The 86,203-nt window shown below is 63.2% G+C and carries 76 protein-coding genes and 5 pseudogenes; 38 read left to right on the top strand and 43 right to left on the bottom strand.

Annotated features, from left to right (window positions below):
• Positions 1-135: 135 nt before the first annotated feature.
• From ACGLHR_RS12925 to ACGLHR_RS12940, 4 genes and pseudogenes are all read right to left on the bottom strand, one after another.
• On the bottom strand, positions 136-339 hold the full coding sequence (locus ACGLHR_RS12925) for a hypothetical protein (protein WP_400094260.1): 204 nt from the start codon (positions 337-339) through the stop codon (positions 136-138).
• Positions 340-341: 2 nt separating this feature from the next.
• Positions 342-1,436, bottom strand: coding sequence for a transporter (locus tag ACGLHR_RS12930; RefSeq protein WP_400094262.1), 1,095 nt, complete (start codon positions 1,434-1,436; stop codon positions 342-344).
• Positions 1,437-1,542: 106 nt separating this feature from the next.
• Positions 1,543-1,710 (bottom strand): hypothetical protein, encoded by a 168-nt coding sequence (locus ACGLHR_RS12935; RefSeq protein ID WP_400094263.1) that lies wholly within the window; start codon positions 1,708-1,710, stop codon positions 1,543-1,545.
• Between the two features lie 736 nt (positions 1,711-2,446).
• Positions 2,447-2,603: pseudogene (locus ACGLHR_RS12940) on the bottom strand (paraquat-inducible protein A); the annotation flags it as partial.
• 114 nt (positions 2,604-2,717) lie between these two features.
• On the opposite strand from ACGLHR_RS12940, the gene ACGLHR_RS12945 reads away from it, so the two are divergent.
• Genes ACGLHR_RS12945 through ACGLHR_RS12965 form a run of 5 tightly spaced genes read left to right on the top strand, consistent with a single transcriptional unit; the run spans position 2,718 to position 9,529 of the window.
• Entirely contained in the window at positions 2,718-3,860 is a 1,143-nt protein-coding gene (locus ACGLHR_RS12945; RefSeq protein WP_400094265.1) for a VOC family protein, read from the top strand.
• A gap of 49 nt (positions 3,861-3,909) precedes the next feature.
• Entirely contained in the window at positions 3,910-4,866 is a 957-nt protein-coding gene (locus ACGLHR_RS12950) for a fumarylacetoacetate hydrolase family protein (protein WP_400094266.1), read from the top strand.
• On the top strand, positions 4,863-5,885 hold the full coding sequence (locus ACGLHR_RS12955) for an alcohol dehydrogenase catalytic domain-containing protein (protein WP_400094268.1): 1,023 nt from the start codon (positions 4,863-4,865) through the stop codon (positions 5,883-5,885). The genes ACGLHR_RS12950 and ACGLHR_RS12955 overlap by 4 nt, the downstream gene beginning before the upstream one ends.
• Positions 5,886-5,910: 25 nt before the next feature.
• Positions 5,911-7,839 carry an acyl-CoA synthetase gene (locus ACGLHR_RS12960; protein WP_400094270.1) on the top strand — a complete coding sequence of 643 codons (1,929 nt, stop codon included), beginning with the start codon at positions 5,911-5,913 and terminating at the stop codon, positions 7,837-7,839.
• Between the two features lie 34 nt (positions 7,840-7,873).
• Complete coding sequence (locus tag ACGLHR_RS12965) at positions 7,874-9,529, top strand: bifunctional 3-(3-hydroxy-phenyl)propionate/3-hydroxycinnamic acid hydroxylase (protein ID WP_400094272.1); 1,656 nt, start codon at positions 7,874-7,876, stop codon at positions 9,527-9,529.
• Between the two features lie 308 nt (positions 9,530-9,837).
• Here ACGLHR_RS12965 and ACGLHR_RS12970 read toward each other — a convergent pair whose 3' ends face one another.
• From ACGLHR_RS12970 to ACGLHR_RS13080, 23 genes are all read right to left on the bottom strand, one after another.
• Positions 9,838-10,830, bottom strand: a complete 993-nt coding sequence (locus ACGLHR_RS12970; protein ID WP_400094274.1) for a Bug family tripartite tricarboxylate transporter substrate binding protein — start codon at positions 10,828-10,830, stop codon at positions 9,838-9,840.
• Positions 10,831-10,883: 53 nt separating this feature from the next.
• Positions 10,884-11,645 carry a cupin domain-containing protein gene (locus ACGLHR_RS12975; protein ID WP_400094276.1) on the bottom strand — a complete coding sequence of 254 codons (762 nt, stop codon included), beginning with the start codon at positions 11,643-11,645 and terminating at the stop codon, positions 10,884-10,886.
• A gap of 37 nt (positions 11,646-11,682) precedes the next feature.
• Positions 11,683-12,498 carry a GntR family transcriptional regulator gene (locus ACGLHR_RS12980; RefSeq protein WP_400094277.1) on the bottom strand — a complete coding sequence of 272 codons (816 nt, stop codon included), beginning with the start codon at positions 12,496-12,498 and terminating at the stop codon, positions 11,683-11,685.
• Entirely contained in the window at positions 12,495-14,285 is a 1,791-nt protein-coding gene (locus tag ACGLHR_RS12985) for an acyclic terpene utilization AtuA family protein (protein WP_400094279.1), read from the bottom strand. Before ACGLHR_RS12985 ends, ACGLHR_RS12980 begins: the two co-directional genes overlap by 4 nt.
• A gap of 10 nt (positions 14,286-14,295) precedes the next feature.
• Entirely contained in the window at positions 14,296-15,063 is a 768-nt protein-coding gene (locus tag ACGLHR_RS12990) for an enoyl-CoA hydratase/isomerase family protein (RefSeq protein WP_400094281.1), read from the bottom strand.
• Positions 15,056-16,309: a CoA transferase gene (locus tag ACGLHR_RS12995; RefSeq protein ID WP_318232505.1), complete on the bottom strand. Its 1,254-nt coding sequence runs from the start codon at positions 16,307-16,309 to the stop codon at positions 15,056-15,058. Before ACGLHR_RS12995 ends, ACGLHR_RS12990 begins: the two co-directional genes overlap by 8 nt.
• 177 nt (positions 16,310-16,486) lie before the next feature.
• Positions 16,487-17,581 carry an SMP-30/gluconolactonase/LRE family protein gene (locus ACGLHR_RS13000; RefSeq protein ID WP_400094282.1) on the bottom strand — a complete coding sequence of 365 codons (1,095 nt, stop codon included), beginning with the start codon at positions 17,579-17,581 and terminating at the stop codon, positions 16,487-16,489.
• A gap of 143 nt (positions 17,582-17,724) precedes the next feature.
• Positions 17,725-18,273, bottom strand: coding sequence for a 2,4'-dihydroxyacetophenone dioxygenase family protein (locus tag ACGLHR_RS13005; RefSeq protein ID WP_400094283.1), 549 nt, complete (start codon positions 18,271-18,273; stop codon positions 17,725-17,727).
• 441 nt (positions 18,274-18,714) lie between these two features.
• Positions 18,715-19,209 carry a YbhB/YbcL family Raf kinase inhibitor-like protein gene (locus ACGLHR_RS13010; RefSeq protein ID WP_400094285.1) on the bottom strand — a complete coding sequence of 165 codons (495 nt, stop codon included), beginning with the start codon at positions 19,207-19,209 and terminating at the stop codon, positions 18,715-18,717.
• Between the two features lie 208 nt (positions 19,210-19,417).
• The gene (locus ACGLHR_RS13015) at positions 19,418-20,227 is read right to left on the bottom strand and encodes an SDR family NAD(P)-dependent oxidoreductase (protein WP_400094286.1); all 810 of its coding nucleotides are present in this window, start codon (positions 20,225-20,227) and stop codon (positions 19,418-19,420) included.
• Positions 20,228-20,255: 28 nt separating this feature from the next.
• Entirely contained in the window at positions 20,256-20,393 is a 138-nt protein-coding gene (locus tag ACGLHR_RS13020; protein WP_400094288.1) for a hypothetical protein, read from the bottom strand.
• Complete coding sequence (locus tag ACGLHR_RS13025; protein WP_400094290.1) at positions 20,390-20,578, bottom strand: hypothetical protein; 189 nt, start codon at positions 20,576-20,578, stop codon at positions 20,390-20,392. Before ACGLHR_RS13025 ends, ACGLHR_RS13020 begins: the two co-directional genes overlap by 4 nt.
• Before the next feature lie 236 nt (positions 20,579-20,814).
• Positions 20,815-21,651 (bottom strand): NADH oxidase, encoded by an 837-nt coding sequence (locus ACGLHR_RS13030; protein WP_400094292.1) that lies wholly within the window; start codon positions 21,649-21,651, stop codon positions 20,815-20,817.
• Between the two features lie 312 nt (positions 21,652-21,963).
• Complete coding sequence (locus tag ACGLHR_RS13035) at positions 21,964-23,052, bottom strand: SMP-30/gluconolactonase/LRE family protein (RefSeq protein ID WP_400094294.1); 1,089 nt, start codon at positions 23,050-23,052, stop codon at positions 21,964-21,966.
• A gap of 151 nt (positions 23,053-23,203) precedes the next feature.
• On the bottom strand, positions 23,204-24,070 hold the full coding sequence (locus ACGLHR_RS13040; RefSeq protein WP_400094295.1) for an SDR family oxidoreductase: 867 nt from the start codon (positions 24,068-24,070) through the stop codon (positions 23,204-23,206).
• A 20-nt stretch (positions 24,071-24,090) separates the two neighbouring features.
• Positions 24,091-24,639 (bottom strand): 2,4'-dihydroxyacetophenone dioxygenase family protein, encoded by a 549-nt coding sequence (locus ACGLHR_RS13045; RefSeq protein ID WP_400094296.1) that lies wholly within the window; start codon positions 24,637-24,639, stop codon positions 24,091-24,093.
• Positions 24,636-25,406: a cupin domain-containing protein gene (locus ACGLHR_RS13050; RefSeq protein ID WP_400094298.1), complete on the bottom strand. Its 771-nt coding sequence runs from the start codon at positions 25,404-25,406 to the stop codon at positions 24,636-24,638. Before ACGLHR_RS13050 ends, ACGLHR_RS13045 begins: the two co-directional genes overlap by 4 nt.
• A 55-nt stretch (positions 25,407-25,461) precedes the next feature.
• Complete coding sequence (locus ACGLHR_RS13055; protein WP_400094299.1) at positions 25,462-25,773, bottom strand: tripartite tricarboxylate transporter substrate-binding protein; 312 nt, start codon at positions 25,771-25,773, stop codon at positions 25,462-25,464.
• A gap of 201 nt (positions 25,774-25,974) precedes the next feature.
• The gene (locus ACGLHR_RS13060) at positions 25,975-26,799 is read right to left on the bottom strand and encodes a GntR family transcriptional regulator (RefSeq protein ID WP_400094301.1); all 825 of its coding nucleotides are present in this window, start codon (positions 26,797-26,799) and stop codon (positions 25,975-25,977) included.
• Positions 26,800-27,092: 293 nt separating this feature from the next.
• The gene (locus ACGLHR_RS13065; RefSeq protein ID WP_400094303.1) at positions 27,093-27,701 is read right to left on the bottom strand and encodes a membrane integrity-associated transporter subunit PqiC; all 609 of its coding nucleotides are present in this window, start codon (positions 27,699-27,701) and stop codon (positions 27,093-27,095) included.
• Complete coding sequence (locus ACGLHR_RS13070) at positions 27,698-29,329, bottom strand: intermembrane transport protein PqiB (RefSeq protein ID WP_400094305.1); 1,632 nt, start codon at positions 29,327-29,329, stop codon at positions 27,698-27,700. Before ACGLHR_RS13070 ends, ACGLHR_RS13065 begins: the two co-directional genes overlap by 4 nt.
• Positions 29,313-29,987: a paraquat-inducible protein A gene (locus tag ACGLHR_RS13075; protein ID WP_400094307.1), complete on the bottom strand. Its 675-nt coding sequence runs from the start codon at positions 29,985-29,987 to the stop codon at positions 29,313-29,315. Before ACGLHR_RS13075 ends, ACGLHR_RS13070 begins: the two co-directional genes overlap by 17 nt.
• Positions 29,984-30,622: a paraquat-inducible protein A gene (locus ACGLHR_RS13080; protein WP_400094371.1), complete on the bottom strand. Its 639-nt coding sequence runs from the start codon at positions 30,620-30,622 to the stop codon at positions 29,984-29,986. Before ACGLHR_RS13080 ends, ACGLHR_RS13075 begins: the two co-directional genes overlap by 4 nt.
• 466 nt (positions 30,623-31,088) lie before the next feature.
• Here ACGLHR_RS13080 and ACGLHR_RS13085 point away from each other — a divergent pair, with 466 nt between their 5' ends.
• Positions 31,089-31,736 carry a TetR/AcrR family transcriptional regulator gene (locus tag ACGLHR_RS13085; RefSeq protein ID WP_400094308.1) on the top strand — a complete coding sequence of 216 codons (648 nt, stop codon included), beginning with the start codon at positions 31,089-31,091 and terminating at the stop codon, positions 31,734-31,736.
• A gap of 6 nt (positions 31,737-31,742) precedes the next feature.
• Here the strand turns inward: ACGLHR_RS13085 and ACGLHR_RS13090 are convergent, their stop codons facing one another.
• Positions 31,743-32,363 (bottom strand): TetR/AcrR family transcriptional regulator, encoded by a 621-nt coding sequence (locus ACGLHR_RS13090; protein WP_400094310.1) that lies wholly within the window; start codon positions 32,361-32,363, stop codon positions 31,743-31,745.
• A 467-nt stretch (positions 32,364-32,830) separates the two neighbouring features.
• On the opposite strand from ACGLHR_RS13090, the gene ACGLHR_RS13095 reads away from it, so the two are divergent.
• The 4 genes from ACGLHR_RS13095 to ACGLHR_RS13110 are packed head-to-tail and all read left to right on the top strand — an operon-like array spanning position 32,831 to position 39,137.
• A complete protein-coding gene (locus ACGLHR_RS13095) occupies positions 32,831-33,943 on the top strand; it encodes an efflux RND transporter periplasmic adaptor subunit (protein ID WP_400094312.1) in 1,113 nt (370 codons plus the stop codon).
• Positions 33,940-36,993: an efflux RND transporter permease subunit gene (locus ACGLHR_RS13100; RefSeq protein ID WP_400094314.1), complete on the top strand. Its 3,054-nt coding sequence runs from the start codon at positions 33,940-33,942 to the stop codon at positions 36,991-36,993. Before ACGLHR_RS13095 ends, ACGLHR_RS13100 begins: the two co-directional genes overlap by 4 nt.
• A gap of 44 nt (positions 36,994-37,037) precedes the next feature.
• Positions 37,038-38,390, top strand: a complete 1,353-nt coding sequence (locus ACGLHR_RS13105; RefSeq protein WP_400094315.1) for a TolC family outer membrane protein — start codon at positions 37,038-37,040, stop codon at positions 38,388-38,390.
• A gap of 12 nt (positions 38,391-38,402) precedes the next feature.
• Positions 38,403-39,137 (top strand): MgtC/SapB family protein, encoded by a 735-nt coding sequence (locus ACGLHR_RS13110; protein WP_400094316.1) that lies wholly within the window; start codon positions 38,403-38,405, stop codon positions 39,135-39,137.
• Between the two features lie 81 nt (positions 39,138-39,218).
• Here the strand turns inward: ACGLHR_RS13110 and ACGLHR_RS13115 are convergent, their stop codons facing one another.
• Entirely contained in the window at positions 39,219-39,449 is a 231-nt protein-coding gene (locus ACGLHR_RS13115; RefSeq protein ID WP_400094317.1) for a hypothetical protein, read from the bottom strand.
• 81 nt (positions 39,450-39,530) lie between these two features.
• Here ACGLHR_RS13115 and ACGLHR_RS13120 point away from each other — a divergent pair, with 81 nt between their 5' ends.
• Positions 39,531-42,965 (top strand): adenylate/guanylate cyclase domain-containing protein, encoded by a 3,435-nt coding sequence (locus ACGLHR_RS13120; RefSeq protein WP_400094318.1) that lies wholly within the window; start codon positions 39,531-39,533, stop codon positions 42,963-42,965.
• 1,404 nt (positions 42,966-44,369) lie between these two features.
• Here the strand turns inward: ACGLHR_RS13120 and ACGLHR_RS13125 are convergent.
• Genes ACGLHR_RS13125 through imuA form a run of 4 tightly spaced genes read right to left on the bottom strand, consistent with a single transcriptional unit; the run spans position 44,370 to position 50,611 of the window.
• On the bottom strand, positions 44,370-45,299 hold the full coding sequence (locus ACGLHR_RS13125; RefSeq protein ID WP_400094320.1) for an SOS response-associated peptidase family protein: 930 nt from the start codon (positions 45,297-45,299) through the stop codon (positions 44,370-44,372).
• A gap of 55 nt (positions 45,300-45,354) precedes the next feature.
• Entirely contained in the window at positions 45,355-48,507 is a 3,153-nt protein-coding gene (locus ACGLHR_RS13130; protein ID WP_400094322.1) for an error-prone DNA polymerase, read from the bottom strand.
• A 9-nt stretch (positions 48,508-48,516) separates the two neighbouring features.
• Complete coding sequence (locus ACGLHR_RS13135; protein WP_400094323.1) at positions 48,517-49,980, bottom strand: Y-family DNA polymerase; 1,464 nt, start codon at positions 49,978-49,980, stop codon at positions 48,517-48,519.
• Positions 49,907-50,611 carry a translesion DNA synthesis-associated protein ImuA gene (gene imuA / locus ACGLHR_RS13140; protein WP_400094325.1) on the bottom strand — a complete coding sequence of 235 codons (705 nt, stop codon included), beginning with the start codon at positions 50,609-50,611 and terminating at the stop codon, positions 49,907-49,909. Before imuA ends, ACGLHR_RS13135 begins: the two co-directional genes overlap by 74 nt.
• 697 nt (positions 50,612-51,308) lie before the next feature.
• Between imuA and ACGLHR_RS13145 the strand changes: the two genes are divergently transcribed.
• From ACGLHR_RS13145 to ACGLHR_RS13155, 3 genes are all read left to right on the top strand, one after another.
• Positions 51,309-52,682 carry a cytochrome-c peroxidase gene (locus ACGLHR_RS13145; RefSeq protein ID WP_400094327.1) on the top strand — a complete coding sequence of 458 codons (1,374 nt, stop codon included), beginning with the start codon at positions 51,309-51,311 and terminating at the stop codon, positions 52,680-52,682.
• 65 nt (positions 52,683-52,747) lie between these two features.
• The gene (locus tag ACGLHR_RS13150; RefSeq protein ID WP_400094329.1) at positions 52,748-53,419 is read left to right on the top strand and encodes a hypothetical protein; all 672 of its coding nucleotides are present in this window, start codon (positions 52,748-52,750) and stop codon (positions 53,417-53,419) included.
• A 121-nt stretch (positions 53,420-53,540) separates the two neighbouring features.
• Positions 53,541-54,437 carry a toxin-antitoxin system YwqK family antitoxin gene (locus tag ACGLHR_RS13155; protein ID WP_400094331.1) on the top strand — a complete coding sequence of 299 codons (897 nt, stop codon included), beginning with the start codon at positions 53,541-53,543 and terminating at the stop codon, positions 54,435-54,437.
• Positions 54,438-54,587: 150 nt separating this feature from the next.
• Here the strand turns inward: ACGLHR_RS13155 and ACGLHR_RS13160 are convergent.
• A pseudogene (locus ACGLHR_RS13160) lies at positions 54,588-54,680 on the bottom strand (LysR family transcriptional regulator); the annotation flags it as partial.
• Between the two features lie 324 nt (positions 54,681-55,004).
• Between ACGLHR_RS13160 and ACGLHR_RS13165 the strand changes: the two are divergent.
• Positions 55,005-55,511 (top strand): annotated as a pseudogene (locus ACGLHR_RS13165) (VOC family protein); the annotation flags it as partial.
• A gap of 62 nt (positions 55,512-55,573) precedes the next feature.
• On the top strand, positions 55,574-55,783 hold the full coding sequence (locus ACGLHR_RS13170; RefSeq protein WP_400094333.1) for a hypothetical protein: 210 nt from the start codon (positions 55,574-55,576) through the stop codon (positions 55,781-55,783).
• A gap of 91 nt (positions 55,784-55,874) precedes the next feature.
• Here ACGLHR_RS13170 and ACGLHR_RS13175 read toward each other — a convergent pair whose 3' ends face one another.
• From ACGLHR_RS13175 to ACGLHR_RS13185, 3 genes are all read right to left on the bottom strand, one after another.
• The gene (locus tag ACGLHR_RS13175) at positions 55,875-56,288 is read right to left on the bottom strand and encodes a hypothetical protein (RefSeq protein WP_400094335.1); all 414 of its coding nucleotides are present in this window, start codon (positions 56,286-56,288) and stop codon (positions 55,875-55,877) included.
• Positions 56,269-57,177, bottom strand: a complete 909-nt coding sequence (locus ACGLHR_RS13180) for a tryptophan 2,3-dioxygenase (protein WP_400094337.1) — start codon at positions 57,175-57,177, stop codon at positions 56,269-56,271. The genes ACGLHR_RS13175 and ACGLHR_RS13180 overlap by 20 nt, the downstream gene beginning before the upstream one ends.
• 157 nt (positions 57,178-57,334) lie before the next feature.
• Entirely contained in the window at positions 57,335-58,453 is a 1,119-nt protein-coding gene (locus ACGLHR_RS13185) for an iron-containing alcohol dehydrogenase (protein ID WP_400094339.1), read from the bottom strand.
• 259 nt (positions 58,454-58,712) lie between these two features.
• Here ACGLHR_RS13185 and ACGLHR_RS13190 point away from each other — a divergent pair, with 259 nt between their 5' ends.
• The 14 genes and pseudogenes from ACGLHR_RS13190 to ACGLHR_RS13255 all read left to right on the top strand — a co-directional run bounded on the left by ACGLHR_RS13190 (position 58,713) and on the right by ACGLHR_RS13255 (position 72,389).
• Entirely contained in the window at positions 58,713-59,396 is a 684-nt protein-coding gene (locus tag ACGLHR_RS13190; RefSeq protein WP_400094373.1) for a nitroreductase, read from the top strand.
• 178 nt (positions 59,397-59,574) lie between these two features.
• Complete coding sequence (locus tag ACGLHR_RS13195) at positions 59,575-60,483, top strand: transporter (RefSeq protein WP_400094340.1); 909 nt, start codon at positions 59,575-59,577, stop codon at positions 60,481-60,483.
• A 282-nt stretch (positions 60,484-60,765) separates the two neighbouring features.
• Positions 60,766-61,677, top strand: coding sequence for a LysR substrate-binding domain-containing protein (locus tag ACGLHR_RS13200; RefSeq protein ID WP_400094342.1), 912 nt, complete (start codon positions 60,766-60,768; stop codon positions 61,675-61,677).
• Positions 61,678-61,854: 177 nt separating this feature from the next.
• Positions 61,855-63,324, top strand: a complete 1,470-nt coding sequence (locus tag ACGLHR_RS13205) for an amidase (RefSeq protein ID WP_400094374.1) — start codon at positions 61,855-61,857, stop codon at positions 63,322-63,324.
• A gap of 68 nt (positions 63,325-63,392) precedes the next feature.
• A complete protein-coding gene (locus ACGLHR_RS13210) occupies positions 63,393-64,436 on the top strand; it encodes a glutathione S-transferase family protein (RefSeq protein WP_400094343.1) in 1,044 nt (347 codons plus the stop codon).
• A gap of 300 nt (positions 64,437-64,736) precedes the next feature.
• Positions 64,737-65,126: a LysR family transcriptional regulator gene (locus ACGLHR_RS13215; RefSeq protein WP_400094345.1), complete on the top strand. Its 390-nt coding sequence runs from the start codon at positions 64,737-64,739 to the stop codon at positions 65,124-65,126.
• Positions 65,127-65,169: 43 nt separating this feature from the next.
• The gene (locus ACGLHR_RS13220) at positions 65,170-66,603 is read left to right on the top strand and encodes a PLP-dependent aminotransferase family protein (RefSeq protein ID WP_400094347.1); all 1,434 of its coding nucleotides are present in this window, start codon (positions 65,170-65,172) and stop codon (positions 66,601-66,603) included.
• A 214-nt stretch (positions 66,604-66,817) separates the two neighbouring features.
• Positions 66,818-67,807 (top strand): alpha/beta fold hydrolase, encoded by a 990-nt coding sequence (locus ACGLHR_RS13225; protein WP_400094349.1) that lies wholly within the window; start codon positions 66,818-66,820, stop codon positions 67,805-67,807.
• 336 nt (positions 67,808-68,143) lie between these two features.
• Positions 68,144-68,581: a GNAT family N-acetyltransferase gene (locus ACGLHR_RS13230; RefSeq protein WP_400094351.1), complete on the top strand. Its 438-nt coding sequence runs from the start codon at positions 68,144-68,146 to the stop codon at positions 68,579-68,581.
• The gene (locus ACGLHR_RS13235) at positions 68,578-69,201 is read left to right on the top strand and encodes an FMN-dependent NADH-azoreductase (protein WP_400094352.1); all 624 of its coding nucleotides are present in this window, start codon (positions 68,578-68,580) and stop codon (positions 69,199-69,201) included. The genes ACGLHR_RS13230 and ACGLHR_RS13235 overlap by 4 nt, the downstream gene beginning before the upstream one ends.
• Positions 69,202-69,377: 176 nt before the next feature.
• A pseudogene (locus ACGLHR_RS13240) lies at positions 69,378-70,129 on the top strand (SDR family oxidoreductase).
• 74 nt (positions 70,130-70,203) lie between these two features.
• Positions 70,204-70,683, top strand: a complete 480-nt coding sequence (locus ACGLHR_RS13245) for a carboxymuconolactone decarboxylase family protein (RefSeq protein ID WP_400094353.1) — start codon at positions 70,204-70,206, stop codon at positions 70,681-70,683.
• 4 nt (positions 70,684-70,687) lie between these two features.
• Entirely contained in the window at positions 70,688-71,092 is a 405-nt protein-coding gene (locus ACGLHR_RS13250) for a cupin domain-containing protein (protein WP_115212863.1), read from the top strand.
• Positions 71,093-71,381: 289 nt separating this feature from the next.
• Positions 71,382-72,389 (top strand): bestrophin family protein, encoded by a 1,008-nt coding sequence (locus tag ACGLHR_RS13255; RefSeq protein WP_400094376.1) that lies wholly within the window; start codon positions 71,382-71,384, stop codon positions 72,387-72,389.
• A gap of 51 nt (positions 72,390-72,440) precedes the next feature.
• Here ACGLHR_RS13255 and ACGLHR_RS13260 read toward each other — a convergent pair whose 3' ends face one another.
• Both ACGLHR_RS13260 and ACGLHR_RS13265 read right to left on the bottom strand, forming a co-directional pair.
• Positions 72,441-72,989 carry a LysR substrate-binding domain-containing protein gene (locus ACGLHR_RS13260; protein ID WP_400094354.1) on the bottom strand — a complete coding sequence of 183 codons (549 nt, stop codon included), beginning with the start codon at positions 72,987-72,989 and terminating at the stop codon, positions 72,441-72,443.
• Positions 72,970-73,083 carry an SDR family oxidoreductase gene (locus ACGLHR_RS13265; RefSeq protein ID WP_400094377.1) on the bottom strand — a complete coding sequence of 38 codons (114 nt, stop codon included), beginning with the start codon at positions 73,081-73,083 and terminating at the stop codon, positions 72,970-72,972. Before ACGLHR_RS13265 ends, ACGLHR_RS13260 begins: the two co-directional genes overlap by 20 nt.
• Before the next feature lie 711 nt (positions 73,084-73,794).
• Between ACGLHR_RS13265 and ACGLHR_RS13270 the strand changes: the two genes are divergently transcribed.
• The 8 genes from ACGLHR_RS13270 to ACGLHR_RS13305 are packed head-to-tail and all read left to right on the top strand — an operon-like array spanning position 73,795 to position 80,271.
• A complete protein-coding gene (locus tag ACGLHR_RS13270) occupies positions 73,795-74,148 on the top strand; it encodes a Zn-ribbon domain-containing OB-fold protein (protein WP_400094356.1) in 354 nt (117 codons plus the stop codon).
• A 19-nt stretch (positions 74,149-74,167) separates the two neighbouring features.
• A complete protein-coding gene (locus ACGLHR_RS13275) occupies positions 74,168-75,313 on the top strand; it encodes a thiolase family protein (protein ID WP_318236521.1) in 1,146 nt (381 codons plus the stop codon).
• A 1-nt stretch (position 75,314) separates the two neighbouring features.
• Positions 75,315-76,079, top strand: a complete 765-nt coding sequence (locus ACGLHR_RS13280; RefSeq protein ID WP_400094358.1) for an SDR family NAD(P)-dependent oxidoreductase — start codon at positions 75,315-75,317, stop codon at positions 76,077-76,079.
• Between the two features lie 11 nt (positions 76,080-76,090).
• Positions 76,091-76,894 (top strand): enoyl-CoA hydratase/isomerase family protein, encoded by an 804-nt coding sequence (locus ACGLHR_RS13285; RefSeq protein WP_400094360.1) that lies wholly within the window; start codon positions 76,091-76,093, stop codon positions 76,892-76,894.
• A 26-nt stretch (positions 76,895-76,920) separates the two neighbouring features.
• Positions 76,921-77,928 carry a Bug family tripartite tricarboxylate transporter substrate binding protein gene (locus ACGLHR_RS13290; protein ID WP_400094361.1) on the top strand — a complete coding sequence of 336 codons (1,008 nt, stop codon included), beginning with the start codon at positions 76,921-76,923 and terminating at the stop codon, positions 77,926-77,928.
• Positions 77,925-78,347 (top strand): PaaI family thioesterase, encoded by a 423-nt coding sequence (locus ACGLHR_RS13295; RefSeq protein ID WP_318236517.1) that lies wholly within the window; start codon positions 77,925-77,927, stop codon positions 78,345-78,347. The genes ACGLHR_RS13290 and ACGLHR_RS13295 overlap by 4 nt, the downstream gene beginning before the upstream one ends.
• A 2-nt stretch (positions 78,348-78,349) precedes the next feature.
• Positions 78,350-79,594, top strand: coding sequence for a CaiB/BaiF CoA transferase family protein (locus tag ACGLHR_RS13300; RefSeq protein WP_400094363.1), 1,245 nt, complete (start codon positions 78,350-78,352; stop codon positions 79,592-79,594).
• Positions 79,591-80,271, top strand: a complete 681-nt coding sequence (locus tag ACGLHR_RS13305; protein WP_400094364.1) for a nitroreductase — start codon at positions 79,591-79,593, stop codon at positions 80,269-80,271. Before ACGLHR_RS13300 ends, ACGLHR_RS13305 begins: the two co-directional genes overlap by 4 nt.
• Before the next feature lie 23 nt (positions 80,272-80,294).
• Here ACGLHR_RS13305 and gcvA read toward each other — a convergent pair whose 3' ends face one another.
• From gcvA to ACGLHR_RS13325, 4 genes and pseudogenes are all read right to left on the bottom strand, one after another.
• Positions 80,295-81,197 carry a transcriptional regulator GcvA gene (gene gcvA / locus ACGLHR_RS13310; protein ID WP_400094365.1) on the bottom strand — a complete coding sequence of 301 codons (903 nt, stop codon included), beginning with the start codon at positions 81,195-81,197 and terminating at the stop codon, positions 80,295-80,297.
• Between the two features lie 402 nt (positions 81,198-81,599).
• Positions 81,600-84,788 (bottom strand): efflux RND transporter permease subunit, encoded by a 3,189-nt coding sequence (locus tag ACGLHR_RS13315; RefSeq protein WP_400094367.1) that lies wholly within the window; start codon positions 84,786-84,788, stop codon positions 81,600-81,602.
• Between the two features lie 433 nt (positions 84,789-85,221).
• Complete coding sequence (locus ACGLHR_RS13320; RefSeq protein ID WP_400094369.1) at positions 85,222-85,572, bottom strand: hypothetical protein; 351 nt, start codon at positions 85,570-85,572, stop codon at positions 85,222-85,224.
• 242 nt (positions 85,573-85,814) lie between these two features.
• Positions 85,815-86,129, bottom strand: a pseudogene (locus ACGLHR_RS13325) (sulfite exporter TauE/SafE family protein); the annotation flags it as partial.
• Positions 86,130-86,203 lie beyond the last annotated feature (74 nt).

The following is an 86,203-nucleotide window of genomic DNA, read 5'->3' on the forward strand; positions in this document are numbered from 1 at the left end:
TTGGTATGACGAGATTTCGGCTCGACCCGCAGTCGTCACCGCCATCGCAAAGACCTTGGCGCTCGCTCAGTAGTGCGCGCAACGTTCCATTTTTCAGCCATCTACACAATGCGACTAGGTTCAGTCCGCAGTCGATCACTCAGGAGAAGTGTTATGAATGACCGTATCCATGAACTGCTTCATCGCAACCTTCAGGAGGTTTTCGGTGAAGGCGATGCAGCACGTCGTCGCGAGGCCATCGAGGAACTCTACACCGAAGACTGCGTGCTCTACGTGCCACCGGGCACGTTCACCGGGCACGAGGCTCTCGACAAATTCGCCGGAGATCTCTTTAGGCATCGTCAAAACATCTTGATCACGCGGATTTGGGTAAAGCTGCCGACCTTTGCGTTTCGCGAAGTGGTTGTCGCCATGTATTGCAACGTCAGCGCAGCGTCAATGCCAGGCACCATCGCGGTATAGAACGCACCGGCATTGAGCGATCGGTATCGGCTCGGGCCCCAGGGATTGTTCGAGTCGTCCTGGTACTGTTGAGCGAAGACGGTGTGCAGTCCGAATACGCCAATCCCGGTCTTGTATGCCGCCGCGCCCTCCAATCCGATCCAGTTTCCGCTGCGGAGGTCATTGTCCCGATTCTTCGTATTCAGGCCCAAGGTCACCTTTGCCGTGAGAGCGATATCCGGCGTTGGCAGGTAGGCCACTTGCACCGCCGGCCGCAGCGTATAGAAATTACCAGTGCCTATGTCGGGTGCTGGCGATGCGTTGTAGCGTCCTGTCGGAATGACGAGGGACGCGCCCAGCAATACGCGCAGTTGTTCAGTCGTATAGAGCCAGCCGCCTTGCAACTCCAGGTCCCCGATGCCCGATATGTCGCCAGTGGATCTGGCTGCCTCGCCGGCAAGGCCTGACTGATATGCCGCCCCGAACTGGCTCGCGATGGCCTGCTGTGCGGCCGCAGGGACCGCGGGATTCGCCTGCACGGCTGGCGTTGCGGCCGTTGCCCTGACCGTTTGTGTCTTGGCGCCATAGGGCAGAACGCCGCCGAACGCGAGGCGGCCGCCGCCATAGTCCGCGTCGGTAATGTAGCCAATGCCAAGGTTGAATAGCTTGAAAGTGCCTGAGGCATGGATCTGGGCGGTACTGGCGCCATACGTGGGATACGCTGTCACGGGTGTCGGGGAGGGAAGTGGAATGGCTCCGCCGGGGACCGGCTTTGTCAGTACGTTGCCGTCGTTACCGGTCACCTTCCTGATGTCGATATAAGTCGCAGCGACACCCACTGCGAGCCCGGCGGCATCCGGGGGTGTAAACATTTCCCCTCCGATGCTGCCTGCTATGTTGTACCGTACCTGGAAGTCTTCTGCGGCATGCGCGGTCATGCTGGCAAGGCAACCAATTGCCGAGAGGGAAAAACAATAAACAGAAATCTGCCGCACGAGGGTCTCCTCCTTGTCATTGAGATTGCGTGGAAAATGCCCCGTCCGCCATGAGCCATGGATTGGCTATGGAAGGTTGTCTTCTATCTACGGGGCGACTAGTGCTTCAGGCGGCCTGGACGAGGCGCATGTCGAGGCGTAGGTGTGGCGGTTCGATCAGGTCAAGGGCACGCTGGAGAATGTGCTCGGCCTGGGAGGCCGGGCCTTCGGCGAGCACGCATCGGTCCGGGCGGACCACCACCATCCAGTCGAGCGGGGCCAGTCGGGGCAACACGACCGCATCCAGCGCCTCGAGACGCCGGCCTTTGGGAGCGAGATGCTGCGCCTGAGCACGTTGGCACCATTGTCCACACCTTGCCGCCTGCGAAGGACCAGCGCGCCATTGGCTCAGGAGACAGCCGCGTCGCGGGGTCGAAGCCGAATCCGATGACTGCACATTCAAGCCCCAGGCAATCGTCGCTAAGTGTCGGGATGCCGCTTTCTGCCGGTCGGACCCAGCCCTGTGGAAAGCTCGAACCTGCACGCAGCTTCTCGGTGCCGCGCACGCGCACAAACAGACCTTTGTCGAAAGTGACCAGCATCGGATGTCCGTGGACAATTCTCGCGCTGTTGATACGCGCAAAGCGGCCGAAAGGCGGCGAACGGTATTGCACCTTGGGGACATCTGTATGCACGCCAGGTGGCAGCCGACTCTCCGGGCAAGACTCCGGCTGACGGAGTACTCCAGTCGTTTTGGGCATGAGGTCTCCAACCGCCGCGCGGTCCGTTTGTCATGGTTTTGGATTGGCGCCGTGCATGCTGGTGCCGCCAGGAAGGGGTCACGGCGCTTGCGACGTTGGCGTGTGGGGGCGAGCAACGTCACTCATCAATCTAATAATAATAGAGGTGTCAGGATGACTGATGTGTCGTTAACACCTAGGTGGTGCGGAAATGCGGGTTGGTCGCCCACCCCGCCGTGCCCAGTGTGCGGGGCGTTTCACATCTAGCGATCAAGCGATTGCACGCCGGCTGCTAAGGGCCCCGGTCCCGGGCGTGATCTTGGCCAGCGCTCTGGCCCGCACCCAGCAGCGCCACCACGAAGATATCGAGCCTGGACTACCGGCCGATGCCTTCGACCAGCGCGTAGAGCCGGGTCTGCTCGCGGATGCGCCAGGTCGATCTGCAGTGCGGGCAAACGCCAGCTCGTCTTTTTTTGATATTGACTTAAGTGTCAGGATGACGATAATGTCGTGTGAAACATCGGATGCCACCTATGGCGGCGTCCGGCATTTAGGAGACGCCATGACCCGCCCGCCCCTCAGCGTGCTGCGCACGCCGCCGGCTTTCCCCGAAAGCGCGCTGCCTGCCTTCGTACAGAAGCTCGACCGGGCAGAAGCCCTGGTCAAGGCCCAGGCGCTTGCCTTCCTGATGTTCGAGAAGCGCGACCTGCGCGCGACGGAGACCTTCCTGACGGATTTCGGCATGCGCTGCGTGTCGCGCACCGCCAGCCGGCTGTTGATGCGCGGCGCCGGCCCCCAGCCGTGCCTGATGCTGGCGACGGAAGGCCAGCGCTCGCGCTATGTCGGTGCGGCCTTTTCGGTGCGCAGCGAGGCAGACCTGGTCCACCTCGAGGCCAACGCGAATGCGCGCCGCCTGCCGGCCGACGAGATTCCAGGCGGCGGCGCCGGCGTCGAACTGATCGACCCCGCCGGGAACTTGCTGTGGCTGGTGACCGGGCAGCAGCCGGTCGACCCGCTGCCATTGCGGGACCCGCTGCATTCGCTCACCAACGACCCGGGACAGCTTCGGCGGGTGAATGCTACGGTCCGGCCTCCGCTGGAGCCCGCAGCCGTGGTCAAGCTCGGCCACGTCGTGCTCCAGACCGTCGACTTTCCCGGCATGGCGCGCTGGTATATGCGTCATCTCGGCCTGATCCCAACCGATATCCAGTATCTGGAGGACGGGTCACCCAATCTCTGCTTCTTCCGCCTGGACCTCGGCAGCGCGCCCGCGGACCATCACGCCCTGGTGCTCGCCGGCGGTATCGAGGAGAAATACGAGCACAGCGCATACGAAGTGCTTGACCTCGACGCGCTCGGCCAGGGCCACAACGTGCTGCGCGTGAACGGCCACCGCCATATGTGGGGTATTGGGCGCCATGTCCTCGGCAGCCAGCTGTTCGATTACTGGTTCGATCCGGACGGCATGGAATTCGAGCACTACGCCGATGGCGATGTTTTCACTGCCGATCGAGAAGCCCACTACGTGCCGCTGGAAATGTCCGGCATCTGGGCATGGGGCGACGACGTCCCCGCCAGCATGGGCGTCAAGCGCAATCTCGCCACGGTGTTCCGGGTTGCGCGGCTGCTGCGCGCCGGCCGGCTCTCGGCCGCGCGGCTGAAGCTGCTTGGGCGCGCGATGACCCAGGCGCGACCCTGGCTCTGAGCCTGCGCTCCCGCTCCCGTACGAACCTCCCTCACGTCAAGGAAAGAAAATGTCCGTCAAAGTCGTCCGATATATCCACGGCGGCGAGCCCGGCTGGGGCGTGGTCCATGACCGCCGCATCGCACCCCTGTCTTGCGGCTCCACCAGCACCGCCGACTTCGTCGCGAATGGCCTCGAAGCTGCGTGGCGCAGCACCCCCGACCAGGCCACGCTGCCGCTCGACGCCGTCACTCTACTGCCGCCGGTCACGTCTGACCGCCAGTTCCTGTGCCAGGGCATCAACTATGCCAGCCATGTGCGTGAGTCCGGCATGGACCCCGACAAGATCGGCTTCAACACGCTGTTCACCAAGGCCCCGTCCTGCCTTGCGCCCGCCGACGCCGACGTGGTGCGGCCGGCGCATGTGCGCCTGCTCGACTACGAAATCGAGCTCGGTCTCGTGGTGCGCAAGCCGCTAAGCGGCGCGGTCCAGGTCGGGCCGGACCAGTTGCACGAGTTCCTCGCTGGCGTGACCATCGTCAACGACATTTCGGCACGCGACGTCCAGCTGCCGCAGGCCCAGTTCTACAAGGGCAAGAGCTACCGCAGCTTCGGCCCGGTCGGACCCTTCCTGGTGCTGTTGGACGCCGAGGAATGGCGGCGCTGGCCCGAGCTCCGTATGCAGCTGCATGTTAACGGGCAGCCCCGCCAGGACGCCTACTGCAGCGACATGATCTACATGCCCCATCAGACGCTTACCGAGCTGTCCGCCCTGCACGACCTGCAAGCCGGCGATCTGATCGCCACCGGCACGCCGGCCGGCTGTGCCGCCCGTGCGCCTGGCAAGCTGGCGATGTGGGTGTTCCGGCATGTGCTGTCCGAGAGCGCGAAGTGGCGCCTCTTCATCAAGAAGGGCCTGTCGAACCCGGCTTACCTGCGGCCGGGCGACATCATGACCGCTTCGATCCGCACCGACGACGGCGCCATCGACCTGGGCGAGCAGCGCAATCGGGTGGTGGCGTCATGAGTCACAGCTATATCGCCGCCATCGACGGCTTTGGCGACGCCTTCGCGTTGGGGCTGCGCCCGGCGGCCTGCCCGCAGCCACGCCAAGGCGAGATCGTGGTGCAGGTGGAGGCAGCGGCGATCAATCCCATCGATGTGCGTCGCCGCGACGGCTATGGCAGCAGGCTCTTCTCTCTCATGGGCGCGGCGCGCATGCCGCTCGTGCTCGGTAACGATTTTGTCGGGACGGTGTGCGCGGTCGGTCGGGGTGTTACCGGGCTGCGCGAAGGCGATGCCGTGTTCGGCGCCAAGCCGCCATCGAGTGCGGGCACGCATGCCACCCATGTCACCATGCGCGCCGAACACGCTTGCCTCAGGCCGTCGTCCATCCCGGCCGCCGCCCTGGCGACGCTACCGTACAACTTCCTGACCGTGACGCGCGCGTTCGCCGACGCCGGGATCTGCCGCGAGACCGTGAACGGGCGTCCCGTGCTCGTGCACGGCGCGACCGGCGGCCTGGGCCAGATCGCAGTCTGGTCGCTGCACAGGCTGGGAGCAAATGTTACCGCCGTCGGCGGACGTAACGGGCTCGATGCCTGCCTGGCCGCCGGCGCCGCCGAACTCGTCAATCGCCACCGCCAATCACTGGCGAGCCTGCCGCGGCATTTTGCCGCCACCCTGAATTTCGCCAATTGGGACGACGAAGCGGACCTGCTGCAACTGCTGGCGCCCGACGCGGCCGGTCACGCGACCACTGTCCATCCGCTGCTCGGCAACTTTGACCGGCTGGGACTGCTCGGAGGCGGCGTGGCCACGCTGGTTGGCAAGCGTGGCAAACACGGCCTGATACCGAAGGGCGCGCGCTATGGGTGGACGACTTTCCGCCCGAACCCTTCGGCCTTGCAGGCACTGGCCGATTGCGCGACGGAGCTGGCCCCGCCTGCGGTGAAGACCTTTACGCTCAGCCAGGCCGGGCAGGCGTACCTGCACGTCGAGCAAGGCCAACCCCGGCGGGCCGTCCTGCTGCCAGGGCGACTCTAAAAAAAAGCCAATACAAGGAGACAATATGCCAGATAGCACACACGATCGCGGGACGCGTACCGGCGGCATCCGGACCCAGGCCGACATCGACGACTTCGAACGCACGCCCTGGCAGGAAAAGCTGCCCGCGCAGAACACTTACGAACTGCTGTGCCAAGCCTGCGACAGTCATCCGGACAAGACCGCGTTGCGCTTCGTCATGACCGGGGCGGCTGACGCGCCAGAATTTGTCGTCGATTACGCAACCCTCAAGGCGCGCGTGACGCAAGCGGCCAACGCCTTCCACCGCGCCGGCATTACAACCGGCACGGCGGTGACGTTGCTGCTGCCCAATCTCCCCCAGACCCATTACGCCTTGCTGGGCGCGCAGGCTGCCGGCATCGCCAGTCCAATCAACCCGATGCTGGAGGTCGACTATATCGCCGCTATCGTCAATGAGACAGGGGCGCAAGCGCTGGTCGCCTGCGCCCCTGTCTCTGACAGCGCGCTCTGGGACAAAGCCGTCGCCGTAGCCGACCGGTGCCCTTCGGTGCGGACCCTGTTCGTCGTCAGCGCTGCGCCGTATCTTCCTGCTGCGGAGCGTGCAAGGGTTGACGCGGCCTTCGACACGGCGTCAAGGCCGTGCCGCGCGGACGTGAAGATGGTCGGCTTCGACCAGGCGCTGGCGGCCGAGCCGTCGGACATGCTGGTTTCGAAGCGCCACATCCTGGCGACTGACATCTGCTCGCATTTCCATACCGGCGGCACTACCGGCCTGCCCAAAGTCGCGACACACACGCATCTCAATGAAGCCTTCGTCGCGTCGATGCTAAAGGCCCTGATCCCGTCGCCAAACACGATCCTGTGCGGCCTCCCGCTGTTCCACGTGAACGGCGCGATGATCACCGGCCTTGCCGCGTTCCATGGCGGCTGGGAGGTCGTGATGCTTACGCCCGCCGGCTATCGGGGCCAGGGCGTGATGCCGAACTTCTGGAAGCTGGTCGAACGGTTCCGCGCCACCAGCTTCAGCGGCGTGCCGACGATCTACGCCGCGCTAGCCGATCTGCCGCGGGAAGGCGCCGACATTGCCTCGTTGCGCTTCGCCTTTTGCGGCGCCGCGCCGCTGCCGGCCGAGGTCGCGCGGCGCTTCGAAGCAGCCGCCGGCATTCCGCTGTACGAGGGCTACGGTCTGACCGAAGGCGCGTGCGTCTCGGCCCTCAATCCGCCGCAGGGCGAACGTCGCCTCGGCACGGTCGGCCTGCGCCTGCCGCACCAGGCAATCGGCGTCTGGAAGGTCGACGGCTCCAGCCATGCCACCGAGCCGTGCGCGCCGGGCGAGACCGGCGTCATCGGCATCAACGGTCCGAATGTGTTTCCCGGCTATTTGCGCGAGCAAGACAATGGCGGCATCTGGCTCAATCCGGGATGGCTCAATACCGGCGACCTCGGCCATCTCGATGCCGACGGCTATCTGCATCTGACCGGCCGTGCCAAGGAGCTGATCATCCGCGGCGGCCACAACATCGATCCGGCGATGATCGAGGATGCGCTGCTGCAGCATCCGGCCGTGGCAATGGCGGCCGCGGTCGGCCAGCCGGATGCGCACACCGGGGAATTGCCAGTCGCCTACGTCACGCTCAAGCCAGGCTTCACCCCGGCTGCCGACGAACTGCTGGCGGCCGCACGCAACCTCGTGCCGGAACGCGCTGCAGTGCCAGCGCGCATCGAGATCCTGCAGGAGATGCCGCTGACCTCCATCGGCAAGGTGGCCCGGGCGGAGCTACGCATGCGCGCCGCCGAGCAAGTGTTCCGAGAGATTTTGGCGCAGGCCAGCACGGCCGCCAGCGTGCGCGTGGGACCGGATATCCGGCGCGGCACCGTCGCCTTCGTCCAATGCCCCGCCGCGGACGTGGCGCGCGTGCAGGATTTGCTCGGACGGTTTCCGTTCCCTCTCGACTTCAACTGCCCGGCGTGAACGCGCCGAGCCCCCTCCCGTAGAGAAACCGCTCATGAATACCACATTGCCCGAGCAGGTCGACGTCCTGCTGGTGGGCCTGGGTCCGGTCGGCGCAACCGCGGCCAACCTGCTGGGACGCTACGGCGTCCGTACCCTGGCCATCGACAAGGCCGCGGATATATTCACCGCGCCCCGAGCCATCGCGCTCGATAACGAAGCGCTGCGCATACTGCAGATGGCAGGGCTCGAGGACGGCGCGTTCGATACGCTGGCCATTGCCAAGGTGCAGATGCATTCGCCGTTGTTCGGCAGATACGCGCGTGCAAACACAGCGGGCACCAAGGACTGCCACCCGCAACTGGTCACGTTCTATCAGCCAGATCTCGAACGCGCCTTGCGCGCCCGCTTAAGCCGCTACCCCTGCGTGAGCATCGCTCTCGGCGCCGATCTCACCGGTTTCGACGACGACGGCGAAGCGGTGCGATGCACCGTGTGCCTTCCCGGCGGCGACACGGCCACCGTGCGCGCGCGCTATATCGTGGGCGCGGACGGCGCCAATTCTCTCGTGCGGCGCCACGCCGGCCTTGCCTTCGCCGGGAAGACCTTCACGCAGGACTGGCTGATCGTCGACGCGCTGAACGTGCCCAACCCGATCGACCACATCGAATTCCTGTGCGACCCGCGCCGGCCTACGCCGCACATGGTTGCCCCGGGCGGTAGGCAACGCTGGGAGTTCATGCTGCAGCCGGGCGAGACGCGTGAGCAGATGGAGTCGCCAGATAAGATCCGCGAATTGCTCGCCCCTTGGTGCAAGCCGGAGGACATCACGATCGAGCGCACAGCGGTCTACCGGTTCCATGCGCGCATCGTCGATCGCTTCTCCAAGGGCCGGGCCTTCCTGGTGGGCGACGCCGCGCATATCACGCCGCCCTTCGTCGGCCAGGGGCTCGTTGCCGGGCTGCGCGACGTGGCCAACCTGTGTTGGAAGCTCGCATGGGTCGTGCAGGGAAGGGCGACACCCGCCATTCTCGAAACCTACGACACCGAGCGGCGCCCACACGCCCGCTCCATCATCAATCTAGCGCTCCTGATGGGCCGGCTGGTGATGCCGGGCAACAGGCTGGCGGCATTCGCCGTCCATGGCACGATGGCGCTGATGCAGCGCATGCCCTGGGCGCGAGCCTTCTTCGAGGACCTGAAGATCAAGCCGCCCGCGCGTTTCAGGCGCGGCCTGTTTCAGCGCGGCAAGACTCGCGCGAGGCTGGTGCGCGGCGGTTTGCTGCCGCAAGGGCTTGTGCGCCGCGGGCCCGGCGCGCCCATCGTGCCGAGCGACGATGTGCTCGGGGCGCGGCTCGTGCTGGCGGGATTCGGCTGCGATCCCGCGCCGCTACTGGACCGTAGCCTCCTGGCGGCATGGCGACAGGCAGGCGGCGTCATCATGCAGCTGCGCCATTGCGGGCAAGGCGAGCATGGGCCGCAGGAGGCGCACGAACGGCACGACGGACATTCTTGGGAGGACATGTCGGACCAGCTTATCCCGGGGGCCGCACCTGTCGGCTGGATCGCAGTCGTGCGTCCCGACCGCACCGTGCTGCATGACGGCCCGCTCGAAGCTGTCGATGACATCGTCCGAGAGTCGCTTGCAATGCTGGGAGAGGGAAGCCCCTTGCCAGACAGCCTGGCTCGCGCGTTGCGCGGTGTAGGCTGACATCGGTTGGACCCGGTCGCGCCGCAGGGCGCTGCTCTACCGCCTACGTGTACATGACGAAATCGACGGGAGGCGGGCAAGTATCCATGGTGCGCGCGTAGCCAGCCTCCTGGGGAGGCAGGAGGCTGGCCCGTGCTGCGGACGGCGGGGGCTCAACAACGGGTGTCATCTCATCGCAGATTTGCGCGGTGTTCCCCCGGCGCTGACCGTGACAGGTGCTCTGGTCATCTTCGAAGTCCTGGTCCAGGCAATACCAGCGCCGCCAGGACTTTCCAGCCGAGTGTTCTCGGCGCCGCCGAAGGCGCGGGTCATTCCGGCTGGATACCGGCGGCTTTGATCACCTCAGCCCATTTCGCGGTCTCGCTTCGCACGAACCCTGCCAGCTCTTCTGGCGTCGATGGGGAGGGTTGGCCTCCTGTCCGGCTGAAGTATTCGGTAGCCTCCGGGCTCGTCAGCCCCTGTCGAATCAGCTGGCTCATACGCGCGACGACCGGTTTTGGCGTGGTGGCAGGGAAGAAGGCGGCAACCCAAGCCGTCATCTCGTACCCTGGCAGGCCGCTTTCCGCCATGGTCGGGACATTGCCGAGCAGGGGATGGCGCCTGGACGTGGTCACGGCGACTGCGCGCAGCTTGCCGTTCTGGATCAGGGGCAGGGCTGGATTGATGTCGGAAATCATGAAGTCGACCTGGTGGCCCATCAAGTCGGTCAGGGCCTGCGGCACGCCCTTGTAGGGCACGTGCAGTGCCGCTGCGCCGCTCTTCATCTTGTAGAGCTCACTGGCGACCCGGGTGGAGGAACTGCCGCTGGCGAAGGACAACTTGCCTTGCCGGTCTTTCGCCAGCGTGGTCAGCTCTGCCACCTTCTGCACCGGGCTGTCGGTTGGCACCACCAAGACCAATCCGCTCTTGGCGATCAACGACACCGGCGCGTAGTCTTTGATGGGATCATAGGGCAGCTTCCTGAAGAGGGACGCATTGGCCGCGTGGGTGGTATTTGTCGTGATGAGCATCGTGTAGCCATCTCCGGGCGCTGTCGCGACCGCCGTGGCCGCGATGAACCCGTTGGCACCGGGGCGGTTTTCCACGACGACGGACTGGCCGGTCTGGGCAGTGATGATCCGCGCGATGTAGCGCGCGGTGTTGTCCGTGCCACTGCCTGCAGGGAAGGGCACCACGACACGGATCGGTTTGGCCGGATACTCGCTCAGGCCATCTGCCCACACCAGTTGCGACGCCGCGGAGGCTGCGACTAGTCCGGACAGCAGGGCGAGCATGCGTCGCCGGGGAAATCGCTGGATCATCTTGTCTCCTCCCGTATCTTGGGATCTGATTGATTCACTTGGCCGAGCTTGCGTCAGGTCAGCGGATCGTGTGCGCGAATGACAATCAGCTCGCGCTTCCCGCCTGCCGATTCGAGGCTGAGTTCCGCACCGTCGGGAACGTAGACCCACTCCCCGGTCCCGGCGGCGAAACGCTCCCCTTCGATGCGCCCGTGGATCGTGCCGCTACGAACGAAGAGCACCTGCTCGGTCTCGCCAAGCCTGTGTGGCTCGGCGCCGCCATCTGGATCAAGGTCGACCATGTAGATGTCGAGAAACCGGGAATCGACGGTCTGGCGTGTGATGACCGGCCTGGCGAGCGCGCCACGGTAGTGCGGCAGCTCGATCGCTTCGATGCTGATTGGAACGTCGCAGACATCGGCGGCACCGGCCTGAAGGCGTGGGTCGTCCGGGCCGGTCGCGATCACCGCCGCGCTCGGGTTTTCGCTGTACGGCGGAGCGTAGACCACCATCACCTGTACCGGTTCGTCGCCGATGACCTCGAAGCGATGGAAGACGCCGGCCGCGTTGAAGCTCCAGTCCCCTGCGCGCAAGATGCGCTGTTTTCCGGGTAGTTCGCCGATACCCTCGCCGGCGAGCAGGAACGACGCCTGCTCGAGGTCCGGGTGTGCGTGCGGCAACGCGCCTTGGCCCGGGGAAATCGTGCCCAGCAGGACCTCGAGCCGGCGCGCGCCGACAGTCTCCTTGCCAATGATGCGCTGGTTCGCCGTGCCCGTGTGGTTGGCCGGTGCGTACGCGGGCACGTCGATGGCCCTCCGTACAAAGGATGATGTCATTTCGATGTCTCCTCGTTCAAATAGTGAAGTCTGTCGCTCAGCGGCGGCTGTCAGGGATGGCCAGCGCCGGGTAGTGCTCGGTCAGCTTGGCTGGAATCTCCAGATCCAGGATGAAACGGTCGCCGCGGTACCAGAACTGCCCTGCCAGAAGCACATTGCCGTCGACGTCCAGCGTCGATCGGACGATCCTGGCGATTGGCGCCCCGAAGCCATAGGCGAGATCGCGTGCCAGGATATAGTCGGCCGGCTCAACCGTCATGGTCTGCTGCATCATGCCAAGGCGGTCGCCTTCGACCTGGCGCAGCAGATGACCGAGTTTGTGTTGCTTTTCGCCACCGCGGGGAAAGCGGGCAAAGACCGACGAGGCCACATACATCTCGACCAGGCAGAAGGGCGTGCAGCCATGTACATGCAGTTTGCGCACCATCACATAGCTGTCCAGCGGCGTGCCGCGCCGGACCAGGCCCGGCCGCAACGCCACGCCCTCGCGCATTTCCAGGATGCGGATTTCCAACTCGCTGCCATGGGCCGATTCGTCATTGATGGCGGAGCGCAGCCCTTGTCCGGGTTCTGATGGCTGCTTGATGACGTGCGTGCCACGACCGCGCTGGCTGCTGACCAGCCCCTCTTCCGTCAGCGCGGCAAAGGCCTGGCGCACGGTGACTTTGGCGATCCCGTAGGTTTGCGCGAGGCTATCCACGGTTGGCAGCTGCATGCCCACCGGGTACTCGCCCGAAACGATCCTATGTCGGATGACGCTGGCCAGTTGTCGATATCGCGTCACGCCGCCGGTGCCGTCGTCGGCGAGAATGACGCTCTCGTTAGCAGCTGCGTTGGACGCATTCCTCGTCACGACAACAGCTCCCGCGGCACGCGCACCGGCATGGTCAGCAGGATCTGCGCCATGCCCTTTCCGAGCGGATCATTGCGCAGCGACGCCATGCCGCCGCCATCCAGGGCCGACTCGCAGACAAAGTTCATGGCGTCGAAGCCGGGCAGGTCATAGCATGTCACCGGCCCCTTCACCAGGTACCCAAGCCAGTCCGCCACGCGCGCCACCGTCACTTCGGCCCGCAGCACGGGCAGGTACGCCGGCCGGCGGGCGATCAGCCCGATGTTCGAGGTATCCCCCTTGTCGCCGCTACGAGCATAGGCAAGCCGTATCAGCGGAACTTCGACGGTATCGTGTTCCGCAGGGACAGCGCCCGTTTGTTCAGCGACTGCGGGTGCCGCGGGCGCGACCGGTGCCGACGGGCTGCCTGAAGGAATGGTGACGCCGCTGCGTACGCCGTCCATCACCACCGCCGGGGCCAGGGCGCTCTTGTCGAGCAGGAATGCATACTGGCGGATCGATGGCGAGGGACTGGAACGCCCACCAGCCGAGCCCGTCGTGCCCGGCGCCCAACTGGTCCCCGCCGCGGCAATTTCCCGCGCGAACAGTTCCAGCGCCGCCTTCTCGGGATGCATGACCGCCAGCCGCATCACCGCCTCGCGGGTGTGCCGGACGGCGGCATGTGGCCCAAAGCAGGACTCTGCTCCCAGCACCTCGATCCGGGTGCGACTGTAGTCCCCCCACCCGTTCTCCCCGAAAAGCTTGCGCGTGCGGGCGAGGATCGCCTCCGCCGTGCGTTCCGCCTTGGCGACCGCGTCGACGCCAACGATGGAAAGCTGCGCGTTGCAGCGAAAGCCGTCGACATAGGTGGCACAGACCTTGTAGGCATTGCTCGGGGCCCGCCCGCGTGCGCCGCTTACTTCCACCAGGTCCGGTGCGGCCTGCCGAAGGGTTACCTGCGTGAAATCGCAGGTGACGTCTGGCAGCAGGTAGGTGGCCGGGTCGCCGATCTCGTACAGCACCTGCTCGCCGACCGTCGCGGTATTGACCAGTCCCCCGGTGGCGGGGGGCTTGCCGACAACGAAGGTGCCATCGGAACGGCACTCGACCACCGGATAGCCGATGTCGTGCCAGTCCGGGACGCTTTCCCAGTCGGTATGCAAGCCGCCCGTCGCCTGGCACCCACACTCGATGATGTGGCCGGCCAGACTGCCTTGGGCCAGGCGATCATAGTCGTCCGCATGCCAGCCGAACTCGTGCATCAGCACGCCCAGTGTCACGGCACTGTCCACGCAGCGTCCGGTGATGACGATCTGGGCCCCCTGGTCCAGCGCCTGCCTGATCGGCAACGCGCCCAGATAGGCATTGGCGCTGACCACGTGCTCTGGCAAGGGGCGGCCTTGCTGCATGTCTTGCACACCGGCTTCGCGCAGCTGGGGAAGCAGGGGCATCACGTCATCGCCTTCCACCACGGCAATGCGCAGCGTCAGGCCCTGTTCCGCCGCCAGAGCGGCAATGGCCTGCGCACACCCGTGCGGGTTCATGCCACCGGCGTTGCTGACCACGCGGATCCCGCGCGCGGCGATCTCCCCGATCAGGGCCTTCATTGTCACCGTCACGAAGTCGGTGGCGTAACCCAGTTCCGGCTTGCGCAATCGGGCAGCGGCCAGAATCGACATGGTCAGTTCGGCCAGATAGTCGAACACCAGGTAATCGATATCACCGTGGCGCACAAGCTGTGGCGCGCCGACGCTGCTGTCGCCCCAGAAGCCAGAAGCACCGCCAATGCGTACCCTTTTCGCGTCCATTCCCATCTCCCTATCTGCCAGTCCACTTGGGCTGGCGTTTCTCGCGGAATGCCAACTGGCCTTCGCGCGCGTCCTCGGTCAGTGCAAACAGCCCTATCTGGCTTTCCGTAAACGCCATGGACTGCTCGAACGACATGGTTTCCATATGCTTGAGCGTGTACAGCCCCCGACGGATGGCGGCGGGCGAATTGTTCAGCAGGCGGGTCAGCAGCAAGTCCAGCCTGGCGTCGAGATCGTCGCTGACATCGTTGACCAGTCCTGCGGCCAGCGCTTCCCTCGCGGACAGTGGCTCGCCGCACAGGCAGAGTTCGGTGAGCGTGCGACGTGGCACCAGGTGCTGCAGCACGCTCAGGACCTGCGCGGGGAACAAGCCCAGCTTGACCTCCGGCAGGCCGAAGCGGGCGCCTTCGCTAGCTATCGCCAGGTCGCACATCGCCATCAGTCCCATGCCACCCGCCATGCAGGCCCCGTTGACACGGGCGATCAGCGGCACCGTTGACTGCCTGGCGCAGCGGAACAGGTCGGCCATCCCTTGGTAGGGATCCGCGTAATCGAACGTGAACGATTTGCCGGTCTGCAGATCGGCGCCGGCGCAGAAGGCCTGTTCGCCCGTTCCGGTAATGACCACAGCGCGGATGTCGGCATCGCGATCGGCGCGCAGGATGCCGTCGCGAAGTCCCTGCAGCACCCCCGGCGTGATGGCATTGCGGCGCTCCGGCCGGTTGATGGTCAGGTAGAGTGCTGCGTCCCGGACCTCGCACAGCAGTTCATCATTCATGGGGAGTTTCTCCTTCGGTTCGTTGCGCTTTTGACCCATCCCTGGAGATGCCTGACGCGAACAGCGTATCGATGGCGGCGTTGTCGTAACCGGCCTCACGCAGTACCTCACGGCTGTGCTCACCCAGGCCGGGTGCATGGCGGCGGCTTGTCGGTGGGGTGCCATGCCATTCGCTGGGCACCGCCATCTCCCGGATACGCCCGACGGCCGGGTGGTCCGATTCGCTGAAGAAACCGATATCCCGCAAATGGGGATCGTCCAGCAGTGACTCGAACGTGTGCATCGGAAAGACCGGAACATCGGCCTCCTTGAGCAGGGTGCGCCATTCCTCGGTGGTGCGCTTGGCCATTTCATCGCTGACCATGGCATACAGTTCGGTGATGTTGGCGGTGCGGGTGTTCATGTTGGCGAAGCGCGGATCGGTGTCGTACAACTGCGGCTTGCCGATGACCTGGAGGAAGGCCCGCCAATGATGATCGTGATAGATCAGGCAGCAGACATGTCCGTCCTTCGTCTTGTATGGGCGCCGTTCGGGCGAGAGCAGGCGCGGATAGCCGAAGCCGCCCTTTGCCGGGACGAAGGTCTCGCCATACAGGTGGTCTCCCATCACATAGGGAACCATGGTCTCGAACATGGGGACATCAACGCGCTGGCCCTTGCCGGTGCTCCCCCGTGAATACAGGGCGGCACAGATCACGCCGAAAGCATAGAGCCCCACCGAGCGATCCGCGATGGTGATTGGCAGATATCGAGGACTGTCGCCGCTGCCCAGCGAAACGGCCAGCGGCAGGCCGGTTGCGGCCTGGATCAGATCATCGAAGGCAGCCTGGGGCGCGTAGCGTCCGCGCTGCGAAAAGCCGAACATGCCGACATAGACCAGGCGCGGATTGATGGCCGACAGCGTTTCATAGTCCAGCCCCAGCCGCTGCATGGCCTGCGGGCGCACATTGTAGGCCAGCACGTCAGCATCCCGTACCAGGCAAAGCAAGGCCTCGCGCCCCTCGGGCGCTTTCAGGTCAAGCACGATGCTGCGCTTGTTGCGGTTCAGGCCCAGGAATAGCGGCCCCAGCTTTTCATCGCCGCAGGGACCTATGCCGCGCGTACTATCTCCGGTCGGAGACTCGACCTTGATCACGTCGGCGCCCAGGTCAGCCAGCATCTGGGTAGCGGAGGGCCCCATGAATACTGACGTGATGTCAACCACTTTCACGCCGGCCAGCGGCCCCGTTGTCTCGTCTTTCTTCATATCCATTTCATCTCGGTGGGTCAATGTATGACGGTTGGCCCCGAGGCCACCGTTCCCTGCTTGACCGGTGTTGAGCCGGCAGCCGAGCACATCGTTCTATAAGTCGACGTATCGAATAGGCGGAAGGTAGGTCAAGTGCCGCGCGCTGGCTGACGGGGGAGACATCTGGCCGATGGTCTACTGGGGCCCGCCGTCGAGTTCTGGTATCCGCTTCTTGATTTTCGAGATAGTGTGGATCTTCACCCTTTGCGCCCAGGGACCATCGATGGTGCGCAGATTCTTGCCCAAGAGATGCGCCAGGCCAAGCTCGTCACTGAGCTGCGGAAGAGACGTCTCGATATCGAGCGAGAGGTTGGTGACAAGAACGTCGCCGCCATGGAAGACGAGGCTGTTCGACCAGAGAAAGCCTTTGGGTGCCCCCTCGCGATCGATACCGCCGAAGTCGCCGAGCTTGGCAATCACCCGGCCCTGCGTCGGCTCGAGCACGAGAATCTCGTTGGACTGGTTGCACGCGATCCAGAGGTTGTCGTGCTCATCGATCTTCACTCCGTCGGGTCCGCCGCCGATCCGGTTGACGAAGACTTCAGGCGTGCCGGGCTCAAGCGTCGAGCCTGTCAGCGGTATCTTGACAACGATGTCGTTCGCCGTATTGGCGACGAACAAGGCTGTATTCTTGTTGTTGAACGCCAAGCCATTGGCGCCGATGGTCGGTGGGATCCGCGTGGGCTTCAGCAGCGCGCTGGTGACCCATGCCGACGCTTCGCCGCCGTCGGGTCCGACCTTCCAGATGATGCCCTGGTGGGCGTCGGTCACGTAGACGTTTCCGGCGGGGTCGAACGTCAATCCGTCGAGGCCGGGGTTCTTGCCGGTGACCGTCATGAACACGGACGATGCACCCGTCCTGGGATCGACGCTCAGGACCTTCGCGCCCTTGTAGTCGACGACGAGCAACTGGCCCGTGCGAGGATGGAAGCCGAGGTCAAGCAACAATCGGCTCGAGCCCTTGATGCTGACAGTGCGCAGGTGCTTGCCCTGCGGGTCGAACACAAGAAGCGCACCCTCGCTCGTCCTGGGTTTTTCCACCGCCACCGTGACGACGTAGACGTTGCCTTCGCGGTCCACGGCGATCCCCTCTGGATGCGCCTCCCCCGAGGGCAAAGTGGCGAATGTCTCAACCTTGCCGCGCTCCCAGGCTCTTGCGGCTAGCGGCGTCGCCAGCAACACGAGCAACATCAGCATCGGCAGTATCGGCATCCTCTCGGCTTTGATCATTCTCATCTTGCACTCTCTCAATCTCGCGGATTGATGGATCGTCACTGATTGATCTGATCGGTGTCGTACACGCTGGTCTATAAGGAGCAGAGGAACGGCACCGCGCAGGCCGACGAGCGGCCTGCCATGGTGTAAGTCGCTTTTTATTCCTTGATAACGTCGGCGCCGTTGCCGCGGACGTAGGGCACCGGTCCGATGCCGCGCGCCGCCGCGAGAGTCTGGATCGCGTACTGGATCGAGAGCGCGTCATTGAGCGAGTGGAACGTGCCGTCCTCGTTGAAGCTCACTTGCGCGCCTTCGATCCAGGCGATGGTGATGGTGTCCTCGGTGTTGTCCTCGGGGGTGTAGAAGGTGTGCACCGAGCCGCCGGGCTCGTACAGGTAGGAGCCCGCCGTCTGCGGCTGGTCGGGGTACTCGCGATACTTCCAGCAGCCCTGGAGCGTCCACACCTGCGCCGTACCGGTGTGGTAGTGAATCGGCAGGGAACAGCCGGGTTCCACGATGGCCATGAAGACCCACTCTCCGCGCTCCGGGTCCAGGCGCAGCGGCTTGATGTGGATGCCCGGAAAGACATCCTTGATCAGCGGGATCTGCTCGATGTTGACGGTCAGGAGCTTGTCCTGCGGCAGGGCGGGCAGCGGCAGGAGGGCGCCGGTAGACGTGGTGGGCTGCGCGAGAATTCTTGCATTCATGGGTTGTCTCCGTTTGTTAGAGGAGGTGAAACAGTGGACGGAAACCGTCCTTTGATGAGGCGGAAGAGGCACGCCGGTCCGGCGGGAAACTCAGAGCTGCGGCGGCAACGCGCCGGAGGAATAGAAGCATCCAGCGCAAAGGTGAAGCCTGGCTAACCGCTGCCGGGCCTGCATGTCACTGAATACTCCTAAAGTTCTAATGTTGGAAGTTTAGAGGCTGCGGAAGGTTTTTTCTGCCCCTTGTTTACCCTAGGGACTGAATCAGGGCCTTTAGCCTTGCTTGCGCTCGCTAGCTGCCCGCCGTTGGGGTTCGGCGATGGCGGGTACCGTTTTCAATGCGGACGCGGGGATGTCGATCTCTGAGACTTAGCGGTCACCCCGATACCAGGTAACGCCGGCGTACGTCACGTTGTCTTTGCCGTCGACCACGCGCCGCGACACCTAGCGTTTGTAGAGGCCGGTCAGGGTAGCCGTGGCGAGCGTGTTCTGGTAGATGAAGAAGCGCACCACAGCGTTGGTCGGGTTGGCCGGCAACCCCAGCTTGGGCACGCCCAGGGCGTGCACGGTGAAGATGTAGCGGTGCGCGGGCAAGCCCTTGGGCGGGCAGGGACCGCCGTAGCCGATGGCGCCGTAGTCGTTGGCCACCTGGGTGCCGCTGGCGCCCAGGTCAGTGCCGTCGCTGGAGCCCGGGCCTGCGGCGAACTGGGTGACGGACGAATCGATGTCGAACAGGATCCAGTGCCAGAAGCCGCTGCCGGTGGGCGCGTCCGGGTCGTACAGCGTCAGCGCGAAACTCTTGGTGCCTTCCGGCGCGCCCTGCCATTGCAGCGCGGGCGAACGGTTCTGGCCGGTGCCGTCGTAGCCATCGAACTCATGCACCAGTTGCAACGGATCCTGATCCTTGAATTCAGGCGATGTTAGTGTGAAGTTGCTCATGCCATTTCCTTTCACTTGATTTTGATAATCAGAAAGCCATATCGCTTGGAGGTGCCTGCGGCCTCCGGACGATCCCATCGCCGTCAGCACACCTCGAACAGGCTGGTGGCACCCATGCCTTGCGCATTCTCACGCGTCTTGTGTTTATCGGAACTGGTATCGATGGCGCGGTCGCCCCGCGTCGGCCAACAGCCCTTTGCGAGCCACATCATACGGACAGGTGCGCCGTAGCCCGGGCATAGGCAGCGCCCATTTCCGTGATTGTCGGTTTGCGGCGTAGCGTCAGGCCGCCACTGACCTGCAGGTCCTGTCCCGTCATGAAGCACGCGTCGCTTGCCAACCACAGCGCCGCTTCGGCGACGTCGTCCACAGTGTCAATACGTCCGAGCGGATAGCAGGCCTCGAAGGCCTGCAATATTTCGGGGATGTTCAGGGCGTCACCCGACATCGGCGTGCGAGTGATGCCAGGAGAGATTGAATTGGCGCGAATTCCGAATTGGCCGAACCCGTTGGCCACACAGCGTACGACATGGGCGGTGCCAGCCTTGGTGCCCATATAGGCGGCATGGTTCTCGAGCATGATCGTCGCGGTCGCCGACGAGATCATGATGATCGAGCCCCCCGGCGTCGGATTTTCCCTCATGGCTTTCACGAGCGCCTGCATGAACTGAAACGGCGCCTTGAACTGGAGACCCATGATCGCCTGTAGCTCTTCCTCACTCGTGTCTTCGAACGGCCGGAGAAGTCCCCAGCCCGGGGCGTTGATGCCGACATCGACGCGGCCGTAGCGCTCGCGCGCGAAGGCGACGAGCGCATCGATGTCTTCCTTGCGCGTGAAGTCGCAAAGCCGGCTGGCGCCTCCGATTTCGCTGGCCAATTGTTCCAACGGCTCCGCGTGTCGTCCAGCCACAACCACGCTGGCGCCCTCGTCGGCGAAGCGCCTGGCAATGCACTGCCCCATGTTGTCTTTGCCTGCCGCGCCGACCACAATTACGACCTTACCCTCAAACCTCATCATGAAACTCTCCACTTGGCTGTGTTCTTTCTCATGTCGAGAGCAGAGGCAGCACGCTTTCGCGCAGGCCGCGCTCGCGCTCAATCCAGTAGTCCGCGCCGAAGCCGGCGCAGACCGCCCCGACGGCGTCGCGGATCGCGCGCTGGTCGTCGGAGAAATCGAAATTCACGACGGCAGTTCGTGCAGCAGGCTCTCGGGCAACTCGACCGGCATGTCGAGCAGCATCTGCGCCATGCCCTTGCCGAGCGGATCGTTGCGCAGCGGCGCCATGCCGCCGCAGCCCAGCGCGCGCTCGAAGACCAGGTTGACGGCATGGGTGCCGGGCAGCTCGTAGCGGTAGACCGGCCCCCGCACGATGTGGCCGAGGTACTCCTTGACGCGTTCGGGCGGTCACCTGCTCGACGAGCACCGCCACCAGTTCAGGACGGCGCGCGATCAGGCCGATGTTGGAGGTGTCACCCTTGCCGCCGCTGCGCGCCCACGCGATCTGCACGGACGGCACGCTCTTGCGCGGCCCGGCGGATAGCGCGCCTGCGGCGCTCGCCAGCGGTTCCGGCGCCCGTCCTCGTTGAAGCTGACTTTGAAAGAGGTCATGAGCATAGATCCTTGTTCGGGCAGACCAGATACTTCGCGGCAGTGGCGCGCTTGCTGTAGATGGCGATCTCTTCGCGGCTTAACGCCTGCGCCAGCGACACGTCCTTGGTGTACGCGCTCGCGAAGGTCGTCTTCAGGTTCGACGCCACGCGCTGCTTCAGGCGCTGCACGGTCTCGGCGCCCGCCTTTTCCAGGAAGTACGTGAGCAGCCAGCCGCCGAAGCTCCAGGCCATGCCGAAGCGGCCGCGCTCCAGGACGGCCGGGCCGCCGTCCAGCAGCCCATACGAATAGACCTGCTTGTGTCGCGGCGAGCCATAGGGGCTGAAGGCCGCCATCTTGCGCGCGAGCGAGGCTTCCATCGCGGTCAGGATCTGTCCGGCGAGCCGGCCGCCGCCCACGGCGTCGAACGCGATCGTCGCTCCGGTGGCGTCGATTGCGGCGCGCAGGGCTTCTTCGAAGTCCTGCGCGCTCGTGTCGACGACGAGCTTCGCGCCCTGCGAACGCAGCAGCGCGGCCTGCTCGGGCTTGCGCACGACGTTGACGAGATCGATGCCGTCTTCGAGGCAGATGCGGTTGAGCATCTGGCCCAGGCTCGACGCCGCCGCGGTGTGCACGAGCGCGCGATGCCCTTCGCTGCGCATCGTCTCGACCAGGCCGAGCGCGGTGAGCGGGTTGACGAAGCTCGAGGCGCCGTCGGCGGGCTCGGTGCCGTCGGGCAGCACCAGGCACATCTCGACGGGCACCGCCCGGTATTGCGAGTACATCGAGCCGCCGATCACGGCCACCGTCTTGCCGAGCAGGGCCTGTGCGGCCGGCGAATGGCCGGCAGCCATCACCACTCCGCAACCCTCGTTGCCGATCGGCAGCGATTGGCCGAGGCGCGCGGCTGCAGCGCGCCAGTCGGCACCTGCCCGGTGACCACGGGCCGGGACGCGCTGCCGGTGGCGCGCAACGTATTCAGGTCCAGGTCGGCACTGGCGAACAGCAGGAGTTGATCGGACGGGTTGGTTCCGCAACCTGCCGACGGCGAGGTGCTCGTGCGCGTCGAAGCCGCGCCGATCCCTCGAACTCGGCCAAGGACAGCTCAAGTTCGCCATTCGTCTTCAGGAGCGAGCGGATCTGCAACGCTGTGCGCGGAATGGCTCTCATTTTTTTCTCCAAAGGAAGTCCGGACCTTCCGGTATCCTCATCTTGATTTTCGAGACCGTGTGGACCTTCACCTGCTGAGCCCACGGTCCATCGATCGTCCTCAGATTCATGGTCTTGAGATGCGCCATGCCAAACTCGTCGGCAAGCTGCGCAGCGACTGTGCCCAGATCCATCGACAGGTTGGTGACAAGAATGTCGTCACCGTGCAATGCGAAGGTATTCGGCCAGAGAAGGCCTTTGGGTGCCCCGTTGCGATCGATGCCTGCGAAGTCGCCGAGCTTGGCAATCACCCGGCCCTGCGTCGGCTCGAGCACGAGAATCTCGTTGGACTGGTTGCACGCAACCCAGAGGTTGTCGCGCTCGTCGATGTGCAGACCGTCGGGCCCGGCGCCGACGCGGTTGACGAAGACTTCCGGCGTGCCGGGTTCGAGCGTCGGGCCGGTCAGCGGTATCTTGACGATGGTGTCGTTCGCTGTATTGGCGACGAACAACGCCGTCTTCTTGTTGTTGAACATCAGGCCGTTCGCACCGATCACCCCCGCCCTCGGCTTGAGCAGCGGGCTCGTGACCCATGCCGACCCTTCGCCGCCGTCCGGCCCGACCTTCCAGATGATGCCCTGGTGGGAGTCGGTCACGTACGCGTTGTCGGCGGCGTCGAACGTGATCGAGTTGAGGCCCGGGTTCACGCCCGTCACCGTCATGAACACGGAGGAGTCACCCGTCTTGGTATCAACACTCAGGACTTTGCCGGCCTTGTAATCGGCCACGAGCAACTTGCCCGTCCGGGGGTGGAAGTGGATGTCGAGCAGCGATCTGCCCGAGCCCTTGACGGCCACAGTGCGCAGGTGCCTGCCCTTGCGGTCGAACACCAGGAGTGTTCCCTCGCTTGACGCCGGTTTTTCCACCGCCACCGTGGTGACGTAGACGTTGCCCTCGCGGTCCACGGTGATCCCCTCGGGATGCGCCTCTCCAGCAGGCAAGGTAGCGAATGTTTCGACTTTGCCGCGCTCCCAGGCCGTGCTGACGAGTGGCGTCGCCAACAGGGGCAGCAGGACCAGCACCGTCCGGGTGATGTTCATTCTCATGTCGCAGTCTCCAAGATTATTAGTAATGGGTATGATTGATGGTCGATACGACTTCGGCAGCCCGAGCTGCCTGCTCGGCAACAAGGCACAGCGCGAGTTCCTGTGTCACCGGCGCCGATCGTGCCGGCTCTCTTTAAGAAGCGGTTGCCGGCTAGACTCCCGGATTGGTCGCAAACGGATCGCCCAGTCCGCCGTCCCCCAACACGGCGTCGAAGCGGCCCTGAACGGCGGGCAGCATCTCCGGGTGCGTGAACACGTAGAAGCGCTCGATGCGGATCGCATCGAAGGTCAGTTGAGCAACCTCGGCCGCGGTGATCTTGTTGGAAGAGACATCCTTCTCAAACTGCGCCTTGGCCGCCAACTGCAACGCGCTCGGCGCCGCTGCGTTGGCAAGATCGGCCGGGCGATTGCGTTCCGACTGTGCAATCCCCGTGGGCACGAAGCCCGGGCAAAGCACCGACACGCCGATGCTGCTCTTGGCGAGCCGCAGGTCGTGATACAGCGTCTCGGTTAGCGCCACGACGCCGTGCTTGCTGACGTTGTAGACGCCCAGCAGCGGCGGGCATAGCAAGCCGGCCACCGATGCGGTGTTGACGATATGGCCGGGCTCGCCCTGCGCATTCGCAGCGAGCATGCGCGGCACGAAGTGGCGGACGCCGTTCACCACGCCCGTGAGGTTAACGCCCATCACCCATTGCCAGTCGGCTTCGGTGGTTTCCCACAGCAGTCCGGAGCCGCCGACGCCGGCGTTGTTGAACAGCAGATGCACATTGCCGAACTCGCCGAAAGCGACATCAGCGAGGCGCTGCACTTGCTCGCTCTTGGCGACATCCACTACCTCGGCGATCGCCCGCGTGCCGGCGGCTTGCATCTCCGCTGCCGTCGAATCGAGAGCATCGCGCTGCACATCGGCGAGCACGAGGTTCATGCCCAGTTGGCTGCCGATGCGCGCGAGTTCGCGGCCGAAGCCGCTGCCCGCGCCGGTGATCACCGCGACCTTACCTGCGAAGTTGTCCATGACTGTTCTCCTCTTTCCGGTCAGGAACCGGCGACGTCGGCGCCGTTGCCGCGGACGTAGGGCACCGGTCCGATGCCGCGCGCCGCCGCGAGAGTCTGGATCGCGTACTGGATCGAGAGCGCGTCATTGAGCGAGTGGAACGTGCCGTCCTCGTTGAAGCTCACTTGCGCGCCTTCGATCCAGGCGATGGTGATGGTGTCCTCGGTGTTGTCCTCGGGGGTGTAGAAGGTGTGCACCGAGCCGCCGGGCTCGTACAGGTAGGAGCCCGCCGTCTGCGGCTGGTCGGGGTACTCGCGATACTTCCAGCAGCCCTGGAGCGTCCACACCTGCGCCGTACCGGTGTGGTAGTGAATCGGCAGGGAACAGCCGGGTTCCACGATGGCCATGAAGACCCACTCTCCGCGCTCCGGGTCCAGGCGCAGCGGCTTGATGTGGATGCCCGGAAAGACATCCTTGATCAGCGGGATCTGCTCGATGTTGACGGTCAGGAGCTTGTCCTGCGGCAGGGCGGGCAGCGGCAGGAGGGCGCCGGTAGACGTGGTGGGCTGCGCGAGAATTCTTGCGTTCATGAGTTGTCTCCGTTTGTTAGAGGAGGTGAAACAGTGGACGGAAGCCGCCCTTTGATGAGGAAGCCGGACGCAGGTCGCTCCGGCGGACAGCGCAGGGAGGCGGCGGCCCCGCGCGGAAGAAACAGGAAATCGCCCGGGGCGAGACCGAAGTCCCGCCCGTCGACACGCGCGTCGATCCGTCCGTCTTCGACGTAGAGAACCTGCTCGGCGTCAGGCTCCGTCGTGCAGACCGATGTGCTGCCGGCAGGCATGCGCAGCGCCGAGATGTCGACCCAGCGCGCGCCGGCGGTCTCGCGGTCGATGAGGGGAACCTTGCCGGTGCCGGCGTCGCCGGCGGCAAGCACGCGCACCCGGCCGTGGGCGGGCACGGCGGCAGCGCCGTCGGGTTCCGTGATCGTGTGCGCCGGGTTCTCGCCATACGGCGGCGCATAGACGACCAGCAGTCGCCCGGGCTGGTCGCTGGTCACGCGAAACGAATGGAACACGCCTGCCGGCACGTAGGCCCAGGTCCCGGGCTCCATCGCTTCCACGCGGCCCTGCGCCCCCGACTCGCCGGTGCCCTCGATCATGTAGGCGCATTGCTCCAGGTGGGGATGCGCGTGGGGCCGCGCGCCGTGCGATTTCACGATCGTGCCGACCAGCACTTCGAGCGCCGTCGCGCCGACGGTCTCGGGCCCGATCACGCGGACGTTGGAGGTGCCGGTGTGGTTGGCCGGCGAGTAGGCGGCAAGGTCTGCCGCCCGGATCACGGTAGGGAGGGTTTTCATTCTGGCTGGATTCCTGCTGTCTTGACGGCGGTGGCTCACTTGGCCATTTCCGAATTTACGAACGTGTGCAACTCGTCGGGCATCGATCCGCGGCTGCGGCCGCCGGTGTTGGCGGTTCCTGGCGCACGGCCGGATCGGCCAGCGCGGTGCGCAGTAGCTCGCTCAACTTCGCGACGGTGTCCTTCGGCGTCCGTGCGGGAACGAAGGTCGCCGACCACACCGTCATTTCGAAGTCCTTCAGACCGGCTTCCTGCAAGGTGGATACGTCGCGCAGCAGCGGCTCACGGTCCGCGCTCGAGGCGGACGCCGGTCCGGCGGGAAACGCAGAGCTGCGGCGGCAACGCGCCGGAGGAATAGAAGCGTCCACCGCGACGGTGAAGCCTGGCCCACCGGCGCATGCATGGAGTCGTCAGCCCGCTTGCCTTCGGACCTCACGACGGCGTGGAACCGCGCGCTGCTGGGTCTGCATGTCACTGGATATCTCCCAAAGTTCTAATGTTGGAAGTTTAGAAGCTAAGGAAAGATTTTTCTGCCCCTTGTTTACCCTAGAGGCTGAACGAGGAGGGCTTTAGCCTTGCTTGCGCTCGCTAGCTGCCCGCCGTTGGGGTTCGGTGATGGCGGGTACCGTTTTCAATGCGGACGCGGGGATGTCGATCTCTGAGACGTAGCGGTCGCCCCGATACCAAGTGACGCCTGCGTACAGCACGCTGCCTTTGCCATCAAGAAGACACCGCGACATCTTCGCGACGGGTGAGGCGAACGGGATCTTCAGCATGTCGCACAGAGGAAAATCCGCCGGCATCACGGTCATGCGTTGTCGCACACGTTTGCTCCGCGAGCCCAGTTCATCGAGCACTGCGGCGAGAAGCTTTTTGTTCTTGGCGGTGTCCTTGGGCAAGGATTCGAAGACCGGGGTCAACACATAGATCTCCGCGTAGCAGAACGGCTCGCCGGAATAGGTGTGCAGCTTGCGGACACAGACGTATTCGCCGTTCGACTGGTCGCCCGGTCCGAGCAGTTCCTGGGGCACCCTGGTGTGGCGCCGGACTTCGAGTACGTCAAAGGCGAGCGCCTCAGGCGCGGCGAACGGATCGTTGATCGCCAATTCGAGGTCGCCCGTGGTGGCGGGCAGGGCCGCCACGTGGGTCCCGATGCCTCGCTGGCTACGAATCAGCCCTTCTTTAGAAAGCAGCTCATACGACTGCCGGACGGTAACGACGGCCACGCCCAGGTCAGCCGCGAGCTGCGTGATCGGCGGCAGCAGCATGCCGAGCGGATATTCGCCCTTTGCGATCCGGTACCTCAACAACGAAGCGAGCCGCTGATATTGCGCAACGCCCCGTTCAGCCGACAGCTCCGCCCGCTCAATCCCCGTCGTTCGATCGTCCGTCATTCCAATTGCCTAACATTCAGATTATAGGAGTATGCACTAGAAGAACGGGACAGGCCCTTAGCGAGCAGGCGTCCACTGCTGTTCGGCTGGAAACGGAAAGGGTCGAGATGTGGCGCGGTGGCAGCAGGTTTGATTTGTCTGTTGAACTAGTTGAAACGCGAGCTAGAACGCCTGGCCACGCCCTTGGTCAGGCGACGCCCCTCACAAGTCTGGCTATGGCACTAACACCTAATCGGTCGATATGCCGGCTTGGTCGCCGCGCCACTCCGTTAAAGGTGCGTAATGGCGCACATTCAGCGATTAAGCGATTGCACGCCGACTGCTATATCGGCCGCGGTTGCCGCGAGGATCTCCCGATACGCATTCACCACGCCCTCCACCTGCCCGGGCGCGGGCACCTCTGTTTCGGTGCGGCCGCTCAGGACCTTGCCGTCCGGCAGTCGCCGCACGGTCCAGGCGATGGTCGCCGCTGCCCACTTGCCCACATTGGCGTCGAGGTTGACCACCTCGGTCGTTACCCGGAAGGCCGGCTGCGTTGCCGACAGGCCGTGCTGGTAGACATCCACCGCGTCAAGCGTCGATTGCAGTTGCTGCGACAGCGCATCGCGTAGCTCGTCGGGTAATGGGGACGTCCAGCGCGATGTGTCGAACAGCTTCACCCCCCCGCTGGTGCCGTCACGCACCACCAGCTGAATGCGGTTCAGCCGCTCGGGCACGCGCACCGGCGTGACCTCGATCCATATCGGGTCGCTGCTGCGGCTGGCTCGCCCTGTCACGGCCGGCGCGGCGTTGGAGCGACTGGCAGCCAGCGTGTAGTAGCGCGCCTCGGGCGACGCGCAGCCGTTCATCATGGTCGTGGCCGCGGCGGCCAGCGTAAAAAGCATCGTCAGACGTTTCATCATTTCTCTTCCCTCTTACCTTGCAGCAGTGCTTCGGGATGCCGCTCGAGATAATCGGTCAGCGTGCGCAGCGAGACTGCCGTTTGCGTGAGTTCCTGCATCATCCGACGCGTATCCTGTTGCAGCGATGCGTCGGGCGCCAGCGCGCCATTGGCCGTGGCGAGGGTGCGGCGCACATCCTTCAGCGCGGCGAGCACTTCTGGTGCCACGTCGCCATTGACCTGTGCCACGAGCTTGTCCGCGTTGACGAGCATTTTGTTCATGGACACCATCGCCGTGCGCGCGTCCTGCCCGATCTGGTCGAACGGCACCTTACCGATCTTGGTCACAATGTCGCCAAGCTTGGCTTGCAGCTCGTCGAAGGTGCCCGGCGTGGTGGGGAACTCAGGCAGCGACGCGTTCAGGTCCAGATCAGCCGGCAGAGGCGCCTTCGGAAAGAAATCGAGTGCCACATATAGCTGGCCGGTCAGCAGGTTGCCGGTGCGCAACTGCGCACGCATGCCGCGCTGTACCAGGCTATGCACGATGGCGAGCTTGCGCGTGTCGTCAGCCACGTCTTTCTCGCGCAGACCCATGCGAGACGGATAGAGTTCCACCACCACGGGCATGCGGAAGGCCTTCTTGTCACGCTGGTATTCGATACCGATCGAGCGGACTTGCCCGACGGTCACACCGCGGAAATCGACTGGCGCACCTGGAGACAGGCCGCGCACGGACTGATCGAAGTTGAGCACTGCCAGCGCGGGGGCGAGTTCCTCCGGCTCCTTCATGGCTTCCGATTGGTCCGCCGCAAGCAGGAACTCGGTGTTCTCGGCGGCCGTGGCGTGCGCAGTCGAGTGCTCCGGCGCCTGGAAGGCCAGGCCGCCAAGCATCACGGTGACCAGCGACTGCGTGGACAACTTCAGCCCGTTCGCGTCGAGCTTGAGGTCGACGCCGCTGGCATGCCAGAAGCGCGTATCGGCGGAGACGAGCTTGTCATAGGGCTTGTTGACGAAGACCCGCAGCGTGATGTCGTGGCCGTTCGGCTCGAGTTGATACGCTACGACATGGCCGACCTGCACGCGACGATAGTAGACCGGTGAGCCGATGTCGAGCGAGCCCAGGTCTTGCGCACGCAGCACGAACTGCCTGCCTGAGGCGTCGGCAGTGACAGTTGGCGGGACTTCGAGCCCGGTGAAGCTACGCGTCGTCTCGCCTGACTTGCCGGCATCCACGCCGATATACGCGCCCGATAGCAGCGTCTCGAGCCCCGACACGCCGCTGATTGCAAAGCGTGGCCGTACCACCCAGAAGCGTGTGTCGGCCACGGCGAAGGTCTCCGCATCCTTGGTCAGCGCGATCGTCGCGATTACATGCGAACGGTCCGCTGCCAGCCGTGCCGTCTTGACCAATCCGATATCGACGTCCTTGTAGCGCACGGGGGTCTTGCCCGGCGTCAGGCCTTCGGCGGTGCGGAATGTGACTGTGATCTCGGGCCCGCGCGATGCTAGCGTGTTGATCAACAATGAAATTCCGACTACCGCCGCAACGATGGGGATCAGCCAGACGAGCGAGGGTAGCCAACGCGCGCGAGGCTTGCGCCCGGGCTGCGGTACACCATGAAGCGGGGGATGATTAGTGTGTTCTGGCATGGTCGGAGTGCGGAAATTCGATGGGAGGAGGCGACATCTCAAGCGCATCCCACAGCAGACGGGGATCAAAGCTCAGTGACGCGAGCATGGTCAGTACGACAACCGAGGCAAAGGCCAGGGCCCCGGCCCCGGGCGTAATCGTGGCCAGCGCCCCGACCTGCACCAGCGAGGCCAGCAGTGCCACGACGAAGATGTCGAGCATGGACCACCGGCCGATGACCTCGACCAGCGCGTAGAGCCGGGTCTGTTCCCGGATGCGCCAGGTCGATCTGCGGCGCACCGATATCAGCAGCAATGTCAGGATCATCATCTTCAGCAGCGGGACAACAATGCTGGCGATCAGCACCACGAGCGCCAGCATGTGCGAGCCGGACAGCCACAGATAGATCACGCCGGACATGATGGTGTCGCGCTGCGTCCCGAGAATTGACTGCGTCACCATCACCGGGAGCAGATTGGCTGGGATATACAGAAGGTAAGCGGCCAACAGGAAGGCCCAGGTGCGCGACGCGCTGGCCGGCTTTCGATGATGCAGTACGGCGCCGCAGCGCGGACACGGTCCGGCCTCGAGCGTCATCGGACTGAGCCGGTCGCAAGCGTGGCATGACAGCAGTCCGCGCGAAGTGGCGGTCGCGTAGGGCAATTGAGTCGCGGTCATGATGCGGCGTCCGGCGAGCAGGTTTGTATGTCATCTGCACCGTGCGCATCGAGGTGATGCCACAGTTCGCGCGGATCGAAGGACAGGATGGCGGCAAGTACGACCACGAGGGCACCGAACGACCAGAGCGCGACGCCAGCAAGCACCTGCGCTATGGTCGACAGCTTTACCACCGTCACCAGCACGCCGATCATGAAAACCTCGATCATGCCCCACGGCCGCGTCTGGAGAATGCCGCGCACAAGGCGGTCGAATCCGGGTGGCATGCGGTGCTGCGCCATTGGCACGAGGAGGTAGCACATCATGAGTAACTCGGCTAGCGGAAGCAGGATCGTCGTGGCGAACACGAGCATCGCCACCGGCGTCATGTCATCCGCGTAGAGTGCTTGGACGGCGCCCCATAGCGTGGTCTCCATGCGCGAGCCCTTGAGTTCCATAGCGACAATCGGGTACGCGTTCGAGATCATGAACAGGATCAGAGCGGTCACCACGAGCGGCAGCAGGCGGCGATAGGCAAGCGAACTGTTGCGATAGAGTGCACCGCCGCAGCGCAGGCAGGTGGCACGCTCGCCCGGTTGCAGTGCCACGCGCATATGGAGTGCGTCGCAATGCTCGCACGCAACCAGCCGGTGCATGTCCTGTGGTGGAGCTGGCGGCGGGATGTGGTTCTGATGCACGAGGTCTCCTGGGGTTATCGGCCTCGTTGCATGAGGCAAGCAGTGCGTCGAGCGCACCGGAATCTTTCGGGATTTCGGTATTCTGCTACAAAATGACTTGCGTGTCATCATGACAATTAGTATTGTATAAGGATTGCAACGGGCACTTCTGCTGCAAAACGCCTCCTTGTCCCGCCGTTTCATGCAGCATGCAGGTGGCGCAGACACTGCGCTACGCTGCGCACTCGATGCGAGCCGAGGACGGCCCTGAGCTTGTTCGTATCAAGGAAGGCGGGACGTGGCTTACGCCATGTTGTCGGCGTTGTAGCGGCGTATTGATATAATCGTCCAATCACATAAGGTCCTCAAATTGAAGATGCCTGCCGCCCCTGATCTCAAAGACCATCGCCCTCGCGTTGCAGCCGAACGGCGTGCACGGATGCGCATGCGTCTCATTGAAAGCGCGATGATTGTCTTTGCGCAACGAGGTATCGGAGTCAGCGTGATCCCGGAAGTCATCGCGGCAGCTGGCGTCTCACAAGGTTCCTTCTACAACTACTTCCGTACTAACGACGATCTGCTGGCGGCTGTCAGCGAAGCGCTCAGTCACGACATGGTGCAAATGATCGAGAGCGTGGTCGGCAATATCGAAGACCCGGCGTTGCGTGTTGCAACGGGTATTCGCTTGTATCTGCACCTTGCACGATCCTATCCTGTGGTGGCGCAGTTTCTTTCCGGTACCGGCCTGAGTTTGGTCGGCAAGAAGAGTGCCGTGTACGAGTACCTGCCCTCGGATATCAAGGAAGGCCTGAAGACGGGCACGTTTGACGAGGCTTCGGCCGATGTTGCATTGGACATGGTGGCGGGCGCGGGGGTAATCGCCGTTCACCGTATGGCCCAGGGAAAAACGACTAAGGATTATCCTGAGCGGATTGTCCGGGCGGTGTTGCGGTCGCTCGGCGTGTCTGCATCGAATGCCACAAAGTTGACCTCTGCGCCTTTGCCAAAGCTGGTCGCTGCGCCTGAATCACTGCTCGAAAAGGCACAGGAGAAGCTCGCCGAAATGGCCGAGCCCTCCAACTCGCGAGCGTAGCCAACGCTACGGCACTTCGCCGCTCGCTTCGGCGAGCAAGCCATCGAATAGCACTTCGCTCGCATCCAGCGGCGACCTGGATATCGCATCAGCCGCCGCTTCCTCCACGCCTAAGGCACGCAATGCCACGGCGGCGGCGAGCTCCGAAAAATCTTCGCGACATTCGGTTTCAAGCATGCGGTGCATTGCGCTCATTGCCGCGCCGGCAACGATATTGAACCCCAGGGCGGTCGGAATGGGCTTGAAGCGATTGCGTCGAACACCTTCCTCTATGTCCCTGCGGACAAACTCCAGCATATTGGGTGCCTGGTAGCCAGCCCAGCCAAGCCGGCCAAGGATTCCAGCCACACCCGGCTGGCGTATCGTAAGTATCGACGCCAGCCGTATTCCCCTGGCGATGTGCTCGGCCGGGTCGTCATGGCCGCGCACAATGGGGTCGGCGGCCCGCACCCATTGTTCAGCAATCTTCCCAACAAGCTCCCGCACGATCGCGTCAGACGAAGGAAAGTACTTGTAGAACGTTCCACGTGACACCCGTGCTGCCGTAATGATGTCGTCGATGGAAGGCGTCGCGGCCCTGTTCTCTACCATCAAGCGCATCGCACTGTTCAGCAACAGCGAGCGCATACGCTGCCGCCGCTTTGCCGCAACTCGCTGACGGTGGTCGCGAGTCTCCCACGGTTCTGTTTCAGCTGCCAATCTCTTCTGTATTGGGGTCATTGATCTGTTTTTTCCTTATGGTCAATGAGTCGACATGGCCGCGCGCACAGCACTTCCTGCGCCTTCGGTCTTGCCCATCACATCACTCCGCATCCAGTGCTTGTCTCTGCGCGTCCACATGCTTGCGGTCGCACGCACCTTCTTCGTCTCATGTGGAATCCGGTACGTCATAGTCGTCCCGTTCCACACATAAAATAAATTGTACGTCATCATGACACGTAAGTCATTATGATGTATATTCCGGGCTATCGGGAAGGGCGAAAGCCCTAACAGGCCTGCCGTCGCTGACGCCAGCACGAGTCCGTGGAGCGGCTCGGTGGCGTGGATCGCTGATGACTCGCAGGCGAGCGACGGACCTTACTGGAGGGCAGAAATTGAACAGGAACTATCGAGCGGCAGCTCATATCATCATCGCGGCACATCTGCTAGCCGCTTGTACACCGCACTCCGCATCTGAACACGCGGACGTAAGGCCGGTGCGGACAGTGGTCGCCGGACGTACTGCCGGGTCGGTCGGCGCGACCTATTCAGGCGAGGTTCGTGCGCGTTACGAAAGTCAACTGGGATTCCGCACAGCCGGCAAGATCGTCGCGCGCATGGTGGAAGTGGGCAGCCACGTCAAGCGCGGCCAGCCGTTGTTCCAGCTCGATCCTACCCAGGAGACGTTGCAGGTGGCCGCGGCGGGTGCGGAGGCTGATGCGGCAAGGGGCCGGGTAGCCCAGGCGCGGGTGGATGTTCGGCGTACCGAGCAACTGCTCGCGCAGAACTTTGCCTCGCAAGCCGAACTGGACCAGCAGCGGCTGGCGCTTAACCAGGCGGAAGCACAACTGCGTTCTGCCCAGGCGCGCCAGCAGCTGAATGCCAACCTGCGCGGTTTTACCACGCTCGTGGCCGACCGCGATGGCGTAGTCAGTGCAATCAACGCGGAAGCCGGCCAGGTGGTCGCAGCCGGGCAGTCGATCGCAACCGTTGCGGCTGACGGCGAACGCGAGGTCTCGATCAGTATTCCGGAGTCGCGAGTCGACGAACTGCGTAAGGCGCCGACGTTGGCGATCACGGTATGGGCGCATCCGGACAAGTCCTGGACGGGCAAGCTCCGTGAGCTTGCGCCGGACGCGGACAGCGTCACGCGGACGTACTCGGCACGCATTTCCATTCAGGACGCGGATCCGGACCTCCTGCGGCTAGGCATGACAGCGTCTGTCATAGCACCCGACGTGGACGGCAATGGCGTTGTCCGCGTGCCGCTGACCGCCATTGTCGATCATGAACATGGCCGGCAGGTGTGGGTGGTCGACCCGAAGACGTCGCGGGTGATCGCGCGTGAAGTCAAGCTTGGCGCCGCGCAGAACGACAGCGTCATCGTGGTTGGGGGACTGGCGGGCGGAGAGACCGTAGTGAGTGCCGGCGTGCATATGCTGCAGCCTGGCCAGCAGGTGAAAGTGGCCGAGACGGTGTCTGTCGCCAGGGCGGGAGGTGTGAAGTGAAAGGCATCAACCTGTCCGAATGGGCGCTGAAGCACCAGCAGATGATCGGGTTCCTGCTGTTGCTGTTGTCCGTGGCCGGCGTACTGGCCTACAGCAGCCTGGGTCAGAAGGAGGACCCCGAGTTCACGATCAAGACCATGGTCGTGCAGGCGTACTGGCCGGGGAGCTCGGCGCAGCAGATGGCCGATCAGGTGACCGACAAGATCGAGCGCAAGCTGCAAGAGGTGGCGGAGATCGACTATACGTCCACCTACGTGAAGCCGGGCGAAACTCAGGTCAAGGTCAACCTGCGCGAGGACGTACCACCGGGCACCGTGCCGGATGTGTGGTACCAGGTCCGGAAGAAGATGGAGGACATCCGGCATACCTTGCCACAGGGCACGCAGGGCCCATTCTTCAATGACGAGTTCGGAGACACGTTCGGTAACCTCTATGCCATCACGGGCGATGGCTTCGACTATGACGACCTGAGACGGATTGCGGACGCCGCGCGTAATGAGTTCCTTCGTGTCGGCGACGTCAACAAGGTCGACCTCGTAGGCAAGCAGGAACAGAAGATCTATGTGGAAGTCTCCACCGCCAAGCTCGCCTCGCTGGGGATCGACCCGGCATTGGTCGCGTCGACGCTCGCACAAACCAATGCCGTGACATCAGGCGGGACTGTGCAAACCACCGCGGAACAAGTGCGGCTGGCCGTCAGTGGCGAGTTTGACTCGGTCGAAGGGATTCGCGCCATCGGCATCCGTGCTGGCCAACGTACCTTCCGCCTTGGCGATATCGCAGACGTCCGTCGCGGCTTTGTGGAGCCTGCCACCTCGAGGATGCGCTTCAACGGCCGCGAGGCGATTGGGCTTGCGGTGAGCATGCGCAAGGGCGGTGACGTGATCCGACTAGGCGCAAAGCTTGACGAATCGGTAAAGCGAATCGAGTCCAACCTGCCGGTGGGCGTGCAGATCCATGCGGTCAGCGACCAGCCACGTATCGTCGAGCATTCCGTCTTCGAGTTCAAGAAGAGTCTGGCCGAGGCTGTGGTCATTGTGCTCGTCGTGAGCTTCCTGTCGCTGGGCTTGCGGACCGGACTGGTCGTCGCGCTCAGCATCCCGCTCGTTCTGGCCATGACATTCCTGGCGATGTACGTGATGGGCATCGACTTGCAGCGCATCTCGCTGGGTGCGCTGATCATTGCGCTCGGACTGTTGGTGGACGATGCGATTATTGCCGTCGAAATGATGTCGCTGAAGCTCGAGCAGGGCTGGGACAAGTTCCGCGCCGCCACATACGCGTACACGGCCACCGCCTTCCCGATGCTCACGGGCACGTTGATCACAGCTGCGGGCTTTCTTCCCGTCGGCTTTGCGAAGTCGGGCACCGGCGAATATGTGTACTCGCTGTTCCAGGTGGTGGGCATTTCGCTGGTGCTGTCATGGATCGTGGCCGTCCTCTTTACACCTTACATCGGCTTCAAGCTGTTGAAGGAGCATGCGCACGCGTCGCATGATGAAGATGCGGTCTACCAACGCGGCTTCTATGTCAAGTTCCGCCGCTTCATCAATTTCTGCCTGAAGCATCGCGTGTGGGTGATCGGCATCACGCTCGCTGCATTCGTGGGCGCACTGGTGCTGTTCAAGGCAGTACCCCAGCAATTCTTTCCGGCATCTGACCGGGCCGAACTGATTGTTGACCTGTGGATGCCGAGGGCGTCGACCTTCGAGGCGAGCCAGCGCGAGGTCCAGAAGCTGGAAGGCCTGCTCAAGGGCGATCCGGACATTGCGGCGGTGACCAGCTTTGTTGGTAACGGTGCGCCACGATTCTACCTGCCTCTCGATGCGCAGACGCCTAATCTGAACCTCGGCGAGATGCTGGTGATGACGAAGGGCGGTGAGGCGCGGGAGCGGGTGAAGGAGAAGCTCGAGAAGCTGTTCAACGGAAGATTCCCGAATGTGCGTGGCCGCGTCAATCACCTGGAGAACGGTCCGCCTGTCGGTTACCCGGTGCAGTTCCGCGTGTACGGGCAGGACAACGCCAAAGTTCGTGCAATCGGGCAGCAGGTGGCGGACATCATGCGTGAAGAGTCGCACGTGCGCCAGGTTAACCTGGACTGGGGCGAACGCATCAAGCGCGTGCAGGTCGACGTCGACCAGGACAAGGCGCGTGCACTGGGTATCAGCTCAGGCCAGATCAAAGAGGCCCTTGGGGCCTCGCTGTCGGGCACGCCGATCACGCAGTACCGCGAGGAAGACCAAGGTATCGACGTGGTCTCACGCCTCGTCGCCGCGGAACGCACGGACCTGAACAACCTGAAGGACGCAAAGATCTATGTGCGCGACGGCAAGTTTGTACCGGTCTCGCAAGTGGCCCGACTCACGCTTGACAGCGAGGAAAGCGAACTGTGGCGGCGTAACCGTGTGCCAACGCTGACCGTTCGCGCCGACATCGCGGGGGCGCAGGCACCTGACGTCACGCATGCAATACAGCCGAAGATCGACGCTCTGGAAAAGGAGCTCCCGCTCGGGTATGGCATCGAGATCGGCGGCGCTTACGAATCGAGTGCGAAGGCCCAGCGTTCTGTATTCGCGGTGATGCCTGTGACGATCATCGTGGTACTCGTGCTGCTGATGATTCAACTGCAGGACATGAGGAAGATGGCGATGGTCCTGCTGACCGCGCCGCTCGGGCTGATCGGTGTGAGCGCGATCATGGCGGCGTTCCAGATCCCATTTGGTTTTGTCGCCATGTTGGGTGTTATCGCCCTCGCTGGAATGATCATCCGCAACTCGGTGATCCTTGTCGTACAGATTGATCAGGATGTGGGCGCGGGCGTCGCACTGTGGACGGCCATCGTCGAGGCGGCGGTGCGACGGCTACGCCCGATCGTGCTGACTGCCTTGGCGGCAATTCTGGCGATGGTGCCGCTTACCCATTCCGTGTTCTGGGGCCCCATGGCGTGGGCAATCATGGGAGGACTCGCCGTTGCCACGGTGCTGACGCTCGTCTTCCTTCCCGCTCTGTACGCGACCTGGTACCGGGCCAAGCGCCCTGCGACCGTCTGATCGCAAATGTGACGTTGAGAGTAAATGCGATGAAAAGATTGAGTATGGCCCTGCGGGCCGGGCAGGTGGCTTTGGGCTGCATGCTTTTCATGAACGCCGGAGAGTCGGGCGCTATCGATCTCGTGGGGGCCTATCAGCAGGCATTGGCGCATGATCCGACGAGCCTCGCTGCGAATGATGCGCTCACGGCGGGGCGGGAGAAGGCTGTGCAAGGCAACGCCTTGCTGCGTCCCCGCGTAAGCCTCCAGGCGGCACTGGACCGGATCAACAATCGTTCGTCCGCCAACCCGCCTGCCGAGCTCGCGCCGTTGGTCTCCGCCGATAGTTCGGGCACTGCTCGGCAGGCCGGGGTGATGCTCGTGCAGCCGCTGTACGACAAGACCGCTGTGGCCACGAGGCGGCAGTTGCACGAGCAATCCAACCTGGCGCAAACGCAATTCGACCAGTCTCGCCAGGATCTGGCTTTGCGGGTGGCCGAGGCATACTTCGGCGTGGTGTTGGGCGAGGAGACGCTCCGCGTGGTGCAGGCCGAGAAGGCGGCGTTGCGACAGCAACGCGACCGCGCGAAGGCGCGCTTTGACATCGGCCAGGGCAAGATCACCGATCTTCATGAAGCCCAGGCGCGCCTGGATGGGGTGGAGAGTCGCGAGGTCACGGCGCAATCTGCGCTCGAACAGGGACGCACGCGATTCCTGGAAACCGTCGGCATGCCGCCCGATCAGCTCAGCGGGTTGGCGCCTGGCTTCGCGCCGCGGCCGCCGGAGCCGGACAATCTGACGGCGTGGCAGGCAAAGGGTGAAGAACAGAGCTACCTCGTCAAGACCAGGCAGTCGGAGCACGACGTTGCCGGCGCGGAGATCGATAAGTACCGCGTCAGCAGTCGCCCGACCCTCGCGCTCGTGGCGCGTTATGGCGCACAAGGGCAAACCGGCAACCTGGCTCCCTGGATTGCAGGCAGCAACACCCGAACCGCGACGATCGGCTTGCAGCTCAACATTCCGCTGTACGCGGGCGGCGGACTGGATTCGCGCGAGCGGGAATCGGTCGCGAGGAAGAGCCAGGCGGAGCAGGAGGTTGCCGCCGCCCGGCGAGACGTGCGTTTGAAGGTGCAGGACGGATTCCTCTCGGTGAAAACCGGCGTGTCGCGCGTCGCTGCACTCGAGCAGTCGTTGACTTCGGCGCGTAGCGCGCTCGCGGCGACGACGCTTGGCCGGGACGTCGGCACCCGTACGCAACCCGACGTCCTCGACGCGCAGCAGCGCGTGTTCACCGCTGAGCTCGACCTGGTCCAGGCACGCCTGGACTACCTCCTTGGCCGTCTGAAGCTTGCCGCGGCGGCGGGGGAATTGAGCGAAGAAACCTTGCGCTCGCTGAATGCCTGGCTCGCAGCCGCCTGATCGCGAAATCCTATGCTAGGAGATCTGCAGCACTATTGGAGCGGCGCCTTTCTCGCCGCCAACGCGTTCATCGGGCTGAACATGGTGGGCGCGCTGCTGCTCGGCATGCTGGTTGGCTACGAGCGCTCATATAACGGCCGCGCCGCCGGCATGCGCACTTATGGCCTCGTGTGCATGGCGTCGACGGCGCTGACGGTGTTCGTCGGTCACGCGCCGCTCTGGTACGGCGGTGCCACAGCGCACATCCAGGCAGACCCGACCCATACCATCCAGGGCGTGGTCACCGGCGTCGGTTTCCTCTGCGCCGGAGTCATCATGAAGGACGGCATGCGCATCCGCGGCCTCACGACCGCGGCATCCATCTGGGCTGCCTCGGCCATAGGCGTGTTGCTCGGCGTTGGATTCTATGCCGCCGCGTTGCTGCTCGCCGTGCTCTGCGTGAGCTCGATGTCTCTGTTGCACCGGCTTGAGTCCAGGCTTCCGGGGCGCATGACGCTTGATGTGTCTCTGACCTTCCAACCCGGCGAAGCGCCGGATCTCGATCTACTGATCGACAGGGCAAAGTCCCGCGGATATCGCGTGCTGCACGACAGCCTGACCATCACGTTTGCCGACAACCAGGCCGTGTGGCGAGTCAGCCTGGTCGCGCCGGACAAGGCGCGCGCGCTATCGCCGGCAGGACTGGCGGCCGAAATGGCTGCAACCCAGGGTGTCTCCCGGTTCAGCATCGTACCGGTGCGCAGTTGAGCCGGGTAAGCGAACACACCGAAATCTTGCCTATAAGACGGGCCCTCGGCCGGAGTGGTCGAGGACTTGAATACGCGATCGTCAGCGTGGGCCGGGAAGCCGAGCAGTGCCGGTCAGCTTGACGCGCGGGACGACCGAGGTCTTGGTCACGCCGCCGGAAGCGTTGGTCGCCACAATCAAGCGCTCGGCCTGCGCGATACCGGGCAGGTGCTCCAACCTGAAAATGGAATTCATTGTCTGCTGCATAACCCGCCGACAACCCCCTTCCTTGAGAGCCTCAAAGTGCACCTTGACCGTTTTGGTGAGCGGCATTTTCAGCAACTTATCCCTTGCGACGGGCGGTCATTACGCCTCTAATGAGTTCGTGGCAGGCGAAGGCTGTCAGAGGGCGATATGCGCTGCACAAAATGCGGGTTCGAGAACCCCGCGGGAGGAAAATTCTGCGAGGAGTGCGGGCAAAGGCTTGCGCAGATCTGCCCGCAATGCGGCCATGAGTCCAGCCCCGCAGCAAGGTTCTGCGGTTCTTGCGGCGCGCCCATGACGGAGCTGGCCGCAACGCCAGTCGCTGCCGCACGGCCAACGCCCGCTGTCCCCGCACCGGTTCTTTACACGCCGCCCCATCTCGCCGAACGCATCCTCGCCGAGCAGGCCGCGATGGAGGCCAGGGGACAGGCTGCCGGCGAACGCAAGACCATTACGGCGCTGTTTGCGGACATGGCCGGCTCGACCGCCTTGATCCAGGACCTGGACCCCGAAGAAGCACGCGGGCTGATCGACCCCGTGATCGCGCTGATGATGGAGGCCGTGCATCACTACGAGGGATACGTTGCCAAATCCCTGGGCGACGGCATCCTGGCGCTGTTCGGCGCGCCGATTGCCCACGAGGACCACCCCTTGCGGGCGTTGTACGCGGCGCTGCGCATGCAGGAAACGATGCGCCGCCATGGTGACCGGTACCGTCTGGAGCAGGGTGTCCCGCTGCAGATCCGGGTCGGCATCCATACCGGCGAAGTGGTGGTGCGCTCGATCCGCAAGGATGACTTGCGAGCGGACTACGACCCGGTGGGGCACACGATCCATATCGCCTCCCGGATGGAAGGCGTCGCAACACCGTCGTCGATCCTCGTCAGCGAATCGACCCATAAGCTGACCGAGGGGTACTTCGAGTTCAAGGGCCTCGGGACCACGCACGTAAAGGGCATTCGGGAGCCGCTTGCGGTCTATGAGGTGCTCGGCCTTGGCGCCTTGCGCACGCGCCTGCAAGTGGCGGCGCATCGCGGTTTGGCACGGTTTGTCGGCCGCCGGGCCGAATTGGAGCGCTTGCAGGAGGCGTCGGAGTCGGCCAGGGCGGGGCGAGGGCAGATCGTCGGGGTGGTTGGCGAGGCGGGTGTCGGCAAGTCGCGTCTGTACCACGAATTCAAGGCACGCTCGCAGCGGGGCTGCATGGTGCTCGAAACCTTTTCGGTTTCGCATGGCAAGGCCTTTCCCTATCTGCCTTTGATCGATCTGTTGAGAAACTACTTTCAGATAACCGCGCAGGATGACGAACGGCTGTATCGCGAGAAAGTCACCGGCAGGTTGCTGACCCTGGATCGCACACTGGAGGACCATCTGCCCTATCTGCTTTACCTGCTCGGTATCAGCGAAGCGGGCTCGGCGCTGCCCAAGATGGACGCCACCATCCGGCGCCAGCGCACCTTCGAAGCCATTGCACGGCTACTGATGCGTGAGAGCCAGAATCAGCCGCTGATGGTCTTGTTCGAAGACTTGCAATGGCTGGACAGTGAGACCGAGGCCTTTCTCAATATCCTCATCGAGCATGTGCCGCGCACCAGGTTGCTTCTGCTCGTCAACTACCGCCCGGAATACGCGCATGACTGGGGCGGGAAACTTTACTACACCCAATTGCAACTGGAACCGCTGGGGCAAGCGGAGGCACAGAGCCTGCTCACGGCCCTGCTGGGAGACCATCCCTCGCTCGTGCCCCTGAAACTGCTTATCCTGGCGAAGACGGAGGGCAACCCGTTCTTTATGGAGGAAGTCGTCAAGACGCTGGCCGAGGAGGGCGTCTTGCCTGGCCAGCCCGGCAGCTACCGGATCGAGAACGCCCCTTCGTCACTTCATATTCCGACGACCGTGCAGGGGGTGCTCGCCGCCCGTATCGACCGGCTTCCCGTCGCCCAGAAGGACTTGCTGCAGACCCTTGCGATCATCGGCAAAGAGTTTCCCTTAAGTCTGATCCAGCATGTCACCGCGCAACCGGAAGAGGAACTGCGCCCGCTTCTGGGTGACCTCCAGGCCGGCGATTTCATTTACGAGCGTCCCGCATTCCCGGAAGTGGAGTACGCGTTCAAACACGCGCTTACCCAGGAGGTGGCCGCTAACTCCCTGCTGACCGGTCAGCGCAGTGTGCTGCATGAACGCACGGCCCGGGCCATCGAGACGTTGTTTCCAGGCCGGCTGAAGGACTATTGCAGCGAACTGGCTCACCATTACAGCAAGAGTGGCAATGTGCCGAAAGCCATCGAATACCTGCATCTGGCGGGCCAGCAGGCCTTGCAGCGTTCAGCACAGATCGAAGCGATCCATCATCTCGGTGCAGCCCTCGAACTGCTCAAGTCCATGGCAGACACCCCCGAACGAGCCCGGGAGGAACTCACCGTGCTGCTGACCCTCGGTCCTGCCTGGATGGCCGCTCGAGGCTATGGTGCGCCAGAGGTGGAGGAGACCTACACGCGTGCATTAGCCTTGTGCGAACAGGGCGGGGAAATACCGCAGATCTTCTCGGCGCAGTTAGGACTGTGGTCGTTTTATCTATTGCGTGCGCAACTCAGTACGGCACACGCCTTGGCGCAGCGGCTGCTCGGTCTCGCGCAGGATAAACAAGATCCGGAACAGCTCGCGGAGGCGCACCGCATTCTCGGCGCCACCTTGCTCCGTCTGGGCGAGATCAGGATGGCCCGGACGCACATGGAGCAGGCGCTGGCACTGCACCGCCCCGATCGGCAAACATACAGCAAACTTCTACGTCATGCGCCGAACCTCGCCCTTCATATCCAGAGCACATTAAGCTGGACGCTCTGGTTTCTGGGCTTGCCGGACCAGTCGCGCGCGCGCAGCGAGGAAGCGCTGGCGCTGGCCAGAAAGTCCTCTGATCCGTTCGGCCTTGCCTTGTGCCTGATCTTCGCGGCCGAATTGCACCAGTACCGGCGCGAAGTGCAACTGGCGCGTGAGTATGCAGACGCCGCCATCGCACTTTCAAGCGACCAGGGGTTCCCCCTCTATCTGGGTTGGGGAACGATCCTGCGCGGCTGGGCGCTGGCCGAGCAGGGTAGTCATGAGGAGGGAATCGCGCAAATACACCAAGGCCTCAGCGCCCGCGAAGCCACCGGAGCGGCATTGGGTCTGCCGACGCTTCTGGGGTTGCTCGCCAACGCTTATGGAAAAGCAGGGCAAGCCGAGGCAGGGCTTCGTGTGCTGAGTGAGGCGTTGGCTCTGGTGAAGAACACGGGCGAGCGGTTCGCTGAGCCGATTCTGCTTCGGCTCAAGGGGGAACTGATTCTGATGTTGTCTGACGGCGAAGCCTGCTCGTCCACCAGGGCCAAAGAAGCCGAAGCCTGTTTTCAGGCGGCAATCACCATTGCTCGTGACCAGGGTGCCAGGTCAGTCGAACTGAAATGTGCGCTGAGCATGGCCCGGCTATGGCAACGCTGCGGCAAGACGGATGCTGCGCGCTCAATCCTGGCCGGTATTCATGGCACGTTCACCGAGGGATTCGATACCGTTGACTGGCAAGATGCAAAAGTATTGTTGGAAAACCTGACGTAAGCGGGTATCCATTCGGGCTTGTCCAGGGGCAGCGTGCACGACCTGCCGTCCGCGCTGCGGGGTGGCAACGGCATCGGCAAGTCAAGGGGCGGAAGCGCGCTGCTGAATGCGGCCGGGCGACTGATGATCGTGTTCCATGGCAATGGCGACAAAGCCGTGCCCCGTCCAATGGCAGCCGGCTGGTGGCACTTTAGAGCATCCTATTCCTGCGGTTGCCAAGGCAGCAAGACGACCTGTACCTGTGTTTTCAAGAGACGCTGGGTGATCCGCTGAAGGAAGAGGGCTCTGCCCGCGATGAGTGTTGGCGCAACTGTCAGAACGTCTACAGACCCGTGAGCGCGAATGTCGCACGGTGGAGGGTGTCGCAAAGGCGTCCACCACAGTCCTTGGACTCGTGGAAGCGGTGCTGAAGGGCTAACCTCGCAGGCGCGTCCCGCGCAGACTTCCCGCCGATTTCCATCGATGAGAGAGATCAAGCAGCGTCGTCTCTTCGTACCCCGCGGCGTTGCGGTTCCCGAAGTAAAGGTGCAGCCGCCTGCGGGCGGCTTTTTGTCGCAACCGTCCATGCCGATAACGGCTATCAGCATGGAGTTTCAGATTGCAAAGCCAAGCTGGCCTGGGTGCACCATGGCCGTCACGCGAGGATCGCGTCGTGGTCGAGTCGCAACGTCACTTCGAACGTCTTGTATTTGCGGCGGATCATGCGAGCACCTCGGCTGTGTTTTGACAATTGTTTGCAATCGGCATCAGACCGGATCGGTAAGCTGCAGGAGCCCAAGATGGCCTTCGGGTAGCCGACTTATGACAATCCTTCTTGCCGTTGTTATGGCGTGCGCCTTGATCTTTGCTGCTTACGTCGCACTGTTCTGGTTCTGCGCTTCCTCTCTTTATGGTGACGAGCTCAGCCCCGGTGGTGAAGGTGGTGGCTGGAGTCCTTGGGACCCGGAAAGTAACGCTGCCGATCAGCGCAGCTGCAATGTCAAGTAGGAGCGGGTAATGGATCACGCTTTCACCCCCTCGGAACTTGATACGATTGCTTACATGTGCAGTCCTGCGCAGTGGGTATCCTTCCGACACATCCAATACCCGGAGGGGAAAAGTCTTATGAAATACGTTCTGGTGTTGTCAATTGCTGCCGCTGCGCTGCTGAGCGGCTGTGTTGTCGCTCCGTACGATGGGTACGGCCGCGGCGGATACTACGGCGGACGCGATCGCGGGGACCATGACGGGGATCACGAGGGGCGGGGCCGAAGGGACCGCGGTGGCGACCAGGGTGATCGGCGCGATAGGGGGCGCGGCGATCGCGACTAAGCTCGGTTTCCCGCCCGCTTGGTTCTGGTTCACTTCGTCTCTCCTTTGGCGCTTGCAGCGCGCTCCAAGATCAGCAGGCCGCCTTTGGAAAGCCTACGCGGCAAGGCGATGTTCATAAAAAGGGCGCTCGCGATCATCCAAGATCGCGTATTGAGCGGCTAGGTCGTGCGGATCCGGAACTAGCCAAGCGTCAACGTACTCGGGCTTGATTGGCACAATGCAGCGATCATGACCCGCCGCAACCACTTCGGGCGGCGGTTCATCAGTGATGGCGGCAAAGGAGAATAGGTCTGCCTCACCGTCGGAGCCCCTGGAGTAGGACCAAAGGCAAGCCACCAACATGTCTTGCGAGGGCTGCGGGCTAAACTCCAAGACTACGTTCTCCCCCTCGCGCTCCACGTTCTCGTAGAAGCGGGTGATAACCATGAGGCCGTGCTGAAAGCCGAACAGCTTGCGCCATGCTTTGTCCAGGTTGTCGCGCCTGGCGTTGTAGGTTCCGGGCTTCTGTTTCTCCATCGCTTCCGTCCAGCCAGGCAGACGACATTGATACCGCATCGGAACGATGAGGCGTTGTCCGTTCTTCATGATCATGACCGGTGCATAGTGGCCCGGAAAGATGCGCGCATCGCGATCGAGCGGTGTGTTGCGTTGCAGGTCCGCAAGGTTGCGTTGCGCCCGAGCGATCTTGTCGGTGGCGATGCGCTGATCGCTTTCCGCCTTCTTGGTTGGCTTCGTCGCCAGCGCGCGCTCGGCTCCCGACAGGCGAGTCTTTTGCTGGAACAACTCCGCTTCGAAGGCGTTTGCTTGTTCCTTGTCCGCTGTGGTAACCAGTTCGAGAAGTTCTCTCTCTTCTTCCGTGCGCGGTTGGCGGAACGCGTCGCGCATGGCCTTCGGGATCTTCTGCCAGCCGCCGTCTTGGCGCTTCTCCCAAAACAACTCGACAAAGCGGCGGTAGCTCAGGATCGCGCCATACTCGCGCTCGAATTTTCGGAAGTCGGCCTCGATTTGCGCGGAGTAACACATAACGGGGACGCTCCTTTATCGTCAGGAATGACCTATGGGAAGGATACGCCTATCCTTAGCAGAAGTTCCGGCTGCTGGTCTCCAAGCCCCCGAGAAGTGCCGTCAAATCGACCAACCGCTGCGCCACAAGGTGGCGCACCTCGCCCTCGCACTGCCATTGGCCGTAGACGCCTACCAGGCGCGCGCCGAGCACCTCCTTGCGGAACTGCTCCATCACCGATGGCCAGACGATCACATTGACCGTACCGGTTTCGTCCTCAATGGTCATGAACAGCACGCCCTTGGCGGTGCCAGGCCGCTGCCGCACGGTCACGAGACCGCATCCTCGCGCGAGTTTGCGGTTTTGGAAGGTCGCCAGTGTTGCGGCTGTTTCAAACCGTCGCGCTGCGAGCTGACTGCGCAGCAGCGCGAGGGGATGGCGGTTCAGAGTCAGGCCTGTAGCGCGGTAGTCCGCCACGATTTCCTCACCTTCGCTGGGGGCACGCAACGACGGATTCTCTTCCGTGATGTCAGCGGGCCGCAGCAGGTCCTTGTCAGGGACTGCCACCAGTGCTTGCCACAAGGCTTCGCGCCGGTTGCCCGCCAGCATACGAAGCGCATTGCCTGCGGCCAGCACTTGCATGTCGTGGCGATCCAGGCCGGCGCGTCGTGCCAGGTCAGTCGTGGTGTCGAACGGGCGAACTGCCCGGGCTTGCTCGACGCGCCGGGCAGCTTCTTGCCGCATGCCGCGTAGCAGGGACAGGCCCAACCGCACAGCGGGCTTTCCGGAGGCACGCGGCTCGAGGGTCGAGTCCCAGCCGCTGACGCTTACGTCGGCGGGTAGCACTTCTACGCCGTGCCGCTGGCCATCCTGCACCAGTTGCGAGGGGCTGTAGAAGCCCATCGGCTGGCTGTTGAGCAGCGCACATAGGAACACCGCAGGCTCATGACATTTGAGCCAGGCGCTAGCGTAGACCAGCAACGCGAAGCTGGCTGCGTGGCTCTCAGGGAAACCGTACTCGCCGAATCCTTGTATCTGGCGGAAAATGCTCTCAGCGAATTCACGCTCGTAGCCGCGTTCCAGCATGCCGGAGACGATGCGGTCATAGTAGCGTTCGAGGCCACCCTTGCGTTTCCAAGCGGCCATGGCACGGCGGAGCTGGTCGGCCTCGCCCGCTGTGAAGCCGGCCGCCAGCATCGCCACCTGCATGACCTGTTCCTGGAAGATTGGTACGCCGAGCGTGCGCGACAGCGCTTGCTCCATGGCTGGACTGGGATAGCTGACGGCCTCCTTGCCCTGGCGCCGCCGCAAGTAGGGGTGGACCATGCCGCCCTGGACAGGGCCCGGACGGACAATGGCCACCTCGATGACCAGATCGTAGAACGTGCGCGGCCGAAGCCGCGGCAGCATCGACATCTGGGCACGCGACTCCACCTGGAAGACACCTACACTGTCGGCGTGGCAGAGCATCTCGTAGGTGGCGGGATCCTCGGCGGGAATGTCCTGCAGTTCGAAAACCTCCCCGCGCTGCTCCGAGACCAGGTCGAGTGCCTGGCGGATGGCGGACAGCATGCCAAGTGCAAGGACGTCCACCTTGAGCAGGCCGACCGCGTCGAGGTCGTCCTTATCCCACTGGATGACGCTGCGCTCCGGCATGGCTGCGTTCTCGATCGGCACCAGGCGTGAAAGCTTGCCGCGGGCGAGCACGAAGCCACCAGAATGCTGGGAAAGATGGCGTGGGAAACCAAGCAGCTGCATCGCCATATTGGCCCACCGCTGGGTCAGTTCGCTCTCGGTGTCGACACCGCTTTCCGCGAAACGCTTAAGCAGGTCCTCCTTGGTATCGAACCAGTGGTGCGCCTTGGCGACTATGTCGACGATTGCCGGGTCTACACCCAGTGCCTTGCCGGATTCGCGCAACGCGCTGCGCGGCCGATAGGTGGCCACGGCCGCAGCGAGCGCCGCGCGGTCGCGTCCATACTTGGCGTACAGGTACTGGATCACCTCTTCGCGCCGCTGGTGCTCGAAATCGACGTCGATGTCAGGCGGCTCGCCACGTTCCTTGGATATGAAACGCTCGAACAGCAGGTTGCCGCGCGCGGGATCGACCTCCGTGACGCCAAGGCAATAGCACACAGCAGAGTTCGCGGCTGACCCGCGGCCTTGGCAGAGGATGCGGTTGGAACGGGCGAAGCGAACAATGTCGTAGACCGTCAGGAAGTACGGTTCGTACTGCATATCGCTGATCAACTCGAGCTCGTATTCTATCTGGCGCTGGACGTTCGACGGGATCCCTTGGGGAAAGCGGCGATGAGCGCCGATGTAGGTTTGATCCCTCAGGTAGTCGGCGGGCGCGACCCCATCGGGCGCGACCTCGCCGGGGTACTCATAGCGCAGTTCATCCAGCGAGAACGTGCTTAGGTTGGCGATATGCAATGACTCGGTCAGCAACCGGTGCGGATAGATGTTGGCCAGCCGCAGGCGCGAGCGGAGGTGCTGCTCCGCGTTGGGCGTAAGGCGATATCCGCACTCGGGCACGGACGTGCGCAGCCGGATGGCACTCAGCACGTCATGCAGCGGCTTGCGGGAGCGCACGTGCATCAGTACGTGGCCGGTGGCCACCACGCGCAGATGGTTGTCGGCCGCGGTCCGCAACACGCCGGCGCGGTGGAAGTCGTCCATCGCGCGGTACAACAGGCTCAGGCTGATCCACGCGCGTCCGGCGAACGTGGCGGTGATCCAGGCGGCCTGGCTATTTAGCCGGTCCGCCGGTGTGCAGTAGTCCGGTGTGAAGATGAGGGTGCAGTCGGGCAAGCCCCTCAGGTGCGCGTAGGGTGCCTCGGGTGCATCCAGGTCGCGCGGAGTCAGCAGGTAGGCGCCCTTGGCAGTCCGCGTGCGGGCCAGCGTGATGAGCTCGCATAGGTTGCCGTAGCCTTCGCGATTGCGCGCGATCGCGATGAAGGAGACAGCCGGGCTGCCGTCGGCATTGACCAGCCGGAAGAAGGCGCCGACCAGCAGCTTGAGGCCGTGTTTCTTGGCCTCGGTGTGGGCGCGGACGATGCCTGCCAGCGAACATTCGTCCGTGATGGCCAGGGCGCTGTAACCGAGTTCGACCGCGCGCTCGACCAGTTCCTCGGCGCGCGAAGCACTGTCAAGGAACGAGAAATTCGAGAGGCAATGGAGCTCGGCGTAGTCGGGTAGGCCGCCGCCGGTCAGCAGGGAATCCATGGCGTTGCCTCACCCGAACAGGCCGTGCAGGTACCACCGCGCCTCGTCGCCCTCACGGCTACCCATACGCTCCTGGTACACCCAGTAATGCGCGTGATCCCGGCCCTCGGCCACGTAATAATCGCGCGTCACCACCTCGCCCGCCCACCATCCCGCCTCGATGCGCTCCGGCGGGGAGACCAGCCGCAGCGGCGAGCCGTAGAACGGCCGATGATCGCGGATCAGCAATGCGATCGGCTTGTCCAATAACCAGCTTGGGCGCGGCAGCCGCGGTGCGTCGACAGCAGGTCCAGGCTTGCCGACGGCCGGCACCCAGGCATTGGCGACTTCGGGACGATAGTCCGCCCGCATCTCGGGGCGCAGGATATTGTCGGCGCCAAGTCGCGCCGTCAGCAATTCCATCACGCGAGCTTGGTCCTCCGGCGTGCCGCCGGGCTCCGGGAACAAGGTTTCGCTGGGGGGTGCCTTGGCCTGGACGTCGGTCACGGTCAGGCGCACGGCTATCATCGGCGCGTCGACCTGCAATTGCGCCAGACGCTCACGTAGCAGTCGCAACAGGTGGTCCTCGCTCCAGGTCGGCTCGGCCAGTGCGATCTCAATTACCGTTGGTGGCAGGGCTTCCCGACCGCGCTCGTGCTGCAGTTCGAGCGTGATCTTCGTCACCGCCAGCTGATGGGCCGTCAGCCAGCCGATCATCTGCACGATCAGGCTGCGGGAATAGAGCAGGGTGGCTTCGGCATGCTCGATGCGATCCGGCAGCTCGACCCGTGCGCTGAATGTGGGCGGCGCCTCGATCCAATCGAACACTTCTGGCGCCTGACCGAGGGCGCGATCCATGGCCTCGTTGAGTGCCTGACCGCAGCGCCGCTGCAGGCCGGCCCGGGGCAGTCGGCGAACGTCGCCCAGCGTGCGGCAGCCCAGTCCATCCAGCCATTCGAGATAGGGGCGTGCCGGTGGCAGGGTGCCGACGGACAGCCCAGCAACCTGGCGTTCCAGTGACTCGGCCTTCAGCGCGGTACCGCCGCCGGCGCGCGCCAGCAGCCACGCCCCTTGCGCGGTGGGCGCGCAACCGAGCGCCGTCGTGAAGCCAAGCGCCCGAGCCGTGTCCCGGATCCGGCGGCGCATCTTGGGCCCACCACCGAACAGCCGCAGGCTGGTCGACACCTCGACCAGTACCGAGGCCTCTTCCGCTTCGACCACGTTCGGCGAGAACTGCAGCAGCGCCATGGCCACCGCCCGCAAGGCCTCGGCCTCTTTCGCCGGCGCCCGGTCGTAGAGGAGCGTCTGCGGGGCCATCGTCAGCACACCGCCACGGCGCATCTGCAGGCGAATGCCCGCCTGTATCGCCATGCGCGAAGCAAGATGAACCCGTTCCTTCTCCAGCACCGCCACGGCGAGCTCAGTGGACCAGCTCGGCCGGAACACTTCGAGGGATAGGGAGGGCAGGTGCAGGCAAATCCAGAGGCGCAACATGACGGTGAAGCAGGATCGGCGACGGCTCCAGCGAGACGAGCAGAGACTTATCTTGCTGCGGACCGCGCCGCTTGATGAAGGTGAGTTCGACGCCGCCGGCGGCCGGCGCGATGCCGATGCGCAGCGGCGCCGGTGAGGCGTCACGCGCGCAGGCCAGCGGCCGCATCAGGCAGAACAGGGTTTCGCCGGACTGCGCTGCGAGGTGTAGGCGGCGCAGAGCATCATTGCGGACGTGCTGCTGCCAGAACAGCACGGCACCGCAGGTCCCGGCGCGTAAGAGCTGCTCGGCAGCCCATAGCGCGTCTGCCGTGCGCTGGCTGCGAATCCAGAGTAACTGTTGCGGAGGCAGCCCCCAGTTGGCCAGGGCCAAAGCCTGAGGGGTATGTGGCGGCTGAATCAGGGCGATGGGCCGCTTGGATACCTCGACGATGGCAGGTCGAAGCAGCCGCATTTCGCCCACGCCCGCCTGCCTGATCAGGAACTCGACCAGCGTGCCGGTTGGCCAGCCGCCGCCTGGCAATTCGCGGGCCAGGTCGGGATAACCGGTCGCTACAGTGCGACCGGCGGCCCGAGCCAACTGCGAGGCTCGCCAGAGGGCGGGGTGGATGGATTCGGGGGCAGGGCAGGCCATGGCTGGTTCGTGGGTAGCTAAGAGCCAGTGTACTGTATATTTATACAGTATGCGCGACCCGAGATTAATGTGATTTACGAGGCGCACCCATCCATTTGTGCGTACCCGGAATTGGCCGGACTAGGTGCGCGCTTTGCTGGATTGAAAACCGGACTTAGCTGGATTGCCGCGCAGCCCATGCAAGCGCGTGTTGCTCAAAGGGGATGATGGACGGGCGCTTTCGACCCAAATGCGACGTTTGTTGCAATAGTGGACATCGGCCGCTGAGCTGCTCGAAGCGGCCATCCGCGTCTAACGCACGCTATTGGGTAATTACATGGCTACCGCAGTTGATGTAGGGCCTGGCTTCGATTACTCAGGAAAGCCTATGACATAACGGGAGCGGATCTCGATCGAGTTCATGGTCGAAGTTGCGCGAGTAAGCAAAATGTAGGAGTCGTCTTGCTGCCCTGGTCGCTGCTGCTTTCTCAACCGCCGGAAAATCGCGCGAATCGGACGCTAACTATTGCAAATGTGCCCTTTCGCACGTTCTGACTCGGGACGTCGCCCGACCTTACTTGCCTCGTCGGATCTCGCTACCTATCTTCAAGAGAGTCAAGAGGCAATTCGCGTGCAAGGTCGTCTGCGCGCCAGCACTGTGGTCAAGCGTGATCCGAACTGCAGCGATGTATCGAGTGTCGCCCGAAAGGAATCCGAGATGCGCAAACTGATTGCCAGCGCGCTGTGGGCGCTCGCGCTCGCTTTGACTGCCTGCCGCAGCGGTGGCGGATCGAGCCCCGCGTTGTCGTCGGGCTCGGACACCTCTGCGCCAGGTGGGTCATCACTGTCGCCGTCGACCGCCACGCTCAGCCTCGTAGCCCAAGTCGGCCGCCAGCTCTTCTTCGACAAGACTCTTTCAGGCTCGGGCAAGATGTCATGCGCAACCTGCCATGATCCTGGCTACGCGTACGGGCCGCCGAACAGCCTCGCGGTGCAGTTGGGCGGGCCCGACCTGCAGTCTCCAGGTACGCGCGCGGTGCCATCGCTGCGTTATAAAGAAACCACGCCGGCATATTCGGATTCGGCAGTCAATCCGGACGGCGTGAGCCTCCCAAGCCCCGGCGGTGGTTTCATGTGGGACGGCCGTGCCGATACGCTTGCAGTGCAGGCCGCCGTGCCGCTACTCAATCCGGTCGAGATGGACAACGCTTCGCCGGCCGCCGTGGTGGCTGCTGTGCAAGCCGGTCCAACCGCGGCGCCCTTCCGACAAGCGTTCGGGGCAAACGTGTTCAACGATACGACCACGGCGTTCAACGACATCGGGCAAGCGCTGCAGGCATATCAGATCGAAGAGCCAAGCTTCCACCCGTACAGCAGCAAGTACGATCTGTATGCGCAGAACAAGATCGGCGGCACGCTCACGGCCGCCGAAATGCGGGGGGCGATCGTGTTCAGCAATGCCCACAGCGGCAACTGCGCCGCGTGCCACTACCCCGGCGCGGGCTTCAACGGCAGCAGTGCGCTCTTCACCGACTTCATGTTCGAGGCGATCGGCGTGCCGCGCAATCCGGAGATCGCGGCGAACGCAGATTCCACGTATTTCGACATGGGCCTGTGCGGGCCGGAACGCACGGATCACATGCCGCGCTCGCCGGGTGCGCCGGACGTATATTGCGGGCTGTTTAAGACCCCGACGCTACGCAACGTGGCCACACGCCAGGCGTTCTTCCATAACGGCGTGATGCATTCGCTGCTGCAGGTCGTGCACTTCTACAACACGCGCGATACGAACCCTGAGATCTGGTATCCGACGGTTGGCGGGAGGCCCCTTGCAACGCCGTCGCCGAACTTCCTAACCTACGGGCTGGTAACGACGCAATACACGGGCGGCACCGTTCAGAAGTTCAACGATCTGCCCTCGGCGTATCGGGGCAACATCGATACGCAGGTGCCGCTCGACGGCCGCCCTGCCGGCTCGACGCCACCGATGACCGAGCAGCAGGTGCGGGACTTGGTCTGCTTCCTCGGCACGCTGACCGACGGATACCAGCTGTCGGCCAGCCGACCGACCAGCGGGCCCTGCGTTAACTGAGCCGACGCGCTCAAGGTCATGGCGCGGTTCTGTCGGGTTCGCACGGCTTGAACGAATAGAACACGATGGCGATAAAGCAACACACCGTGTATGTCCGGACCGCGATCAGCGCGGCGTGCGCTGCGGGCAGCTTCCTGCTTGCCGGCTGCCACGACATGCAGGCGGCTGACATGACGAATCTCACCGCTGCGCTCAACGACTATCTCGCGCATCGGGGCAACCTGTGCCTCGCGAAGTACGACTGGCCGATCGACGTGACCAGCGTGGAGCCGCAGGTGGGAGACCGCGACGCGGTGCAGATGCCTGTGCTCGAAAAGCTTGGCCTCGTCACCTCGAAGGACACAATGGTCATCCGCAAGACCGACGACGGCACCGTGATGCTGAGAGCGCGCGAATATGCGCTGACCGCGGAAGGCATGAAATACTACCTGCACGAGCCGGTGATCATTGCAACGGCGACGAGTCGCATCACGCATTCGGCCGACTTCTGCGTGGCGAAGCTGTTGCTCGACCGGATCATCGGCTGGGAACCTCCACTCACGCGCGACGGCAAGACGAAGACCGTAGTGACGTTCACGTACAAGATCGATCCAGCGCCGTGGACCAGCTCGCCCGACGTGCGACGCGTGTTTCCGATTATCGCTCGGGTGATCGAAGGCGCGGGGACGATGCAACTGCGCGAAGGCTTTACCCTTACGCCGAACGGCTGGGTGGCGAACGAGCTGTTCGACGACTAAAGCCGCGGCGTGACTGGTATAGGCGGCCACGATGCGTTCGACGTGGCGCCGCCTAACCCGCCTCCACGACGATCAGTCGCCATGAGCGGTCGTTGACGAAGGCTAGAATGCCTATTTCCACTTGCCGAACGAGCGCCTGACGAACGCCTCCTCGAACCTTGATATTGCTGAGATTCTCTACGACTCGGGACACGTGCGCTATCGCTACGCGCGCGTGATCGCGCCGGATGGAAGTAAATGGCTTCGCCATGGACTATTTGTTCACTATGGAGAGAGTGGCTCGATTCTCTCTGAGGGGACGTATGTCGAAGGGAAAGAAGAAGGACTCTGGCGAGATTACCATCCGAACGGTGTACCGGCGGCCGAGGGCTACTTCGTTGGCGGCAAGGAGAACGGGAACGTGGCGATTTTGGTCCGACACTGGCCAGGAGGAGCCTTCGCAGAGTTTCCCTTCTGCGACGGGCTGACAGATCGCGTCACGTCGTCACTGCTCTGTTCGATGAAGGTGCCCGGCAATGCGGTGCCTGCATTGTTTACCAAGACGCCGAGGTTCGGGTCATCGCGCAGACGCGTTTCGATCTTCGCGACGTCTGCGGGCTGTCTGGAAATTGAACAGGAGAAAATGATGATTGCTAACAAGGAAGAGATTCACGCCGCGTGCATGGCGACGCTCGACAGGTTCATGGACGCGCTGAACGAACACGATGCGAGGGGCATGGATGCAACGATGCATTTCCCTCATCTTCGGTTGGCTGACGGAAAGTTCAAAGTCTACGAGGCGCCTGGCCAGAATCCGATGGACCTGTTCGTCAGGCTAAAAGAAGAGGATGACTGGAAATACAGCCGATGGATTCGGAGGGATCTGATTCAGTTCAACAGCTACAAGGCACATTACGCACTCAGCTACACGAGGTACAGAAGTGACGACTCGATCATTGGAACCTACGAATCACTTTACGTGCTGACATTGCAGGATGGACGGTGGGGCATACAGGCACGATCCAGCTTCGGGCCGTGACCGAGCTCTAATATCTGGCGAGGCGCGAGGCAATTCGTGCAAACCAAGCTCCGATGTGCCAGCCAAAACGAGATCATGACTGGAATTCCAAGAATAACCCTCAATCAACGGCTTTGGTTTTCTTTGAGCCTGATCTGGCTGGCCATGCTGGGACTTGGGAAGCCGGAGCGCCTCGCCAGCCGCGGTGAATCCGCCGCGGTCGACCACCTGCACGAAGTAATGGACGTCCTTCAGATCTAGCATGGCATGGCGACTCGCCGGCCATTCCAGTGCCGGCTGCGTTCGTTGCGGGGGTGAGTGGGCGACGCCCGATCATACTCCAGCGCTGGCGCCCACTGCCACCCGGGCAAGCCTTGGCGCCGTGCCGCGTCTGCGTCCCGACAGCCTCGGGAATCGCCCATCCGGCGCCACCTCGAGCACCGCGCCTCACAGGGCGGCATTGTCCAAGTTTGCAGAACCCTGCGTACAACCCGTGACGGCTGCCCAATCGGTATCTGCCGTCATAAGCTGTTGCACAGGAGCGGCTATGTGCTGTTTCTACATGCCTATTTCAAACTGGAGAGGACAATGTTAATGCTCAAGGGATTTCATCATCTGACCCTCGGCGTGAGGCACGCACAGGAGGATGTGGACTTCTACGTCAAGCTGCTCGGGCAGAGCCTCGTGAAGAAGACCGTGCTTCTCGACGGCGAGGATCCCATCTACCACCTTTACTATGGCAACGCGAATGGCGATCCGGGGACCCTGGTGACGTCGTTCCCGTTCCGTCAGCGGGGCGTTATGGCGCGTCCGGGATCGGGCCAGGTGCGGGTCATCAACTACTCGGTTCCCAAGGGCTCGCTCGAATTCTGGCGCAGCCGCTTCGATGCCATGGACGTGCCGTATGACAGCGAGATCGTCGAGCGCTTCGGAGAGCGCCGCCAGCGGTTCCAACATCCGTGCGGCATCGAGTTCGATCTCGTCGAAACGGATCTCGATTCGCGTCCGGCTTGCGTGGCCAGCGATATCCCCGAAGCCCATGCCATCCGCGGCGTCCACAGCATCACGCTGTCGCTGCGGGAAGTCGCCGAATCTTCGGCTCGACGTCCTCGCGCCACGGCGGCAATGAAGCCACGCTGCTGGCGACCTACGCGCCCATGGCGCACCTGGGCCTGATCATCGTGCCGCTGGGCTATGCCGACGCGGCGATGTTCAAGGCCGGCACTCCGTACGGCGCGACTCACGTCTCGCACCGTGACGCCGTGAAGCCCGACGACGATCACCTGGCGGTTGCCCGGTTCCAGGGCCGCAGGGTGACGACCATCGCCCGTGCCTTGCACGTCCAGCCGCAGCCCGTGGCAGCCTGAAAGTAAAAGCCTGATCGTAAAAAAGGGCGGAGACTCGCAGTCTCCGCCCGATTCCTGCATCGCCACAGGCGGGTGACACGATGGCAACCGCTCAGGCTCGTGCAGTCTCCACGCAGCTTGCCATGGCATCGATCCGGCGCGATGGCGGTAGCAGGTCGTCCCACATCGACGTGAGCCCCAGATACGCCAGCCGCACCAGGTTGACACCCCAAAGCACATCGCCAAGGGCGAACGCGCATCCCGCGAGATACGGGGCCGGTGCGGAACCCGGCGTGCGGCCCAGCGCCTTCAACACGCCTTCGACGTGATGGCGTGCGGTGCGCTGGCATGCGGCATCGCGGCGGACCGCAATGCCGCCTCGTTCCTTCTCGATCCTGGTGCGACAGGCGGCAACTAGTCCTGCGTCCCCGGCATGGTTGACGATCATGGACTCGAGCGCCGCGATCTTGTGATCGTAGACCGTTTCCATGATCGTCTTGAGCGCGTCACTCCGCAGCCCGGGCATTTCCTTGTCCGCGGGCGTGCGGACATACCGCGGGCGGATCGCCGATGAAGCCGCGTGCAGACCAGAGTTCCGGGAACGGGATCTCGTTCATGGTCGGCAGGAGCCAGGCAATGCCCTCGGTGCCGAAGTAGGCCGGCCGGGCGCCGAACGTCCGGCGCGTCGCCATCAGGTGCAGGTGCTTCCACGCGGAGAATCCCTCCGCGATATCGGCCAGCGTCTCGCCGAGCTGCTGCAGTTCCCGGTGCCCGTCCGGGTCGGCGTAGACCTCGCGCCAGACGTTCTCGACCGCCTTGTCCGGCGTGTAGGGCACACTGAAATCACGGTCGAGTACCACCGCCGGCACGGCGAAGCCCTTGCGGCTCAGGTGGGCGAGCACGTCGTCATACAGGCTCGGCTCTGCCAACGCCCTGCTGAGTTGTTCCCAGCGCCGGGGTTGCGGCAGGAAGTGCTGCAGGTGCTCCCCCTGCTTGATGCCGAGCAGGTAGACCATCTGCCGGTACGTCCAGCCCTGGAGGGCGGTGTCCTTGCCGAACTTCGGGCCAACGCAGGACAGGATGGCCAGCAGGTCGACCGGCGTCATCCACGCGATGGAGCGCCATGTGGCATTGAGCGGCTCGTGGTGGGCGACGACGCGCCGCAGCGTCCGGCAGGCCCCGGTCAGGTCATCGGCACGCAATTGCGCCTGCGCGGCCTGCATTTCCTTGATGATCAGCATCCAGTAGAGCTCGGACACCTGCGCCGATACGATCCAGGCGTGCTCGCCGGGATGATCGCTGACCGGGCGCTGCAGCGAGTGGAGCACGTCTGTCTGTAACCAGTCACTGTATGGCGTATGCCCGGCTGGCGTTCCGGCCGGTGCCGGGGATGCGGGCTTGACGGTATCGTTCACTTTGGTCTCCTTGTGGTGGTGGGGGCAGGCGAGTTTTGTGGAACTGCGACGGACCGCATCGACTCCATCTGCGTCAGGCCTGTCGCGGTGATCAGGGTATCGAGTGCGTGGCGCCGGCCGAGGGGATGCGGGAAGCTGTCGGATGGCTGGCCGGTCATTACCACAGGCTCTCCAGCAGCGCATCCAGCTTCGTGCCGGCATCCTCGCCAAGATCGCCGACCTCGGAGGGATAGTTCTGCTTGAGCAGGGCCGCCATCTCGGGAAGCTTCGCCCGATCGAAATCGAGGTCGCCGAGCCGGCTCGGCAATTCCAGTGCGTCCACGGCTGCCTCGATGCGGTCAGCGAGGAATGCGGCGGGCGTGCGGCTGCCACGGTCCGTGGAGAAAATCTCGAGCTTTCGGCCATAGACGTCGGCGCAGGCGCGGATGACGGGCGCCAGCGCAATGCACGATGTCACGCTGTGTGGTACCCCGAACGTCCCGCCGAGGATGTGCCCGATGCGATGGCTCAGGCCGTAGATGACCGAAGCAGGATAGAAGTAACACTGCCACGCGGCGAGCTGAAGCTGCAACAGGTCGTCGGTCGACACGTGGCCGCCCGCGATGGCCTCGCGCGTTTCGAGCTTGTGCGGCCACTTCTCCAGTACGCCAAGGAAGCGCTCCACGCCTCTGGCGGCCAGGATGGCGTGAGGGTGATCCACGTCGACCCGGCGCATGCCTTCCACCGCATGGTCGATCCCCTTGATGGCCGAACTCAGCAGCAGCATACGTGGCGTGTCGACAATCATCCGGGGATCGATCACCACCAGCCTGGGTGTCGTTTCGCGCACGGCATAACTGCGCTTGAACTTCTGGGGACCGTCCGTTTCCGTCACGCCGAAGTAGTGGGAGAACTCCGAACCCGACAGGGTCGTCGGAATCGCGGCAATGGGCAGGTAGCGGCCTGTCTGCTGGAAATGCTGGTACGAGACTGCCTTTGCGGCGTCGAGTACAGAGCCGCCGCCGAGGGCGATGATCGATCCCGCATCGGCCTCGATGCAGGCACGCAGTCCATCGCGTACGGCGAAATCGGGCACATGCGGCGGCAGGCCGGTGAACGTGCCCACGCCGTCGCCGATGGCAGGCTGCAGGTGCTCGCGGTTCAATGCCTCAAGGAATTCCACCGTGAACGTCATCGGACGGCGGATGCCGTAGTTCCCCATGGAGGGGGCGACGGTTTTCAGCACGTCGTGTCCCCAGACAATCTCTTCCTGCGGCAAGCATTTCAACTGGTTCATTCCACTTCTCCACCATGTTTTCGTATGCGATCGGGGGCTCCGATCCCGAGTAGGAAGATAGGCGAATCGGGTTCGCGCGTGCGCGCGGGATTTGAGAACGGAGCGTCCAGGATTTTGGACGCCGCACATGTGCGAATGGGGGCCTGTCGTTCGTTGTTTCCGGACGAAGCTTTCAAGTTTTGCCGTCTTCACAAGGCAGGGGCGTGTCTATGATCCTTTCCACCGTAGCGACCCCCACCACGAGAACGGAGACATGAAGATGGAGGCAATCCAGATTACAGAAGCGCTGATTCGCGGACGCCACAGCAAGCGCGGCTTCCTTGACCGGCCGGTGCCGATCGAGACTGTCAGGGACATCCTGTCGGTCGCGAAATACGCGCCGAGTTCGAGCAACACGCAGCCTTGGCGCTGCTATGTGCTGACCGGAAAGGCTCGCGAGAAGATTGCGGGAGCCGCGGTCGAGGCGTATCGCGCCGATCCTGAGGGACTGGCGCCCGACTACCCGTTCTTTCCAAAGGAATTGCCGGCGCCATTCTCGTCGCGCTTCAATACGTTTCGCGGGATGCTGGGCGATGCGCAGGGCGTGCACAGGAGCGATATCGTCGGGCGCCGGCGCGACGTCGAACGGCAGTTCCGGTTCTTCGATGCGCCAGTGGGACTGATCTTCACCATGGACCGGCGCCTGGAATGGGCCAGTTTCATCTGCTACGGCTGCTTTCTCCAGAACATCATGCTGGCGGCGCGCGCCCGGGGGCTGGACACCTGCCCGCAGCAGATCTGGTCGCTGCAATCGGCGGTCCTTCGTGAAGGCCTCGCCATTCCCGACGGGGAGATGATCGTGGCCGGAATGTCACTCGGCTATGCAGACAACAATATTCCGGAAAACAACATGGAGCTTAGCAAGCTGGAACTGGACGAGTTCGTCTCGTTCGTCGATTGCTGACCCCCGGAACCGTCCGGGTCGCTCCTTGACCTGGAAAAGCGCGAAGAAGCGATAGCCATCGTTAGCGAGCCTCGGCAAATTGCGGAGATGTCGAATACTTAACGTAGGCGCGCCTAACCGGCTGATGCGGATTCCCGGAGCCCTCAGCCGAAAAAGACAATAAAGAGACGGAGGAGACATGATTAAAGTGCCCGCGAGATTCTTGACGGTTGTTGCGCTCGCATGCTTGCTCGCCTCGAAGGTCGAGGCAACCGAGAATGGCCAGACCAGTTACCCTGTTGGCGTCAATACCGTATTGAATGGAATCTTGCCACCGCCTGGTGAAACCCAGTTCTATAACTACACGCTTTACTACAATGCCGGAAAATTCGCTGGCCCGCATGGAGGAAGTCTCGTTCCCGGCTTCCACTTGAACACGTTTGCTGACGCCCCGCGTGTCGTTCACACATGGGGCACTACATTCGGCCCCTTTACTGTGTCCAGTGGTGCAATCGTCCCGCTCGTTCATCTTGGGCTGGAAACGCCAGGCGGCAGCGGCAAGCGCTATGGAATTGGAGACATCATTCTTGAGCCGTGGCTCATTGATTATTCAAATCCATCGCGAACATTCTTCGCCTTCCTCGCCACCAATGTCGCAGTGCCGAGCGGGTCCTACTCCGCCAACCGAGTGGCGAACACTGGTCGGAATGTATATGCGTTAATACCGCACATCAGTACCACATGGTTCCCCACGCCCGCAGTTGAAGTCTCCACCACCACGCTCGTAGAGATCAGTTCACCGAACTCGGCGACTCGATATCACTCTGGCGCGGTTGCAGCACTTGAGTATCTGGTTGGCTATTCGCTTGACAGCAAGTTCCAGCTCGGGCTTCAGGGATACCTCCTGAAGCAGTTCACCGATGACAAAGTCAACGGCACGCCCATACCAGGGGATGGGTTTCGCGGAAGAGCTGTCGCTGTCGGGCCGCAACTACGATACATGTGGTCGCCGGCGGCTGGCATTGTGTTCAAGTATCAGCGCGAGTTCGCCGTGCAGAATCGGCCGCAAGGCAACAAGTTCTGGGTTGAACTGTGCTTCCCTCTTTGATCGGAATGAGGCGACGTTCGAAGCGAATACGCGGCTTGCCGAACCCGGCAAGCTGCGCATGCGTGCGCTCAAAGTCTACGGCGACGTGGTGTCGTTTGCTGCCAGGTTTGCCGCGATCGGTGGGGTTCGGGCGCATTGACGGTCATGGCGCGAGCGGCCTCCGGCCACGGCAATGGCGGTCATTGGGGGCGTCTGACCGTGGCACTGCGCGCACCCTTTGCAGTACCATGCGATGGAAGCAGACACCATTGGCCCAAACCCAACCGCTACCAAGGCAGCCAGATGCTGGACCTGAAAGACGTTTTTCACTTCGTGCAAGTGGTCGACCGCGGTGGCTTTACGTCTGCTGGCAACAGCCTGGGGCTGCCCAAGTCCACGTTAAGTCACAGGGTCAAGGAGCTGGAGGCTTCGCTGGGCGTTCGCCTGATCAACCGGACCTCGCGCCAGTTTGCCTTGACCGACGTAGGCGCTGAGTTCTACCAGTACGCTGTCGCCTTGCTGCAGAGCGCCGACGTCGCGGAACAGGCGATGCGCCAGAGGCTCGCGGAACCCAGCGGGATCATCCGCGTGACGGTAGCGGTCGAGCTTGCGCAGTTTGCGCTGCGCCAGGTCCTGCCGACGTTCCTTAGCAGCCATCCCAAGGTCAGCATCGTGGAAATCGCCACGGACAGGCTCGTCGACGTTGTCGGCGAGGGCTTCGACCTGGCGCTGCGCGGACATACCTCGGCACTGCAGGATTCCAACCTGGTCCAACGGCCCATTGTCAGGGCGCCATGGTACCTGTTTGCGGGTGCCGACTACCTCGAACGGAGGCCACTCCTGGAGGCACCGGAGCAACTTGCATCCCATGCCATCGTCTCGATGGTGCGCAAAGGGCCGCTGCAGTGGCAACTGCGCGGCCCCGACGACAGGCTCGTCACCATCCCGATCGAGCCAAGATTCCAGAGCAACAGCATGATGTCCCTGAAGGAGGCAGCCTGCGCCAACGTTGGCGTGGCAGCCCTGCCCGGGTATATCTGCCGGTCCGAGCTGCAGGCTGGCGTGCTGCGGCAAGTCCTGCCGGGCTGGATCGCCGCGGATGCGCGCATCTCCGCCCTCATGCCCTATCGGACCGGACTGCTTCCCGCGGTGCGGTCTCTGGTCGATTTCCTCGCCGTAGAGCTGCCCAAGGTCACCGCGTTCGACGGCCGCTGACCCGGCACTACCTCCTCTGCCTCCAATGCCACGCGGGCCACGCCCCGTGTGTCCCGCCGGGCGTTCCATATTCATGGACGCTGTGTTCGGCGCCAGCCAGCTTCCAAGGCCGAGCCGTTCAACTATCGTTTCCAACCAGGGATAAGCCAACCGCAACGTCATCCTGGAGTGGAATACATGAACCAATTGAACTGCCAGCCACAAGACGCGATCTTCTCTGGCCACGACATACTTCCGACGGCTGTCGCGTCGCTCGACCAGCACGGCATCCGACACCCATCCCGAACGACGGCCCCGCATTCCATGGGCTTGCGCAACGCGCTGGATGCCCTTGCCACGCGGCAAACCACCGCGGCGGCATTGACGGAGCAGGCACTCGAACGCGCGGAAGCCAGCAAGCGGCTGCTCAATGCATTCTCGGCGATCGATTGGGACCGTGCCCTGAAGGCGGCCGCGGAAAGCGATCGCCGCTATGGCGAACGCCGGCCGCGGCCACTGGAAGGACTGCCCATTGCGGTCAAGGATCTGATCGACACCAAGGGCATGGAGACCCGCTACGGCTCCGCAGCCTATCTCGGTCATGTGCCAGCCGCCGATGCGGACATCGTGAAAACTCTGGTGGAGCGCGGCGCGATCATCATCGGCAAGACCACGACCCACGAATTCGCGTGGGGCGTGACAACCGCCAGCGCCAGGTTTGGCGATACCCTGAATCCGCTGGACCATACACGCATACCCGGGGGTTCCAGTGGTGGCGCCGCGGCGGCGATTGCGCACGGTGCCATCATGGCGGGCGTGGGCACGGATACCGGCGGCTCGGTCCGGATTCCCGCCGCGCTGTGCGGCGTCGTCGGATACAAGCCCACGCTCGGCACGTTATCCACGCGCGGCGTGTTCCCCCTGGCGCCCACTTGCGACCACGTTGGCCTGCTCGGCGAGCAGGTGGACGACGTGCTGTTGCTCGCCGATGCCATTGACATCAAGGTTCCCGAGAGCGATGCGTGGCTGTCCGCACGGCTGGGCGTCATTCGTGACATTGCACCGGTTCCACTCAGTCCGGAAATTGCGGTGGCATTTGATGGCGCGATGAAGCGGCTGGCACAAGTCTTTTCCTGTGTGAACGTCAGCACGTCCGGCCTGTTCGATGCGGTATTCGGTGCCTTCGCGAGCATCGTCCTGATCGAAGGCGGCATCGAGCATTTCCGCCGCAACGACTGGGACCGTATCTCGATGCACTACAACCCGGAAACCGTCGACCGGCTGAAACGCGCCGAAACCATGGACCTGCGCGCCTATGCGGCGGCCCAGCAGACCAGGCGAAGTTTCACGACAAGGCTGCACGAGGTGATGTCGACGGTTGACTATCTCGTGCTGCCGACATGCCCGTGCACCGCACCGCATCTCGATGCCGGCACCGTGAGCATTGGCCCTTGGACCGGCACGGTCCGAGAGGCGCTGATGACCTATACGGCACCGTTCAATGTCGCGGGATTTCCTGCCATTTCGATTCCCCTGGCGACCGGCGAACGCAGCCTTCCCGCTGCATTGCAGATCGTCGCGAAGCCCGGCGACGACGGTGCGCTGCTGCAAATCGCACAGCAGATGGAGCTGATGCTGCGAACGGGCACCGCCCACAAGAGTTGCTAGACGTCAACCCCAAAACCAGGAGACAACGATGAACGATACCGCCAAACCTGAGTGCCAGGAGACCAGCAATGAGCCATGAAAAATTGACGAATATGGCGGCCGGTGCCCGTGCCGCCATCGCGGACCCCGCGCGAATCTCTCTCGTGGGTAGTGACGCCAACCCGCGCTTCGAACTGTTCCACGCGGCCAGTTCGCTCTGCTCGCAGAAAGTGCGCACGGTACTGTTCGAGAAGCAGTTGCCGTACCGTTCGAACAATTTGATGATCCTTGGCTCGATGGGTCCGGATGGCGTGGTTCCAGCCGAGCACTACCATCCGCCCTACGTCCGACTGCGGTTGCTTGCCGGCCGGGAAGTGGGGCGGGACCTTGTCAGCGGGTATAGCGGGCGCACTTCGGTGGAGACCGAAGGCTTTGATCCCTGCGCGGTCCCGTTGCTTGTGGACTACGAGGCTGGCCGTGTCATTGCCGATTCCAGACGGATCTGCTGCTATCTCGATGCGGTGTCGCGCGATCCCGTTCATCTCGTGCCGGAGGATGCCGATGTGCGTGCCCAGGTGATGCACCAGGTGAACATCGTCGATCAGATCCCGAACGGCACCTTGCTCTACGGCTTTCATCCCGATGCCGACCTGCGGCCTGAAGCGCTCAAGACGGCCATGGAAACGGTCTACGACTACAAGATCAAGGCGCTCGAAGCCATGATTGACGCCAATGCCGACGATGCGGAGCTCGTTGCGGCCTATCGCGCGAAGATCGCGAAGGAGCGGGGCGGCAAGTCGGTCTGCCGCGATGCGGCATTTCAGCGCGCCGCACGTCGGCACGTCGCGGGCCTCTTGACGGACCTCGACCATGCGCTTGGTTCGTCGTCACCATACCTCAGGGGGGAATCGTTCTCGCTCGGCGATGTGCTGTGGGGTGTCAACCTGGTCCGGATGGCTTATCTGGGGCTTGCGTCGATGTGGGAAAACCTGCCCAACGTCGAGCGATATGTTGATGCGCTGGCCAAGCGTCCGTCCCTGTGCACGGAAGCGGTCCGGGCCACGGTCGATTCCATGCCGCCTTCGCGCTATATGCATGTCATTGCCCGGTGCGGGGAGGCGGTGCCGGTGTAGTCCTCGAGCCGGATGGCACCGGTCAATGCCGGTGCCTGTGGCAGGAGGGGAATGGGCGGAGACTCTGCATCTCCGCCCATTTTCTTTCTCGGGCTGCCACGGGCTTCACGGCATCACTGAAGCCGTCGGAACGTGTACGCAAGGTTCGGCAAAACTGAACGATCGGGGCCGGCGCAGCGGTGCGCGCCAAGGTTTGCCCGGATCCCGGCGGATGCGCGCCCTGGGGTATGATCGGAGGTCAAGATCACACCCACATCCGATCCATTGCCACCGCCGGCAATGATCCGCGCCCCTCATGCAATGCTGGATCTGAAGGACGTCTATTACTTCGTACAGGTGCTTGACCGCGGCGGGTTCACCTCGGCCGGCGAGATGCTTCGGCTGCCGAAGTCGACGCTGAGCCATCGGGCCAAGGAACTGGAGGCGTCGCTGGGCGTTCGGCTCATTAACCGGACCTCGCGCCAGTTCGCCATGACCGAGGTCGGCAAGGAGTTTTACCAGTACGCCATGGCGCTGCTGCGCAGTGCGGAGGTTGCCGAGGAAGCCATGCGTCAGAGGCTTGCGGAGCCGAGCGGTGTGATGCGCGTCACTTTAGCCGCGGTTCGCGCCGGCCTGCTGCCGGCGGTACGTACACTGGTCGACTATCTTGCCGTGGTGATGCCCAAGGTGACGGCTTTCGACCGGAGCTGACCTGGCAATCCGCGGGTACGGGATCTTTTTTATTTGCCAGGCTATGACGAAGTCACCGGCTCAGGATCCATCCAACGCAGCGCCGCTGCATGAGCAGATCTACGCTCGGATTCGTGCCTCGATTCAGCAAGGGCAACTGAAACCCGGGCAGCGGGTGCCATCCTTGCGTGCGTTTGCGGGCGAGCTCGGAGTGGCGCGCGGGACCGTTCAGGTCGCCTATGACCGACTCTTGGGCGAAGGTTACCTGATCGCCAGAGGCCCTGCGGGGACGTTCGTTTCCGAGCAAATTGCGCCATCGCGCCCCCACCGCGTGGCCGCAGCGGCTGGATCCAGCCGCACGCCACCGGACCAGGAACTTACCGAGTTTTCGATCGAAACGGATGGTGGAATCCCCGCGCCGTTGCAACTGGGGCTTCCCGCGCTGGATGAGTTCCCGCGAAAACTATGGACGAGGTTGATGGCGCGGCAAATACGCAGCGCCGGCTCGCTAACCAGGCCGGCGTCAGCCGGATTTGGCCCGCTGCGAGAAGCGTTGGCCGCTTACCTGCAGCGCTCACGGGGCATCGAGGCCCAGCCGCACCAGGTGTTCGTCGTGCCGGCATATACGGCCAGCCTTGCGCTGATTGTGGATGCGCTCAGGCTGGCGGGCGAAAGCGCCTGGGTTGAGGATCCCAGCTACCCTCCGACAGCCCAGTCACTCAGGCGCCTGAACCTGCAGGTCCGGAATGTGCCAGTGGATGATCATGGCCTCGACATCGAATTCGGGCGTCAGCATTTTCCAGAGGCGCGCCTGGCCGTAGTGACGCCATCGCACCAGAGTCCGACTGGCGTGGCACTGACACTGCAACGTCGCGTCGAACTGCTCGACTGGGCCGGTGAGCGGGGCGCATGGATCATCGAGGACGACTACGACGGCGAGTTTCGTTACCGCGGCCACCCGTTGCCGGCCTTGAAGAGCCTGGACACATGCGAGCGGGTGATCTATTGCGGCACGCTTAGCAAGGTGCTGTACCCGGGGCTACGGCTCGCTTACGTGGTCGTGCCACAAAGTCTGGTGCCGACCATGGATCTGGCCTGCAGGCGCTCGGTGCATGGCGGCTGCCCCGAACTCTTGCAAGCCGTGGCGGCGGAGTTTATTGCGCAGGGGCACTTCGCCCGGCACATCAAACGCATGCGCACGCTTTACGCGCGACGACGCGCAATGCTGGCCGAGGCGCTGGCTCCATACAAAACGGACGGCTTCACTGTTTGCCTGCAGGATGGCGGCATGCACCTTCTGGTCGACGTCAGGGACGATCTTGACGATCTGGCGATGGCCCGTCGTGCGCGCGAGGCAGGATTCGCCGTCCATTCGCTGACCGCCTGGCGGCAGGGTGCGCCAGGGCGGCGTGGCTTGATGATGGGCTTTACCAATCTGCGCAGTCAGACTGAAGCCGATCGCCTGGTTGCCGAACTGATGCGCGCGCTGAAAGCATAAATAGATCACCTGGTCGACGCGCTACCAACCATCGGTCATGCCGCCCCATGTCGATGGCCCAGTCGAAAACGATAAACATGTGCCTGTTGACTGTGTCATCGCCCAACTACATTGAAGCCTGCACAAACCAGCACGCATCGGCACCATGACCAAGAACCCGACGCTCAGACATATTCAAGGCAACGCGCGCACGCGCCAATAAAGGAGTCTCACCATGTCTTCAGATCGCAGGCTCGACCAAGGCCTATCGCGACGCAACTTGCTGTTGGGCAGCGCGGCCGCAGCCAGCGCGCTGGTGGCTTCCGGCTTGCCCGGACCTGCGGCGGCAGCACCGTCGGCAGAAAAGGCGAACACCGCAAAGGCAAGCGGCAAGGCTTCAGGCAGCTACATCACGGCAAAGGACGGTACGCAGCTCTACTTCAAGGACTGGGGCGCAGGTCGCCCAGTCGTGTTCAGTCATGGCTGGCCACTGAGCTCGGACAGTTGGGAATCCCAGATGATCCTCGTTGCTTCGGAAGGGTACCGTGCCGTTGCACATGACCGTCGTGGCCACGGCCGTTCAAGCCAGCCATGGAATGGCAATGAGATGAACACCTATGCCGACGACCTGGCCACTGTGTTCGAAACCCTTGACCTGCGGGATGCCATCCTGGTGGGCTTCTCCACAGGTGGAGGCGAGGTGGCCCGGTATATCGGCCGGCATGGGACGCGACGCGTTTCAAAGGTGGTGCTGGTTTCAGCGGTGCCGCCTTTGATGGTGAAGACCGCCGCCAATCCGCGCGGACTGCCAATCGAAGTATTCGACGGCCTGCGTGCCGCACAACTTGCCAATCGGTCGCAATTCTACAAGGATGTGCCGGCGGGGCCGTTCTATGGCTTCAACCGTCCCGGTGCAAAGCCGTCGCAGGGGTTGATCGATGCATGGTGGGCGCAGGGCATGCAGGGTGGACACAAGAGTACGTACGACTCGATCAAGGCATTTTCTGAGACCGATTTCACCGAGGATCTCAGGAAGATCGATGTGCCGACCCTGATCATCCACGGCGACGACGATCAGATCGTGCCGATCGACGCCGCTGGACGCGCATCGGCAAAGCTCGTCAGGAACGCGAAGCTGATCGTCTACCCCGGTGCGCCGCATGGGCTCACCGACACCCACAAAGACCGATTCAACGCCGACCTGTTGGCATTCATCCGTAGTTGAAACGACGCCGCATCTGCCGGGCCCCACAAAGGCGCCGGCAGACTGGCTCACCATAAGAGGTACTTCCTTGTGCAATCACCACGGCCCCTATGCAGATCCCGTTGATCCGGCTCTGCCGAAGTCCGGCACTACGCTGGACCTGCCACGCAGACCATGCTGCCGGTTGTCGTGTCGGCCACGCCCATCATTCGCCGCCTGGTCGATCGCGTGACAAGCCACTCTTAGGTCATACCGCCCTATGTCGATGGCCTAGTTGAAAACGATAAACATGTGCCTGTTGACTGTGTCATCGCTCAACTACAGTGAAGCCTGCACAAACCAGCACGCATCGCCACCATGACCAAGAACCTGACTCTCAGACATGCGCAAACGGAGGCCGAGATCCGTGCCTGCTTCCCTGTCATGCGGCAACTGCGCCCCAAGCTGCAAATGCCGGAGGACTTTCTCGACACCGTCACGCTGCAAAGCGGACAAGGGTACCGGCTGCTCGCGCTCTGGGACGATGGCAAAGCTGTTGCGCTGGCCGGATATCGGCGTCTTGACAACCTGATCCACGGGCGCTTTCTGTACGTCGACGACCTGATCACCGATGCCGAAGGCCGGGGACAGGGTCACGGCGAGCGTCTGCTGCAAGCGCTTTGCGAGCTTGGACGCACAGAAGGCTGCCAGCGACTTGTCCTGGATACCGCACTCGCGAACGCGCTGGCCCAGCGCTTCTATTTCCGTTCCGGCTTGCTCGCCAAGGGCCTCCACTTCTGCATGGAGCTGCAATGAAGCCCCTCAACCTGCTGCTGCTCGATTGCAGCCCGCGCCGTGACTATTCCACGAGCCGGCACCTGACTGGGCAACTGCTGCCTGCATTGTCCGCGCATTTCGGGCGGGGGATTCATGTCATGCGGCGCAACCTTGGTACCGAGCCGCTGCCGGCCATCACCGCGGAGTACGCGGAGTCGCTGCTCCTGCCCGCCGCCGAGGCAAAGGAACGCCATGGCGCAGCGCTCGCCGGGTCGGATGCGTTGATTCGGGAGCTGGAACAGGCCGATCTGCTCTGGATTTCCACCCCGGTGCACAACTTCACGGTCCCGGCTGTGCTCAAGAACTGGATCGATCTCGTGGTTCGACGCGACGTGACATTCATCGCCACGCCCGAAGGAAAAGTTGGATTGCTGCGAGATCGCCCGACGTTCGTGGCGGTGACATCGGGCGGCGCCATGTTCCGCGATCCGCCCGTCCAGCCCGATTTCTTTCGGCCGTATCTGACCGCCGTGCTGGGCATCATCGGACTCAAGGACGTCAGGTTCACGCATGCCACCTGCCTGGCATTTGCGGAAGTGCCCCAATCCGTCATCGAAGCCCAGGCCATGCAATCGCTGCGCAGCGGCGCGCTGGTGTAACGCAGGCTGTCGCAAGCTCACATTTTTCGATTGAGGACAAGCAGGCAGGTGGCCCGCATCGGCATTGATGCAAAACAGGAAACACCGTGCGCTTCGCGTCGATCTGGCGCGGGGACTTGGCGTTACCTAACATGGCTTCGTGGATCGTTCCACCTTCCTCAGCACGGAGAAGCATCATGAAGATTGTCACCATTGGCGGGACCGGCCTGATCGGCTCGAAGACCGTTCCCATTCTGCGCCTGGCCGGCCACGAGGTCGTCGCCGCCTCGCCAAAGAGCGGTGTCAACAGCATCACTGGCGAGGGCCTCAAGGAGGCCCTGACCGGCGCCCAGGTGGTGATCGACCTCGCCAATTCCCCGTCGTTTGAAGACAAGGCAGTGCTGGAGTTCTTCGAGACCTCAGGCCGCAACGTTCACGCGGCGGAGGCCGCAGCGGGCGTCCGGCACCATGTCGCGCTTTCCATCGTCGGCACCGACCGGACGCCCGACAATGGCTATTTCCGCGCCAAGGTCGCGCAAGAGAAGCTGATCGAGGGCTCCGGCATCCCCTACACCATCATCCGCTCAACCCAGTTCATGGAATTCCTCGGCGGCATCGCCGATTCCAGTGCGAAAGGAAACATCGTCAGCGTTTCGCCCGGTCTGTTCCAGCCCATTGCGTCGGACGACGTTGCTGCCATCGTTGCCGATGTAAGCTCGCGCCACCGCGAAATGGCATCGTCGAGATCGCCGGCCCGGAACGCGCCCCGTTCAACGAAATCGTCGCCCGTTATCTGAAGGCGGTTGGCGACCCGCGTGAAGTCGTGCGCGACCCCGAGGCCCGATACTTCGGCGGCCGGGTCGAGGAACATTCGCTGGTGCCGTTGGGCGAGGCGCGCCTCGGGCGCATCGGCTTAGAGGAATGGATGCGTCAATCGCAGCAACGATAGTCCGCAGGGCGCATGCCCACGTAAGCAGCACCGGTTTCGTCAGTACCACATTGAGCAGATCACCAGGAGCAAACATGACCCAACGTACGAATTACTTCCAGCAATCCCCGGAACTGTCCAAGAAGCTCATGGAGTTCAGCGCGCTGTTCCAGAACACCACGATCGAACAGCCCATTCGCGAGCTCGTCGAGATTCGCGCATCGCAGCTCAATGGCTGCGCTTTCTGCGTCGACATGCATATCAAGATGGCGAAGATCCACGGCGAGCGCGAACTGCGCCTGCATCACGTGGCGATCTGGCGCGAGTCGACGCTGTTCTCGCCGCGCGAACGCGCCGCGCTGGCCTGGACCGAGGTGCTGACCAGGCTTCCCGCCGACGGCGTGCCCGACGATATCTATGAGCGCGTGCGCACCCAGTACAGCGAGAAGGAACTGGCGGACCTCACTTTCCTGGTGGGGGCGATCAATACCTGGAACCGCCTGAATGTGGCGTTCCGCATGGTGCCTGGTTCGTCGGACAAGGCGTTCGGGCTCGACAAGGCCAACCTGGAGTGATGCCATGAAGACGGTCACTTCCGTTGCTGCAGCACTTGTATTGTCGTGCCTGACGGTCGCACAGCCCGCCGCCGCCGCGCCGGAGGCAAGTGTCACGCCCTTGCTCACGGAGGCGTTGCCCGAATACCCGGGGAAGGAGGCCACGATGATCATGGTGGAGTATCCGCCGGGCGCCGTCGATCCCGTGCATCGCCATGACGCACACGCCTTCGTCTATGTGCTCGAGGGCAGCATCGTCATGGGCGTCAGGGGCGGCAAGGAGGTGACGCTCAAGGCGGGCGAAACCTTCCACGAACGTCCGAACGATATCCACACCGTCGGACGCAACGCCAGCAATACACAGCCAGCAAAGTTCGTCGTGTTCCTGCTCAAGAAAAAGGGCGCGCCGATCCTGACGCCGGTGAAGTAGCCGCCGTCCATGCAGGCGCCGGCAATGCCGGTGCGCACCATCCGACCGGCAAGAGCGGCGCTACCGCATGCTCTTGCCGTGCCGCTGTTTTCCAGGGTGGCGTGAAGGGTTGTGGGACGGAAATTGATACTACGCCGGTTTCTTGGCAATATCACCATGACAAAATCAGGTCCTGGGCAGCGATCTGGTCAGTGGTGAGGGCGGTTGGCCGTATGGCCTGCCGGCGGTTCGGACCTCGGACCTCGGACCTCGGACCTGCGACCTGCCGCACCGCCGCGAGATGCGCACCATGCACCTGGGAAAATCGTACACAATATCCGAGTTCACGTTCTGGTCGAGACGGCAACTTTATGCCTCGCTAGCGTGCGGTTCGCTGCCCGTAGTCCTTTATCAGTTCTTCGGGCTGAAATGGCTGTCAATCCCGGTCTCGGTTGTGGTGCTGCTGGGCACCGCCACGTCATTCATCGTGGGTTTCCGGAACGTGCAGACCTACAGCAGGGCCTTGGAGGCACAGCAGATCTGGACTGAGATCCTGAACGGCAGCCGGTGCCTGGGTGTGATGAGCCGGGACTTTCTGGCAGGGCAGGCGGCCGGGCGGGATCTGGTTCTCCGGCATTGCGCGTGGCTGACGGCGCTCCGCTATCAACTGAGAACCCCAAGGATCTGGGAAAGCGCGGGCAAGGCATCCAACGTGGAGTACCGGAAGTACTACCGTGTTCCAGAGTGGGAGACTCCATTGGACGAGGCGCTTGCGCGGTATCTTCCACAGGCCGAACTCGACTCGCTTGCGCACGCCGAGAGCAAGACAAGCCGGTTGCTGGGAACGCAGTCAGCGACGATCAAGCGGCTCCTTGACGCTGGCGAGATCGGCAATGCCTTCTATCTGGAGTTGGTAGGATCGATCAGAGGCTTCTTCGCGCAGCAAGGACGGGCGGAGCGTATCAAGGACTATCCGTATCCCAGGCAATATGCGGTCATCAACAAGCTCTTTGTCCGTACTTTTTGTCTGCTACTGCCTTTTGGCATTCTTACGGAGTTCGAAAAGCTCAATGCCAGCGTTTCAGGCGTCATGCATGGCAACATGATCTGGCTGGTCATTCCATTTAGCACGATGATCTCCTGGATGTACCTCGCGCTGGAGCAAGTGGGCGAAAGCACGGAGAACCCGTTCGAAGGAAACGCCAATGATGTGCCCATGGCACAGATCTGCCGGAAGATCGAACACGAACTCATGGACATGCTTGGCGAGAAGTGCGATATCCCCGCGCCGACGGCCGTGCACGGTATTGTCCTCTGACCACTCAAGCTTACCGCTTTCCCACCTCCGACCATTTAGTCAGGCATCCTGTCATGTCTGCGGGGTGTGCGCAGCCGCAGCGCCGGCCGCGGAGTTCAATCCCTCAAAGCGCCTCATGGTACGGGCAATCTCTGGCTCGACCAGTGGGACGCTGACCAGGCCGCCCGGCACCGCGTGGGCAGGCACGGCGCCTACGCCGATGCCCGCTTCGATCAGGCTCGCCAGCGCGGGTACATGGCGCACTTCGCAGGTCCAAGCCGGACGCACTGCGACGGCCGACAAACCTTGATCGATCAGCATTCGATTGCCGCTGCCCGGCGCGAGCGCCACGCATTCGTACTCGGCCAACTCTGTCCAGGTGACCTGACGCCTCTGCGCCAGAGGATGCTCCGGTCGGCACGCCAGGACGAAGCGCTCCTGGAGCAGGGGCTCGAACTCCAGATCCGGCTCCTGCGTTCCCAGGTAACTGACGCCAAAGTCCGCCTCCGAGCGCGCCACAGCCAGCAAGATCTCGGAGGCGGTCTCGTCCAGCAATCGAACGTGGATACGAGGGTATGCATGGTGGAACTTCCTGACGCCATCAGAATGTGGTCTTGCCACCGTTCACGCCCAAGACTTGTCCCGAGACAAACGCCGCGCCATCCGATGCGAGAAACAGAATCGCTCCGACAATATCGTCTGGCTGGAGCTGAATAGATTTGCGTACTTGCTACCTCGGCTTGTCCCGGCAGTTCCAGGTTGGCGGGCCAGGCCCCACGCCAGCCGCGGACTGTTCGCCGTCACCTTGACGTACACAGTGCGCACCACCGTCGAGCGACTGTCCTTGTGGCTCAATGCCGCGCCGCAGCACCGACAATGGGTCTGGCCCGAGAGCCACCCCTCCACTTGCTTCGAAACCAGCTCGGCCTGCACCTTGGCCAACAGCGACCGCCCTTCCACGAGAGTCAGGCCTAGGTCCGCAAAGCTACAGTCGCGGCGCTCAATCACGGCCAAACCTCCGTCAACGTCATGGCGAGTGTGGCTGCCCTCGTCGGCCAACCTGGCTTCGATGATCAACCGCTGGTTTGCTCCAACCGTTGCGATACCGATCAGCGTAGTCCACGCGGAGCCGGCGCGGCGCCCAGATGCTCGAGCGGCCCTCCCTGGGAGCCTCCCCAACATTTGCACACTCTCCTTCACGCCAGCCAGAGGGCATTCTGGGGCAGCCACCCATCCGGCGCCCAATATCTGGTCGCCCTTGATCGCCAGCTCGCGGACGCTTATTCGGGGACCTGGCATTTCGCTTGAGAATTTCTCAAGTGTCAGCGCCGAAAATCTCGTTTGTAGAAAACGAGTCGGGCGGCCACCATTCGGGCACAAGCTTCTTCAACGGCCGTTCCCATCCATCACGACAAAGGAGACTCCCGTGTCCGCTCAACCCTACCCACTATGGAGTCCGGGGACCCCGCCCGCGCTGCTCGCTTCCCGTGACCGCGAAACCGATGAATGGGTTTTCCCAGCCGTATCCGATGCCTCGCCGTTGGCCCCGCGCCATCAGACCGTTCCGGTGGCAGGGACGGGCGCGGTTTACAGCTTCACTGTGATTCACCCCAGCCCCAAGAGCGGCCAGTCGCCGTACGCGCTGGGCTACGTGGACTTTCCCGGGCCGGTTCGCATCTTCGGGCGGTTGCAGGGCAAGGAGCGGCCCGCGATCGGGGATCTCTATGCGCCGCAGCCGGATGCGGATTTCGGCTACGTCTTCGTAGCCGTCACAGCCTGACCAGACTGAGGTAAAGAATATGCAGGATATCTACATCACCGGAGGCGCGATGACCGCTTTCGGCCGTCATCCGGGTGTACTCGCTCCGGAACTGGCGCAACGAGCCATTATGCAGGCATTGGATGATGCAGGCTTATCCCCTGGCGACATCCAGGCCGTCTACTGCGCGAACGTGCTTGGCGGCATGATACTGGGCCAGCTGATCGTCCGCGACCTGGGGTTCAAGGGCATTCCGGTCTACAACGTCGAAAACGCCTGCGCCAGCGGCGCCACCGGCGTGCACCTGGCGCGGCATGCCTTGCTGGCGCAGCAGTACGACACCGTGCTGGTCTTCGGTATCGAGCAGCTGACGGCGCTTGGCGGCGGCACCATCCCCATGCAACGCAACGACCACATGACGGAGCTTTACGCCAAGGCCGGCATGGTGCTGCCGGCGGTGTACGCCATGCGTGGCACACGCTTCCTGCACGAACGCGATGCCAGCCCGGCCGACCTCGCCGCGGTGGCCGTGAAGAACCGCCATAACGGCTCGCTCAACGAATTCGCCCAGCAGCGCACGCCGACCACGGTGGAGGAGGTACTGGCATCGCGCATGATCGCCGACCCGCTGACGCTGCTGCAATGCTGTCCGTCGCAGGTCGATGGCGCGGCGGCTGTCGTGGTCAGCACGCGTCGCCCGTCGCAGGCGCGGCCCGTGAAGGTGTTGGCATCGAGTGTCGTGTCCGGCATCCGGGAGGAGGCCGGAGACGACATCCTCGATGCGGAGATCACGGCCCGTGCCGCCCGGCAGGCCTATGAGCAGGCGGGGCTGGGGCCGCAGGACGTGGACGTGGTCGAGTTGCACGACGCCTTCACGATTGCCGAACTGCTCTACTACGAGGCCCTGGGCCTGGCACCGCGAGGCGATGCCGTGGCGCTGATGAAATCCGGCGCGACCCAGCTGGGCGGCCGCGTCCCGGTCAACCCGAGTGGCGGGCTGCTGGCCAAGGGGCATCCGCTCGGCGCAACGGGGGTGGCCCAGATGGTGGAAGTCATGTGGCATCTGCAAGGGCGGGCAGGGGCGCGGCAGGTCGCCGGTGCCAACGTCGGCCTGACCCAATGCACCGGTGGCGGCATTGCAGGGGTCGACCACGCCGCCTCGTCCGTTCATCTATTGGGAGTTTGATATGAACGCGCAGAGATTCGATCCCAGTCATGTTGCCGTGGTCACGGGCGCGGCGCGCGGCATCGGGCTTGGCATTGCCACGCAACTGGCCCGCCAGGGACTCACGGTGGCACTGCTTGACCGCGATGGCGCCGCACTCGACGAGGCCGTTGCTGGACTCGCAAGCGAGGGCTGCAATGCCATCGGGGCCACGGCCGACTTGACCGACTCGGCCGCCGTCAACGCGGCATTCGGCAACATCGTGTCGCGCGCCGGCCGCATCGACTACCTGGTGAACAATGCCGGCGCCGTGCGGGACATGCGCTTCCTCAAGATGAGCGACGAGGATTGGGACCTGGTCATCGACACCAACCTGCGCTCCCAGTTCCTGTGCTGCCGTGCGGCGCTCCCGGGCATGATCGAGCGCGGCTACGGGCGGGTAGTGAATATCTCGTCGCGGGCCTGGCTCGGTGGCTTCGGGCAGGCCAACTACTCGGCGGCCAAGGGTGGGGTGGTCAGCCTCACGCGTTCGCTGGCCATCGAGTTCGCCGCCACGGGCGTCACGGTCAATACGGTTGCGCCCGGTATCGTCGACACGCCGCTGTTCCGCAACTTCGCGCCCGATGTGCAGGCCAGGCTGCAGAAGTCCGTCCCGGTGCAGCGCATCGGCACAGCGGAAGACATCGCCAATGCCGTGGCGTTCTTTCTCGATCCGCTGTCCTCGTATGTCACCGGCCAGACGCTGTACGTATGCGGGGGACGCAGCCTGTCGTCCCCTAGCGTGTGAGGGGGAATGCCATGACTGTGCATCTTGACATCGACGGACCTGTCGCCGTCATCACCATCGACCGGCCGCAGGCGCTGAACGCCCTGGACGTCGCCTCCCTGCGCGAGCTGCGCGCCCACCTCACCGAAGTCCGCGATCGCGACGACCTGCGTGCGGCGATTCTCACGGGCGCCGGGTCGCGCGCGTTTTGCGCCGGTGCCGACCTGAAGGGCACGCAGACCTCGCCGGCCACCTATCCTGAAGCGCTTTTTCATGTGCCGGAGCGTGCAGCCGATCTGGGCCTCTACACCCGGCTGATGGATCTTATGGATCTTTGCATCTGGAAGCCCCTGATCGCAGCGGTCAACGGTCATTGCCTGGGTGCGGGCCTCGAAATCGCGTTGCAGTGCGATCTGCGCTTGGCATCCAGCAACGCCACCTTCGGCTTGCCAGAGGCGACGGTCGGATCGATTCCCGCAGTGTCGGGCTTGCATCGCCTGCTCAAGGCGGTGCCGTCGGCCTACGCCATGCAGATGGTACTCACCGGAGAGCGGATTAATGCCAGCGACGCCCAGCGCATCGGCCTCGTCACGGAAGCGGTCGATGGCAGTGCCTTGCTCGACCGCGCGCTGTCGATCGCTGCAAAAGTGGCAGCCAATGCGCCACTGGCCGTGCAGGCAATCAAGAAGCTCTCGCGTCAAACCAGCCATCTCGGCGAAGCGGATGCCCAGCAACTGACTGAACTCTATTGGGGCGTTCTGCGCGACACGGAAGACCGCCTGGAGGGCCGCAAGGCCTTTGCTGAAAAGCGGTCGCCGCACTACTCAGGCCGCTGAAAGCAACGTATCAAAACGCGAATCAAATGGAGACATTCATGGCACTCACATTCCGAACCGCGCGAGCGGGCCTCGCCGGCGCTTTTGCGGCGATGGCCCTTGGCGTTGCGGCACCGGCCGGCGCGCAACCGCCGTTTCCCACGCAGAAGCCGATCACACTGGTCGTCCCGTTTGCGCCAGGCGGCGGCAACGACATCTTGGCGCGATTGATCGCGCCAGGAATGAGTCAGCGCCTGGGACAGACAATCGTCGTCGAGAACAAGCCCGGGGCGGGCGGCAACCTGGGCGCCGACTTTGTCGCCCACGCGCCCGCGGACGGCTACACGCTTGTCATCGCATCGAGCCAGGTGACCATGAATCCCTTCCTGGGCATGAAGGTCCCGTTCCGGATCGAGCGCGACTTCGAACCTGTCGGCCTCGTTGCATCGGTGCCCATCATGCTGGTGGCGAACAATGATCAGCCCTTCAAGACGCTAAAGGAGTTCATCCAATACAGCCGGGCGAATCCGGGAAAACTGAGCTACAGCAGCCCTGGTACTGGAACGCCACAACATCTGGCGGGCGAGGTGTTTGCCAAGCTGAACAAGACCGAATTGCTCCATGTGCCCTATCGCGGCACGGGCCCTTCGATCACCGACCTGATGGGAGGACAGGTTCAGATCGCATTCGCCACCTTTGCGTCCGCGAACCAGTACGTCCAGGCCGGAAAGCTGCGGGCGCTGGGAATTGCCGGGAAAAAGCGCTCGGCGCTGATGCCCAATCTGCCGACATTCGTGGAAGCCGGCCTGACGGGCTATGAAGCAGACCTGTGGTACAGCCTGCTAGCGCCGGCGAAGACGCCGCGGGCGATCGTCGACAAGTTGAATGCTGCCCTGGTGGCGGCGTTGAAGTCCCCGGACGTGGTTGAACAACTCGCCAAGCAAGGGTTCGAAGCCAAGGGGTCGACGCCGGACGAACTCAAGGCATTTATCGGCAAGGAGCTGGCACGCTGGGAACGGATTATCAAGGATAACGGCATCAAGGTGTCGCTATGAACAGCACGCCCGCCGTTGTCCTTGCCGAGGCGGACAACCCGCTGCTGGCATACCTCGGCATCCGTCTGGGCGCCCTTGAAGCCGGTCGGTGCACTTTCGAACTCGATGTCGAAGCCAGGCATTTGAATCGGCAAGGCAGCCTGCAAGGCGGCGTGACCGCGACGCTGCTCGATGCGGCCTGCGGCTACGCCGGCCTCCAGGCCGTGGCGGACGGTCGACCTGGCAACGCGGTGACCCTGATGCTCGCCATCAGCTACATCAGCAAAGTCAACGCAGGCCGCCTTCGCGCGATCGCATCGGTCACGAAGGCGGGACGGAGCGTGTATTTCTCCTCGGGGACGCTTTTGACCGAGTCCGGCGTGGTGGTGGCGACGGCGCAGGGCACGTTCAAACGATCCCTGCCAACTTCGGAGGCATAGATATGTTGCGCAATGCTTTGGATGGGTTGACTGTTGTCGACTTCACGCAGATTGGCGCGGGGCCGACGTGCACCATGCTCTTGGCCGACATGGGTGCGCGCGTCCTCAAAGTGGAATCCCCCACGGGGGAACTGGGGCGAGGGTTGGGGCCCGCATGGATCGGCGAGGACAGTGCGCTGTTTCACGGCTTCAACCGTAATAAGGTCGGCTTGTCACTAAATCTCAAGGCGCCGGAAGGCGTCGCGGTCGCCAGGCGTCTGCTGTCAGAGGCCGATATCGTGGTGCAAAGCATGCGCCCGGGTGTGATGGAGCGGCTTGGCCTTGGCTACGCGCAGCTTGCAGCGGACCATCCGTCGCTAATCTACTGCTCCATATCCGCCTACGGCCAAACCGGTCCCTATGCCGACCGCGCCGGCGTCGACGGCATCGTGCAGGCCGACTCGGGGCTGATGAGCCTGATCGGGGTGCCGGGTGGCGAACCTTGCAAGGTCCAGGCACCCGTGGTCGATGTCATGACGGGTCATGTGGCTTGCGTCGGCGTCCTGGCCAAGCTGGCGCAGCGGGCGCGCGACGGGCAGGGCGGGCATCTCGACGTCAACCTGTTGAACTCCGCACTGGCGTTGCAGCAATCGTCGATCACCAGCTACTTCGCGGACGGGGAACTGCCTGTGCGGGCAGGGAGCGCGGCACCTTACTCCGCGCCAAACCAGGCCTTCGAGACAGCCGACGGCTGGATCATGGTGGCCGCCTATACGCCGGATCGCTGGCAACGGCTTTGCGAAAGGCTCGGCCTGCCGCGCCTCGCCGATGACCCCCGCTTCACCACATCTCCGCTGCGCGTGGCCAACCGGCCCCAGATGGTCGAGGCATTGACGGGCGCCTTCAAGACGCGCTCGACCGATGAGTGGCTGCCGATACTCAAGCATGCCGACATCCTGTGCGCGCGTGTTGCGACCTATGAAGATGTGATGCAGCACCCGCAGGTCGCCGCCAATCGCATGATCAGCCAGGTCCATCACGCGATGCTGGGGGCCATACCCATGCCGGGCTTCCCAATCAATAGCGCGGAAGAAAACTCGCAGCCCTCGCGGCCTGCGCCGTCCTGTGGGCAGGACACGCGCGAGGTGCTGCTCGGCATGGGGTACACCGGTCACGACATCGCGGCCCTGCTCGACCTGGGCGCCATCCACTGCGGCGATGCGATCCCATCGCCCGCGGGTCATCGGCTCCAGCCGGTCGCGCCATGAACTCCCCCGACGTGATTGCTGCCCTTCACGCGAGGCGGAGCGTGCGGGGCTTCCTTGGGACGTCGGTTTCCAGGCAGACCGTCGAAGCCATCCTGGCCGATGCGGCACGAAGCCCCAGCGCCTCAAATATGCAGCCCTGGCGGGTGTACGCCTGCGGCGGCGATGTGCGCAACCGGCTTAGCGCTGAACTCATCGCCTTGCACCTCGCCGGCGGTGATGATCACCGAGAGGAGTATGTCTACTACCCCCCGCTGTGGCGAGATCTGTACCTGGCGCGGCGCAGGAAGGTGGGCAAGGCGCTGTATGGCCTGCTCGGCATCGCCAAGGGCGATGCTACAGGCATGGCGCGCCAGTATGCACGCAACTACGACTTCTTCGGCGCGCCGGTAGGCCTGTTCTTCACCATCGAACGGGACCAGGGGCAAGCCGCGTGGCTTGACCTTGGCATGTTCCTGTATGGCGTCATGATGGCTTCAATCGGTCACGGCCTGGCGACCTGTCCGCAACAGGCATTCGCCCGCTATCACAGGCTGATCCGCGCGCGGCTGGATATCCCGGAAAGCGAAGTGGTCGTGTGCGGGATGTCGCTCGGGCATCCCGATCCCGGTGAACCCGCCAATCGCTTGACTACCGAGCGCGAGCCGGTAGGCGAGTTTGCCCGCTTCCTGGGTCTGTAGGCAGTGTGCTAGCCAAGGCTATGTCATGTGGGCGCCGAGGCCGGAAACTGTTCTAGTATCCACTTGCGGAAGGTCGCCATGCTGGCGCTCTCCTTGCGGTCCGCTGGCGTGAGTAGGTAGTACGTGAAGTCACCCATGTCGACCGTTTGTCGGAACGGCGCCACCAGCACGCCCGATTGAAGATCGGCAGCGACCAGAAAGTGCTGTGCAATGGCGAAGCCCTGGCCCTCGGCTGCCGCGGCGTAGGCCATGGCGGAGCTCTGGTAGGTCATCCCGCTGCGCGAATCGACCTGGCCGTCGACACCAGCCGCCTCAAGCCAGTAGCGCCAGTCGTCGGGCCGCGCGATCGAATGCAGCAGGGTCTGGTGCCGCAGGTCCGATGGCTTCTTCACCTTGTTGCGCACCAACATCAGGCCGGGACTGCAGACAGGGACCAGCACATTGGACACCAGGCGATGGGCGTTCACACCGCTCCACTTGCCATCGCCGAGCCGGATCGCCCCGTCGATATCCTCCTTGCGAAAGTCGACCGGGTCGAGCGACGCGGTGAGCAGGACCTCGATCCCGGGATTCGCCGCATGGAAACTGGAGAGCCGAGGAATCAGCCAGCGCATGGCGAACGTGGTGTAGGCGCGGACCTTGAGTTGCTTGCGTTTGGCGCGCCTGGTGAGGCGAAGTGTGGCCTCGCGGAGCCCGTCCATTAAGCGGGTCACAGCCCGGTAGTAATCATCGCCAGCACGCGTGAGCGAAATCTGCCGGTGTCCGCGATGCAGCAGCTGAACGCCCAGCCCTTCCTCGAGCGAGCGGATCTGCCGGCTGACCGCACCCGGCGTGACGTGCAGTTCGTCCGCCGCAACCGTGATGCTGAGGTGCCTGGCCGCCGCTTCGAAAGCGCGCAGCGCGTTGAGAGGGGGAAGTGGATCCATGCGCCCGAGTTTGACACACGGTTGAGATTTCCTCAATCGTAGGGAACGATCAAATCGGAGCGACGGCATGGGCCAAGTGGGCTCCGCCGATGAGCAAGCAGTCCGGCCTTTGCCTACCGAAAGTCCCAGTGGGGGTCGACGAGCGCTCATCCAAGCCGAGGTTGGCGATCGTTCATTAACAGGACGATGCCGTAGCCGACCAGCGGCAGAGTAACGGGTAGGCCCACGGTCGGTGGGAGTTGGGGCAGGTCGTGAAGTTTCTGTCAGACCCGCCTCCGCATGTGTGATTCGGCACGGAGCCGTTAGCCCGCTCTGGCATCGCCTTCTCATTATGGATCATGGGCGTAGGCCCGCTGGAGGCGGCGCCAAGGAGTGCTTTCGACGACGAGCTTGGCAGAAGGATCATGGCGTGCCCGCAGGTCCGGTTTGCCCGGAGGCAAGATGCTGGGCTTGCGTACCTCGGGAGCTGAGCGTCGCCAGCTTCCGGAAGATCACGTAGAAGACAGGCGTCAGTATCAATCCGAAGACGGTCACTCCAATCATTCCAGCGAACACCGCTACGCCCATCGCCCGGCGCATCTCTGCGCCTGCGCCGTGCGAGGTGACCAGTGGCAGAACGCCCATCACGAATGCGAAGGACGTCATTAGTATCGGGCGCAGCCGCAGTCGGCTGGCTTCGATTGCCGCCTCCACGATGGTGCGACCCTCATGCTCCAGTTCCCAGGCAAACTCGACGATCAGGATTGCGTTCTTCGCCGACAGCCCAACCAACACGATGCAGCCAATCTGGGTGAAGATGTTGTTGTCGCCTTTCGTGAGCCACACGCCCGTCATCGCGGCCAGGAGGCTCATCGGCACGATCAGGATGACCGCCAATGGCAACGTCAGGCTTTCATATTGTGCCGCTAGGACCAGGAAGACCAGAAGGACACATAGCGGAAATATCCAAAGCCCGGTGTTGCCGGCCAGAATGTCCTGATAGGTCAGTTCGGTCCATTCAAACTTCATGCCCTTGGGCAATGTTTCCAATGCGACCTCTTCGGCGGCGTCGCGCGCCTGCCCGGACGAGTAGCCCGGCGCCGAACCACCATTCATATCTGCAGCGGTGAAACCGTTATACCGGACTACACTATCCGGACCGAATCCTTGTTGCACGCGAACAAGGGAAGATAGCGGCACCATCTCGCCGGAGAGACTGCGTGTCTTGAGTTGCTGAATATCCTCGGCGCGAGTGCGGTAGCTGGCATCAGCCTGGACCCTTACCTTATAGGTTCGACCAAATTGGTTGAAGTCATTCACGTAGGCTGAGCCGAGATAAGTCTGCAGAGTATCGAATACGTCGGTAACCGCTACACCGACCTGCTTCGCCTTGACACGATCGAGACTAACGTCGAGTTGAGGGACATTGACCTGGTAGTTACTGAAGAGGCCTGCGAGCTCGGGCCGGGTCCGCGCCGCAGCGGTGAACGCCGCCGTGGCGTTGAACAGAGCCTCGTAACCGAGCGCGGCTCGGTCCTCGATCATCATCTTGAAGCCCCCAATCGTACCGAGTCTCACCGGGGGAGGGGGCACTACGCCGATGAGCGCATCGCGGACCTCGCCATAGCGCCGGGTTAGTTCTCGTCCGATCGCGAAGCTGGTCTGGTCATCGCGGCTGCGCTCGCTGAAAGGTTTTAGCGTGACGAACAGGACCCCCGAGTTCGGGCTGTTGGTCAGCCCATTGATGGAGAGGCCGGGGAATGCCACCGCAGCCTCGACATCGGGATGCTTCAGCGCAATCGCGGACATGCGCCGGATGACGTCCTCGGTGCGGTCCAACGTGGCGCCTGCCGGCAGGCGAGTGAAGGCCACAAGATGCTGTTTGTCCTGAGCGGTTACGAAGCCCTTGGGGACGAGCTGAAACATTGCCCAGGTCAATCCGAGCATGAGCACGTAAACACCGAATGCGCTGGTCTTGCGGGCGACCACTCCCTTGACGCCACGTGCGTAGCGATCGGAGCTGCGTGCGAAGAATCGGTTAAAGCGGCGGAAGAAGCCGCCCAGAACGCGGTCCATCCCGCGCGACAACCGGTCCTTCGGGACATCATGGCCGCGCAACAGGAGTGCGGAAAGCGCCGGCGAGAGCGTTAGCGAGTTGACCGCCGAGATGACCGTTGAAATCGAGATGGTCAGTGCGAACTGCTTGTAGAACTGGCCTGTCAGCCCAGTCATGAACGCTAGCGGGACGAAGACAGCGATCAGGGTTAGCGCGATTGCGATGATGGGACCGCTGACCTCTTTCATCGCCTTGTAGGTAGCCTGTTTTGGCGCAAGGCCATCCGCGATGTTGCGTTCGACGTTCTCGACCACCACGATTGCATCGTCCACCACGATGCCGATCGCGAGCACGAGACCGAATAAGGAAAGCGCGTTAATCGAGAAGCCGAACAGATGCATCAACCCGAACGTTCCGACGATCGACACCGGCACGGCCAGCAACGGGATGATCGACGCGCGCCAGGTCTGAAGGAACAGAATCACGACCAGGACAACGAGCGCGATCGCCTCGAATAGCGTGTGCACAACGGCATCGATGCTGTGACGGACGAACTCGGTGGGATCGTAGACGATTTTGTAATCGATATCGTCCTGGAAACCGGCCTTGGCATCCTTCATGATTTCGCGTGCAGCGTCCGAAATGTTGATCGAGTTCGATCCAGGCGCCTGCGAGATAAGCAATGCGACTGCGGGCTTGTTGTCGAGCAACGACCGAACGTTGTATTCGGACGCACCCAATTCAATCCTGGAGATATCTCGTAAGGATGTCACTGCCCCCGTAGCCGAAGTCCGAACCACGATCGCACCGAACTCCTCGACTGTGTTCAGTCGCCCCTGCGCGTTTACAGACAGCTGGAGATCGTTGCCAGGGGGCGATGGCGATGCGCCGATCACGCCGGCGGCTACCTGTACGTTCTGTTCTCGAATGGCCTTGACGACGTCGCTTGCCGTGAGTCCCCGCTCAGCGGTCTTGGCCGGATCGAGCCAGACGCGCATGGAATAGTCGCCTGAGCCCAGCAGCAGCACTTGGCCAACGCCGGGTATCCGTGCAAGCCTGTCCTTGACATTGATTAGCGCGTAATTGCGTAGATATGTCGTGTCGTATCGGTTGTTTGGCGACACCAGATGGATAACCATGGTCAGGTCCGGGGCGCTCTTGACGGTCGTAACACCGAGTCGGCGGACATCTTCGGGCAGGCGTGGCTCGGCCTGTGCTACTCGATTCTGGACAAGCTGTTGTGCTTTGTCTGGGTCCGTGCCCAGTTTGAACGTGACGGTCAATGTCAATTGGCCGTCGCTATTCGACTGCGAGGACATGTAGAGCATGTCCTCGACACCGTTGATCTGCTCTTCTAGCGGCGTGGCCACCGTCTCGGCGATGACCTTCGGATTGGCCCCTGGGAACTGCGCCTTGACAACCACCGCCGGCGGCACCACCTCTGGATATTCCGACACAGGAAGCCGGAACATGGCGATCGCACCGATTAGAAAGATCAGCGCGGAAAGCACGCCGGCGAAGATGGGACGGTCGATGAAGAACCGGGAGAAGTTCATAGGTGGTTCTGACGGCAGGCTGGGGAGGGTGGTTCACGCGATGCGAAGTGATTTGCGAGGTATGGGGAGGTGAGCCGGCACTAAGATCCCGGCGCGGACACGACGCCCCCCAATACGCGGCCACGAGGGAGAATCTACGGTCTCGTGAAAAAATTGGAAAAGACTTTAAAAGCAGACGGGCATACTCCCCAAGCATGGGGTTCGCAATGGAGGAACAATGGAACTGCGACACCTTCGGTGCTTGCATCCGCCGTCAATTCAAATCAAATGTCCCGCGCCCTTGGTTATTGTGAGCCTACGCCGGGATTTCTCTGCACTTTGTACGCCACGCCACTTTCTTGCGCAGAGGCAACGCGGCGTCGCCACGTGGTTTGGTCGGTTGATGAAGCAGGTGCGCCTGCTCCTTGTCGTGCATCCTCAATCCTCCTGAGACTCAGTGAGCCACGCCGCTGCTATGCGTGGGGTGACCGGCAGGCATGCGATTGACTTGCCTGGCGGGCATCTGGCTGACGAGCACGGCTACGCAGATGATTGCGTCGATGATGAGGATTCCTTCCAACATTGCCCTGCGCACAAATCGCTTCAGTGGGCGGTGCGCCCCCTGCCGACTCCACTCGAGAGTAAGGACAGAGAGCATCGTCGCCAATAGACCCGACGGCTTGTCGAGGCTGGTTGCGCCGGTCGCCCAGGCGCGCAACGACGGGATGCTGAGATAGCGATTCGCAGCGCCCAGTGTGACGATGATCGCGACCAACGACCGCTTGTCATCGGCCCCGTCGGCCAACGAATCTTCTCCTAGAAAGAATGTATTGACCTGCCGCACCTCAAGCGACGTGGATTGGGCTTGACACACAGCTCAAGCGAGACGGGGCTCGGCTGTCGTTTTGCTACGAAGCCGGACCAGGTGGCTCTATGCTGTATCGGCAACTGCACGACCTGAAGCAGGACCGTCAGGTGGCGGCCCTTGACGGGAGTCGCCGCAAGCCTGCGTCGGTTTCTGGCCATTGGTAAACGGCCGGCTGCGAGTCACCCGCCTAGCGCGGCCTTCGCCATCAGCCCGAGCGCCACGCAGATCAACGCCACCGCGAAACCCACCTGTACATGCAGCGCGGAGAGACGGTGCGAGACCAGCCGCCCGGCCACCATGCCGGCGGCCGTCGCCAGGCTGAACCAGAGCGTCAGGTGGAGCGGCAGCGGCGCGCCATGCAGGACCGTCACGACAACACCGCCGCTGCCGACTAGGGCGATCACCATCAGCGACGTGGCGACGATGCCATGCATCGACACGTTGGTCAGCTTGCGCAGCATTGGCACGATGATGAAGCCGCCGCCCACGCCTATTGAGTTTTACAAAAAACATGACAACCGATTCTATGCTGGTGCGTTTTATCTCGAACAAGTTGATTGGAGATATG

It is taken from the genome of Cupriavidus sp. CuC1, from assembly GCF_044627735.1.
GTDB lineage: Bacteria > Pseudomonadota > Gammaproteobacteria > Burkholderiales > Burkholderiaceae > Cupriavidus > Cupriavidus ulmosensis.

Excerpts from the sequence above, each read along its gene's own strand:
- ACGLHR_RS12925 (WP_400094260.1), bottom strand. The coding sequence starts at position 339 with ATGCCTAAAGAGATCTCCGGCGAATTTGTCGAGAGCCTCGTGCCCGGT.
- ACGLHR_RS12945 (WP_400094265.1), top strand. The coding sequence starts at position 2,718 with ATGACCCGCCCGCCCCTCAGCGTGCTGCGCACGCCGCCGGCTTTCCCC.
- ACGLHR_RS12950 (WP_400094266.1), top strand. The coding sequence starts at position 3,910 with ATGTCCGTCAAAGTCGTCCGATATATCCACGGCGGCGAGCCCGGCTGG.
- ACGLHR_RS12955 (WP_400094268.1), top strand. The coding sequence starts at position 4,863 with ATGAGTCACAGCTATATCGCCGCCATCGACGGCTTTGGCGACGCCTTC.
- ACGLHR_RS12960 (WP_400094270.1), top strand. The coding sequence starts at position 5,911 with ATGCCAGATAGCACACACGATCGCGGGACGCGTACCGGCGGCATCCGG.
- ACGLHR_RS12965 (WP_400094272.1), top strand. The coding sequence starts at position 7,874 with ATGAATACCACATTGCCCGAGCAGGTCGACGTCCTGCTGGTGGGCCTG.
- ACGLHR_RS12970 (WP_400094274.1), bottom strand. The coding sequence starts at position 10,830 with ATGATCCAGCGATTTCCCCGGCGACGCATGCTCGCCCTGCTGTCCGGA.
- ACGLHR_RS12975 (WP_400094276.1), bottom strand. The coding sequence starts at position 11,645 with ATGACATCATCCTTTGTACGGAGGGCCATCGACGTGCCCGCGTACGCA.
- ACGLHR_RS12985 (WP_400094279.1), bottom strand. The coding sequence starts at position 14,285 with ATGGACGCGAAAAGGGTACGCATTGGCGGTGCTTCTGGCTTCTGGGGC.
- ACGLHR_RS12990 (WP_400094281.1), bottom strand. The coding sequence starts at position 15,063 with ATGAATGATGAACTGCTGTGCGAGGTCCGGGACGCAGCACTCTACCTG.
- ACGLHR_RS12995 (WP_318232505.1), bottom strand. The coding sequence starts at position 16,309 with ATGAAGAAAGACGAGACAACGGGGCCGCTGGCCGGCGTGAAAGTGGTT.
- ACGLHR_RS13000 (WP_400094282.1), bottom strand. The coding sequence starts at position 17,581 with ATGATCAAAGCCGAGAGGATGCCGATACTGCCGATGCTGATGTTGCTC.
- ACGLHR_RS13005 (WP_400094283.1), bottom strand. The coding sequence starts at position 18,273 with ATGAATGCAAGAATTCTCGCGCAGCCCACCACGTCTACCGGCGCCCTC.
- ACGLHR_RS13010 (WP_400094285.1), bottom strand. The coding sequence starts at position 19,209 with ATGAGCAACTTCACACTAACATCGCCTGAATTCAAGGATCAGGATCCG.
- ACGLHR_RS13015 (WP_400094286.1), bottom strand. The coding sequence starts at position 20,227 with ATGATGAGGTTTGAGGGTAAGGTCGTAATTGTGGTCGGCGCGGCAGGC.
- ACGLHR_RS13030 (WP_400094292.1), bottom strand. The coding sequence starts at position 21,651 with ATGGCTGCCGGCCATTCGCCGGCCGCACAGGCCCTGCTCGGCAAGACG.
- ACGLHR_RS13035 (WP_400094294.1), bottom strand. The coding sequence starts at position 23,052 with ATGAGAATGAACATCACCCGGACGGTGCTGGTCCTGCTGCCCCTGTTG.
- ACGLHR_RS13040 (WP_400094295.1), bottom strand. The coding sequence starts at position 24,070 with ATGGACAACTTCGCAGGTAAGGTCGCGGTGATCACCGGCGCGGGCAGC.
- ACGLHR_RS13045 (WP_400094296.1), bottom strand. The coding sequence starts at position 24,639 with ATGAACGCAAGAATTCTCGCGCAGCCCACCACGTCTACCGGCGCCCTC.
- ACGLHR_RS13050 (WP_400094298.1), bottom strand. The coding sequence starts at position 25,406 with ATGAAAACCCTCCCTACCGTGATCCGGGCGGCAGACCTTGCCGCCTAC.
- ACGLHR_RS13060 (WP_400094301.1), bottom strand. The coding sequence starts at position 26,799 with ATGACGGACGATCGAACGACGGGGATTGAGCGGGCGGAGCTGTCGGCT.
- ACGLHR_RS13065 (WP_400094303.1), bottom strand. The coding sequence starts at position 27,701 with ATGATGAAACGTCTGACGATGCTTTTTACGCTGGCCGCCGCGGCCACG.
- ACGLHR_RS13070 (WP_400094305.1), bottom strand. The coding sequence starts at position 29,329 with ATGCCAGAACACACTAATCATCCCCCGCTTCATGGTGTACCGCAGCCC.
- ACGLHR_RS13075 (WP_400094307.1), bottom strand. The coding sequence starts at position 29,987 with ATGACCGCGACTCAATTGCCCTACGCGACCGCCACTTCGCGCGGACTG.
- ACGLHR_RS13080 (WP_400094371.1), bottom strand. The coding sequence starts at position 30,622 with ATGCACCGGCTGGTTGCGTGCGAGCATTGCGACGCACTCCATATGCGC.
- ACGLHR_RS13085 (WP_400094308.1), top strand. The coding sequence starts at position 31,089 with ATGCGTCTCATTGAAAGCGCGATGATTGTCTTTGCGCAACGAGGTATC.
- ACGLHR_RS13090 (WP_400094310.1), bottom strand. The coding sequence starts at position 32,363 with ATGCGCTCGCTGTTGCTGAACAGTGCGATGCGCTTGATGGTAGAGAAC.
- ACGLHR_RS13105 (WP_400094315.1), top strand. The coding sequence starts at position 37,038 with ATGGCCCTGCGGGCCGGGCAGGTGGCTTTGGGCTGCATGCTTTTCATG.
- ACGLHR_RS13110 (WP_400094316.1), top strand. The coding sequence starts at position 38,403 with ATGCTAGGAGATCTGCAGCACTATTGGAGCGGCGCCTTTCTCGCCGCC.
- ACGLHR_RS13115 (WP_400094317.1), bottom strand. The coding sequence starts at position 39,449 with ATGCCGCTCACCAAAACGGTCAAGGTGCACTTTGAGGCTCTCAAGGAA.
- ACGLHR_RS13120 (WP_400094318.1), top strand. The coding sequence starts at position 39,531 with ATGCGCTGCACAAAATGCGGGTTCGAGAACCCCGCGGGAGGAAAATTC.
- ACGLHR_RS13125 (WP_400094320.1), bottom strand. The coding sequence starts at position 45,299 with ATGTGTTACTCCGCGCAAATCGAGGCCGACTTCCGAAAATTCGAGCGC.
- ACGLHR_RS13130 (WP_400094322.1), bottom strand. The coding sequence starts at position 48,507 with ATGGATTCCCTGCTGACCGGCGGCGGCCTACCCGACTACGCCGAGCTC.
- ACGLHR_RS13135 (WP_400094323.1), bottom strand. The coding sequence starts at position 49,980 with ATGTTGCGCCTCTGGATTTGCCTGCACCTGCCCTCCCTATCCCTCGAA.
- imuA (WP_400094325.1), bottom strand. The coding sequence starts at position 50,611 with ATGGCCTGCCCTGCCCCCGAATCCATCCACCCCGCCCTCTGGCGAGCC.
- ACGLHR_RS13145 (WP_400094327.1), top strand. The coding sequence starts at position 51,309 with ATGCGCAAACTGATTGCCAGCGCGCTGTGGGCGCTCGCGCTCGCTTTG.
- ACGLHR_RS13150 (WP_400094329.1), top strand. The coding sequence starts at position 52,748 with ATGGCGATAAAGCAACACACCGTGTATGTCCGGACCGCGATCAGCGCG.
- ACGLHR_RS13170 (WP_400094333.1), top strand. The coding sequence starts at position 55,574 with ATGGCGCACCTGGGCCTGATCATCGTGCCGCTGGGCTATGCCGACGCG.
- ACGLHR_RS13175 (WP_400094335.1), bottom strand. The coding sequence starts at position 56,288 with ATGCCCGGGCTGCGGAGTGACGCGCTCAAGACGATCATGGAAACGGTC.
- ACGLHR_RS13185 (WP_400094339.1), bottom strand. The coding sequence starts at position 58,453 with ATGAACCAGTTGAAATGCTTGCCGCAGGAAGAGATTGTCTGGGGACAC.
- ACGLHR_RS13190 (WP_400094373.1), top strand. The coding sequence starts at position 58,713 with ATGGAGGCAATCCAGATTACAGAAGCGCTGATTCGCGGACGCCACAGC.
- ACGLHR_RS13195 (WP_400094340.1), top strand. The coding sequence starts at position 59,575 with ATGATTAAAGTGCCCGCGAGATTCTTGACGGTTGTTGCGCTCGCATGC.
- ACGLHR_RS13200 (WP_400094342.1), top strand. The coding sequence starts at position 60,766 with ATGCTGGACCTGAAAGACGTTTTTCACTTCGTGCAAGTGGTCGACCGC.
- ACGLHR_RS13205 (WP_400094374.1), top strand. The coding sequence starts at position 61,855 with ATGAACCAATTGAACTGCCAGCCACAAGACGCGATCTTCTCTGGCCAC.
- ACGLHR_RS13210 (WP_400094343.1), top strand. The coding sequence starts at position 63,393 with ATGAGCCATGAAAAATTGACGAATATGGCGGCCGGTGCCCGTGCCGCC.
- ACGLHR_RS13215 (WP_400094345.1), top strand. The coding sequence starts at position 64,737 with ATGCTGGATCTGAAGGACGTCTATTACTTCGTACAGGTGCTTGACCGC.
- ACGLHR_RS13220 (WP_400094347.1), top strand. The coding sequence starts at position 65,170 with ATGACGAAGTCACCGGCTCAGGATCCATCCAACGCAGCGCCGCTGCAT.
- ACGLHR_RS13225 (WP_400094349.1), top strand. The coding sequence starts at position 66,818 with ATGTCTTCAGATCGCAGGCTCGACCAAGGCCTATCGCGACGCAACTTG.
- ACGLHR_RS13230 (WP_400094351.1), top strand. The coding sequence starts at position 68,144 with ATGACCAAGAACCTGACTCTCAGACATGCGCAAACGGAGGCCGAGATC.
- ACGLHR_RS13235 (WP_400094352.1), top strand. The coding sequence starts at position 68,578 with ATGAAGCCCCTCAACCTGCTGCTGCTCGATTGCAGCCCGCGCCGTGAC.
- ACGLHR_RS13245 (WP_400094353.1), top strand. The coding sequence starts at position 70,204 with ATGACCCAACGTACGAATTACTTCCAGCAATCCCCGGAACTGTCCAAG.
- ACGLHR_RS13250 (WP_115212863.1), top strand. The coding sequence starts at position 70,688 with ATGAAGACGGTCACTTCCGTTGCTGCAGCACTTGTATTGTCGTGCCTG.
- ACGLHR_RS13255 (WP_400094376.1), top strand. The coding sequence starts at position 71,382 with ATGCACCTGGGAAAATCGTACACAATATCCGAGTTCACGTTCTGGTCG.
- ACGLHR_RS13275 (WP_318236521.1), top strand. The coding sequence starts at position 74,168 with ATGCAGGATATCTACATCACCGGAGGCGCGATGACCGCTTTCGGCCGT.
- ACGLHR_RS13280 (WP_400094358.1), top strand. The coding sequence starts at position 75,315 with ATGAACGCGCAGAGATTCGATCCCAGTCATGTTGCCGTGGTCACGGGC.
- ACGLHR_RS13285 (WP_400094360.1), top strand. The coding sequence starts at position 76,091 with ATGACTGTGCATCTTGACATCGACGGACCTGTCGCCGTCATCACCATC.
- ACGLHR_RS13290 (WP_400094361.1), top strand. The coding sequence starts at position 76,921 with ATGGAGACATTCATGGCACTCACATTCCGAACCGCGCGAGCGGGCCTC.
- ACGLHR_RS13295 (WP_318236517.1), top strand. The coding sequence starts at position 77,925 with ATGAACAGCACGCCCGCCGTTGTCCTTGCCGAGGCGGACAACCCGCTG.
- ACGLHR_RS13300 (WP_400094363.1), top strand. The coding sequence starts at position 78,350 with ATGTTGCGCAATGCTTTGGATGGGTTGACTGTTGTCGACTTCACGCAG.
- ACGLHR_RS13305 (WP_400094364.1), top strand. The coding sequence starts at position 79,591 with ATGAACTCCCCCGACGTGATTGCTGCCCTTCACGCGAGGCGGAGCGTG.
- gcvA (WP_400094365.1), bottom strand. The coding sequence starts at position 81,197 with ATGGATCCACTTCCCCCTCTCAACGCGCTGCGCGCTTTCGAAGCGGCG.
- ACGLHR_RS13315 (WP_400094367.1), bottom strand. The coding sequence starts at position 84,788 with ATGAACTTCTCCCGGTTCTTCATCGACCGTCCCATCTTCGCCGGCGTG.